The organism is Pseudomonas sp. B5(2017) (assembly GCF_002112825.1).
Taxonomy (GTDB): Bacteria; Pseudomonadota; Gammaproteobacteria; order Pseudomonadales; family Pseudomonadaceae; genus Aquipseudomonas; species Aquipseudomonas putida_Z.
Genome location: NZ_NEIR01000002.1, coordinates 115,343 through 230,685, shown reverse-complemented (window position 1 = coordinate 230,685; position 115,343 = coordinate 115,343). Strand labels below are relative to the sequence as shown.

The 115,343-nt window shown below is 64.2% G+C and carries 100 protein-coding genes, 1 pseudogene and 1 riboswitch (2 of these 102 running past the window's edge); of the genes and pseudogenes, 55 read left to right on the top strand and 46 right to left on the bottom strand.

Annotated elements, in window-relative coordinates; all coding sequences use genetic code 11:
• The 4 genes from CAG00_RS03755 to CAG00_RS03740 form a co-directional block, all read right to left on the bottom strand.
• Positions 1-401: the 5' end (the start) of an HlyD family type I secretion periplasmic adaptor subunit gene (locus CAG00_RS03755; protein WP_085663532.1), read on the bottom strand. The gene continues 1,018 nt to the left of window position 1, outside the view; only the first 401 of its 1,419 coding nucleotides appear in the window; it begins with the start codon at positions 399-401; the stop codon falls past the left edge of the window.
• Positions 398-2,545, bottom strand: coding sequence for a type I secretion system permease/ATPase (locus CAG00_RS03750; protein ID WP_085663627.1), 2,148 nt, complete (start codon positions 2,543-2,545; stop codon positions 398-400). Before CAG00_RS03750 ends, CAG00_RS03755 begins: the two co-directional genes overlap by 4 nt.
• A gap of 238 nt (positions 2,546-2,783) precedes the next feature.
• Positions 2,784-4,055: a lipid IV(A) 3-deoxy-D-manno-octulosonic acid transferase gene (waaA, locus tag CAG00_RS03745; protein ID WP_085663531.1), complete on the bottom strand. Its 1,272-nt coding sequence runs from the start codon at positions 4,053-4,055 to the stop codon at positions 2,784-2,786.
• 11 nt (positions 4,056-4,066) lie between these two features.
• Complete coding sequence (locus tag CAG00_RS03740) at positions 4,067-4,957, bottom strand: LysR family transcriptional regulator (RefSeq protein WP_085663530.1); 891 nt, start codon at positions 4,955-4,957, stop codon at positions 4,067-4,069.
• An 87-nt stretch (positions 4,958-5,044) separates the two neighbouring features.
• Here CAG00_RS03740 and CAG00_RS03735 point away from each other — a divergent pair, with 87 nt between their 5' ends.
• The 4 genes from CAG00_RS03735 (at position 5,045) to CAG00_RS03720 (ending at position 8,580) form a co-directional block, all read left to right on the top strand.
• Positions 5,045-5,377 carry a multidrug efflux SMR transporter gene (locus CAG00_RS03735; RefSeq protein WP_008095055.1) on the top strand — a complete coding sequence of 111 codons (333 nt, stop codon included), beginning with the start codon at positions 5,045-5,047 and terminating at the stop codon, positions 5,375-5,377.
• A 199-nt stretch (positions 5,378-5,576) separates the two neighbouring features.
• Entirely contained in the window at positions 5,577-6,752 is a 1,176-nt protein-coding gene (locus tag CAG00_RS03730) for an FAD-binding oxidoreductase (protein WP_085663529.1), read from the top strand.
• Entirely contained in the window at positions 6,749-7,561 is an 813-nt protein-coding gene (locus CAG00_RS03725; RefSeq protein WP_013974470.1) for an aldo/keto reductase, read from the top strand. The genes CAG00_RS03730 and CAG00_RS03725 overlap by 4 nt, the downstream gene beginning before the upstream one ends.
• 50 nt (positions 7,562-7,611) lie before the next feature.
• Positions 7,612-8,580, top strand: a complete 969-nt coding sequence (locus tag CAG00_RS03720; RefSeq protein WP_075046548.1) for a metal ABC transporter ATPase — start codon at positions 7,612-7,614, stop codon at positions 8,578-8,580.
• A 136-nt stretch (positions 8,581-8,716) separates the two neighbouring features.
• Here CAG00_RS03720 and hldE read toward each other — a convergent pair whose 3' ends face one another.
• From hldE to CAG00_RS03705, 3 genes are all read right to left on the bottom strand, one after another.
• Positions 8,717-10,138, bottom strand: a complete 1,422-nt coding sequence (hldE, locus tag CAG00_RS03715) for a bifunctional D-glycero-beta-D-manno-heptose-7-phosphate kinase/D-glycero-beta-D-manno-heptose 1-phosphate adenylyltransferase HldE (protein ID WP_061550410.1) — start codon at positions 10,136-10,138, stop codon at positions 8,717-8,719.
• A gap of 130 nt (positions 10,139-10,268) precedes the next feature.
• Positions 10,269-12,077 (bottom strand): lipid A export permease/ATP-binding protein MsbA, encoded by a 1,809-nt coding sequence (gene msbA / locus CAG00_RS03710; protein WP_025340855.1) that lies wholly within the window; start codon positions 12,075-12,077, stop codon positions 10,269-10,271.
• Positions 12,078-12,092: 15 nt separating this feature from the next.
• Positions 12,093-13,268, bottom strand: coding sequence for an O-antigen ligase (locus CAG00_RS03705; protein ID WP_085663528.1), 1,176 nt, complete (start codon positions 13,266-13,268; stop codon positions 12,093-12,095).
• A 101-nt stretch (positions 13,269-13,369) separates the two neighbouring features.
• Between CAG00_RS03705 and CAG00_RS03700 the strand changes: the two genes are divergently transcribed.
• A complete protein-coding gene (locus CAG00_RS03700; RefSeq protein ID WP_015272032.1) occupies positions 13,370-13,975 on the top strand; it encodes a toluene tolerance protein Ttg8 in 606 nt (201 codons plus the stop codon).
• Between the two features lie 3 nt (positions 13,976-13,978).
• On the opposite strand, the gene CAG00_RS03695 is transcribed toward CAG00_RS03700, so the two are convergent.
• The 9 genes from CAG00_RS03695 to putP form a co-directional block, all read right to left on the bottom strand.
• Positions 13,979-15,070, bottom strand: a complete 1,092-nt coding sequence (locus CAG00_RS03695) for a glycosyltransferase (protein ID WP_085663527.1) — start codon at positions 15,068-15,070, stop codon at positions 13,979-13,981.
• 33 nt (positions 15,071-15,103) lie between these two features.
• On the bottom strand, positions 15,104-15,877 hold the full coding sequence (locus tag CAG00_RS03690) for a glycosyltransferase family 2 protein (RefSeq protein ID WP_085663526.1): 774 nt from the start codon (positions 15,875-15,877) through the stop codon (positions 15,104-15,106).
• 66 nt (positions 15,878-15,943) lie between these two features.
• Positions 15,944-16,900 carry a glycosyltransferase gene (locus CAG00_RS03685; protein ID WP_085663525.1) on the bottom strand — a complete coding sequence of 319 codons (957 nt, stop codon included), beginning with the start codon at positions 16,898-16,900 and terminating at the stop codon, positions 15,944-15,946.
• 48 nt (positions 16,901-16,948) lie between these two features.
• Complete coding sequence (locus tag CAG00_RS03680; RefSeq protein ID WP_085663524.1) at positions 16,949-18,352, bottom strand: PIG-L deacetylase family protein; 1,404 nt, start codon at positions 18,350-18,352, stop codon at positions 16,949-16,951.
• The gene (locus CAG00_RS03675) at positions 18,349-19,245 is read right to left on the bottom strand and encodes an antimicrobial resistance protein Mig-14 (protein WP_085663523.1); all 897 of its coding nucleotides are present in this window, start codon (positions 19,243-19,245) and stop codon (positions 18,349-18,351) included. Before CAG00_RS03675 ends, CAG00_RS03680 begins: the two co-directional genes overlap by 4 nt.
• Positions 19,245-20,375, bottom strand: coding sequence for a glycosyltransferase (locus tag CAG00_RS03670; RefSeq protein WP_085663522.1), 1,131 nt, complete (start codon positions 20,373-20,375; stop codon positions 19,245-19,247). Before CAG00_RS03670 ends, CAG00_RS03675 begins: the two co-directional genes overlap by 1 nt.
• Entirely contained in the window at positions 20,359-22,116 is a 1,758-nt protein-coding gene (locus CAG00_RS03665; protein WP_013974482.1) for a carbamoyltransferase, read from the bottom strand. The genes CAG00_RS03670 and CAG00_RS03665 overlap by 17 nt, the downstream gene beginning before the upstream one ends.
• Before the next feature lie 237 nt (positions 22,117-22,353).
• The gene (locus CAG00_RS03660; RefSeq protein WP_085663521.1) at positions 22,354-23,190 is read right to left on the bottom strand and encodes a 23S rRNA (adenine(2030)-N(6))-methyltransferase RlmJ; all 837 of its coding nucleotides are present in this window, start codon (positions 23,188-23,190) and stop codon (positions 22,354-22,356) included.
• Positions 23,191-23,375: 185 nt separating this feature from the next.
• Positions 23,376-24,854 carry a sodium/proline symporter PutP gene (gene putP / locus CAG00_RS03655; RefSeq protein ID WP_015272040.1) on the bottom strand — a complete coding sequence of 493 codons (1,479 nt, stop codon included), beginning with the start codon at positions 24,852-24,854 and terminating at the stop codon, positions 23,376-23,378.
• A gap of 74 nt (positions 24,855-24,928) precedes the next feature.
• Between putP and CAG00_RS27565 the strand changes: the two genes are divergently transcribed.
• Positions 24,929-25,117 carry a hypothetical protein gene (locus CAG00_RS27565; protein ID WP_139832719.1) on the top strand — a complete coding sequence of 63 codons (189 nt, stop codon included), beginning with the start codon at positions 24,929-24,931 and terminating at the stop codon, positions 25,115-25,117.
• 94 nt (positions 25,118-25,211) lie between these two features.
• Entirely contained in the window at positions 25,212-29,165 is a 3,954-nt protein-coding gene (gene putA / locus CAG00_RS03650; protein WP_025340865.1) for a trifunctional transcriptional regulator/proline dehydrogenase/L-glutamate gamma-semialdehyde dehydrogenase, read from the top strand.
• A gap of 451 nt (positions 29,166-29,616) precedes the next feature.
• Here putA and CAG00_RS03645 read toward each other — a convergent pair whose 3' ends face one another.
• The gene (locus CAG00_RS03645; RefSeq protein WP_085663520.1) at positions 29,617-29,880 is read right to left on the bottom strand and encodes a DUF3077 domain-containing protein; all 264 of its coding nucleotides are present in this window, start codon (positions 29,878-29,880) and stop codon (positions 29,617-29,619) included.
• A gap of 992 nt (positions 29,881-30,872) precedes the next feature.
• Here CAG00_RS03645 and CAG00_RS03635 point away from each other — a divergent pair.
• The 7 genes from CAG00_RS03635 (at position 30,873) to yccS (ending at position 42,188) form a co-directional block, all read left to right on the top strand.
• A complete protein-coding gene (locus CAG00_RS03635) occupies positions 30,873-32,675 on the top strand; it encodes an acyl-CoA dehydrogenase (RefSeq protein WP_085663518.1) in 1,803 nt (600 codons plus the stop codon).
• A 32-nt stretch (positions 32,676-32,707) separates the two neighbouring features.
• Positions 32,708-34,150: a TldD/PmbA family protein gene (locus CAG00_RS03630; protein WP_085663517.1), complete on the top strand. Its 1,443-nt coding sequence runs from the start codon at positions 32,708-32,710 to the stop codon at positions 34,148-34,150.
• Positions 34,150-35,469 carry a TldD/PmbA family protein gene (locus CAG00_RS03625; protein WP_085663516.1) on the top strand — a complete coding sequence of 440 codons (1,320 nt, stop codon included), beginning with the start codon at positions 34,150-34,152 and terminating at the stop codon, positions 35,467-35,469. The genes CAG00_RS03630 and CAG00_RS03625 overlap by 1 nt, the downstream gene beginning before the upstream one ends.
• Before the next feature lie 127 nt (positions 35,470-35,596).
• Entirely contained in the window at positions 35,597-37,024 is a 1,428-nt protein-coding gene (gene mdtD / locus CAG00_RS03620; protein ID WP_085587851.1) for a multidrug transporter subunit MdtD, read from the top strand.
• A 112-nt stretch (positions 37,025-37,136) separates the two neighbouring features.
• Positions 37,137-38,474 carry an ATP-dependent RNA helicase DbpA gene (dbpA, locus tag CAG00_RS03615; RefSeq protein WP_230396947.1) on the top strand — a complete coding sequence of 446 codons (1,338 nt, stop codon included), beginning with the start codon at positions 37,137-37,139 and terminating at the stop codon, positions 38,472-38,474.
• Positions 38,475-38,611: 137 nt separating this feature from the next.
• Positions 38,612-39,793 carry an NAD(P)/FAD-dependent oxidoreductase gene (locus tag CAG00_RS03610; protein ID WP_085663515.1) on the top strand — a complete coding sequence of 394 codons (1,182 nt, stop codon included), beginning with the start codon at positions 38,612-38,614 and terminating at the stop codon, positions 39,791-39,793.
• A 211-nt stretch (positions 39,794-40,004) separates the two neighbouring features.
• Entirely contained in the window at positions 40,005-42,188 is a 2,184-nt protein-coding gene (gene yccS, locus CAG00_RS03605) for a YccS family putative transporter (RefSeq protein WP_085614703.1), read from the top strand.
• 131 nt (positions 42,189-42,319) lie between these two features.
• Here the strand turns inward: yccS and CAG00_RS03600 are convergent, their stop codons facing one another.
• The gene (locus CAG00_RS03600; protein ID WP_085614701.1) at positions 42,320-43,057 is read right to left on the bottom strand and encodes an ABC transporter substrate-binding protein; all 738 of its coding nucleotides are present in this window, start codon (positions 43,055-43,057) and stop codon (positions 42,320-42,322) included.
• A 155-nt stretch (positions 43,058-43,212) separates the two neighbouring features.
• Here CAG00_RS03600 and CAG00_RS03595 point away from each other — a divergent pair, with 155 nt between their 5' ends.
• On the top strand, positions 43,213-43,665 hold the full coding sequence (locus CAG00_RS03595) for a GNAT family N-acetyltransferase (protein ID WP_085663514.1): 453 nt from the start codon (positions 43,213-43,215) through the stop codon (positions 43,663-43,665).
• Positions 43,666-43,751: 86 nt separating this feature from the next.
• Here the strand turns inward: CAG00_RS03595 and CAG00_RS03590 are convergent, their stop codons facing one another.
• The 9 genes from CAG00_RS03590 to tkt all read right to left on the bottom strand — a co-directional run bounded on the left by CAG00_RS03590 (position 43,752) and on the right by tkt (position 53,238).
• Complete coding sequence (locus CAG00_RS03590) at positions 43,752-44,048, bottom strand: helix-turn-helix domain-containing protein (protein WP_013974495.1); 297 nt, start codon at positions 44,046-44,048, stop codon at positions 43,752-43,754.
• A 12-nt stretch (positions 44,049-44,060) separates the two neighbouring features.
• Positions 44,061-44,561, bottom strand: a complete 501-nt coding sequence (locus tag CAG00_RS03585; RefSeq protein WP_085614697.1) for a M48 family metallopeptidase — start codon at positions 44,559-44,561, stop codon at positions 44,061-44,063.
• 39 nt (positions 44,562-44,600) lie between these two features.
• Positions 44,601-46,733, bottom strand: a complete 2,133-nt coding sequence (locus CAG00_RS03580) for a bifunctional diguanylate cyclase/phosphodiesterase (protein WP_085663513.1) — start codon at positions 46,731-46,733, stop codon at positions 44,601-44,603.
• Positions 46,734-47,042: 309 nt separating this feature from the next.
• Positions 47,043-48,107 (bottom strand): class II fructose-bisphosphate aldolase, encoded by a 1,065-nt coding sequence (gene fba, locus CAG00_RS03575; RefSeq protein ID WP_016712383.1) that lies wholly within the window; start codon positions 48,105-48,107, stop codon positions 47,043-47,045.
• A gap of 100 nt (positions 48,108-48,207) precedes the next feature.
• Positions 48,208-48,537, bottom strand: coding sequence for an MliC family protein (locus CAG00_RS03570; RefSeq protein ID WP_013974499.1), 330 nt, complete (start codon positions 48,535-48,537; stop codon positions 48,208-48,210).
• Positions 48,538-48,600: 63 nt separating this feature from the next.
• A complete protein-coding gene (locus CAG00_RS03565) occupies positions 48,601-48,852 on the bottom strand; it encodes a hypothetical protein (protein ID WP_085663512.1) in 252 nt (83 codons plus the stop codon).
• Entirely contained in the window at positions 48,852-50,015 is a 1,164-nt protein-coding gene (locus CAG00_RS03560; protein WP_024087831.1) for a phosphoglycerate kinase, read from the bottom strand. Before CAG00_RS03560 ends, CAG00_RS03565 begins: the two co-directional genes overlap by 1 nt.
• Before the next feature lie 12 nt (positions 50,016-50,027).
• Positions 50,028-51,089, bottom strand: a complete 1,062-nt coding sequence (gene epd / locus CAG00_RS03555; RefSeq protein ID WP_013974502.1) for an erythrose-4-phosphate dehydrogenase — start codon at positions 51,087-51,089, stop codon at positions 50,028-50,030.
• A 151-nt stretch (positions 51,090-51,240) separates the two neighbouring features.
• The gene (gene tkt, locus CAG00_RS03550) at positions 51,241-53,238 is read right to left on the bottom strand and encodes a transketolase (protein WP_085663511.1); all 1,998 of its coding nucleotides are present in this window, start codon (positions 53,236-53,238) and stop codon (positions 51,241-51,243) included.
• 344 nt (positions 53,239-53,582) lie between these two features.
• On the opposite strand from tkt, the gene CAG00_RS03545 reads away from it, so the two are divergent.
• The 4 genes from CAG00_RS03545 (at position 53,583) to CAG00_RS03530 (ending at position 58,155) form a co-directional block, all read left to right on the top strand.
• A complete protein-coding gene (locus CAG00_RS03545) occupies positions 53,583-54,575 on the top strand; it encodes a metalloregulator ArsR/SmtB family transcription factor (protein WP_085663510.1) in 993 nt (330 codons plus the stop codon).
• 18 nt (positions 54,576-54,593) lie between these two features.
• A complete protein-coding gene (metK, locus tag CAG00_RS03540) occupies positions 54,594-55,784 on the top strand; it encodes a methionine adenosyltransferase (protein WP_015272060.1) in 1,191 nt (396 codons plus the stop codon).
• Positions 55,785-55,929: 145 nt separating this feature from the next.
• Entirely contained in the window at positions 55,930-57,630 is a 1,701-nt protein-coding gene (gene ligB / locus CAG00_RS03535) for an NAD-dependent DNA ligase LigB (protein WP_085663509.1), read from the top strand.
• A gap of 132 nt (positions 57,631-57,762) precedes the next feature.
• Positions 57,763-58,155: a DUF1090 domain-containing protein gene (locus CAG00_RS03530; protein WP_085614684.1), complete on the top strand. Its 393-nt coding sequence runs from the start codon at positions 57,763-57,765 to the stop codon at positions 58,153-58,155.
• A gap of 157 nt (positions 58,156-58,312) precedes the next feature.
• On the opposite strand, the gene CAG00_RS03525 is transcribed toward CAG00_RS03530, so the two are convergent.
• Positions 58,313-58,759 (bottom strand): cytochrome c, encoded by a 447-nt coding sequence (locus tag CAG00_RS03525; RefSeq protein ID WP_085663508.1) that lies wholly within the window; start codon positions 58,757-58,759, stop codon positions 58,313-58,315.
• A gap of 119 nt (positions 58,760-58,878) precedes the next feature.
• Here CAG00_RS03525 and CAG00_RS03520 point away from each other — a divergent pair, with 119 nt between their 5' ends.
• On the top strand, positions 58,879-60,030 hold the full coding sequence (locus CAG00_RS03520; protein ID WP_085663507.1) for a murein transglycosylase A: 1,152 nt from the start codon (positions 58,879-58,881) through the stop codon (positions 60,028-60,030).
• Between the two features lie 126 nt (positions 60,031-60,156).
• Here the strand turns inward: CAG00_RS03520 and CAG00_RS03515 are convergent, their stop codons facing one another.
• Positions 60,157-60,543, bottom strand: a complete 387-nt coding sequence (locus CAG00_RS03515; protein WP_085663506.1) for an MAPEG family protein — start codon at positions 60,541-60,543, stop codon at positions 60,157-60,159.
• Between the two features lie 28 nt (positions 60,544-60,571).
• Positions 60,572-61,405, bottom strand: coding sequence for an EamA family transporter (locus CAG00_RS03510; protein WP_085663505.1), 834 nt, complete (start codon positions 61,403-61,405; stop codon positions 60,572-60,574).
• Between the two features lie 320 nt (positions 61,406-61,725).
• Here CAG00_RS03510 and CAG00_RS03505 point away from each other — a divergent pair, with 320 nt between their 5' ends.
• Positions 61,726-62,961 (top strand): sodium:proton antiporter, encoded by a 1,236-nt coding sequence (locus CAG00_RS03505; RefSeq protein WP_085663504.1) that lies wholly within the window; start codon positions 61,726-61,728, stop codon positions 62,959-62,961.
• Between the two features lie 116 nt (positions 62,962-63,077).
• Here the strand turns inward: CAG00_RS03505 and CAG00_RS03500 are convergent, their stop codons facing one another.
• Entirely contained in the window at positions 63,078-63,479 is a 402-nt protein-coding gene (locus CAG00_RS03500; protein ID WP_003257757.1) for an acyl-CoA thioesterase, read from the bottom strand.
• A 178-nt stretch (positions 63,480-63,657) separates the two neighbouring features.
• Positions 63,658-63,754: riboswitch (S-adenosyl-L-homocysteine riboswitch) on the top strand.
• A gap of 20 nt (positions 63,755-63,774) precedes the next feature.
• Between CAG00_RS03500 and ahcY the strand changes: the two genes are divergently transcribed.
• From ahcY to CAG00_RS03475, 5 genes are all read left to right on the top strand, one after another.
• Positions 63,775-65,184 (top strand): adenosylhomocysteinase, encoded by a 1,410-nt coding sequence (gene ahcY, locus CAG00_RS03495; RefSeq protein WP_025340892.1) that lies wholly within the window; start codon positions 63,775-63,777, stop codon positions 65,182-65,184.
• 166 nt (positions 65,185-65,350) lie between these two features.
• Positions 65,351-66,196 (top strand): methylenetetrahydrofolate reductase [NAD(P)H], encoded by an 846-nt coding sequence (gene metF / locus CAG00_RS03490; protein WP_025340893.1) that lies wholly within the window; start codon positions 65,351-65,353, stop codon positions 66,194-66,196.
• Between the two features lie 92 nt (positions 66,197-66,288).
• Positions 66,289-67,359 (top strand): hypothetical protein, encoded by a 1,071-nt coding sequence (locus CAG00_RS03485; protein ID WP_085663503.1) that lies wholly within the window; start codon positions 66,289-66,291, stop codon positions 67,357-67,359.
• A 166-nt stretch (positions 67,360-67,525) separates the two neighbouring features.
• Entirely contained in the window at positions 67,526-68,314 is a 789-nt protein-coding gene (locus CAG00_RS03480; protein WP_085663502.1) for an ABC transporter substrate-binding protein, read from the top strand.
• Between the two features lie 219 nt (positions 68,315-68,533).
• On the top strand, positions 68,534-70,426 hold the full coding sequence (locus CAG00_RS03475; RefSeq protein WP_176240850.1) for a DEAD/DEAH box helicase: 1,893 nt from the start codon (positions 68,534-68,536) through the stop codon (positions 70,424-70,426).
• Positions 70,427-70,565: 139 nt separating this feature from the next.
• On the opposite strand, the gene CAG00_RS03470 is transcribed toward CAG00_RS03475, so the two are convergent.
• The 3 genes from CAG00_RS03470 to CAG00_RS03460 all read right to left on the bottom strand — a co-directional run bounded on the left by CAG00_RS03470 (position 70,566) and on the right by CAG00_RS03460 (position 73,878).
• Positions 70,566-71,144 (bottom strand): YceI family protein, encoded by a 579-nt coding sequence (locus CAG00_RS03470; protein WP_075046586.1) that lies wholly within the window; start codon positions 71,142-71,144, stop codon positions 70,566-70,568.
• Positions 71,145-71,178: 34 nt separating this feature from the next.
• On the bottom strand, positions 71,179-71,730 hold the full coding sequence (locus CAG00_RS03465) for a cytochrome b (protein WP_039612483.1): 552 nt from the start codon (positions 71,728-71,730) through the stop codon (positions 71,179-71,181).
• Positions 71,731-72,003: 273 nt separating this feature from the next.
• Positions 72,004-73,878 (bottom strand): flavin monoamine oxidase family protein, encoded by a 1,875-nt coding sequence (locus CAG00_RS03460; protein WP_085663501.1) that lies wholly within the window; start codon positions 73,876-73,878, stop codon positions 72,004-72,006.
• Between the two features lie 265 nt (positions 73,879-74,143).
• Between CAG00_RS03460 and CAG00_RS03455 the strand changes: the two genes are divergently transcribed.
• Positions 74,144-75,550: an adenosylmethionine--8-amino-7-oxononanoate transaminase gene (locus CAG00_RS03455; RefSeq protein ID WP_085663500.1), complete on the top strand. Its 1,407-nt coding sequence runs from the start codon at positions 74,144-74,146 to the stop codon at positions 75,548-75,550.
• Between the two features lie 129 nt (positions 75,551-75,679).
• The gene (locus CAG00_RS03450) at positions 75,680-76,399 is read left to right on the top strand and encodes a 16S rRNA (uracil(1498)-N(3))-methyltransferase (protein ID WP_025340901.1); all 720 of its coding nucleotides are present in this window, start codon (positions 75,680-75,682) and stop codon (positions 76,397-76,399) included.
• On the opposite strand, the gene CAG00_RS03445 is transcribed toward CAG00_RS03450, so the two are convergent.
• The 7 genes from CAG00_RS03445 to CAG00_RS03415 form a co-directional block, all read right to left on the bottom strand.
• The gene (locus CAG00_RS03445) at positions 76,400-77,017 is read right to left on the bottom strand and encodes a hemolysin III family protein (RefSeq protein ID WP_013974522.1); all 618 of its coding nucleotides are present in this window, start codon (positions 77,015-77,017) and stop codon (positions 76,400-76,402) included.
• A gap of 158 nt (positions 77,018-77,175) precedes the next feature.
• Positions 77,176-77,649: a chemotaxis protein CheW gene (locus CAG00_RS03440; protein ID WP_039612487.1), complete on the bottom strand. Its 474-nt coding sequence runs from the start codon at positions 77,647-77,649 to the stop codon at positions 77,176-77,178.
• The gene (locus CAG00_RS03435) at positions 77,642-82,594 is read right to left on the bottom strand and encodes an Hpt domain-containing protein (protein WP_085663499.1); all 4,953 of its coding nucleotides are present in this window, start codon (positions 82,592-82,594) and stop codon (positions 77,642-77,644) included. Before CAG00_RS03435 ends, CAG00_RS03440 begins: the two co-directional genes overlap by 8 nt.
• 48 nt (positions 82,595-82,642) lie before the next feature.
• Complete coding sequence (locus CAG00_RS03430) at positions 82,643-84,697, bottom strand: methyl-accepting chemotaxis protein (protein WP_025340904.1); 2,055 nt, start codon at positions 84,695-84,697, stop codon at positions 82,643-82,645.
• Between the two features lie 11 nt (positions 84,698-84,708).
• The gene (locus CAG00_RS03425; protein ID WP_025340905.1) at positions 84,709-85,263 is read right to left on the bottom strand and encodes a chemotaxis protein CheW; all 555 of its coding nucleotides are present in this window, start codon (positions 85,261-85,263) and stop codon (positions 84,709-84,711) included.
• Positions 85,260-85,625, bottom strand: a complete 366-nt coding sequence (pilH, locus tag CAG00_RS03420; RefSeq protein WP_025340906.1) for a twitching motility response regulator PilH — start codon at positions 85,623-85,625, stop codon at positions 85,260-85,262. The genes CAG00_RS03425 and pilH overlap by 4 nt, the downstream gene beginning before the upstream one ends.
• 47 nt (positions 85,626-85,672) lie before the next feature.
• On the bottom strand, positions 85,673-86,074 hold the full coding sequence (locus CAG00_RS03415; protein ID WP_003257770.1) for a PleD family two-component system response regulator: 402 nt from the start codon (positions 86,072-86,074) through the stop codon (positions 85,673-85,675).
• Between the two features lie 297 nt (positions 86,075-86,371).
• Between CAG00_RS03415 and gshB the strand changes: the two genes are divergently transcribed.
• The 14 genes from gshB to CAG00_RS03340 all read left to right on the top strand — a co-directional run bounded on the left by gshB (position 86,372) and on the right by CAG00_RS03340 (position 100,451).
• A complete protein-coding gene (gene gshB, locus CAG00_RS03410) occupies positions 86,372-87,325 on the top strand; it encodes a glutathione synthase (RefSeq protein WP_085663498.1) in 954 nt (317 codons plus the stop codon).
• Positions 87,326-87,416: 91 nt separating this feature from the next.
• Positions 87,417-88,322: an energy transducer TonB gene (locus CAG00_RS03405; protein ID WP_075046591.1), complete on the top strand. Its 906-nt coding sequence runs from the start codon at positions 87,417-87,419 to the stop codon at positions 88,320-88,322.
• 171 nt (positions 88,323-88,493) lie between these two features.
• On the top strand, positions 88,494-89,063 hold the full coding sequence (locus CAG00_RS03400) for a YqgE/AlgH family protein (RefSeq protein ID WP_015272081.1): 570 nt from the start codon (positions 88,494-88,496) through the stop codon (positions 89,061-89,063).
• A complete protein-coding gene (gene ruvX / locus CAG00_RS03395; RefSeq protein WP_013974530.1) occupies positions 89,063-89,500 on the top strand; it encodes a Holliday junction resolvase RuvX in 438 nt (145 codons plus the stop codon). The genes CAG00_RS03400 and ruvX overlap by 1 nt, the downstream gene beginning before the upstream one ends.
• A gap of 49 nt (positions 89,501-89,549) precedes the next feature.
• Positions 89,550-90,068, top strand: coding sequence for a bifunctional pyr operon transcriptional regulator/uracil phosphoribosyltransferase PyrR (gene pyrR / locus CAG00_RS03390; RefSeq protein WP_025340908.1), 519 nt, complete (start codon positions 89,550-89,552; stop codon positions 90,066-90,068).
• A gap of 12 nt (positions 90,069-90,080) precedes the next feature.
• Positions 90,081-91,085, top strand: a complete 1,005-nt coding sequence (locus CAG00_RS03385) for an aspartate carbamoyltransferase catalytic subunit (protein WP_003257774.1) — start codon at positions 90,081-90,083, stop codon at positions 91,083-91,085.
• A complete protein-coding gene (locus tag CAG00_RS03380; RefSeq protein ID WP_085663497.1) occupies positions 91,082-92,353 on the top strand; it encodes a dihydroorotase in 1,272 nt (423 codons plus the stop codon). Before CAG00_RS03385 ends, CAG00_RS03380 begins: the two co-directional genes overlap by 4 nt.
• Before the next feature lie 257 nt (positions 92,354-92,610).
• The gene (hslV, locus tag CAG00_RS03375) at positions 92,611-93,141 is read left to right on the top strand and encodes an ATP-dependent protease subunit HslV (protein ID WP_003249309.1); all 531 of its coding nucleotides are present in this window, start codon (positions 92,611-92,613) and stop codon (positions 93,139-93,141) included.
• A gap of 76 nt (positions 93,142-93,217) precedes the next feature.
• Positions 93,218-94,561, top strand: a complete 1,344-nt coding sequence (gene hslU, locus CAG00_RS03370; protein WP_015272084.1) for an ATP-dependent protease ATPase subunit HslU — start codon at positions 93,218-93,220, stop codon at positions 94,559-94,561.
• 170 nt (positions 94,562-94,731) lie between these two features.
• Positions 94,732-95,109: a gamma-butyrobetaine hydroxylase-like domain-containing protein gene (locus CAG00_RS03365; RefSeq protein WP_003249306.1), complete on the top strand. Its 378-nt coding sequence runs from the start codon at positions 94,732-94,734 to the stop codon at positions 95,107-95,109.
• 268 nt (positions 95,110-95,377) lie between these two features.
• Positions 95,378-97,057 (top strand): class II poly(R)-hydroxyalkanoic acid synthase, encoded by a 1,680-nt coding sequence (phaC, locus tag CAG00_RS03360; protein ID WP_025340910.1) that lies wholly within the window; start codon positions 95,378-95,380, stop codon positions 97,055-97,057.
• 63 nt (positions 97,058-97,120) lie between these two features.
• Entirely contained in the window at positions 97,121-97,972 is an 852-nt protein-coding gene (phaZ, locus tag CAG00_RS03355; protein ID WP_075046593.1) for a poly(3-hydroxyalkanoate) depolymerase, read from the top strand.
• Between the two features lie 168 nt (positions 97,973-98,140).
• Positions 98,141-99,823: a class II poly(R)-hydroxyalkanoic acid synthase gene (gene phaC / locus CAG00_RS03345; RefSeq protein ID WP_085663496.1), complete on the top strand. Its 1,683-nt coding sequence runs from the start codon at positions 98,141-98,143 to the stop codon at positions 99,821-99,823.
• A gap of 13 nt (positions 99,824-99,836) precedes the next feature.
• Entirely contained in the window at positions 99,837-100,451 is a 615-nt protein-coding gene (locus CAG00_RS03340) for a TetR/AcrR family transcriptional regulator (RefSeq protein ID WP_075046596.1), read from the top strand.
• A 130-nt stretch (positions 100,452-100,581) separates the two neighbouring features.
• Here CAG00_RS03340 and CAG00_RS03335 read toward each other — a convergent pair whose 3' ends face one another.
• The 3 genes from CAG00_RS03335 to CAG00_RS03325 all read right to left on the bottom strand — a co-directional run bounded on the left by CAG00_RS03335 (position 100,582) and on the right by CAG00_RS03325 (position 102,186).
• Complete coding sequence (locus CAG00_RS03335; RefSeq protein ID WP_085663495.1) at positions 100,582-101,355, bottom strand: phasin family protein; 774 nt, start codon at positions 101,353-101,355, stop codon at positions 100,582-100,584.
• 10 nt (positions 101,356-101,365) lie between these two features.
• The gene (locus CAG00_RS03330) at positions 101,366-101,785 is read right to left on the bottom strand and encodes a phasin family protein (protein WP_023663112.1); all 420 of its coding nucleotides are present in this window, start codon (positions 101,783-101,785) and stop codon (positions 101,366-101,368) included.
• 125 nt (positions 101,786-101,910) lie between these two features.
• Positions 101,911-102,186, bottom strand: coding sequence for a polyhydroxyalkanoic acid system family protein (locus tag CAG00_RS03325; RefSeq protein ID WP_015272091.1), 276 nt, complete (start codon positions 102,184-102,186; stop codon positions 101,911-101,913).
• 124 nt (positions 102,187-102,310) lie between these two features.
• Here CAG00_RS03325 and ubiE point away from each other — a divergent pair, with 124 nt between their 5' ends.
• The 13 genes and pseudogenes from ubiE to CAG00_RS03265 all read left to right on the top strand — a co-directional run bounded on the left by ubiE (position 102,311) and on the right by CAG00_RS03265 (position 113,602).
• Complete coding sequence (ubiE, locus tag CAG00_RS03320; RefSeq protein WP_013974541.1) at positions 102,311-103,081, top strand: bifunctional demethylmenaquinone methyltransferase/2-methoxy-6-polyprenyl-1,4-benzoquinol methylase UbiE; 771 nt, start codon at positions 102,311-102,313, stop codon at positions 103,079-103,081.
• Positions 103,081-103,704, top strand: coding sequence for an SCP2 domain-containing protein (locus CAG00_RS03315; protein ID WP_085663494.1), 624 nt, complete (start codon positions 103,081-103,083; stop codon positions 103,702-103,704). The genes ubiE and CAG00_RS03315 overlap by 1 nt, the downstream gene beginning before the upstream one ends.
• Entirely contained in the window at positions 103,701-105,320 is a 1,620-nt protein-coding gene (gene ubiB, locus CAG00_RS03310) for a ubiquinone biosynthesis regulatory protein kinase UbiB (RefSeq protein WP_075046599.1), read from the top strand. Before CAG00_RS03315 ends, ubiB begins: the two co-directional genes overlap by 4 nt.
• 72 nt (positions 105,321-105,392) lie before the next feature.
• A complete protein-coding gene (gene hisI, locus CAG00_RS03305) occupies positions 105,393-105,785 on the top strand; it encodes a phosphoribosyl-AMP cyclohydrolase (RefSeq protein ID WP_013974544.1) in 393 nt (130 codons plus the stop codon).
• 1 nt (position 105,786) lies between these two features.
• Positions 105,787-106,122, top strand: a complete 336-nt coding sequence (locus CAG00_RS03300; protein WP_013974545.1) for a phosphoribosyl-ATP diphosphatase — start codon at positions 105,787-105,789, stop codon at positions 106,120-106,122.
• 171 nt (positions 106,123-106,293) lie between these two features.
• The gene (locus CAG00_RS03295; RefSeq protein ID WP_025340917.1) at positions 106,294-106,566 is read left to right on the top strand and encodes a twin-arginine translocase TatA/TatE family subunit; all 273 of its coding nucleotides are present in this window, start codon (positions 106,294-106,296) and stop codon (positions 106,564-106,566) included.
• Between the two features lie 3 nt (positions 106,567-106,569).
• A complete protein-coding gene (gene tatB, locus CAG00_RS03290) occupies positions 106,570-106,947 on the top strand; it encodes a Sec-independent protein translocase protein TatB (RefSeq protein WP_085663493.1) in 378 nt (125 codons plus the stop codon).
• A complete protein-coding gene (gene tatC, locus CAG00_RS03285; RefSeq protein WP_085663492.1) occupies positions 106,944-107,732 on the top strand; it encodes a twin-arginine translocase subunit TatC in 789 nt (262 codons plus the stop codon). Before tatB ends, tatC begins: the two co-directional genes overlap by 4 nt.
• A complete protein-coding gene (locus CAG00_RS03280) occupies positions 107,729-108,436 on the top strand; it encodes a 16S rRNA (uracil(1498)-N(3))-methyltransferase (RefSeq protein ID WP_025340919.1) in 708 nt (235 codons plus the stop codon). The genes tatC and CAG00_RS03280 overlap by 4 nt, the downstream gene beginning before the upstream one ends.
• A gap of 100 nt (positions 108,437-108,536) precedes the next feature.
• Positions 108,537-110,453 carry a methyl-accepting chemotaxis protein gene (locus tag CAG00_RS03275; protein ID WP_085663491.1) on the top strand — a complete coding sequence of 639 codons (1,917 nt, stop codon included), beginning with the start codon at positions 108,537-108,539 and terminating at the stop codon, positions 110,451-110,453.
• 263 nt (positions 110,454-110,716) lie between these two features.
• Positions 110,717-111,757: pseudogene (locus CAG00_RS29240) on the top strand (methyl-accepting chemotaxis protein); the annotation flags it as partial.
• Positions 111,758-111,766: 9 nt separating this feature from the next.
• Positions 111,767-112,660, top strand: coding sequence for a methyl-accepting chemotaxis protein (locus CAG00_RS29235; protein ID WP_371915763.1), 894 nt, complete (start codon positions 111,767-111,769; stop codon positions 112,658-112,660).
• Positions 112,661-112,858: 198 nt separating this feature from the next.
• Positions 112,859-113,602, top strand: coding sequence for an RHS repeat-associated core domain-containing protein (locus CAG00_RS03265; protein ID WP_085663489.1), 744 nt, complete (start codon positions 112,859-112,861; stop codon positions 113,600-113,602).
• Between the two features lie 157 nt (positions 113,603-113,759).
• Here the strand turns inward: CAG00_RS03265 and CAG00_RS03260 are convergent, their stop codons facing one another.
• Complete coding sequence (locus CAG00_RS03260) at positions 113,760-114,494, bottom strand: amino acid ABC transporter ATP-binding protein (protein ID WP_013974550.1); 735 nt, start codon at positions 114,492-114,494, stop codon at positions 113,760-113,762.
• On the bottom strand, positions 114,487-115,343 hold the 3' portion of the coding sequence (locus CAG00_RS03255; protein WP_025340922.1) for an amino acid ABC transporter permease. 106 nt of this gene lie beyond the right edge of the window; 857 of the gene's 963 nt are visible here — the last part of the coding sequence; its start codon lies off the right edge, out of view — the gene reads right to left on this strand; it ends in the stop codon at positions 114,487-114,489. The genes CAG00_RS03260 and CAG00_RS03255 overlap by 8 nt, the downstream gene beginning before the upstream one ends.

Sequence of the window (115,343 nt, the reverse complement as noted above, 5' to 3'; positions counted from 1 at the left end):
TTTACATCGGCCTCGGTCAACTGCCCTTCCAGCTCGACCAACGCATCGCCTTTGCGCACTGTCTGGCCATCGACGACGTGGATCGCCTGCACAACCGCGACCTCGCTGGCCTGGATCAGCTTGCTCCTGCCGCTGGGTACGATCTTGCCCTCGGCACTGGCAACGACGTCGATCTCACCGATACAAGCCCAGACAAGTGCCAGCCCGATGAACGTCAGCAGGCTCCACTGCAGGTAGCGCGGCAAGGGATGTACTGGTGTTTCCTGCAGGGACAGTGCCGCTGGTAAAAAGGCCAGCTCATCCGGCTCATGGATGGGGCCATCCATGCGTCGGCGCTGTCGCCAGGCCCCTCGCCACGCTTCCCGATAGCGCTCGAAAAGCTCCTTGAAGGCCGTGCTCATACGGCAGCCCCAAGTTGCAGCCGATACAGATAGGCGTAGGCGCCTTGTGGCTTGCCCACCAACTCGTCATGAGGCCCTTGCTCGATGATCTGCCCGCGCTCCATGACCACGATACGGTCGGCGTGACGTACAGCCGAAAGCCGGTGGGCAATTATGATCACCGTGCGCTGCGCGCAGATCCGCGCCATGTTCTGCTGGATGATCCGTTCGGACTCATAGTCCAGCGCACTGGTGGCCTCGTCGAAAATCAGGATGCGTGGGTTGCCGAACAGCGCCCGGGCGATGGCAATGCGCTGTCGCTGGCCACCTGACAGGCTGGCACCGTGCTCGCCGACCAAGGTTTCATAGCCATCCGGCAATTCGAGGATGAACTCGTGGGCCCCCGCCAGCGTCGCTGCGGCGATGACCTCTTCAAGCGGTGCCGCCGGGTTGCCAAGGGCGATGTTCTCGCGCACGGTGCGCCGAAAAAGCACGTTCTCCTGCAGCACCACACCGATCTGCCGACGCAGTGAAGCCACATCGGCTACCGCCAAGTCGGCACCGTCGAGCAATACCCGCCCCCGCTCGGGTGAGTACAACCTCTGGATCAGGCGTGTCAGCGTGCTCTTGCCTGACCCCGAGCGACCTACAATGCCAACCACTTCTCCGGCAGCAATCTTCAGGCTGACATCGCGCACGACTTCGCCCCCGTCCGGCCGGTAGCGAAAACACACACGATCGAGCTCGATCTGCCCGACTAGTGCTGGCAGCACCGTACCCTTGCCCTGGTTGACCTCGGTACGGGTGTTGAGAATGTCGCCCAGGCGTTGAATCGATACGCCTGTCTGCTGGAAGCTGGTCCAGAGTTGAGCCAGCCGGATAATGGGTTGCGAGACGCGCCCTGCCAGCATGTTGAAGGCGATCAGTTCGCCCACCGTGAGTTCGCCGTCGATGACCAGGCGAGCCCCCAGCCACAACGTGGCGACCGTGACCAGCTTGCCGATCAGGCCTACGCTCTCATTCGCGAGGTTGGAAAGGTTCTGGGTCTTGAAGCTGGCCGATACATAAGCAGCCAACTGATTGTTCCAGCGCCGGGTAATCTGCGGTTCCACGGCCATCGACTTCAGCGTATCGATGCCGTTCACCGCCTCCACCAGAAATGCTTGATTCTCGGCGCCGCGCTGGAAACTCTGATCGATCCGCGCCCGCAACAGTGGGGTAACGACCAAGGATACGAGAAAATATAAAGGCAATGAGCCGACGACCACCAACGTCAACCAGCCGCTATAAAGGAACATGACAGCGATGAAGACCACCGTGAACACTACATCCAGCAACAGCGTGACACTGTTGTTGGTCAGGAAACTTCTGATGTTCTCCAGTTCTCGTACTCGGGCAACCGAGTCACCGACTCGCCTGGCCTGAAAGTAGGCGGCGGGAAGATCGATCAAGTGCCTGAACAGTCTTGCACCTAGTTCGACATCAATCCTTGACGCTGTATGAGCTGCCACATAAGTACGCAAACCACTCAGCAATGTTTCAAATAGAACCACGACCAACAAGCCCAGGGCGATAACATCCAGTGTGGTCAACCCACGATGCACCAGTACTTTGTCCATTACCACCTGGAAGAACAGAGGTGTCAGCAACGCCAATATCTGAATGACCAAGGAGACAACAAGCACTTCGCCAAATAGCCGCCTGTACTTCACCACGGCCGGAATGAACCAGGTCAGATCGAAACGCGACAGCCCATGCGGCAACTGGGCATCGGAGCGAACCAGAATGAGTTCTCCCGACCAGCGCATGGCAAGTTCTGCCAAGGTCAGCGCTTGTGGTGCACGGGAACCTGGGGCTTGCACCAGAACCTGCTCACCTTCCGCGCGAGCAATGATGAAATACTCACCACGCGTATCCACGGCTATGGCAGGCAATGGCGCATGCTTAAGCCGATTCGGATCGATGCTGCGATGCTTGGCCTTGAGACCTAGTTGCTGAAATGCCCGGAGTATTGCGCCAGTCGAGAATCGCTCACCCGCTGGTGCATGGTCGTGCTGCAACTGCTCGGCAGAGACGGCTATATCATGATAACGCGCCAGCGTGATCAGACAGACCAGCCCACTTTCAATAGCGCTGGTATTACACCCATAAGACAAATCAGGCACCACGCCACCTCATATAAAAACTGAACATGAGGCGATACTAGCCTGAAGCAATAGGACAAGCGTCCTACAAGGCTCCGACAGATGCGTGGGACACTTCTGACTTTAAAGCAATATTCGTAGGAAATTTCCTATCGACAATAGATTCAATGTAGGACGTTATACCTAGTGTCGTAGGAAAGAATGACTAAAATTAATCATATCCACTCTAGAATGGGCATTTGAGTGGATATGTCGGTAATCAACGGATCAAGGCACCCAGCCCATCGAGCAACCGCTGCAAAGCCCCTTGATTGGCCCGCATTACCGCCCTGCCCGCCTCGCCCATGCGCTGCGCGTCCTGCGGCAACTCGACCAGCCGCCGCACCGCTTCGGCCAGCCCGTCGGCATCGTCCACCTGCTGCAACGCCCCCGCCTCTCGCAGCATCGCGCTGATTTCGAGGAAGTTGAACACATGCGGCCCCATCAGTACCGGCAAGGCCAGCGCCGCGGGCTCCAGCGGGTTGTGCCCGCCGGTCGCCACCAGGCTGCCACCGACGAAGGCAATGTCGGCCAGGGCATAGAGGAACAGCAGTTCGCCCATGGTATCGCCGAGCAATACGCGAGTCTGCGCATCAACCGGCGTGCCGGCAGAGCGCCGCACGGTGGTGAACTGTTCGCTGCACAGCGTATGCACCGCTGCGAATCGCTCGGGGTGGCGCGGCACCAGGATCAGCAGGGCATCGCCATGCACCTGCAACAACTGCCGATGTGCCTGCAGGATCAATGCATCTTCACCTTCGTGGGTGCTGGCGGCGATCCACACCGGGCGCTGTTCGGCCCCCCACTGTTCACGCAATGCCTTGGCACGCGGCAACAGTTGCTCATCGATCTTCAGGTCGAACTTGATCGAACCGGTGACCTGCACGCACTCCGGACGCGCGCCCAGGTCACGAAAACGCTGGGCCTCGGTTTCGGTCTGCACGGCAATCAGGCTCATCTCGGCCAGCATCGGCCGGGTCAGCCTGGCAAAGCGCCCATAGCCACGGGCCGAGCGCTCAGACAAGCGTGCGTTGGCCAGCGCTACTGGAATGCCGCGCTTCGCACACTGGTGAATGTGGTTGGGCCACAGCTCGGTTTCCATGATGATGCCCAGCTTCGGCTGCACATGGTCGAGAAAGCGCCCTGCCGCCCAAGGCAGGTCGTAGGGCAGGTAGCAATGCTGCACGCGAGGTTCGTCGGCGAACATGGCGCGAATACGCTCTGAACCGGTGGGGGTCATGCAGGTAAGCGTGATTGGCAATTCCGGGTAGGCCTTGAGCAAGGCGCGCACCATCGGTGCCGCCGCAATGCTCTCGCCCACCGATACCGCGTGTACCCAGATGCCGCCCCGGCGCATGGCCGGCAGCCTGAAAGCAAAGCGCTCGCCGATGCGTTGGCCATAGGCCGGCGCCTTGCGCGCGCGCAGGTAAAGGCGCAGCGCAACCAGCGGCAGGCCCAGGTGAAACAACAAGGTATAGAGAGTTCTGTTCATGGCCGCGGAGTTTACCCGATCGCGCGCAGGTGCACCGCAAAGCGCTCGGCCAGCCACTGCGCGGCAGGCCCCAGTGGCTCGTCGCGGCGCCAGGCCAGTTCCACCACCAAGGCCGGTGGCCGCCACTCGCTGTCCAGTTCGACCATGTGCGCCTGGTAGGTCGGATACTGCACCACGTGCCGCGGCAGCCAGGCCCAGCCCAGGCCGCGCATCAGCAGTTCGGCCATGGCGTAGAAGCTGTCGGCGCGCCACACCTGCGGGCTGATCGCCTCGCCGCCAGGATAGCCGCTTTGCTGCGGGGCAATCAGCAATTGTCGGTGACGCGCCAATTGCTGCCGGGTAACCCGGCCTTCGCCGGCAAACGGGTGACCGACCGCGCACACCGTGACCATTTCCACACTGCCCAGGGCGCGCCGCTCCAGCGAGGCCGGGATGCTCTCGTGGTGGAAGAACAGGCCAAGATCAGCGCGCCGCTCCACCAGCTTGCGCGCCACGTCGCCCTGGGCACCGCTGGCCAGCTGCACCTCCAGGAATGGGTAGCGGCTGGCCAGCTCGTCGAGGCTGTCGATGACCGGCTGGTAGGGCATGGCTTCGTCCTGGGCGACCCGCAACAAGGCCTCCTGCCCGCGCATCAGCGCCAACGCACGGCCATCCAGACGCTCGCACTGGCGCAACAGTTCGCGGGCATCTTCCAGCAGGGCGCTGCCGTTCTCGGTCAGCTTGGGTTGTCGGCCACTGCTGCGCTCGAACAAGGTGACCCCCAGGTCGGTTTCGAGCAGGGCGATCGCGCTGCTGATCGCCGACTGGGCCTTGCGCTGCTCGCGGGCCACGGCAGAGAACGAGCGCAGTTCCGCAACGCGCAGGAAGGTACGCAACTGTTCAAGGTTCCACTGCTCGGCCATCGACCTATCTCCAATAGTGATAGGTAATGACTTTACCCCATCCAGGTTACGTCTAGAATGCCCGACCAGTTACCGGAGGATCCCGCCATGAATGCCTACACCTACCTCGCTATCGCCATCTGCGCCGAAGTCATCGCCACCGCTTCCATGAAAGCGGTAAAAGGCTTGAGCACGCCCTTGCCGTTGCTGCTGATGGTGGTTGGCTATGGCATTGCGTTCTGGATGCTGACCCTGGTGGTGCGCAGCATTCCGGTGGGGATCGCCTATGCCATCTGGTCGGGGCTGGGGATTGTACTGATCAGTGTGGCGGCGCTGGTGATCTATGGGCAGAAGCTGGATGTGCCAGCGATGCTGGGGATGGCCATGATTGTGGGTGGGGTGGTGGTGATTCAGCTGTTTTCGAAGACTGCTGGGCATTGATGTTTGCCTGATGGATTTTGGGGCCGCTTCGCGGCCCTATCGCGACACAAGGCCGCTCCTACAGGGACCGAGGCATACGCGGGGCCTGTAGGAGCGGCCTTGTGTCGCGATAGGGCTGCGCAGCAGCCCCAGGATCGCAAAGCCCACATCGGCCCGACCCTGTATACTTGCCAGCTGTCCCAGTCTTCGAGGTACCGCCATGCCATCCGCCATTTCCACTGACGTGCTGATCGTCGGCGCCGGGGTCGCAGGCCTCTGGCTCAATGCCCGCCTGCGCCGGCTGGGCTACTCGACAGTACTGGTGGAACGCGCCAGCCTTGGCGGCGAGCAGACCATCAAGTCCCAAGGCATCATCCATGGCGGCACCAAGTACGCCCTGCACGGTGCCCTGACCGGCGCCTCGGAAGCCATCGCCGACATGCCGCGACGCTGGCGCGAAGCGCTGAGCGGCAGCGGCGAGCTGGACCTGACCCGCACCCACCTGCTGTCCGACGCCCACTACCTGTGGTCACCAGGCACCCTGGCCGGCAACCTCACCAGCTTCTTCGCCAGCAAGGCCGTGCGCGGCCGGGTCGACCAGGTGAAGGGCGAGCAACTGCCGCCGGCGCTGCAGGACCGCGCCTTCAAGGGCAAGGTCTATCGCCTGGCCGAACTGGTCATCGACGTACCCAGCCTGCTGGCCAACCTGGCCGAACTGGCAGGCGACAGCCTGCTGGCCGGTGAGCGCATCGAGCCACTGCGCGAGGGAGACGACCTGGTCGGCCTGCGCGTCGACGAGCGCGACATCCGCGCCCAGCGCATCGTGCTCAGCGCCGGCGCCGGCACCGAAGAGCTGCTGCATGCCCTGGGCCTGAACCAGCCAGCCATGCAGACACGCCCGCTACATATGGTGATGGCCAAGGGTGCCAACCTGAAACCGCTTTACGCCCATTGCCTGGGTGGCGGGCCAAAGCCACGGGTGACGGTTACCACCCACCCCGCCGCCGATGGCCAGTGGGTCTGGTACCTGGGCGGCGACCTGGCCGAAGCCGAAGGCGTTGCCCGCGAGCCGGCTGCGCAAATCGCCGCGGCACAGAAAGAAATCGCCAGCCTGCTGCCATGGGTCGACCAGAGCCAGGTGCGCTGGGCCACCCTGCGGGTCAACCGTGCGGAACCGGCGCAATCGGGCCTGGTACGCCCGGACAACGCCTTCCTCGCCGACCAGCAACGCCTGCTGGTCGGCTGGCCGACAAAGCTGGCCCTGGCACCGGACTTCAGCGACCGAGTCATCAGCCACCTGGAGCGCGACGGTATCCGCCCACAGGCACAGGCCGACCTGTCCGACCTGCCACGCCCACCGCTGGGCGTACCGGCCTGGGAGCAACTGCTGCCATGAGCCTGCCGACCCTGCACGACTTCCATCGCCCCTTGGGCAGCACCGGTTTCAAGGTTTCGCCGCTTGGCCTGGGCACGGTCAAGCTGGGCCGCGACCAGGGCGTGAAGTACCCCACCGGCTTCACCATCCCCGGCGATGACGAAGCCCGCCTGCTGCTGGCCCAGGCCCGCGAGCTGGGCATCAACCTGATCGACACCGCCCCGGCCTACGGTCGCAGCGAAGAGCGCCTGGGCCCGCTGCTGCGCGGCCAGCGCGATGAATGGGTGATCGTCAGCAAGGTTGGTGAAGAATTCGACAATGGCCAATCGCACTTCGATTTCAGCGCCGCCCACACCCGCCGCTCGGTGGAGCGCAGCCTGCGGCGCCTGGAAACCGACCGCATCGAGCTGGTGCTGGTGCATTCCGACGGCAACGACCTGGCGATCCTGGAACAGCAGGAGGTCTACCAGACCCTTGCCGAGCTCAAGCAGGAGGGCAAGATCCTCGGCTTCGGCCTGTCCGGCAAGACCGTCGCCGGCGGCCTGAAGGCGCTGGAGCAAGGCGACTGCGCCATGGTCACCTACAACCTCAACGAACAGGCAGAACGCCCGGTGCTGGACTACGCTGCCGAGCACGGCAAGGCCATCCTGGTGAAGAAGGCCCTGGCCAGCGGGCATATCTGCCTGGCCCCCGGCGTTGACCCGGTGCAGGCCAGCTTCGAGCTGCTGTTCGCACACCCCGGCGTCAGCAGTGCTATCGTCGGCACCATCAATCCGTTGCACCTGGCCCACAACGTGGCCACCGTCGCCCGTATCCTGGGCCAGCATTGAGTTGCCCCAGGCCCGCGGGCCTGGACTGACCCGACGCAAGGAGGAGCCTCGTGGCGCGAACGCTGATCCGCAAGAACCCGAGCAACTTCAAGACACTGCCGCTGCATGTCGAGGCCACGCCCGAAGGGCTGATCTATCAGAGCATCGGCATGCCGCTGAACTTTGCCCAGATCCAACAACGGCGCAAGGCCATCCAGTTGCCCGACGTGCAGCGCTTCGTGATCGAACTGGCCAACCTGGGCGTGTCGGTGCGGCTGACCCTGCATTGGCAGAACCGCGATTATTGGGTGCTGGTACGTCAGCGCCGGCAAGACCGTGGCGATGTGGTGCTGAAACTGATTTCCGGCTATGTGCCGGCGCAGGAGCTGAACCTGCCATTGCACACGGCCGTGCAGGAAGTGGCCGAGGAATGCCTGCTGGAAACCCCGGAAGGCTGGCTGGGCGGGCGCTTCAACGACACCTGGTTGCCGGTGCCCTACGCTGCCGCCCTGCACTACCGCGAAACGCCGCACTTCGTGCTGGCCCCGGAGTCCGGTGCCGCGCGCCCGGTGCACTGCGGCAAGCTGATGCTGCTGGAACGGCCACGGGCGTATGTGCACCTGCCCACCGCCTCGCTGCAACTGATCTACGACATGCGCCTGCAGGTACCCCGGGACGCCAAGAAGCTCAGCCTGTTCCACGTTGATGAGCGGCTGGAGGGCGACCAACTGGTGGCGCGGCTAAACCGCAAACGGCCAGACCTGTACCTGATGCCATTGAAGGACGGCCAGCCACTGGCTGAACTGTATACGGTAAAGAAAGATGAACTGGTGCCGGCGAGCACGCGCGGGCTGTACCTGGCCGAAAGTTTTGCCCGGCAGGAAGGCTGGGTGGTCACGGACGAGCGGGTGCGCTGGAAGGATTGGGTGAAGCAGCAGGGGTTGGTGGAGAACAAGCCGGTGCGGGCATCGCACCTGCAGCGGTTTGGCGACAAGGCGCGGGAACTGCTGGAGCGGGCGCGGACCTCATTGCACAAGTAAGACTCTGGGGCTGCTTCGCAGCCCATCGCGACACAAGGCCGCTCCTACAAAGGATCGCGCAAGCCTTGAAGTTGCGTGGCCTGGTGTAGGAGCGGCCTAGTGTCGCGATGGGCCGCAAAGCGGCCCCCGGGGTCGATCAGTTCTTGCGAATCTTCTCGACGATCGCCGTGGTCGAGCTGTTCTCGACCAGCCCCAGCACCTTCACGGTACCGCCATAGGCCTTGACGATATCGGCACCCACCACCTGGTCGATGCCATAGTCGCCACCCTTGACCAGCACGTCCGGCTTGACCTGGCTCAGCAGGTTCTCCGGCGTGCCCTCGGGGAAGCTGATGACCCAATCCACTGCCCCCAGCCCGGCCAGTACGGCCATGCGCCGGTCGACGCTGTTGATCGGCCGGCCCGGCCCTTTCAGGCGGCTGACCGAGGCATCGTCGTTGACCGCGACGATCAGGCGATCGCCCTGGGCCCGCGCCTGCTCCAGGTAGGTGACATGCCCGGCATGCAGGATGTCGAAGCAGCCGTTGGTGAAGACGATCTTCTCTTTGTGCGCCCGCGCGTCGTCGATGGCCAGCAGCAGTTGCTCCAGGCCCAGCACGCCGCGCTCGGAGCCTTCCTCACGCTGGATCGCCCGGCGCAGCTCGGGGGCGCTGATCGCAGCCGTACCCAGCTTGCCGACCACGATGCCCGCCGCCAGGTTGGCCAGGGCCACGGCGTGGGGCAGGTCCTCGCCGGCAGCGATGGCCGCGGCGAGGGTGGAGATGACGGTATCACCGGCACCGGTCACATCGAACACTTCACGCGCCCGCGCCGGCAGGTGCAGCGCCGGCTGGCCGACGCGCAGCAGGGTCATGCCGTGCTCGCCACGGGTCACCAGCAAGGCGCCAAGGTCCAGGTCCTGCAGCAGCTGCAGGCCCTTGGCGACCAGCTCGGCCTCATCGGCGCAACGGCCGACGATGGTCTCGAACTCGCTGAGGTTGGGGGTGATCAGGCTGGCGCCACGGTAGATGGAAAAGTCCTTGCCCTTGGGGTCGGCCAGCACCGGAATACCTTTGGCCCGCGCCGCCTGGATCAGGCTCTGGTGGTTTTTCAGTGCGCCCTTGCCGTAGTCGGACAGGACCAGCACCTTGACGCCCTCGAGCAGGCTGTCGACCTCCGCACCCAGCGACAGCGGGTCGGTGGCGAACGGTTCTTCGAAATCGATGCGCAGCAACTGCTGGTGACGGCTCATGACCCGCAGCTTGACGATGGTCGGCTGGTGCGCGATGCGCTGGAACACCGAGCGCACGCCTGCAGCCTGCAGGCTGTTGGCCAGGCTGTCGGCGGCCTCGTCCTGGCCGGTGACGCCAATCAGCGAAGCCGGCGCGCCCAGGGCGGCGATGTTCAAGGCAACGTTGGCCGCGCCGCCGGGGCGATCCTCGATCTGATCGACCTTGACCACCGGGACTGGCGCTTCAGGCGAGATACGCGAAGTACCGCCATGCCAGTAGCGGTCGAGCATGACATCGCCGACCACCAGTACCGGGGCTTGATCGAAACGCGGCATGGACAACTTCATGGGCAACCCATATGGAAATAATGAACAGGGGCAGGATATTAGCACAGGGTAGACGACGGCTTTATGGCCAGATCACCCCAGGAAAATTCCCGTGACAATCGGGGCCGCGATGGCCCCGATCAACGAGGGGTCAGGTGATATCGGCCTTGGCCGGCTCATCCAGGCCCATGGCATGCAGGCGGGCATAATGGCCATTGGCCGCGAGCAGCTCGGCATGGGTGCCGCGCTCGACCAGCCGGCCCTGGTCCATGACCAGGATCTGGTCAGCCTTCTCGATGGTCGACAGGCGGTGGGCGATCACCAGCGTGGTACGGCCCTGCATCACATGGTCCAGGGCAGCCTGGATATGCCGCTCGGACTCGGTATCCAGCGCCGAGGTGGCTTCGTCGAGGATCAGCAGCGGCGCGTTCTTCAGCAGTGCCCGGGCGATGGCCAGGCGCTGGCGCTGGCCGCCGGAGAGCAGCACGCCGTTTTCACCCACTTCGGTATCGAAGCCTTTTGGCAGCCGGTCGACGAACTCCTTGGCGTAGGCATCGGCCGCAGCGGCTTCGATGTCGGCGCGCGGGGCGCCGGCCAGGTCGCCATAGGCGATGTTGTTGGCCACGGTATCGTTGAACAGGGTGACATGCTGGGTCACCTGCGAAACGTGACGACGCAGGTTGCGCAGGCGATAGTTCTCGATCTCCACGCCATCGAGCAGGATCTGCCCCTGGTCGTGGTGATAGAAGCGCGGGATCAGCGCCGCCAGGGTCGACTTGCCGCTGCCGGAGCGGCCGACCAGGGCAATCATCTGGCCCGGCTCGGCCACGAAGCTGATATCGCTCAGCACCTCACGCTCGGTACCCGGGTAGGTGAAGCTCAGGTTGCGCACTTCCAGGCGCCCTTCCACCCGCTCCTTCTCGACGGTGCCGCTGTCCACTTCAGGCGCTTCGTCCAGCTGCTCGAAGATGCTTTCGGCACCGGCCAGGCCCTTCTGGATGGTCGAGCTGACTTCCGAAAGCTGACGAATCGGCTTGGGCAACAGGCCGGCAGCGGTGATGTAAGCCACCAGGTCACCGGCAGTGGAGTCACCGCGCAGGAACAACACCAGGAACATCAGCGCGGCCATGGCGGTGTAGATCACCAGTTGCAGCATCGGCGTGTACAGCGAGCCGGTCTTGGTCATTTGCAACTGCTTGTCGGTGTTGCTCTGGCTGGCCTTGCCGAAACGCTGCTCTTCGTAGGCCTCGCCGCCAAAGCTGCGCACCACGCGGTAGCCCTGGATGGTTTCCGAGGCAACGTGGGTGACGTCGCCCATGGCCACCTGGATCTTCTTGCTCTGCTTGCGGAATTTCTTGCTGGCGACGCTTACCATCACTGCAATCACCGGCAGGATGGCGACCATCACCAGGGTCAGGTGCCAGTTCATCCACAGCAGGTAGCCGAACAGGAACACCACGGTCAGGCCTTCGCGGATCACCACCTTGATCGCATCGGTGGCGGCACCGGTGACCATGGTCACGTTGAAGGTGATGCGCGAGATCAGGTGCCCGGAGTTGTGGTTGTCGAAGTAGCGGTTAGGCAGCACCAGCAGCTTGTTGAACAGTTCCACACGCAGGTCGTGCACCAGGCACAGGGAAACCTTGGCCAGGAAGTAGTTGCCGAGGAACGAGCCCAGGCCCTGCCACGCGGCGATCAGGATGATCAGCAGCGGTACAGCCTGCAGCAGTTGCAGGTCGCGCAGGTAGGGGACGTTGGGGAACAACACCGCTTCGGGGTTGCTCAGCCCATCGACGAAATATTTCAGGATCCCGGCCAGCATCGGCTGGGTCGAGGCAAAGATCACGAAACCGATGATGCTCAGCAGGAAAATGCCGACATAGGGTTTCACATAGCTCAGCAGCCGGAAGTAGATCTTCAGGCTGGAGGTGTGTTCCGCCGGTCGCGGTGTTTCGGCCATTATCAAGCTCGCTGTTCAGGTTGAACCGGAAATTTTACCACAGGCATCATTTTCGGCACTCCCCCATGGCAGCAACATGGCCAGGCCCACGGGCAGCCAGCTGATGAACCATTCGGCACGTGGCGTACCGGTAAGGCTGGCGGCATCGAACTGCATGGCCAGGGTGGAGTACACCCAGAAACCAAGCAGGATCTTGCCGAACAGCGTGCCGCGTGCGCGGACGATTTCGCCCAGGGTGTACAGCCACACCATGACCCACAGCAGCATACCGGGCAGGCCCATCTCCACTGCGATGTGCGTGAACATGTTGTGGGTATGGTCGAAGTGCTTGCCCACTGCACTCACGTCGTAGGCAGCGCCCAGGCCAAGGCCGGTCCAGGGATGCGCGGCGATCATGTCGACCACGGCATGGAAGATTTCCGGCCGGTAGGACGAACCGCGCTGGGCGATCAGGTCGTACACGAGATAGAAGGCCAGGCCGGTGGCGATGGCCGCCAGCACGGCAAACACCCGGCTGTGGCGGTCACGGAACCACAGCGGGGCCAGGATCACGGTGAGCACAAGGGCCAGGATTGCCCCACGGCTCTGGCTGAGCATGGCAAACAACCCCAGGCACGCCAGCGCTGCCAGCCACAACAACTGCAGGCCACGTTGCCGCGGCGGCTCGTAAAGCAGGAAGAGCACGGCCGCACCGATGACGTAGGCGCCCAGGATCGGGTGCGATATCTCGCCGATGCCCTCCAGGCGGGCCAGCAAAGGCATGCCCAGCACGCCGTAGAAATGGATGACCGAGACCAGCGCGGCAACGGCCAGCAAGGCGCTACCGGCCAGCAGCAGCTGACGAATGCGGGCCTGGCCAAGCTGGCCCAGCAGCGGGAACGCCAGCAGGAATACCAGGATGTAGAGCAGGCGCTTGGCCTCGCGCCCCGGGTTTTCTGCGGCCGACCAGACCAGGCTGAGCCCGCTCCAGGCCAGCAGCAACAACACACTCCCCCACAAGGCCGGCTGACGCCGCCAGGCCTGCACTATTACTTGCCTTGCGGACCACGCCATTACCAGCGTCGGCAACCACAGGAACAGCACCAGGCCTTGCTGATAGACCTTGTTGCTCGGTGCCAGGGCAATCGCTGCCAGGAACCAGACCAGACCAAACCCCAACCAGGCTTGCGCCCAGTTTTTTTGATACAACATCCTTTCCCCCGATGAATCAAAGACACCATCCAATGGTGCTACAACATTATTTTCGGCATTATTGCCGGTCATTCTGTTCGCCCGACGACAAGGCTCTATTCATGCAATGCTCCCGGCTCCCCCAGGTCGACTTCGATCAGCTGACACAAGGCGCACAGGTGCTTGAGGCAGATAGCCATGGCGCCAAAGTCTACCTGCTCGCGGATGGTAATTTCCTCAAGGTTTTTCGTAGGAAGCGGCTGATTTCATCTGCACTGCTGCGCCCGTACTCGCAGCGCTTCGTCGACAACGCCGCACGCCTTGCACAACTGGGCATTCCCACCCTGGAGGTGATCAGCCAGCACAAGCTCGACCTGCCAGGGCGTACCGCCGTGCTGTACCGCCCGCTGCCAGGGCGCACCTTGCTGCAGATGTCGCGCGATGAGGGTTTCAGCTGGGACACCTACCTGCCGCGCCTGATCGAACTGATCCGCCAGCTGCATCGCAGCGGCGTGTACTTCCGCTCGTTGCACCTGGGTAATGTGGTAGTCACCCCCGACCAGCAACTGGGCCTGATCGACGTGGCCGACATGCGCTTCCTGCGCCCGCCGCTGTCGGCGCGCATGATTCGGCGCAATGTGCAGCATATGGTGCGCTACATCGAGCGGGAGAACCTGGGCGACCGCTTCCCCCTTGCCGCTTTCGAGGCAGCCCTGCTGGCGCGTTGAGCGTCAACTGCGCAGCAGGCTCTGCGAACCGTTGCAGAATGCCTGCCAGGCCTGCTCCGGGGCCAGCGCCTGGCGCTGCCGCGCGGCTACCGCCGGGGCACTGAGCGACGCACAACGCTCGATCGCCTCGGCCCAGGCATTTTCATTGGTAACGGGCAGGTAGCCACCGGTGTCCTGCAACTGCTCACGGAACACCTGCAGGTCGCTGCACACCACCGGCACGTCGGCCATGACCGCCTCCTGCACCACCAGCCCCAGGCCTTCGGAGCGCGAAGGCACCAATAGCCAGTCGAATGCCCGGTACAGCTGCTGCAGGTCGTCTCGGTGACCACTCAGGTGAACACGACCAGCCAGGCCAAGCGCATCGATACGAGCCTGCAGCACCGCACGCAGAGGGCCTTCGCCGATGATTGCCAACTGCAGGTCCGGCTGGCGCGCACTGGCCTTGGCGAACGCCTCGATCAGCATCTCGAAACCTTTGCTCTCCACCAGCCGCCCGACCGCGCCCAGCATCACTCCTGCTACCTGTGGCAACTGCAGGGCCTGCCTGGCCGCGTCCCGGCTCAACAACGGTTCGGCGAAAGCCAGTGGATCAAGGGCCATGCGCAAGGTCTGCACCGGCCTGCCCAGGTCGTGTTCGAGTGACGTGGCAAGTGTCTGCGAAACGGCGGCGATGCTCAGCCGCTCGGCCGGGAACATGCGCAGCAGGCGAACATCGCTGGCACTCAGGCGCGTCTTGCCGTGGAACAGCACCTTGGCACGCACCTGCGGAACCTGCTGCAACAACGGCAACACCAACCGCGCCACACCGACACCGTCGAGCAGCACGACTTCAGCCTGGGCCTCGTTCAGCGCCTTGCGCAAGCGCATGCGCAACCATGGGCGCAACAGGCGCCAGAAGTGCCGCCCTTTCAGCGCCCGTGACGGCATATGCCACTCCCGGGTCGAGCCAAGCCCACAGCAGAGCCCGCTACCCAGCAGCAGCCAGTTACTGATCCGGGCATCGGACCCCGCGTGCGACAGCACCTGCCGATGCACCTTGTGGATGGACATGTACGGCGTTCCACCCGCCCACATCATATTGACGATGTTCATGGGCCCTCTCCCGCTCATGTCAGGTGGGACACTTCATTGAACAAAAATGGTGATTCCCATGCCAATCACGGCACCCGCCACCAGCGTCAATGCCAACTTTATCCGATCACGTTTACGACGTTTGGCCTTGCGCTCCACTTCGATGGGCAAGGTCACGTGATTACCAAATCCAGTGTGCAATACTGCATCACCCTCCAAGGTGACCGCTGTCAGGTTTAACTCAGCATAGCGTCGGGAAAGTGCCTTCTCTCCAGCATAGGCGGCAAATGGCGCACAACGCTGGTAATCGCTCAAACGACGCAGCCCGGGGTTGAGCGAAAACGCCTGCCACTCGGCCTTGTCGGACAGCAGCGGGTAGCAAGGCACCCCGGCGATCACCTGGCGATCGCCCAGGTGGATGTAAGGGCTGTGGACGGCCAGGTCATGGGCATGGCTGCGCAGCCACACCTGCAACAGGTCGGGGCTGACCTCCAGGATGGCCCGGGAGTCTTCGACGAAGCCCTGGCGATAGAAGTGCCAGTCGTCCTCGCAGTGAAAGATGTAGGGCGTCTTGACGTGGCTGTAGGCCAGGTCGATAGACGGCAGCTGGCCCAGCTTGGGCCGGTTGACGAACACCTTGCAGTGCGGTTTCCAGTGCTCAGGCACAGCGGCATGCACGGCATCGTCACCGGAGTCTTCGGTGATGAATACTTCGCGAATGGGCGCGGTATTGTAGCGATCGAAACTCTCAAGGGTATCTTTGAGCAGATCGAACCGCCCACAACTGGTCACGACGAGCGTGACGTCACTCTCATTTGAAAAGCGCACCGGACTCCCTCCGCATTGCGACTATCGACTTTCAACGCCCGCTCCGCAGGCGCGAAAGTTCTTATGTTAGATGCCCAGCTTCAGGCGCAGCCGCTGCCATGCAGACAACGGCGGATGGGGCCTGAGCGCCGGGCGCATGTGGTCGACGATGCTACGTCCAACTGCGCCGAAACTGAAACGGGAAACCGCCAGATGGCGGCCATTTTCTGCAATCTGCCGGGCAAGTTCAGGTTCCGCACGCAAGTGGCAGAGCTTTTTCTGAAGGGTCGGGATGCTGTCATAGAACACCACGTTGTGCATGTCCTGCAGGCCCAGCGCGCGGTTCTCTTCCTCGCCCTGGTCATACGCCAGCAACACACAGCCACAGGCCATGGCTTCGAAGTTCTTGATCATGTATTCGCCCATGCCGACGTCGGCACTGACGAAGAAGCGGATCCGGTTGAGCGTGTTGCAGTAGTCCTCACCCGACTTGGTACGGGTCACCACCAGGTTCTCGACCCGCCCCAGCTCGTCCAGCAATGCCTTGCGGCCGCTGTAGGCCACGCTGTTGGTGCTGCCGACGAAGGCCAGTTCGATGTCGCGTTCACGCCCTTGGTCGGCAAGCAACTGCTCGTCGTAGCCCTTGGGCACGAACACGGCGTCGAAACCTTCCTGGCGCAGGCGCTCGCTGACCATGTAGCCGGAGCTGATCACCCGCGCCCAGGGCAGCTTGCGGTAATGGGCGCTGAACTTCCCGGTGTACTTGCACGGGATGTAGTTCTGGTAGGCATCGTGCTCGAGGATGACCAGGTTCGGCACGGTACGGATGAACGCCGCCTGGCGGATCTCCTGCTTGAAACGCAGGAAGAAGACAATGCGGTCATAGCGCTCGACCTGCACTTCACGCTTGAAATAGCGGCGCAGGTTGCGCTGGTCTTCGCTGGTCAACCAGCGCAGGTCGCACTCGCAGTTGGCCGCGACGCCATCGTACAGGCGGTCGAGAATCGCCCGCTGTTCCTTCTGCACCAGAAATAGGACTTTCATTGGGTTCCTTGGGCGCTCTGCGCCATCGCGGTCAACCATGGGGCGCGGCTACAGCTCACGCCGCCAGAACAGTTCATGTCGGCGCACGGCCTTGCGGAAGAATTCGTTCTCGCCGTAAGGCGACGGCCGCCGCCCGGCCAGCCAGCGCTGCAACAAGCGGCGCAGGCGGCGCTTGAACGGCGCCGGCGGCTGCAGGTCGTGCATCATGCCCAGGGCCATGGCCTTGTCGCGCTGGGTTGCCAGGTCCAGTACCAGGCTGCAAGGTGCCCACGCCTGGGCAGCGCTCAGCTGCGGCGGCAAGGCCACGCCGTCACCACTGTCGCCCATCGGCCAGCGGTCGTTGTCATGCAGGTGGTTGGCGTAGCACAGCAGGGTTTGCGGCTGCCAGGCCAAGCCTTGCAAGGCTTCCAGCACCGCTGCCTGGGCACATATGTGGTCAGGGTGCGGGTCGAGCTGCGGGTGCGGCATCACCAGCACCTCTGGCTTGGCCATTTCCAGCAAGGCCCGCAGGTCGGCCAGCAGGTTGCGCCAGGTCGGCGCGCCATCGTCGTCGGCCGGCAGCGGGAACGGGTTGAACCGGCGGAATACGCGAATGTCGGCGAGGTCGGCCTCCCGGGAAGCGGCCGGCTGGTCTGGCGCAGCCTGCATGGCAGGTAGTTGCAGGCAGAAGTAGCCCAGCTGCACGCAACGCGATTCCGCCACACCGGCCCAGCGTGGCACGGCGATACTGTCCCAGGCCCGCAGGCGGCCCTTCAGGCGCGCGGCCTCGGCCTTTGCCAGGCCCATCTGCTGATAGTGTTCGGCCTCGATCTCACCGGCGGTCAGGGTCACTACCCAGGTTTCGTCGGCCTGGCTGTAGAGCCCGTAAGCGGCCAGTTCGGCATCATCGGCATGCGGCGCGATCACCATCACCCGGCGCCGTTGCAGCTCGACCGCCGGGGTTATCCACAAGCGCGGCTGGCCCGACAGCCGGCAATGCCGGCCACGCAGGCGCAACGCGCCAGCCTGCAGAGGTGCGGCGAGGCCGGTCAAGTTGAGGAAGCGCACGCCATCGACGCCGCGCTCGAAGGTTTGCCGATCGGCCTGCTCGCCAGCCATCAGCTCGACCTGCGGGTCGAAGAAGCGCCCCAGCCAGCTGCTTTTTACCCGCAGTTCGAGAATCAGGGTTTCGTTGCCCTGCAGCACGCAGTCAGCCTTGAGCAGGCCGCCGCTCAGGCTGGCAGGAGCCTCCCGGGTCTGCTCGCCGAAGTCGTAGGCGTAGTCCTCGCCAGGCGCATAGAACAGGTGGTCGGCAAACCAGGCTTCATGGGCCGCCCACAGCAGCGGCAACAGCAACAGTGGCAACCACCACCAGCTGAACACACCTACGGCCACCAGCGCTACCAGGCCCGCCAGCAGGCCCAGGCGCTTGTTGCGCCGGTGGCGCTTGAGCAGCTGCTGCTTGCGACTCACGCCTGATACACCGGCACGGGGTTGCACCAGCGGTCCTTGTACTCGCGGTCGGCACGGCCGAACGAGAACCGCAGCGGCTTGTTGCGCGCACGGGCGTCTTCCCAGGCGGCCTGGGTATTGAGGAAGCTCAGCACGCTGCCGGGGCTGAAGGCCTTGGTTTCAGGGTCGACACCGCCATTGATGTACTCGACGCTGATCCATTCCGGCGCTTCGACACGGTAAACCAGCTGGATGGCAATCGGCTTGCCGTCCAACAGCAGCACCGAGCCGATCAGCAGCTCGCGCAGGCGCTCCAGCACCTCGGCCATGCGCTCGGCGCCGGTGGCAGGGAAGCCCCAGCGGCGCAGGAACAGGTCGCAGTACATGCTGGCGATTTCCTGCGCGCTGAAGTCGCTGATCGGGCGCACCACACCGCCCGCCTCTTCCAGCAGGCGCAGTTCGCGGCGCTGGTTGTAGCGGAACTTCTTCGACAGGTCTTCGTGGGCGCGGGCCATGGCCAACTGTTCCTTCTGCGCCTTGAGGCCGCTGAAGCGCCCCTGGTTCAGTTCGGACAGGTAGCGCGCGGCATGGCGCAACGGTGCAGCGGCATCGGCCGCCGCCGGCAGGATGATCTCGGCATTGCCCAGGTCGAACAGGGCCTTTTTGCCGGCACGCTTGAGCACATCCTTGGACAGCGCAAGGTGGCGCCCCCAGGTGGGGATGGCGGCCTTCAGCTCGCCGGCCTGGTGCCAGCCCAGGTAACGCACCGGGATCTGTGCCAGGTCCGCCAGCTGCTCGACCACCAAAGGATGGGTGGCGACACTGCCACCAAAGTGGGCCCATGCCTCGGCGTAGGCCTTGGCGTCGATAACTTGCCAACCGCGTTCGCGGAAGGCCTGGATACGGTTGAGCATCAGGCCTGCCCCACCAACGCACGGACTTGCGGCAGCTGCCAGAAGGCCTCGCGCACCGCCTGGTCGGAGAAGCGCTCACGCAGGCGCTGCAGCATGTGCTCGGCACAGGCCTGGCGCTGCTGCCCATCGAGCACGGCCATGTGCTTCAGGCCCTGGGCCAGTTGCCCGGCATCGCCCAGCGGGAACAGCACGCCAACACCCTCGACCACTTCGCGAGCACCACCACAGGCCGTGGCCAGTACCGGTACACCGGCGACCATGGCTTCGAGCAGGACCATGCCGAACGGCTCATGGTCGGAGCTCAGGGCGAATACATCGAACGCCTGGAAGTAACGGCGCGCATCCGGCACCTGGCCAAGGAAGTCCACTTGCCCGGCAATGCCCAGCTCGGCGGCCAGGGCCTTGAGCTTGGCTTCCAGGCGCCCCTTGCCAAGAATTGCCAGGCGGGCGCCCGCCGGCAGCCCCGGTAGCGCTTCGGCAAAGCCACGCAGCAGGGTGGCCTGGTCCTTGTCCGGGTGCAGGCGCCCGACGTTACCGACAATCCACGCCTGCGCATCCAGGCCCAAGGCCTGGCGGGCCTCGGCGCGTGGCACCAGAGCCGCTTGCAGGGCGTCGATGTCGATGCGGTTGTACAAGGTCTGGATACGCTCTGCCGGCCACTGCGGCAGACAGCGGCGCATGTCGTCACGCACTGCATCCGACACGCCCAGCAAGCTCAGGCGTTTGCTGAACAGGTTGGCGAAGATGCGTCGCCCCTTGCGCTCGTAATCACCGAAAGCATGGTGCACGCCGATCACCGGCAAGCTGGTGCCCAGCAACGCCACGTAGATCGGCTTGAAGCGATGGGCAATGCAGAAGGCGAAATTGCGCTCGGCCGCGATCCGCCGCAATGCACGGATGGCGCCGAGTTTCAGGCCGCGCACGGCCTTGGAGCTGAACTCCAGGAACAGCACCTCGTCCGACGCGCAGCCAGCCGCTACCTGCGGGTCGGCGGCGCCGGTGAGGAACACCGTGGTGACCTGGTAGCCACGCCCCTGGAACAGGCTGGCGTACTGACGGGCGCAGTCCAGGAACGGCCCGTCATAGCCATGGCAGAACTGCAGGATGCGCGGTTCAGAGCGGCTGGTCATACGGGGCCGCGCCGTCCTTCACAACCAGGATGTCTTCCATGATCAGGTACTGCAGGTCCGAGCCGAAGAACATGTTCAGGGCGTCGGTCGGCGAGCAGATCATCGGTTCACCACGGCGGTTCAGCGAGGTGTTCAGCGACACGCCGTTGCCGGTCAGGTCTTCCAGTGCCTTCATCATGTCGTAGTAGCGCGGGTTGTACTCGCGCTTGAGCACCTGGGCACGCGAAGTGCCGTCCTCGTGAACCACTTCCGGCACGCGGGTCTTCCACTCTTCAGCCACTTCGAAGGTGAAGGTCATGAACGGCGCCGGATGGTCGACCTTGATCATCTGCGGGGCGACGGTGTCGAGCATCGACGGGCAGAAAGGTCTCCAGCGTTCGCGGAACTTGATCTGCTCGTTGATGCGGTCGGCTACGCCAGGCACGCTCGGGCAACCAATGATCGAACGGCCGCCCAGGGCACGGGGGCCGAATTCCATGCGGCCCTGGAACCAGGCCACCGGGTTGCCATCGACCATGATCTTGGCGATGCGCTGCGGCATGTCGTCGAGCTTGCGCCACTTCGGCGCGTTCGGGTGACGGGCGCAGGCAGCGATCACGTCTTCGTTGGAGTACGAAGGGCCGAGGTAGACGTGTTCCATCTTCTCGACCGGCACGCCACGGGCGTGGGAAACGTAGGCGGCAGCACCCACCGCGGTACCGGCGTCACCGGAAGCAGGCTGGACGAACAGCTCTTTCAGGTCTGGGCGGGCGATGATCTTCTGGTTGAGCTTGACGTTCAGCGCGCAACCGCCAGCAAAGGCCAGCTTGCCGGTTTCACGCAGGACGTCGCCCAGGTAGTGATCGATCATCTGCAGGGCGATCTTCTCGAACAGCGCCTGCATGCTGGCCGCGTAATGGATGTACGGCTCGTCGGCGATGTCGCCTTCGCGCTTGGGGCCCAGCCATTCGATCAGCTTCGGCGAGAAGTAGAAGCCCTTGCCCTTCTCTTTATAGCGGCGCAGGCCAATGACGTTGGCGTATTCGGTGTTGATCACCAGTTCGCCGTTTTCGAAGCTGGCCAGGCGCGAGAAGTCGTACTTGCTGGCGTCGCCATACGGCGCCATGCCCATGACCTTGAACTCGCCATCGAGCATCTCGAAGCCGAGGAACTCGGTGATTGCGCCGTACAGGCCGCCCAGCGAGTCCGGGTCGAAGAACTCCTTGATCTTGTGGATCTTGCCGTTTTCGCCGTAGCCAAAGAAGGTGGTGGCGTATTCGCCTTTACCGTCGATGCCGAGGATTGCGGTTTTTTCCTTGAAGCCCGAGCAGTGGTAGGCACTGGAGGCGTGGGCCAGGTGATGCTCGACCGGCTCGATCTTGACCTTTTTCGGGTCGAAGCCCAGTTGCTCCAGGCACCAGACAATCTTCTTGCGGTAGCGCTTGTAGCGACGGTTGCCCATCAGGATGGCGTCGAGGGCGCGGTCCGGGGCGTACCAGTAGCGCTTGGCATAGTGCCAGCGCGCTTTGCCGAACAGGCTGATCGGGGCGAACGGGATGGCTACCACGTCGACGTCGGATGGCTTGATGCCTGCCTGTTCCAGGCAGAACTTCGCCGACTCGTAGGGCATGCGGTTCTTCGCATGCTTGTCACGCACGAAGCGCTCTTCTTCGGCGGCGGCAATCAGTTTGCCGTCAATGTACAAGGCCGCGGAAGGGTCATGGCTAAGGGCGCCGGACAGGCCAAGAATCGTCAATGCCAAGGGATTAGCCTCTTCATTCGGTAGAAATGCGCCAGCGGCCTCTTGGGCGGGTGGCGGCTAAAGGGCGGGATTATAACGCAAACATCAGGAACTGCGCGGTCGTTGTAGGAGCGGCCTTGTGTCGCGAAAGGGCCATGTAGCGGCCCCAGGCTTTCAGCTTCGCAGCAGAAATTGCCGGGGCCGCTTAGCGGCCCTTTCGCGACACAAGGCCGCTCCTACAAGGGATCGCAGCGCAGCTTATTCAGCGATCAACCAGTCCATGCGGAAGCTGCCGGCGGTTTGCGCCAGCTCTTTGGCCAGCCATGGCAGCAGCTCCCTGAGCTCTTCTTCCAACCCCCACGGCGGGTTGGCGATGGCCAGACCTGAGCCATTGAGCCCCTGCGGGCTGTCCTGGTGGTGCACATACAACTCGACCCGCAGCAGTTTCGGTGCGCCGGTGCTGGTCAGGTCCTGGTAGAAGCGGGTCAGCGAACGCTGGTCCTTGATCGGGTACCAGATGGCCGCGACGGTCTGGCGCATGCGACTGATCGCCTCTTTCATGGCGGTAGTGCAGCGCTTGAGCTCGTCAGCCTGCTCGAACGGCGGGTCGATCAGCATGATCGCGCGCTTTTCCTGCACGGGCAGCAAGGCCCGCGGCACATGCCAGCCTTCGCCCAGGTGCACGACCACGCGTGGGTCTTTCTTCATGTTCTCTTTGAGCAGCGGCCCGTCCTCGGGATGCTTCTCGTTGAGCAGGGCGCGGTCCTGCTGGCGCATCAGGCGGCGGGCCAGCTCGGGCGAACCGGGGTAGTAGCGCAGCTCGCCATCGGCATTCAGGCGCTTGATGATACGCAGATAGTCGTCGGCCATGGCCGGCAGGTCATCGCGATTCCACAGGCGGGCGACACCTTCCAGGTACTCGCCGGTGCGGGTTGCCTGGTCGCCCTGCAGGTCGTAAAGGCCAAGCCCTGCATGGGTATCGATATAGGCGAACGGCTGCTCCTTGCGCGACATCAGGGCGATGAGGCGGGTCAGCACGATATGTTTGAGGACGTCGGCGTGGTTGCCGGCGTGGAAGGCGTGACGATAGTTCATGGCAACTCCTGCGGGGGTGGCAAGTTTACCTTGCCTTGCAGGCGGAGTCAGGCCTGGCTGCTGATCGGCGACGGCATCTTCGCGGGTAAACCCGCTCCCACAGGCACCTCACAGAATTTGAGTTCTGTGCAATCCCTGTGGGAGCGGGTTCACCCGCGAAGCAGGCGCCGCCGACTCAACGGGTATTACTTGTCAGCGTGATACGCCGCATCAGCAGTCTCGAAGCGCTTGACCATTGCCTGCGACGGGCTGCCCAGCTTGCTCACCACGAAGATGGCGATGCTGGCGAACAGGAAGCCCGGGATGATTTCGTACAGCCCGAGGGTGTCGAAGTTCTTCCACAGGATCACGGTCAGTGCGCCCACCACGATACCGGCCAGTGCGCCGTTACGGGTCATGCCTTTCCACAGTACCGAAATCAGCACCACCGGACCAAAGGCAGCACCGAAGCCGGCCCAGGCGTAAGCCACCAGGCCCAGCACGCGGTTTTCCGGGTTGGAGGCCATGGCGATGGCGATCAGGGCGACGGCCAGCACCATCAGGCGGCCGACCCACACCAGCTCGACCTGCGAAGCGTTCTTGCGCAGGAAGGACTTGTAGAAGTCTTCGGTCAGGGCGCTGGAGCACACCAGCAGCTGGCAGCTCAGGGTACTCATCACCGCCGCCAGGATGGCCGACAGCAGTACACCGGCGATCCATGGGTTGAACAGGATCTTGGCCAGCTCGATGAACACACGCTCGTGGTTCTCGGTGACTGGGCCCGCCAGATCAGGGTGCGCCGAGAAGTAGGCGATGCCGAAGAAGCCCACGGCGCAGGTACCGGCCAGGCACAGGATCATCCAGGTCATGGAGATACGGCGGGCGTTGGCGATCGACTTCACCGAGTCGGCGGCCATGAAACGCGCCAGGATGTGCGGCTGACCGAAGTAGCCCAGACCCCAGCCCATCAGCGAGATGATGCCGATGAAGGTGGCGCCCTTGAGCATGTCGAAGTTGGCCGGGTTGACCGCATCGATGGCAGCGAAGGTGGTATCGAAGCCGCCAGTGGAGATCAGCACGATCACCGGGGTGAGGATCAGCGCAAAGATCATCAGCGAAGCCTGCACGGTATCGGTCCAGCTCACCGCCAGGAAACCACCGACGAAGGTGTAGGCGATGGTCGCGGCGGCACCGGCCCACAGGGCGGTTTCGTACGGCATGCCGAAGGTGCTCTCGAACAGACGGGCACCGGCAACGATGCCGGAGGCGCAATAGATGGTGAAGAACACCAGGATCACGATGGCCGAGATGATCCGCAGCACGCCGCTGTTGTCTTCGAAGCGGCTGGAGAAGTAGTCCGGCAGGGTCAGTGCATCGCCGTTGTGCTCGGTCTGCACGCGCAGACGACCAGCGACGAACAGCCAGTTCAGGTAGGCGCCGACGGTCAGGCCGATGGCAATCCAGGCTTCGGACAAGCCTGAGAAGTAGATGGCGCCCGGCAGGCCCATCAGCAGCCAGCCGCTCATGTCGGAAGCGCCGGCGGAAAGCGCGGTGACCACGCTACCCAGGCTGCGGCCGCCGAGGATGTAGTCGGAAAGGTTATTGGTGGAGCGATAGGCGGCGAAGCCGATCAGCACCATTGCCGCGATATAGACCACGAAAGTGATCGTTAGTGGATTGCCCATGCGTGTGCCCTGGCGTTTGTTTTTATGTCATGCACAACCGCAGCCATGGCGGTTGCACCCAGGCGGCGAATCCTATGCAACAACGCAAAGCGGGTGCAACCATTTTTCATTTGCAAGTTGCACCTTCTCGTGCATTTTCAGACAAATCTGATTTTTTGCTCCTTTTGGGAACAACAACTCCGCTTTTCATAATAAAACGCACCGAAAACGACCCTTTTCCGGGCATGGAAATGACGGTCGGACGAGTTGCACCTTTTCCATGAAAAATTCGGGTTGCACCTGGTTGCACCCGAATTGTCCTACAGCTACTCTTGGCGCCAGCTTAGGCCACAACCGTGGCAATAACGAGGATAAGAAATGGCGACGACCACCCTTGGGGTCAAACTCGATGACCCGACCCGTGAGCGACTCAAGGCAGCTGCGCAGTCGATTGACCGCACCCCGCACTGGTTGATCAAGCAAGCGATCTTCAACTACCTGGAGAAGCTCGAGGGTGGTGCCACCCTGACCGAACTCAACGGCCATGCCAGCAACCTGGCCGACGACGCCGGTGAGGTCCAACCCGACCACAGCCACCAGTGCTTCCTCGAGTTCGCCGAGAGCATCCTGCCGCAGTCGGTACTGCGCTCGGCGATCACCGCCGCCTACCGCCGCCCCGAACAGGAAGTGGTACCGATGCTGCTGGAGCAGGCGCGCCTGAGCGCCCCGCTGGCCGAAGCGACCAACAAGATGGCCGCCGGCATCGCCGAAAAACTGCGTAACCAGAAGAGCGCTGGCGGTCGTGCCGGCATCGTTCAGGGCCTGCTGCAGGAATTCTCGCTGTCGTCCCAGGAAGGCGTGGCACTGATGTGCCTGGCCGAAGCCCTGCTGCGCATCCCCGACAAAGGCACCCGTGACGCGCTGATCCGCGACAAGATCAGCACCGGCAACTGGCAGCCGCACCTGGGCAACAGCCCGTCGCTGTTCGTCAACGCCGCCACCTGGGGCCTGCTGCTGACCGGCAAGCTGGTATCCACCCACAACGAATCCGGCCTCACCTCCTCGCTCACCCGCATCATCGGCAAGAGCGGCGAGCCGATGATCCGCAAGGGCGTCGACATGGCCATGCGCCTGATGGGCGAGCAGTTCGTCACCGGCGAAACCATCGCCGAAGCCCTGGCCAATGCCAGCCGCTTCGAGTCCAAGGGCTTCCGCTATTCCTACGACATGCTCGGCGAAGCCGCACTGACCGAGCACGACGCACAGAAGTACCTGGCGTCCTACGAGCAGGCCATCCACTCGATCGGCAAGGCCTCCCATGGCCGTGGCATCTATGAAGGCCCGGGCATCTCGATCAAGCTGTCGGCGCTGCACCCGCGCTACAGCCGCGCCCAGTACGAGCGCGTGATGGAAGAGCTGTACCCGCGCCTGCTGTCCCTGACCCTGCTGGCCAAGCAGTACGACATCGGCCTGAACATCGACGCCGAAGAAGCCGACCGCCTGGAGCTGTCGCTCGACCTGCTCGAGCGCCTGTGCTTCGAGCCTTCGCTGGCCGGCTGGAACGGTATCGGCTTCGTTATCCAGGCCTACCAGAAGCGCTGCCCGTATGTGATCGACTATGTCATCGACCTGGCCAAGCGCAGCCGCCACCGCCTGATGATCCGCCTGGTGAAAGGCGCCTACTGGGACAGCGAAATCAAGCGCGCCCAGGTCGAAGGCCTGGAAGGCTACCCGGTCTACACCCGCAAGGTGTACACCGACGTGTCCTACGTTGCCTGCGCCCGCAAGCTGCTGGCCGTGCCAGAAGCCATCTACCCGCAGTTCGCCACCCACAACGCCCACACCCTGTCGGCCATCTACCACATTGCCGGTCAGAACTATTACCCGGGCCAGTACGAGTTCCAGTGCCTGCACGGCATGGGCGAGCCACTGTACGAGCAGGTGGTCGGCAAGATTTCCGAAGGCAAGCTGAACCGTCCGTGCCGCGTCTATGCACCGGTCGGCACCCACGAAACGCTGCTGGCCTACCTGGTACGTCGCCTGCTGGAAAACGGCGCCAACACCTCGTTCGTCAACCGCATCGCCGACCACTCGATCTCCATCCAGGAACTGGTCGCCGACCCGGTCGCCAGCATCGAGCGCATGGGCACCCAGGAAGGCAGCATCGGCCTGCCGCACCCACGCATCCCGCTGCCGCGTGAACTGTATGGCAGCGAGCGGGCCAACTCGGCCGGCATCGACATGGCCAACGAACACCGCCTGGCATCGCTGTCCTGCGCCATGCTGGCCACCGCTCACAACGACTGGAAAGCCACGCCACTGCTGGCCTGCGCTGCCAGCGAAAGCGCAGCCGCACCGGTGCTGAACCCGGCGGACCACCGCGACGTGGTCGGCCATGTTCAGGAAGCCACTGTCGCCGACGTCGACAACGCCATCCAGTGCGCACTGAATGCAGCACCGATCTGGCAGGCCACCCCGCCAGCCGAGCGCGCTGCCATTCTGGAGCGCACCGCCGACCTGATGGAGGCCGAAATCCAGCCGCTGATGGGTCTGCTCATCCGCGAAGCGGGCAAGACCTTCGCCAACGCCATCGCCGAAGTGCGTGAAGCCGTGGACTTCCTGCGCTACTACGCAGTGCAGGCACGCAACGACTTCAGCAACGACGCCCACCGCCCGCTGGGCCCGGTGGTGTGCATCAGCCCGTGGAACTTCCCGCTGGCGATCTTCACCGGCCAGGTAGCCGCAGCGCTCGCCGCCGGCAACCCGGTACTGGCCAAGCCGGCCGAGCAAACCCCACTGATCGCTGCCCAGGCCGTGCGCCTGCTGCTGGAAGCCGGCATCCCTGAAGGCGTGCTGCAACTGCTGCCAGGCCGCGGTGAAACCGTCGGTGCCGGCCTGGTGGGTGACGAGCGCGTCAAGGGCGTGATGTTCACCGGTTCCACCGAAGTGGCCCGCCTGCTGCAGCGCAACGTCGCCGGCCGCCTGGACAACCAGGGCCGCCCGATCCCGCTGATCGCCGAAACCGGCGGCCAGAACGCGATGATCGTCGACTCCTCGGCATTGACCGAGCAGGTAGTGATCGATGTGGTGTCCTCGGCCTTCGACAGCGCCGGCCAGCGTTGCTCGGCACTGCGCGTGCTGTGCCTGCAGGAAGACTCCGCCGACCGCGTGATCGAAATGCTCAAGGGCGCCATGGCCGAAAGCCGCCTGGGCTGCCCGGACCGCCTTGCCGTGGACATTGGCCCGGTGATCGACGCCGAAGCCAAGGCCGGCATCGAGAAGCACATCCAGGGCATGCGCGAGAAAGGTCGCTCGGTCTACCAGGTGGCCATTGCCGATGCTGCCGAGCTCAAGCGCGGCACCTTCGTCATGCCGACCCTGATCGAGCTGGAAAGCTTCGACGAGCTCAAGCGTGAAATCTTCGGCCCGGTGCTGCACGTGGTGCGCTACAACCGTCGCAACCTGGACCAGCTGATCGAGCAGATCAACAACTCCGGCTACGGCCTGACCCTCGGCGTGCACACCCGCATCGACGAGACCATCGCCAAAGTGGTGGAAACCGCCAACGCCGGCAACATGTACGTCAACCGCAACATTGTTGGTGCAGTGGTGGGTGTGCAGCCGTTCGGTGGTGAAGGCCTGTCCGGCACCGGCCCGAAAGCCGGCGGCCCGCTGTACCTGTACCGCCTGTTGTCGACCCGCCCGGCCGACGCGATTGGCCGCCACTTCCAGCAGCAGGACGGCGAAGGCAAGCCTGACCGCGCCCTGCACGAACAGCTGATCAAGCCACTGCATGGCCTGAAGGCCTGGGCCGAGAGCAACCAGCTGGCCGACCTGGCCGCGCTGTGCAGCCAGTTCGCCAGCCAGTCGCAGAGCGGCATCGCCCGCCTGTTGCCAGGCCCGACCGGCGAGCGCAACAGCTACACCATCCTGCCGCGTGAGCACGTGCTGTGCCTGGCCGACAACGAAGCCGACCTGCTGGCGCAGTTCGCCGCAGTGCTGGCCGTTGGCAGCTCGGCGGTATGGGCGGACGGCGAGCCGGGCAAAGCCCTGCGTGCCCGCCTGCCGCGAGAGCTGCAGGCCAAGGTCAAGCTGGTGGCGGACTGGAACAAGGATGAAGTGGCGTTCGACGCCGTGATCCACCATGGCGACTCGGATCAACTGCGCGGCGTGTGCCAGCAGGTGGCCAAGCGTGCCGGGGCGATCGTGGGTGTGCACGGGCTGTCCAGCGGCGACCACCAGATTGCGTTGGAGCGTCTGGTGATCGAGCGGGCAGTGAGTGTGAACACTGCTGCTGCCGGTGGTAATGCCAGCCTGATGACCATTGGCTAACGCTGAGGGTTGTTAACGAAAAAAGGAGAGCTTCGGCTCTCCTTTTTTTATGGGGGCTGGGGTTGGGCTGACAGGTGTTCGCCACAACATTTTCTGCGCCTGTGATATCGAGCGCCGCCCGCGCGGCGCTTCGCGGGGCAAGTCGGATCGCCGCACCGCCGCTCCCACATTTGTTGCAACGTGCCAAACCTGTCAGGCCATGGTTGCCTGCTTTGTTGGCCTGACGATATCTCCCCGTTGGCGCGGCTGCCGCCCCACATGTCTTTAATCATGCGCCAAGGCTGACGACCATGGCCTCACAGGCATGGCCACGTTGCAACAAATGTGGGAGCGGCGGTGCGGCGATCCGACTTGTCCCGCGAAGCGCCGCGCGGGCGGCGCTCGATCTCATAGGCGCAGGAATTGTTGTGGCGAACACATGGCGGCCTTCACCCCATCTGAAGCCAAACCCTCACTGCTTCATCCCCAACTCAGCATCATCCATCAGTGCCTTGGCCATCGCACTCAGATAATGGGCAGCCCAGATCATCATCGGTTTCTCATCCATCAGCCCGGTGATAGTCAGTTCGCGCACATAACCCATCAACTCCGAAGACTGCTCGCGGGCGTCCCGGCACGGGATGCCAGGCTCGATGCGGAACAGCGGGTGGGTGCCGTTTTCACCCTGGTAGAAGGTGGTCTTGCCGACGGTGACTTGGGTGTCTTCTGTTGTCATTGTTCAATCCCCTGATAATTCTCGACTGCCTGGGCCGGCCCTTTCGCGGGTAAACCCGCTCCCACAGGATCACCACAGGCTTCAAGACTTGCACCGTACCTGTGGGAGCGGGCATGCCCGCGAAAGGGCCGGCCCAGGCGACACATCAAAAAGCCTCAATGCGAAGTCCGTGGCCTGGATGAGGGCGTCTCGAGTGAATGGGCGTTCAGGGGTGGATCGGGGACAATATTCAGCATTGGTATTTTTCTCGGTTTGGGCCACCACCATCTGCTGTCAAACAAGAGGGTGGCAGCTGTGCATGGGTTGACAGACCGGTAGAAAAATCCAAAAAGCCCGGCGCACGCGAGGTGCCCCATACACAGCCGCCATAAAGGCGAAAGCCATGAGAATTTTCTGGTCGGCCTGTCAAAGCCGGTCACTGACTTGGCAGCGACCACCCGAGACTAGGGCCCGACCCAGAGCACCGCAATGGCTAGGAGGGGGTTAGGAGTATGTTTGGGAAATGGACTACATGGAATAGGCGAAAACCTAAAAAGGTCCAGCGAGGCTGACCGCAATGCGGTGGGGCTGGCAGGTGTTCGCCTCACCATTTGCTACGCCTGTGAGATCGAGCGCCGCCCGCGCGGCGCATCGCCGGCAAGCCGGCTCCCACATCTGTTTCGAGCCAGTCTCTCCTGTGATTTCACCGCTGCCCGCCTTGTTTGTTCCCTTCGATATTGAAGGTGTCGCCTGTGCTTTTCTGCAACCTCCAGCCATGCACCCAAAGTGCGAGTGCGCAGGAAGCAGGAGTAACTGGCCCGAAACAGATGTGGGAGCCGGCTTGCCGGCGATGCGCCGCGCGGGCGGCGCTCGATCTCATAGGCGCAAAAAGAATCGAGACAAGCACCTGTATGCCCCACCCCTTCTCAACCCATATCACCCAAACCTATTTACCTCCCCCTCATCCCACCCAACCACCTAGACTCGCAGCATCCCGCCTCAGGACCGCGACCATGCCCGAGACCCTGCTCAGCCCCCGCAACCTCGCCTTCGAACTCTACGAAGTCCTCGACGCCGAGGCCCTGACCCAACGCCCGCGCTTCGCCGAGCACAGCCGCGAAACCTTCGATGCGGCGCTATCAACTGCCCGCACCATCGCCGAAAAGTTCTTCGCTCCGCACAACCGCAAGGCCGACGAAAACGAGCCGCGCTACGTGGATGGCCGCGCCGAACTGATCCCCGAAGTGAAACCCGCCGTCGACGCCTTTCTCGAAGCCGACTTCCTCAACGCCAACCGCGACTTCGAAGCCGGCGGCATGCAGCTGCCGAGCCTGGTCTCGCAGGCCTGCTTCGCCCACTTCCAGGCGGCCAACGCCGGCACCACGGCCTACCCGTTCCTGACCATGGGCGCGGCCAACCTGATCGAGAGCTTCGGTAGCGATGAACAGAAACGCCTGTTCCTGCAACCGATGATCGAAGGCCGCTACTTCGGCACCATGGCCCTGACCGAACCCCATGCGGGCTCTTCACTGGCCGATATCCGTACCCGCGCCGAGCCTGCCGGTGACGGCAGCTACCGGCTCAAGGGCAACAAGATTTTCATCTCCGGCGGTGATCACGAGTTGTCGGAAAACATCGTGCACATGGTGCTGGCCAAGCTGCCGGATGCTCCGCCCGGCGTGAAGGGCATCTCGCTGTTCATCGTGCCCAAGTATCTGGTCAGCGAAGATGGCAGCCGTGGCCCGCGCAACGATGTGCTGCTGGCCGGGTTGTTCCACAAGATGGGCTGGCGCGGTACCACCTCCACCGCGCTGAACTTCGGCGACAACGGCCAGTGCGTCGGCTACCTGGTCGGCCAGCCGCACCAGGGCCTGGCCTGCATGTTCCAGATGATGAACGAGGCACGCATCGGTGTCGGCATGGGCGCAGTGATGCTCGGCTACGCCGGCTACCTGTATTCGCTGGAGTACGCCCGCCAGCGCCCGCAGGGTCGGTTGCCGGACAACAAGGACCCGCACAGCCCCGCGGTGCCGATCATCGAGCACAGCGATGTGAAACGCATGCTGCTGGCACAGAAGGCCTACGTGGAGGGTGCCTTCGACCTGGGCCTGTATGCCGCGCGCCTGTTCGACGACACCCAGACTGCCAGCGACGACAGCGCCCGCAAGCAGGCGCAGGAGCTGCTCGACCTGCTGACCCCGATCGTCAAATCCTGGCCCTCGACGTTCTGCCTCAAGGCCAATGAACTGGCGATCCAGATCCTCGGCGGCCACGGCTACACCCGCGAATACCCGGTTGAACAGTACTACCGCGACAACCGCCTGAACCCGATCCATGAAGGCACCGAGGGCATCCAGTCGCTCGACCTGCTGGGCCGCAAGCTGGCGCAGAACAATGGCGCCGGCCTCAAGCAGTTGATCCGGTCGATCGCGGCCACCGGCGAGCGCGCCAGCCATCATCCGAACCTCGACCCGCTGCGCCAGCCGCTGGAGCAACTGGTCAACCGCCTGCAAGGTGTGACCCTGGCCTTGCTGGGTGACCTGGCCCAGGGCAAAGTCGCTGGAGCCCTGGCAAACTCGGCCCTGTACCTCAAGGCCTTCGGCCACTGCGTGATCGGCTGGCGCTGGCTGGAACAGGCGATTCATGCCGAACTCGGACTGCTCAAGGGCAACCCCGCCGAGCGCGACTTCTACCTTGGCAAGCTGCAGGCCGCGCGTTATTTCCTGACCTGGGAAGTACCTGGCTGCCATAATGAGCTGGCATTGCTCGAGGCGCGCGACGACACTTGCCTCACCATGCAGGACGAGTGGTTCTAAGGGGGAGCCACCGTGTACACGGAGGCTTCCACATGTTCGATACCAGCGCCCTGCTGCGCCAGCGCTTTGCCGCGCTGCGCAGTACGGCCGAGTTGTTTTCCCTGCGCCATGTGAAACAGTCGCACCAGGCGCTGTCGGTTCGCCGCAACGTCGCGGAACCACCCTTCTTCAGCCAGGACGAGGGCGCCATGCTCACCGTGCGGGTGAGTGGCGTGGAAGCCTATGCCGCCACCGCCGACCTGTCCCAGGCCGGCCTGCAGCGCGCCCTGGAGCAGGCCGAGGCGCTGGCCCGCCAGATCGCCCGGTACAACCTGCTGGACCTGCGTGAGCAACCGGTGACCAGCGCACGCCACGACCACATTTCGCCCAACTTCGACCAACCCGTGCCCAACCTCGCCGACTGCCTTGGCCTGCTCGCTGCCGAATCGGCCAGCGTGCCCAAGGACAGCCGCCTGGTGGACTGGCAGGCCAGCCTGGGCCTGAGCCTGGTCGAGCAGACCTACCTGAATTCGGCCGGCGCCGAGCTGCGCCACGCCCAGCGCTTCCTGTTCCCGGGCCTGGGCGTGACCGCCAGCGATGGCCAGGACAGCCAGAGCCGCAGCCTGGGCCGCGACAACTTCGGCCAGCAGGGCGGCTTCGAGATCATCGAGCGCTGTGGCCTGGTCGGGGCTGCCCGCCGGGTGGCCGACGAGGCGCTGCAACTGTTGCTGGCACCGAACACCCCCAGCGGCCCGCGCGACCTGCTGTTGATGCCGGACCAGATGATGCTGCAGATACACGAATCCATCGGCCACCCGCTGGAGATGGACCGCATTCTCGGCGACGAGCGCAACTACGCCGGCACCAGCTTCGTCAAGGCCGGTGACTTCGGCCACCTGCAGTACGGCTCCGCGCTGCTCAACGTGACCTTCGACCCGACCATCGGCGAAGAGCTGGCCAGCTACAGCTTCGATGATGACGGCACCCCGGCCAGCAAGCAGTTCCTGATCCGCGATGGCCTGCTGCTGCGCCCGCTGGGTGGTGCGCTGTCGCAGTTCCGCTCCGGCCTCGACGGCGTGGCCAACAGCCGCGCCTGCGGCTGGAACCGTGCGCCGATCGACCGCATGGCCAACCTCAACATCGAGCCGGGCGACCAGAGCCTGGATCAGCTGGTGAAGGGCATCGAGCACGGCATCCTGATGCGCACCAACCGCTCCTGGTCCATCGACGATGCGCGCAACAAGTTCCAGTTCGGCTGTGAGCGGGGGCAGTTGATCGAAAACGGCGAGCTCAAGGGCATCGTCAAGAACCCCAACTACCGCGGCATCTCCGCGCAGTTCTGGCGCAACCTGGCGGCGGTCGGCGACAGCACTACCTTCCAGGTGCTGGGCACGCCCAACTGCGGCAAGGGCGAACCCAACCAGGTGGTGCGGGTCGGCCACGCCTCGCCGGCCTGCGTGTTCCGCCAGATCGACGTATTCGGAGGAGACGCCTGATGAAACACGCTTTCGAAACCCTGGTCGGGGATGTGCGCAAAGCCCTGCAGACGGGCGAACAGTTCACCCTCGGCTACAGCGCCGAACAGTCGCAATTCGTGCGCTTCAACCATGCCAAGGTGCGCCAGGCCGGCACCGTGAACCAGGCCGGCGCGCAACTGCGGCTGATCCGCGATGGCCGCCAGGCAGAGCAACAGGTGACCTTGAGTGGTGACACGCAACTGGATAGCCAGCGCCTGGTCACGGCCCTGGAGCAACTGCGCCAGACCTTGCCGCTGCTGGCGGTCTATCCGTACCTGCGCCTGGACGAAAGCGCCTGGCACAGCCACAGCCAGCAGGAGCAGCCGCTGCCCGAACTGAGCGATGTGCTGACCTTGCTCGAGCGCGAAGCCGGCGACCTGGACCTTGTCGGCATCTACGCCGCCGGCCCCATCTGCCGGGGCTTCGCCAGCTCGTTCGGGGCCTTCGGCTGGCACCAGGCCAACAGCTTCAACTTCGACTGGAGCCTGTTCCACGAAAACGGCGAGGCGGTGAAGGCCAATTATGCCGGGCAAGTGTGGAGCGCCGACGACTTCACTGCACGCCTGCGCCAGGCGCGGGAGCAGCTGGGTTTCCTTGGCCGCCCTGCCGTCACGCTGAAACCTGGCAGCTACCGTGCCTACCTGGCCCCGGCGGCCATGGACGAAATAGCCGGCATGCTGTGCTGGGGCGGCTTTTCCGCACAGGCCCTGGCCACTGGCAACAGCGCCCTGCAGCGCCTGTACAACGGCGATGCGCGGCTGAGCTCGCTGGTGAGCTTTACCGAGCAGGTCAGCGGTTCGCTGAGCCCGGCGTTTTCCGATGAAGGCTCGCCGCGCCTGGATGTGCCGTTGATCCAGCAAGGCGAGGCCCGGCAGCGATTGATCAGTGCACGCAGTGCGGCCGAGTTCGAGCTGCTGGCCAATGGCGCCGATAGTTACGAGTCGCCGTGTGCGCTGAGCCTGGCAGCAGGTAGCCTGCCAAGCGAGCAGATCCTGGAGCGGCTCGGTACCGGGCTGTACATCAGCAACCTGTGGTACCTGAACTATTCCGACTTGCCGGCGGCACGCATGACCGGGCTGACCCGCTTCGCCACCTTCTGGGTGGAGAACGGGCAGATCCAGGGCCCGGTGAGCACCATGCGCTTCGATGACAGCCTGTACAGCTTGCTGGGTAGCCAACTGGAGGACCTGACGCAGGAGCGCGAGATGATTCTGTCGACCAGTACCTATGGACAGCGCAGTACCGGGTCGAGTCATTTGCCGGGGGCACTGGTCAAAGGCCTGACCCTGACATTGTGACTGGACTTACCGGCCCTTTCGCGGCTAAAGCCGCTCCCACAGGATCTCCACTGCCCTTGAATGTGGTGATATCCCTGTGGGAGCGGGTTCACCCGCGAAGAGGCCGGCACTGACAAACGAGGAAGTCATGCCCGAACGCACCCCGCTGGACCCTGTCACCGCCCGCTGGATCCCTTGGGTGGTGGCCATCGCCTTCTTCATGCAGTCCCTGGACGGCACCATCCTCAACACTGCACTGCCAGCCATGGCCCGCTCGCTGGCCGAAGACCCGCTGCGCATGCAGGGCGTGATCATCGCCTACATGCTCACCGTGGCCCTGCTGATCCCCGCCTCAGGCTGGATCGCCGACCGCTTCGGCACCAAGCGCATCTTCTTCAGCGCCATCCTGCTGTTCAGCTTCGGCTCGCTGCTGTGCGCCGCCGCCAACAGCCTCGGGTTCCTGATCTTTGCCCGTGTCGTGCAAGGGCTGGGCGGTGCGCTGATGCTGCCGGTCGGGCGCTTGGTAGTCCTACGTGCCTACCCGCGCACCGAGCTGGTGCGCATCATGAGCTTCATCACCATCCCCGGCCTGCTCGGGCCGCTACTGGGCCCTACGGTTGGCGGCTGGTTGGTGGAAATACTGAGCTGGCACTGGATCTTCCTGCTCAACCTGCCGGTCGGCCTGATCGGCTGCTACGCCGTGTGGAAGTTCATCCCCGACCTGCGCGGCGCCGAGCGCACCACGTTCGACGGCCCCGGGTTCCTGCTGTTTGGCGCAGCGATGGTATTGATCACCATCGCCATGGAAGGCCTGGGCGAACTGCACCTGCCGCACCTGCGGGTGATGTTGCTGCTGTTCGCCGGCATGGCCTGCCTGGCGGCCTACTGGCTGCGCGCCGGGCGCGACCCGGAGCCGCTGTTCTCGCCCAGCCTGTTCCGTGTGCGCACCTTTGCCATCGGTATCCTCGGCAACCTGTTCGCCCGCCTGGGCAGCGGCGCCCTGCCGTTCCTGGTGCCGTTGCTGCTGCAAGTGGCGCTGGGCTACTCGCCGGCCCAGGCCGGCATGAGCATGATCCCGCTGGCGGCTGCGGCGATGCTGGCCAAGTCCATCGCCCGACCACTGATCGAACGCTTTGGCTACCGCATCATCCTCACCGGCAACACCCTGCTGCTGGGCCTGCTGCTGGCCAGCCTCGGTCTGGTCGACGAACAGACGCCCTATGCCGTGCTGCTGATTCAGCTGGGCCTGCTCGGCGCGGTCAACTCGATGCAATTCACCGCGATGAACACGGTAACCCTGATCGACCTCGACGACGCCAGCGCCAGCAGCGGCAACAGCCTGCTGTCGGTGGTCGCGCAGCTGGCCCTGAGCCTGGGCGTGGCATGTGCGGGTGCATTGCTCGGCGGCTTTACCGCAGCCGGCAGCGCCGATGGCGTGGAAACCACCTTGGGCGCATTCCAGCTGACCTTCGTCACCATCGGCGTGATGGCCATGCTGGCGGCGGCGATCTTCCTGCAACTGTCGCCGACGGACGGAAGGCGTGCCCGTCGTCCGGAACAACACATGGAGTCGTAGGGCGAATGGCCACGAGGCTGGTAGACTGTGCGGCATTTTTCGCTTCGCAACGCAGGCCCGCCTCGTGACCACCGAATCCACCGCCTTTGCCACCTTGCCGCTGTCCACTGCCATGCTGGCCAACCTGGACGCCCTCGGCTATGCCTCGATGACACCAATCCAGGCCCAGAGCCTTCCGGTCATCCTCAAGGGGCAGGACCTGATCGCCCAGGCCAAGACCGGCAGCGGCAAGACCGCCGCCTTCGGCATCGGCCTGCTCAACCCGATCAACCCGCGCTACTTCGGTTGCCAGGCGCTGGTGCTGTGCCCCACCCGCGAGCTCGCCGACCAGGTGGCCAAGGAGCTGCGCCGCCTGGCCCGCGCCGAGGACAACATCAAGATCCTGACCCTGTGCGGCGGCGTTTCGCTGGGCCCGCAGATCGCTTCGCTGGAGCATGGCGCACACATCATCGTCGGCACCCCAGGGCGCATCCAGCAGCACCTGGACAAGGGCACCCTGGTGCTCGACGGGCTGAACACCCTGGTGCTGGACGAAGCCGACCGCATGCTCGACATGGGCTTCTTCGATGCCATCGCCAGCATCATCGGCAAGACCCCGTCGCGCCGCCAGACCCTGCTGTTCTCGGCCACCTACCCGGCCGGCATCAAGCAACTGGCCGCCGACTTCATGCGCAACCCGCAACAGGTCAAGGTCGAGAGCCTGCACGCCGACAACCAGATCGAGCAGCGCTTCATCGAAATCGACCCGCAACAGCGCCTCGAGGCCGTCACCCGCGTGCTCGGCCACTACCGCCCGCAGTCCTGCGTGGCGTTCTGCTTCACCAAGCAGCAGTGCGAGGATGTGGTCGCCCACCTGACCGCCAAGGGCATCGTTGCCCAGGCCCTGCATGGCGATCTGGAGCAGCGCGACCGCGACCAGGTGCTGACCATGTTCGCCAACCGCAGCAGCTCGGTGCTGGTGGCTACCGATGTGGCCGCGCGCGGCCTGGACATCGATGGCCTGGACATGGTCATCAACGTCGAACTGGCACGTGATGCGGAAATCCATGTGCACCGTGTGGGCCGCACCGGCCGTGCTGGCGAGAAAGGTATTGCGGTCAGCCTGGTGGCACCGGCCGAAGGCCACCGCGCCCAGGCCATCGAAGACCTGCAGAAGAGCCCGCTGCGCTGGGACCAGCTGGACAGCCTGAAGCACAAGGGCGGCGAGCCGCTGCTGCCGCTGATGAGCACCCTGTGCATCGCCGCCGGGCGCAAGGACAAGCTGCGCCCGGGTGACATCCTCGGGGCGCTGACCGGTGACGCCGGCATCCCCGGCAAGCAGGTGGGCAAGATTGCGATCTTCGATTTCCAGGCGTTCGTGGCCGTTGAACGGCCGCTGGCCAAGCAGGCCATGCAGCGCCTGAACAGCGGCAAGATCAAGGGGCGCTCCCTGAAAGTCCGTATCGTCTGACCTAATTTTGGGGCCGCGTTGCGGCCCTTTCGCGACACAAGGCCGCTCCTACAGGGGATCGCAAACTCCTGTAGGAGCGGCCTTGTGTCGCGAAAGGGCTGCAAAGCAGCCCCCAGCAATCCTGAAGAGGTAACACCGTGCACTCCACCGACGTGATCATCCTCGGCGCCGGCGCCGCCGGCCTGATGTGCGCCCAGCTCAGCGCCCGCCGTGGCCGCCGGGTACTGGTGCTCGACCACGCCAACAAACCGGGCAAGAAGATCCTCATGTCCGGCGGCGGCCGCTGCAACTTCACCAACATGTATACCGAGCCGGGCAACTTCCTCTCGCAGAACGCACACTTCTGCAAGTCGGCCCTGGCCCGCTACACCCAGTGGGACTTCATCGAGCTGGTGTGCAAGCACGGCGTGGCCTACCACGAGAAGAAGCTCGGCCAGCTGTTCTGCGACAACAAGGCCAGTGACATCCTCGACATGCTGCTGGCCGAATGCGATGAGGCCGGCGCCGAGATCCGCATGCACACCAGCATCGAGCAGATCGAGAAGACCGAAGGCGGCTACCTGCTGCAGACCAGCGGCGGCCAGTTCGCCTGCCAGTCGCTGGTGATCGCCACCGGCGGCCTGTCGATCCCGACCCTGGGTGCCACCGGCTTCGGCTACCAGGTGGCCCGCCAGTTCGGCCACACCCTGCTGCCGACCCGCGCCGGGCTGGTGCCGTTCACCATCACCGGGCCCCAACTGAAGGCACTGTGCACCGAGTTGTCCGGCACCTCGCTGGATTGCACCGCCAGCTGCAACGGCACCAGCTTCCGCGAGAACCTGCTGTTTACCCACCGCGGCCTCAGCGGCCCGGCAATTTTGCAGATCTCGTCGTTCTGGGAGGCCGGCGACACGGTCGAGATCAACCTGCTGCCCGACCGTGATGCACTGACCTGGCTGCAACAGATGCAGGCCGAACGCGCCAACGCCGAGCTGAAGACCGTGCTGGGCGAGGTGTTTACCCGCAAGCTGGCCAACCTGCTGGCCGAGCAGTGGTTCGAGTCCCGGCCGATGAAGCAGTACACCCCGGCGGAACTGGCACAGATCGCCGAAAAGCTGGCGAACTGGCAAGTGGTGCCGGCCGGCACCGAGGGCTATCGCACTGCCGAAGTGACCCTGGGTGGCGTGGATACCCGCGAGGTGTCGTCCAAGACCATGGAATCGCTGAAGAGCCCCGGGTTGTATTTCATTGGTGAAGTGCTGGATGTGACTGGCCACCTGGGCGGTTTCAATTTCCAGTGGGCCTGGGCCTCCGCCAACGCCGCGGCGCAGTTCGTGTAGAGTAGAATCCATTCAGCAGCACGGAACGCTTCTTGCTGGCCCGTGCTCAGTGTCGGAATTTGGGCCGCTTCGCGCCCCTTCGCGGGCACGCCCGCTCCCACAGAGTTCCGCGTATCCCCTGTGGGAGCGGGCGTGCCCGCGAAGGGGCGCGAAGCGGCCCCGGTAACCGTCTCTGAAAGGTATTTCTCTGATCACTGCCTAGCAGGCCATCATGTCATCGAGCTCGTTCCGTCAGTCACTGCGTCGCCTGTGGGGTCAAGACAAGTTCAGCTACAGCATCCGGGTCACCATCGCCCTCACCGGCAGCCTGGCCCTGTGCTGGTACCAGAACGAAATGGCCCTGCTGATTCCGCTGTTCCTCGGCATCATCGCCAGCGCCCTGGCCGAAACCGATGACAGCTGGCAGGGCCGCCTCAGCGCCCTGGCCGTCACCCTGGTGTGTTTTGCCATCGCCGCACTGGCGGTCGAACTGCTGTTCCCCTACCCGTGGGCATTCGTCATTGCCCTGGCCTTGGCGGCCTTCGGCCTGACCATGCTCGGTGCCCTGGGCGAGCGCTATGGCGCCATCGCTTCAGCGACCCTGATCACTGCGGTGTACACCATGATCGGCGTGGACCAGCGCGGCGGCCAGGTCACCGACTTCTGGCACGAACCACTGCTGCTGGTGGCGGGTGCGGCCTGGTACGGGCTGCTGTCGGTGCTGTGGCAGGCGCTGTTTTCCAACCAACCGGTGCAGCAGAGCCTGGCCAAGCTGTTCTTCGAGCTGGGCAGCTACCTCAAGCTCAAGGCCAGCCTGTTCGAACCCGTCCGCACCCTTGACGTCGAAGCCCGGCGCCTGGAACTGGCCCAGCAGAACGGCAAGGTGGTGGCGGCACTCAACGCAGCCAAGGAAATCATCCTGCACCGGGTGGGCAACAGCCAGCCGAACTCCAAGGTCAGCCGCTACCTCAAGCTGTACTTCCTGGCCCAGGACATCCATGAACGGGTCAGTGCCTCGCACTATCCCTACAACGCCCTGACCGAGGCTTTTTTCCACAGCGACGTGATGTTCCGCTGCCAGCGCCTGCTGCGCAAGCAGGGCTCGTCCTGCCAGGAACTGGCCCGCTCGATCCGCCTGCGCCAGCCGTTCGTGCTGGCCAGCGGTTATCCCGAAGCCCTCGAAGACCTCAACGCCTCGCTGGAACACCTGCGCATGCAGAACAACCCGGCCTGGCGTAGCCTGCTTCGCTCGCTGCGGGCGCTGGCGGCCAACTTGGCGACGCTCGACCGCCTGCTCAGCGCCGCCAGCAACCCGGACAGCCTTGCCGACACCAGCGATAGCAGCCTGCTCGACCGCTCGCCACGCTCGCTGAAGGATGTGTGGACCCGCCTGCGCACCCAATTGACTCCGACTTCGCTGCTGTTCCGCCATGCCCTGCGCCTGCCGCTGGCGCTGTCGATCGGCTATGGCATGGTGCACCTGATCCACCCCACCCAGGGCTACTGGATCATCCTCACCACGCTGTTCGTGTGCCAGCCCAACTACGGTGCGACCCGGCGCAAGCTGGTGCAGCGGATAGCCGGCACCGCCGTCGGCCTGACGGTGGGCTGGGCATTGTTCGACCTGTTCCCCAACCCGGTCATCCAGTCGTTGTTCGCCGTGGTCGCCGGGGTGGTGTTCTTCGTCAACCGCACCACCCGCTACACCTTGGCCACGGCCGCGATCACCCTGATGGTGCTGTTCTGCTTCAACCAGATCGGCGATGGCTATGGCCTGTTCCTGCCGCGCCTGTTCGATACCCTGGTCGGCAGCCTGATCGCCATCCTCGCGGTGTTCCTGTTCCTCCCCGACTGGCAGGGGCGGCGGTTGAACAAGGCGCTGGCCAATACCCTGGCCTGCGCCAGCGTGTACCTGCGGCAGATCATGCAGCAGTACGCCCACGGCAAGCGCGATGACCTGGCCTACCGCCTGGCCCGGCGCAACGCCCACAACGCCGACGCGGCGCTGTCCACCACCCTGGCCAACATGCTGATGGAGCCGGGGCATTTCCGGAAGGAGGCCGACGTCGGCTTCCGCTTCCTGGTGCTGTCGCATACCTTGCTCAGCTACCTCTCGGGGCTGGGCGCGCACCGCGACACCGCCTTGCCGGCGGAGGTGCAGGAGCAGTTGATCGAAGGTGCCGGGCAAAGCCTGGCCAGCAGCCTGGACGAGATTGCCAACGGCCTGGCCGCGCGCCTGCCGGTGGCGATTCACAGTGATGCCGAAGAAGCGCTGGCCAATGCCCTGGAGCAGATGCCGGAAGAGCTGGACGAGCACCAGCGGCTGGTGCAGACGCAGTTGGCGTTGATCTGCCGGCAGCTGGGGCCGCTGCGGACCCTGGCAGCGCATTTGATCAAGGAAGGTGCACCGGCCTGAGTTGTACTATCGCCTGTGCCGGCCTCTTCGCGGGTGAACCCGCTCCCACAGGAACCCCACAAGTTTCCAGTCCTGTGTAATACCTGTGGGAGCGGGTTTACCCGCGAAGAGGCCAGAACAGGCGATATAGATCAGAAGCCATGCTGGCGCATGAGCCGCGCATAGCTGCCATCCGCCTTCATCGCTGCAATCGCCTGCTCGAACCGCTCGACGATCCGCGCATGCTCCGGGTTTTTCAGGCTGACCAGGATATGCAGGGTGTTCTCCCCCAACGGCGGCTCCACCAGCATCACCCCATCGCGTACCTCAGGCAGTTCGCGCTGCAAGTTGTAACGGGCCACGTACTCGTCTTCCACCGCCAGGTCCACCCGCCCCGCCGCCAGCATGCGTACCGCAGAGGGAAAGTTGCGCACCGCCACCTTGTGCAGGCGGGTGTCGCGGTCGAACTCGGGGGAATAGGCGTAATCACGCACCACAGCGATGCTGTAGGGATACAAGTCTGACTGGCGCTTGTAGCGAAACGCCTCGCCCTTGCGTTGCAACAGGCGAATGCGGTTGACCAGGTAGGCTTTGGAAAACTGCCCGATGCTGGCGCGCGAGTCGTTGTACCAGGCGTTGATCAGCACGTCGTAACGCCCCTCGCTCACCCCCAGCAGGGCCCGCGCCCACGGTGCCTCTTCGACCCCACTGGTGTAGCCGGCCCGGGCCAGCGCCGTGGTGACGATGCTGGTCGCCAGGCCACCGCCCGGCATGCTGGCATCGGTGAACGGCGGCCAATTGTCGGCCACCAGGCGTAGCTTTTCGTAACCCGGGGCGGGTGTTGCAAGCATCATTGCCAGCAACCCCAGAACACAAAGCAGTGGCCGCATGCTCACGTCCTTTCGCAATGGAGGGCACACACTGCCGACGAGATTACACAAAGCCGTCGCCGAGGGCAGCGGCCAATAGTGTCATTTAGCCTCTATTTTGGCCGTGACCCATACATCATGCGATGATCGACGGCCCACTCAAGGAGTTCGCGCCAATGTCCATCGACTGGCTCTGCAAGCACCACACCGATCTCAGCAAGGACCAGCTCTACGCCATTCTGCAATTACGCACTGAAGTGTTCGTGGTCGAGCAGCGCTGCGCCTACCAGGAAGTCGATGGCCAGGACCTGACCGGCGATACCCTGCACCTGATGGGCTGGCAGGATGACAAGCTGGTGGCCTACCTGCGCCTGCTCGACCCGCAATCCCAGGGTGGGGATGTGGTGATCGGGCGGGTGGTGACTGCACTTGCGGCGCGCGAGCTGAAGCTGGGGCACCCCTTGCTGCTCAAGGGGTTGGAGGCAGCGGAGCATTGCTGGCCTGGGGTGCCGGTTTACCTGTCGGCGCAGGCGCACTTGCAGGGGTTCTATGCCCAGCATGGGTTCGCGGTGGTGGGCGAGGAATATCTTGAGGATGACATTCCGCATATCGGGATGCGCAAGGGTTGAGATCGCCGGGGGTGCTTCGCACCCCTTTCGCGACACAAGGCCGCTCCTACAAGGGAACGCGATTACCTGTAGCAGCCCCCAGTGGATCAGGGATACCCCAGCACTTCGCGAACCTGCCGCAGGTGCTGGATGATCCACTGCTTGTCGATCGCTCCCCAGTCATGAATGCGGTAATGCCCGGCGTGGTTGCGCGCGCCTTCCTGCTGTTCGAACTCGCAGACGATATCCAGGTCGGCCAGCGCCGCAATGGTGTCCTGGGCGGTGCGCCGGGGCATGCCGGTGGCCTCCATCAGGGCCGGCACGCTGGTCGCGGTCTGGCTGTCGATCAGCCAGGCCACGTACAGGCGGCGGTAGAAGCTGCTCTTGGTCTTGCTCACTTCCATGCTGCGTGGTCCTTAACAGTTGCCCGGCAGCTCCCGATAGGTCAGGTAGACGCGCAGGTCGAATTCCAGTTGGTGGTAGTCCGGCTCCATGTGCTGGCAGAGCTGGTAGAACGCCTTGTTGTGGTCGCGCTCGCGCAGGTGTGCCAGTTCGTGCACCACGATCATGCGCAAGAATTGCGGCGCGGCCTCCTTGAACAGCGAGGCAATGCGGATTTCCTTCTTCGCCTTGAGCTTGCCGCCCTGCACCCTTGATATCGCCGTATTCAGGCCCAGGGCCCGATGGGTCAGGTCGAGACGATTGTCGAACAGCACCTTGTCCAGGTTCGGCGCGCTGCGCAGGTATTGCTGGCGCAAATCCTGGGCATAGCCATACAGCGCCTTGTCGTTCTGCACGTCATGGCGGTCGGGGTAGCGGCGCTGCAGGTACTCGCCCAGGCGGTCGCTTTCGATCATCTCCCGCACCTGTTGCTGCAGGTGCGGGGGGTAGGCTTGCAAGTATCGTAATACGGTCATGGCGCTGCATTCGGTGTAACGAATGCCGATTCTAGCCAATCACGGCCCCGGCCAGGAGAAAATCGCCGGGAAGCTGCTGGCATCCGTGGCGGTCATCGGGTATGCCACCAGGAACCCCTGCACGTACTCACAGCCATTGGCCTTGAGCCAGGCCGCCTGGGCCGGGGTTTCCACCCCCTCGGCGATCACCGTGATGCTGTAGTCGGCGCACAGGCCGATGACGCTGCGCACCAGCGCGGCATCCACCGCCGAGTCGGGCAGGCGCGCGACCAGGTGGCGGTCGAGCTTGAGGGTATCGATCGGCAGGTCGCGCAACATGCGCAACGAACAGTCGCCGGCACCAAAGTCATCCAGCGCCACCCGCATACCCAGCTCGCGCAAGCGGTGTATCTGTTTCACCGCCGCATCGATGTTGTACATCAGCGAGGTTTCCGCCACCTCCACTTCCAGCTGCGCCGGGTCCAGCTGGTAAAGCTGGATGACCCGGTGCAGTTCGTCGACCAGGCTTGGCATGGCGAACTGCGCACGGCTCAGGCTGATACCCAGCACCAGGTCCGCCGGGAAACGCTGGCACCAGGCCTGGCGCTGAGCCGCGCCCTGGCGGTAGATCCAGCTGGCCAGGCGGTTGATCAGGCGCGCCTCTTCCAGCAACGGGATGAACAGCCCCGGCGGCACATCGCCGACACTGGGATGCTGCCAACGCAGCAAGGCCTCGAAGCCACGCAAGCGGCCATCGTTGAAGCCAACCTGCGGCTGGTAAACCAGAGTGAAGTCTTGCTGCTCCACGGCCGTGCGTACGCTGTCCTCGAGCATCAGCCGCGAACGCGCCCGGCCGTTGAGCTCCTGATCGTAGAAGCGATACTGCTGGCGCCCCGCCTGCTTGGCCGCGTACATCGCCGCATCGGCCGCACGCAAGAGGCCTTCGACATTGGCGCCGCAATCCGGATAAGTGGCGATACCGATGCTCACCCCAAGGCTCACATCCAGCCCTTCCACCTGGTGGCTGATGGAAATACGTTCCAGCAACCGCTCGGCATAGCGCCCGGCCTGCTCCGGGTAAGGCAGGCTGTCGAACAGTGCGGTGAACTCGTCCCCGCCCATGCGCGCCAGCAGCGCTTCACTGCCCAGGCAATCCTTGAGCTGTTCGGCTACCCAGTGCAGCACCCGGTCGCCCGCGTCGTGGCCGAGCGAGTCGTTGATGCGCTTGAAGCCATCCAGGTCCATGTACATCAGCGCCTGCGCCTTGTCCGAACGCTCGTTGCGCAGCAGCGCACCTTCGGCGGCCTGGTAGAACCCGCGGCGGTTGAGCAGGCCGGTAAGCGGGTCGGTGACGGCCTGGTACTCCAGCTGCTGGTGCAGGTTGCGCACCACCGACATGTCCAGCACGGTGACCACCATGGCCTGCTGTTCTGCCGGCAGTGGCGCACAGGACAACGCCACCGGCACCAGCTCGCCGCCCAGGGTGCGCAGCTGGGCATCATGCACGCGGAAGATGCGCCGCCCCAGGTAGGCCTGGTAGAAGTCCGATTCGTTCCACAGGCTGGCACTGGTCAGTTGCACCAGGTCGAGCAGATGGGCGCCCTGCAACTCCTGCACCGGCGCTGACAACAAACGGGAAATGGCCGGGTTGGCAAAGCTGATGATGCCTTGGGCATCCACCACCAGAATGCCCTCGGCGGCGTTCTCCAGGATCGATGCGTTGAAGGCCCTGGCCGCTTCCAGCTCGCGGGTCAGCCGCTGCAGCATGCGCCGGTTGCGCTGCTGGTCGAGCAGGGCCTGGACCTTGGGCTTGAGGATTTGCGGGTCGAACGGTTTGAACATGTAGTCCACGGCGCCGCTGGCGTAGCCCTTGAGCACGGCCGCTTCGGACTGTTCGTTGGCGGTGAGGAAAATGATCGGGGTCAGCCGGGTACGCTGGCTGCCGCGCATCAGCCGGGCGACTTCGAAGCCGTCCATCTCCGGCATCTGTACATCCAGCAGGACCAGGTCGACATCGTGCTCGAGCAACGCGCTCAGGGCTTCCATCCCCGAGTTTGCCGTCAGCACCTGCCAATCCTGACGGGCCAGCAATGCCCGCATGCTGATGAGGTTTTCGGGGTAATCGTCTACCACCAGAAGAACCGAGCTGCCATCCAGTGGCTGAGGTTGGGGGTGAGGGTGAGCGCCATCCATGCTGCTTCTCTATTATGTGACCGACTTCAAGATACGGTTGGATCCACTAGTACTCTAGACCTGAGCGGATAACACGCAATGCAATCAGAACGCTATCAGTGCCTCAACTATACGGTAGCCGACTAACGGTCGCTTTGCCGGGAATATGTGCCGCCCTCTTCGCGGGCATGCCCGCTCCCACATGGAGGGTTTGCATGCTCCCTGTGGGAGCGGGCGTGCCCGCGAAGAGGCCATCACAGATGCAAGGTTCTAACACCCAAAAATGAAAAAACCCGCATCGCTGCGGGCTTTTTCATTAATGCCAGAAGATCAGTTGACCTTGGCGGCCAGCTCACCTTTCAGGTAGCGCTGGTACATGCCTTCCAGGGAGATCGGCTTGATCTTCGAGGCATTGCCAGCGGTGCCGAAGGCTTCGTAACGGGCGATGCACACGTCACGCATGGCCTTGACGGTTTCACCGAAGAACTTGCGCGGGTCGAACTCGCTCGGGTTCTGCGCCATCAGGCGGCGCATGGCGCCGGTGGAAGCCAGACGCAGGTCGGTGTCGATGTTGACCTTGCGCACGCCGTACTTGATACCTTCGACGATTTCCTCGACCGGTACACCGTAGGTTTCCTTGATGTCGCCGCCGTACTGGTTGATGATCGCCAGCCACTCTTGCGGTACCGAGGACGAACCGTGCATCACCAGGTGGGTGTTGGGGATGCGCTTGTGGATTTCCTTGATGCGGTCGATGGCCAGCACGTCACCGGTTGGTGGCTTGGTGAACTTGTAGGCACCGTGGCTGGTACCGATGGCGATCGCCAGGGCGTCGACCTGGGTCTTCTTGACGAAGTCGGCAGCCTCTTCCGGGTCGGTCAGCATCTGGCTGTGGTCCAGCACGCCTTCGGCACCGATGCCGTCTTCTTCACCGGCCATGCCGGTTTCCAGCGAACCCAGGCAGCCCAGCTCGCCTTCTACCGAAACGCCGCAGGCGTGGGCCATGGCAACGGTCTGCTGGGTAACGCGGACGTTGTACTCGTAGTCGGTCGGGGTCTTGCCGTCTTCACCCAGCGAGCCGTCCATCATCACCGAGCTGAAGCCCAGCTGGATCGAGCGCTGGCAGACGTCAGGGCTGGTGCCGTGGTCCTGGTGCATACACACCGGGATATGCGGGAATTCTTCGATGGCCGCCAGGATCAGGTGACGCAGGAACGGGGCACCGGCGTATTTGCGGGCACCGGCCGAAGCCTGGACGATCACCGGGGAGTCGGTCTTGTCGGCCGCTTCCATGATGGCGCGCATCTGCTCGAGGTTGTTGACGTTGAAAGCTGGTACGCCGTAACCGAACTCGGCGGCGTGGTCCAGCATCTGGCGCATGCTAATGAGTGCCATTGTGTATCTCTCTCCCGACAAGCGTCGTTTGTTTCGTGCAAGCCTGCCGCAGGGGCGGTTGCTGTTCAAGTAGTCTGGGCCACCCTCGCGGCCCGGCCAGTCACGGTGCCTTGCAGCCCCGCCCAATCAGATCGTTGGTTGCCACCCAGTACACCAGGCCTTCTTCGCCCTTGGTATGGAAGGCCAGCATGCCATCGCTGTACAGCGCACCCGAGGCACCCGGCTCGGCCTTGAGCCGGTAGACCTGGTCGCCGCCACCAAGGCGCACATCGACCTGGTCGCGCTGCGCATCGGCGAAGCGCCACAGCACTTCAGCCTGGGTGTCGCAGACCCAGCGGGTCCAGTCGTCTGCCGGGGCGGGTTGCGCCGGCTTCAGCAGCGAGCATCCTGCCAGTGTCGCCAGGGCCGTCACGGCCAAAAGCGCTTTCATTAAATATCCTCTAGATGACCACGCAGCGGTCACTTGGTTGCCCGGCCCGACGAAATGCCGGGTTCAAGGGCAACCCGGCGCCTTGCGCTGGTGGTCTTCGTCGTACTTTTCCAGGCCTTCCGGGCCCACGCGCTTGCTGATGACCGGCACGGTCTCGGCCTGCCACTCGGACTGGTAGCAACCGCCCCTGGGCGGCTGCGCCGGGTCGGCATCCGAGGCCGGGCTGCCGGCGCATGCGCTCAGCAGGCCAGCCAGCATCATCACAGGCAATTGCTTGACCATCAGGCCGCTCCCTTTGCCAAGCGCCGACGTCATCAGGCCTTGGCCCGCTCTTCCAGGATTGCCACGGCCGGCAGGACCTTGCCCTCGACGAACTCGAGGAAGGCGCCACCACCGGTAGAAATGTAGGAGATATCGGCGCCAACGCCATATTTGTCGATGGCTGCCAGGGTGTCACCGCCACCGGCGATGGAGAACGCAGCGCTGTCGGCGATGGCCTTGGCCAGCACCTTGGTGCCGTTGCCGAACTGGTCGAATTCGAACACGCCGACCGGGCCGTTCCACAGGATGGTCTTCGACGACTTCAGCAACTCGGCGAAATTGGCAGCGGTTTGCGGGCCGATGTCCAGGATCATGTCGTCAGCGGCAACGTCGGCAATGGCCTTGACGGTGGCTTCTGCGCTCTCGGCGAACTCTTTGGCAACCACCACGTCGACCGGCAGAGGCACGCTGACCTTGGCGGCGATGGCCTTGGCGGTGTCGACCAGGTCAGGCTCGTACAGCGACTTGCCCACCGGGTGGCCGGCTGCGGCCAGGAAGGTGTTGGCAATGCCGCCACCGACGATCAGCTGGTCGCAGACCGAGCTCAGGCTGTTCAGCACGTCCAGCTTGGTGGAGACCTTGGAGCCGGCAACGATGGCTGCCATCGGCTTGGCCGGGGCCTTCAGGGCCTTGCCCAGGGCATCCAGCTCGGCTGCCAGCAGTGGGCCGGCAGCAGCGACCTTGGCGAACTTGGCAACGCCATGGGTCGAACCTTCGGCACGGTGGGCAGTACCGAAAGCGTCCATGACGAACACGTCGCACAGAGCGGCGTATTTCTGCGCCAGCTCGTCGGCGTTCTTCTTCTCGCCCTTGTTGAAGCGCACGTTCTCGAACAGTACCAGGTCACCAGCCTTGACCTCGACACCGTCCAGGTAGTCGGCAACCAGCGGTACGTCGCGGCCCAGGGCCTTGCTCAGGTAGTCGGCGACCGGCTTGAGGCTGTTCTCGGCAGAGAACTCACCCTCGGTCGGGCGGCCCAGGTGCGAGCAGACCATTACCGCCGCGCCCTTCTCCAGGGCCAGCTTGATGGTCGGCAGCGCTGCCAGGATACGCGCGTCGCTGGCTACCACACCGTCCTTCACAGGCACGTTGAGGTCTTCGCGGATCAGTACGCGCTTACCTTGCAGGTCGAGGTCGGTCATCTTCAACACGGTCATGAATGCAGTCCTTCAGGGCTGTTTGTTGCGGGTTGGGTGGACGACGTGCAGATAGTGTTCGGCAACGTCGAGCATACGGTTGGCGAACCCCCATTCGTTGTCGAACCAGGCCAGCAGGTTCACCAGGCGGGGGCCGGAAACACGGGTCTGGCTGGCATCGACGATCGCCGAATGCGGGTCATGGTTGAAATCACAGCTGGCGTGGGGCAACTCGGTGTAGGCCAGCAAGCCTTTCAGCGGGCCTTCCAGCGCCGCCTCGCGCAGCACCCGGTTGACTTCGGCCGCGCTGGTATCGCGGGCGGTCTGCAGGGTGATGTCCAGGCACGAGACGTTGACGGTCGGTACGCGTACCGCTTTGGCCTGGATTCGCCCGGCAAGTTCCGGAAGCAGGCGCTCGATGCCACGCGCCAGACCAGTGGACACCGGGATCACCGACTGGAAGGCCGAGCGCGTGCGGCGCAGGTCTTCGTGGTGGTAGGCGTCGATCACCGGCTGGTCGTTCATCGCCGAGTGGATGGTGGTGATCTGCACGTACTCGATGCCGAATGCCTGGTCCAGCACGCGCAGCAGCGGCACACCGCAGTTGGTGGTGCACGATGCGTTGGACACCAGGCGCTCGTTGCCGGTCAGGCAGGCCTGGTTGACGCCGTAGACCACCGTGGCATCGACGTCGGCCTCGCTGGCCATTGGCTGCGAGAACAGCACCCGCGGCGCGCCGGCGTCGAGGAAACGCTGGCCATCGGCGCGGGTGTGGTAGGCGCCGGAGCACTCCAGCACCAGGTCGATGTCCAGGGCGGCCCAGTCGATGCCTTCGGGGGTGGCACTGCGCATCACCTTCACGCAGTCGCCATTGATATGCAGACAGTCGCCATCGACCTTCACCTCACCGGGGAAACGCCCGTGGGTGGAGTCGAAGCGTGTCAGGTATTCCAGGCTGGCCTGGTCGGCCAGGTCGTTCAGCGCGACGATCTCGAAACCGGCCTTTGCCCCCCGCTCGAACAGCGCGCGCAGGACACAGCGGCCGATACGGCCATAACCGTTGAGTGCAACTTTGTAGGGACGCAGGTGGGGCATTCGTTGGCTCGCTAACGCATGATGGCTGTTGGGGCCGCGTTGCGGCCCATCGCGACGCAAGGCCGCTCCCACAGGGAACGCGTACGCTGTACCTTGTGGGAGCGGCCTTGTGTCGCGAAACGAGGGCGGAAGCCCTCGCCTTACGCCTGTATCAGTCTTCCAGCAGCTCTTCGGCAGTCCCGAGGATGTTATCCAGGGTGAAGCCGAACTCTTCGAACAGTGCCGAAGCCGGCGCCGACTCACCGTAGGTGGTCATGCCGATGATACGACCTTCCAGGCCGACGTACTTGTACCAGAAGTCGGCGTGAGCGGCTTCGATGGCGATACGCGCACCTACTTCCAGCGGCAGCACGGACTGCTTGTAGGCAGCGTCCTGGGCATCGAACACGCTGGTGCACGGCATGGAAACCACGCGCACCTTGCGGCCTTGTTCGGTCAGCTTGGCGTGCGCCTGAACAGCCAGGCCCACTTCGGAACCGGTGGCGATCAGGATCAGCTCAGGCTCGCCGGCGCAGTCCTTGAGCACGTAGCCACCGCGGCTGATGTCGGCGATCTGCTGGGCATCGCGGTCCTGGTGCTGCAGGTTCTGGCGCGAGAAGATCAGCGCCGAAGGGCCGTCCTTGCGCTCCAGGGCGCTTTTCCAGGACACGGCGGATTCCACCGCGTCGGCTGGGCGCCAGGTGTCCAGGTTCGGCGTGCTGCGCAGGCTGGTCAGCTGCTCGATCGGCTGGTGAGTCGGGCCGTCTTCGCCCAGGCCGATGGAGTCGTGGGTGTAGACGTGGATCACGCGCTGCTTCATCAGTGCCGACATGCGCACGGCGTTGCGAGCGTATTCCATGAACATCAGGAAGGTCGCGCCGTAAGGCACCAGGCCACCGTGCAGGGCAACGCCGTTCATGATGGCGGTCATGCCGAACTCGCGCACGCCATAGAACACGTAGTTGCCGCTGGCGTCGTTGGCTTCTACACCCTTGCAGCCCTTCCACAGGGTCAGGTTGGAGCCGGCCAGGTCGGCCGAACCGCCGAGGAACTCTGGCAGCAGCGGGCCGAAGGCGTTCAGGGCGTTCTGGCTGGCCTTGCGGCTGGCGATGGTTTCGCCCTTGGCGGCCACTTCGTTGATGTAGGCCTGGGCCTTCTCGCTGAAGTCGGCCGGCAGCTCGCCGCTGTCACGGCGCTTGAACTCGGCAGCCAGCTCCGGGTAGGCCTTGGCGTAGGCGTCGAAGCGCTGGTTCCAGTCGGCTTCGGCCTTGGCACCGGCAGCCTTGGCGTCCCACTCGGCGTAGATCTCGGCCGGGATTTCGAACGGGCCGTGGTTCCAGTTCAGTTCCTTGCGGGCCAGGGCGATTTCGTCGTTGCCCAGCGGTGCGCCGTGGCAGTCTTCCTTGCCCTGCTTGTTCGGCGAGCCGAAACCGATGATGGTCTTGCAGCAGATCAGGGTCGGGCGATCGCTCTTGCGGGCGGTCTCGATGGCGGTCTTGATCTCGTCGGCGTCATGGCCGTCGACGTTGCGGATCACCTGCCAGTTGTAGGCTTCGAAGCGCGCCGGGGTGTTGTCGGTGAACCAGCCGTGCACTTCGCCGTCGATGGAAATGCCGTTGTCGTCGTAGAAGGCGATCAGCTTGTTCAGGCCCAGGGTGCCGGCCAGCGAAGCGACTTCGTGGGAGATACCTTCCATCATGCAGCCGTCGCCGAGGAACACGTAGGTGTTGTGGTCGACGATGTTGTGGCCGTCACGGTTGAACTGGGCGGCGAGCACTTTTTCGGCCAGGGCGAAGCCCACGGCGTTGGCGATACCCTGGCCGAGCGGGCCGGTGGTGGTCTCGACGCCTGGGGTGTAGCCGTATTCCGGGTGGCCCGGGGTGCGGCTGTGCAGCTGGCGGAAGCCTTTGATGTCATCGATGGTGACGTCGTAGCCGGTCAGGTGCAGCAGCGAGTAGATCAGCATCGAACCGTGGCCGTTGGACAGCACGAAGCGGTCACGGTCGGCGAAACTCGGGTTGCTCGGGTTGTGCTTCAGATAGTCGCGCCAAAGCACTTCGGCGATATCCGCCATGCCCATGGGGGCACCTGGGTGGCCGCTGTTGGCCTTTTGCACGGCATCCATGCTGAGGGCACGAATGGCGTTGGCACGTTCACGACGGCTGGGCATCGCTGATCTCCTGGGGGGCTTGAATAGGTGGTGTCACGAAAAAAGGCGGCCATTTTCGCCCACTGGGGGGGCTTGGGGCAATGACGTATGGTCGCAGTCGGGGGATTTTCCTCTGATTGGCACTGATTTCGGGGCAAAATCTGGAAATCGGTGCCGGCTTCTTCGCGGGTGAACCCGCTCCCACAGGTTCAGCACTGCCCTCAGCCTTGGTGCGACCCTGTGGGAGCGGGTTCACCCGCGAAGAGGCCCGAAAGGGCAACCCCGCACTCCGCCCATCAGCCAATATCAAAACTTTTTGATATTGGCCTTGCTAGGGCAACGATGCCTGTCTAGACTGCCGCACCATGAACCTCCGTGCGCAATCGATCCCCGAGCAACGCGAAGCATTGGCTGCCCTGTGCAAAGCCAGTGGCGACGAGTTGCGCCTGAACGTATTGCGCGCCCTGGCCAACGACTCGTTCGGCGTGCTGGAGCTGGCGCAGATCTTCGACGTGGGCCAGTCGGGCATGAGCCACCACCTGAAGGTACTGGCCCAGGCCGAGCTGGTGGCGACCCGCCGCGAGGGCAATGCCATTTTCTACCGCCGCGCCCTGCCCGACAGCCTGCGCCTGGGCGGTCGGCTGCACGCGGCGCTGCTCGAAGAAGTGGACGACCTGGCCCTGCCGCCTGACGTGCAGGCGCGCATCGCCCAGGTGCAGCAACGCCGCGCAGCCACCAGCCAGGACTTCTTCCTGCGCGTGGAAGAGAAATTCCGCGCCCAGCAAGACCTGATCGCCGGCCTGCCGCAGTACCGCGAAAGCCTGCTGGCGCTGCTCGACAAACTGAATTTCGACCCGACCGCCAGCGCCCTGGAGGTCGGCCCCGGTGACGGTGGCTTCCTGCCCGACCTGGCCCGGCGCTTCGCCCAGGTCACCGCCCTGGACAACAGCCCGACCATGCTCGAACTGGCGCGCCAGGTGTGCCAGCGCGAAGGGCTCGACAACGTGAACCTGCAGTTGGCCGATGCACTGGGTGCAACGGATGTGGCCGCCGACTGCGTTGTGCTGAACATGGTGCTGCACCATTTCAGCGACCCGGCCCTGGCCTTGCGCCAGCTGGCCAAACGGGTGAAGGCAGGCGGCAGCCTGCTGGTAACCGAACTGTGCAGCCATGACCAGGGGTGGGCGCGCGAAGCCTGCGGCGACCTGTGGCTTGGCTTCGAACAGGACGACCTGGCCCGTTGGGCCAACGCCGCCGGGCTGGCCCCCGGGGACAGCCTGTACGTGGGCTTGCGTAACGGTTTCCAGATTCAGGTCCGCCATTTCCAGCGGACGGCTGGCGACATACAACATCGGTAAATTTCAGGAACCTTCGAGATGAGCGAATACTCCCTTTTCACCTCCGAGTCCGTGTCCGAAGGGCATCCGGACAAGATCGCCGACCAGATTTCGGACGCCGTCCTTGATGCCATCATCGCCCAGGACAAATACGCCCGCGTAGCCTGCGAAACCCTGGTCAAGACCGGTGTCGCCATCATCGCCGGCGAAGTCACCACCTCCGCCTGGGTCGACCTGGAAGAGCTGGTGCGCAAGGTCATCATCGACATCGGCTACAACAGCTCCGACGTCGGTTTCGACGGCGCCACCTGCGCCGTGATGAACATCATCGGCAAGCAGTCGGTGGACATCGCCCAGGGCGTCGACCGCTCCCGCCCGGAAGACCAGGGCGCCGGTGACCAGGGCCTGATGTTCGGCTACGCCAGCAACGAGACCGACGTGCTGATGCCGGCACCGATCTGCTTCTCGCACCGTCTGGTCGAGCGCCAGGCCGAAGCGCGCAAATCGAAACTGCTGCCATGGCTGCGCCCGGACGCCAAGTCGCAGGTCACCTGCCGTTACGAAAATGGCAAGGTGGTCGGCATCGACGCCGTGGTGCTGTCGACCCAGCACAACCCTGAGGTTTCGCAGAAAGACCTGCAGGAAGCCGTGATGGAGCTGATCGTCAAGCACACCCTGCCTGCCGAACTGCTGCACAAGGGCACCCAGTACCACATCAACCCGACCGGCAACTTCATCATCGGTGGCCCGGTGGGCGACTGCGGCCTGACCGGGCGCAAGATCATCGTCGACTCCTACGGCGGCATGGCCCGCCATGGTGGTGGCGCGTTCTCCGGCAAGGACCCGTCCAAGGTCGACCGTTCCGCCGCCTACGCCGGCCGCTACGTGGCCAAGAACATCGTTGCCGCCGGCCTGGCCGAGCGTTGCGAGATCCAGGTGTCGTACGCCATCGGCGTGGCCCAGCCGACCTCCATCTCGATCAACACCTTCGGTACCGGCAAGGTCTCCGACGACAAGATCATCCAGCTGGTGCGCGAGTGCTTCGACCTGCGTCCTTACGCCATCACCACCATGCTCGACCTGCTGCACCCGATGTACCAGGAAACCGCTGCCTACGGCCACTTCGGCCGTACCCCGCAGCAGAAGACGGTCGGCGACGACACCTTCACCACCTTCACCTGGGAGCGCACCGACCGCGCCCAGTCGCTGCGTGACGCTGCCGGCCTGTAAGTTTCCTACGGCGCTGGACGAAAGCCCCTGCCGAGCAATCGGCAGGGGCTTTTTTGTGACATATGGGCTGACAAACGCTGCATGGCGACCCGCACGCTACCTGCCTAGGCTGAGGGTTCCCACCCGCCATGCAAGGATGCTGGCCATGCCGCTTATGCTGCTATTCGCCGTACTGCTCGCACTCCAAGCCCCATTGATTTGGGCCAGCCAATGCCCCAACTGGAACCCGCAACAAGTTGAAACTGAAGTGGCCCAACTGCGTGCCACGCTCGCCCACTGGGACGACCACTACCATCGCCAGGGCATTGCGCTCGTACCCGATGAGCTCTATGACCAGAGCCGCCAGCGCCTGGCGCACCTGCAGCAATGCTTTGGCATCGCGGCCACCCCGTCCCCGCTGGCCAGCGCTGGCGGGCCAATCCCGCATCCGGTGCCGCATACCGGCGTCGACAAGCTGGCCGACCGCCTGGCTGTAGAACGCTGGCTGGCCGGCAAGGCCGATGTCTGGGTGCAGCCAAAGGTCGATGGCGTAGCGGTATCCCTCATCTACCGACAGGGCCGGCTGGTGCAGTTGATCAGCCGGGGGGACGGCGTGCAGGGGCACGACTGGAGCCGCCACATCCCCCTGCTCGACGCAATCAACCGGCAGCTGCCCCAGGCCATCGACCTGCAACTGCAGGGCGAACTTTACCTGCGCCTGGATACGCATGTGCAAGCCCAGGCAGGCAGCGCCAATGCCCGAGGGACGGTTGCCGGGCTGCTGGCTCGCAAGCAGCTGAGTGGTGAGCAAGGCGAGCGCATCGGCCTGTTCGTGTGGGACTGGCCGCAAGGCCCCGAGCAGCAGGCCGAACGCCTCGCGAAGTTGGCGGAACTGGGCTTTGCGCACAGCCAGGATTACAGCGTCGCCATAGAAACAGCGGACGATGCCGCGCACTGGCGTGAGTACTGGTACCGCTCACCCCTGCCCTTCGCCACCGATGGCGTGGTGTTGCGCCAAGGCGTCCGGCCGCCGGCCGAGCGCTGGCAGGCCAAGGCACCCTACTGGATCGCGGCGTGGAAGCACCCGTACACGCAGGCCCTGGCCGAAGTGCGCGAAGTACGCTTCCGCGTTGGCCGCACAGGCAGGGTCACGCCAGTGTTGCACGTGCTGCCAGTTACCCTGGATGACCGACGAATCACCCAGGTGAGCCTGGGCTCGCTGGCTCGCTGGCTCAAGCTCGACATCCGCCCCGGTGACCAAGTGGCCGTCAGCCTTGCCGGGCTGACCATCCCGCGCCTGGAGCAAGTGGTGCACCGCGCCGCCGAGCGCCAGCCGGTAACCGCACCAGCGCCCGGCCAACATCATGCCCACAGTTGCTGGCAGGCCAGCGAAGGCTGCGAGGACCAGTTCATCGCCCGCCTCACCTGGCTCAGCGGCAAGCAGGGGCTGGCCCTGCCGCGCACCGGCCCCGGCACCTGGCGCCGACTGGTGGCTGCCGGGCTGGTGACCTCGATGATCGACTGGCTGCATCTGGATGCCGAGCGCCTGGGCCAGGTAGCCGGTATCAGTGACGCAACGGCTGCGCAGTTGCTGGGCAGTTTCGAGCAAGCCCGCTCACGACCCTTTGCCCAATGGCTGCGCGGGCTGGGCGCGCCCACCCCCACCGGCATGCAGGTGACAGGCGACTGGCTGGAGCTTGCTGCCCGCACAAACCTTGAATGGCAAGCCATGCCCGGTATCGGCGAAAAGCGCGGTCAACAGCTTGCAGGATTTTTTGCGACCACCGAGGTTCAAGCCATTGCAACGCAGCTGGCCAAGGCAGGGATCGACGGATTCCGGATCGACAGGCAAAGCATCGAGCAATGATTATTTACCAATTTACCCGTAGGAAAATCCCGAGATTAAGCCGGAAAACCCCAACAAGGGTTTCTAAATGGGCAAAACCAAGGCAGGATTTCCCCCAACTTTTGCTGCCCCGCCCCGTCAAGGAGGCTTTTCATGAAACGTATTTCGACCCTTTTCCTGCTCGCGACACTGGGCCTGGCCGCTGGCGCCGTACAAGCCGCCCAGCCGGATGCCGGCCTGACCGGTTGCGCCGCCAAGCGTAGCGCCATTGAGAACCAGTTGAAGATTGCCCGTGACCACGGCAACAACGATCAGGCCGCGGGGCTTGAAGAGGCACTGCGAGGGGTCGACAACTGCACCGATGCCGGCCTGCGCAAGGAACGTGAGCAGAAGGTGCTCGACGCCCGTCACGAAGTGGCGCAGCGGGAAAAGGACTTGAAGAAAGCCGAGAAGAAAGGCGATTCGGAGAAGATCAACAAGCGCAAGGACAAGCTGGCAGAGTCGCGCAAGGAACTGCAGGAAGCGGTGGAAGATCTGGATCGCTGAGGCCCCGACCGGGCAAACGCGATCATTGTAGGAGCGGCCTTGTGTCGCGATGGGCCGCAAAGCGGCCCCGGCGATTTGTGCATCAGCTGAAATCCTGGGGCCGCTGCGCAGCCCTATCGCGACACAAGGCCGCTCCTACACAGGGCAATGCAGTCCATCAATGATTGCGGAATTCCGTATGACAGGCCTTGCAAGCCGCTTCGACCTTGTCCATCGGCACCTTCAGCTGAGCAGCGTCCAGCGGCTGGCTGCGGGTGACATCGACCAGTTCGCCAGTGACGCCTTCCAGCTGCCGGGCCAGGTCATGAAAGCGTGCCTGACGCTCCCATACCTCGGCACGCGCGCTACTGTCGCCACCATCACGCGCCTGTGGGAAGTGCTGCCAGGGCTGGTGCGAAAGGTTGTCCAGCTTCAGCGCACCGTCGGCAAACTTCACCCCGTCGAACGGCAACCGCCCACGCAACATGCCGCCCAGGTCTTCGCTTGTCTTGAGCATGTCCTTGAAGATCACCTTGCGCTTGCCCAGCGGGGAGTTCGGGTCAACCCGGTCACAACCACCCAAGGCCAGTGCGGCCAACAGAACAACGGTCAATCGCTTCAACATCACGGTCACTTCGGCCTACGCAAATGGGCGGCCAGTATCGCTGCCCAGCGGCCAAAGACCAATAGCCACATAAAAAACAGGGGCGAATATCCGTGTTCACCCATGACAGGAACGTACTCATGAAATCTGCCCTGCGCCATCTGGCCTGGACACTCCCGGCGCTGGCCCTGCTGGCCGGCTGCAACGGTGGCGAAAGCGCCAAACCTGAGCCCCATGCCATCGCCACCTACGCCAATGCCACCTGGCAGGACCTGCCTGCCGTCAGCGACAGCGACCTGGTGGCGGGTTTCCAGGCCTGGCGCAACGGCTGTGAAAAGCTCAAGCGCGACACCGTCTGGGCCAGCACCTGCGAAGCAGCCGCCAGCGTGCCCGACAATGCCTTGCAGGTGCGCGCCTTCCTGCAACAGAACCTGCAGGTATACGGCCTGCGTTCGGCCGAAAACAATGCCAACGGCCTGATCACCGGTTACTACGAACCGGTCTACCCTGGCAGCCTGAGCCAATCGGCAACCAACCACGTGGCGGTCTACGGCATCCCCGACGACATGATCGTGGTCGACCTGGCCAGCGTGTACCCCGAACTCAAGGGCAAGCGCCTGCGCGGTCGCCTCGATGGCCGGGTGCTAAAGCCTTACGACACCGCCGAGGTGATCAACCGTGACGGCGTCAAGGCACCGGTGCTGGCCTGGCTGACCGACCCGATGGACCTGCAGTTTCTGCAGATTCAGGGTTCCGGCCGGGTACAACTGGAAGACGGGCGCCAGCTGCGCCTGGGTTACGCCGACCAGAACGGCCACCCCTACCGGCCGATCGGGCGCTGGCTGGTGGAACAGGGCCAGTTGAAGAAGGAGGAAGTGAGCATGGGCGCCATTCATGCCTGGGCCCAGGCCAACCCACAACGGGTGCCGGAACTGCTCGCCAGCAACCCCAGCTACGTGTTCTTCAGCACCCGCCCGGACAGCAACGAAGGGCCACGCGGTTCGCTGAACGTACCGCTGACCGCTGGCTACAGCGTGGCCATCGACCGCAAGGTGATTCCGCTGGGCAGCTTGCTGTGGTTGTCCACCACTCGCCCGGACGGTACGCCGGTGGTACGCCCGGTGGGGGCCCAGGATACCGGCGGGGCAATTACTGGCGAGGTGCGCGCGGACCTGTTCTGGGGCACTGGGCCGGAAGCTGGAGAACTGGCCGGGAACATGAAGCAGCAGGGGCAGATCTGGATGCTGTGGCCCAAGGGCAAGCCGCTGCCCGAGGTGCCGAAAGTGCCTTGATCGGCGGTGGATTCTTCGCGGGCTCGTCGGACCGCCGCACCGCCGCTCCCACAGGTACACCACAGGATTCAGGGGCTGTGATGTACCTGTGAGAGCGTGCAAGCCCGCGAAGAAGGCGACGCGGTCTCAGATGGAAACCACGAAGAAGGCCACGATTATCGCCATCCCGGCAAACCACACCAGCGATCGCAGCATGGCCCAGTCGGCCAGGTAACAGATGATGTAGAGCAGCCGGCTGGTGATGTACATCACCCCCAGCACATCCTGGGTCACCTGCTCGGCATTGCCGACGATATCCGCCACCAGCACCGCCGCGGCAAATGCCGGGAAGGCCTCGTAACTGTTCTGCTGGGCAGCATGCGCGCGCCGCGGCAGCCCGGACAGGGTATCCAGGAACGCACGCGGGTCGTGGTTGTCGCGCAGTCGGAAGCGGCCACTACCGGCCTTGGCGATCAACGCGCACAGTGGCGGCAAGAGCAGCGCGATCAGGATGCACCACAGGGCAACAGTCATGGACAGGACTCCTTGTTCAGTCTTCGGGTTAAAGCTTCATTACCAGCATGCCGGCCAACACCAGCCCGCAAGCTAGGAGTCTCGGCCCGCCAAAAGGTTCTTTCAGGTAGCGCATGCCCAGCAGCACCACCAGAATCACACTCAACTCGCGCAACGCCGCCGCTTCGGCCACCGACCCGAGGTGCATGGCCCACAGCACCAGCGCGTAACTGAGCAGTACACACAGCCCCACTGCCAGCCCCAGGCGCCACTGCAGGCGCCAGAACAACACGAACGGCGCACGCCGCGCGACGCTGGCCAGCAACGGGAACGGCCAGGCACTGAGCAAGGTCAGCCACACCAGGTAATCCCAGGGTTTGCCCCACAAGCGCACGGCCTGGCCGTCGAACCAGGTGTAGCAGCCAATACACAGGCCGATCAGGGCAACCACCGACAGCATCGACCAGGGCAGCCGGTCACCGCCACCGCCCTGCCACAACAGGCAGGCCATGCCACAGGGGATCAGCAGGATGCCGATGATCTGCTGCTGGCTCAGCGATTCGCCGGCAAAGGCCAGGGTCAGCCCCAGCACCACCAGCGGCGACAGCCCGCGCATCAGAGGATAGACCAGCCCCAGGTCGCCCACGCGGTAGGCCTGGATCAACAGGAAGCGGTACAGCTGCTCGGCCAGCGCCGACGCCAGCAGCCAGGGCCAGATGTTGGCCGGCGGTACCTCGACGAAGGGCACCGCCAGCACCGCGAAGGCCAACGCCACCGTATCCATGCTGGCGATCACCAGCAGGCGCTCGCCGCTGAATTTGATCAGGGTATTCCAGGTCGCATGCAGCAGGGCAGCGACCAACACCAGGGAAGTTGCCAGCACGCCTTCTTATCCTTGTGGCTTTTTATGTTGGTGAATATACAGCGCTCGAGGGGACCATTGTGGGAGCGGGCATGCCCGCGAAGAAAGCAACTCGGTGCATGGCACCGGCTTTGCCGGTGTTCGCGGGCATGCCCGCTCCCACAGAGACCGCGCCAGCCTTCGGGTTTTGCACAAGTCAGGGTATGCGATACAACCTTCTGGATGGGAACGTTTCAAACGAATCCGGTCAAACCCTGTGTCCCGAACCCCGCGCCAGGTCATCAAAGAACTGCCCGAGCCATTCGGGTTACGACTTGGAAGCCACTGTTACAGGATTCGGGATGCTTGAACTAGTTGCCGCGTTTATCTGCCTTACCACCCTCCTCACCTATGTAAATTACCGTTTCATCGGCCTGCCCCCTGCCATCGGCGTGATGGTCACGGCGCTGCTGTTTTCCCTGATGCTGCAGGGCTTGAGCCTGATCGGCTTCCCTGGCCTGGAAGCGCGCGTCGAAGGGCTGATGAACCAGATCGACTTCAACGACCTGCTGATGCACTGGATGCTGGCGTTCCTGCTGTTCGCCGGCGCCTTGCACGTCAACCTCTCCGACCTGCGCAGCTACCGCTGGCCCATCGGCCTGCTGGCCACCGTCGGCGTACTGATTGCCACCGTGGTCATCGGCTACCTGTCGCACTGGGTGTTCGCCCTGTTCGGCTGGCAGGTGCCGCTGATCTACTGCCTGCTGTTCGGTGCGCTGATCTCGCCCACCGACCCGATTGCCGTGCTGGGCGCGCTACGTACCGCCAATGCCTCCAAACCGCTGAAAACCACTATCGTCGGCGAGTCGCTGTTCAACGACGGCACTGCGGTGGTGGTGTTCACCGTGTTGCTGGGCATCATCCAGCTGGGCGAGACGCCGAGCATGACCGACACCGCGATCCTGTTCGCCCGCGAGGCCATCGGCGGCGTGGTGTTCGGCGGCCTGATCGGCTACGCCACCTACCGCATGATCAAGAGCGTCGAGCAATATCAGGTGGAAGTGATGCTGACCCTGGCGCTGGTCATCGGCGGCTCGGCGATGTGCTACGAGCTGCACGTTTCGGCGCCGATCGCCATGGTGGTGGCCGGGCTGATCATCGGCAACCTGGGGCGCAACCTGGCAATGAACGACATGACCCGTCGCTACATGGACGGCTTCTGGGAGCTGATCGACGACATGCTCAACGCCTTGCTGTTCGCGTTGATCGGCCTGGAGCTGTTGCTGTTGCCTTTCAACTGGATGCACATGGTAGCCGGCGGCGTGCTGGCGCTGGCGGTGCTACTGTCGCGGTTGCTGACCGTGGCCCCGGCGATCGTGCTGCTGCGCCGCTGGCGCCCGGTGCCCAAGGGCACGGTACGGGTGCTGACCTGGGGTGGCCTGCGCGGTGGGGTGTCGGTTGCCCTGGCACTGTCGCTGCCACTGGGCGAGGAACGTGACCTGCTGCTGTCGATCACCTACATCGTGGTGCTGTCGTCGATCCTGGTGCAGGGGTTGAGCATCGGGCGGGTGGTGCGCAAGGTCAGCGTCCAGCCTTGAGAATGCAGGGGCCGCTTTGCGACCCATCGCGACACAAGGCCGCTCCTGCAGGAGATTGCATTCCCCTGTAGGAGCGGCCTTGTGTCGCGATGGGCTGCAAAGCAGCCCCCGAATGTTCATTCCACTGCAGAATCCGGGAACTGGTCCTGGATGTACTTGATCTCGGTCCGCCCATGCGCCGCCGGCAACCCGTCCTCGCCAAGGTTGACGAAGACCATCTTGTCGACCGTGAGGATGGCCTTGCGGGTGATCTTGTTGCGCACTTCGCACTTGAGGGTGATCGAGGTGCGGCCGAACTCGGTGGCGGTGATGCCCAGCTCGATGATGTCGCCCTGGCGCGAGGCACTGACGAAGTTGATTTCCGATATGTACTTGGTCACCACGCGCTGGTTGCCCAGCTGGACGATGGCGTAGATCGCCGCCTCTTCGTCGATCCAGCGCAACAGGCTGCCACCGAACAAAGTGCCGTTTGGGTTGAGGTCTTCGGGTTTAACCCACTTGCGGGTATGAAAGTTCATCTGTACTCCTGACCTGCTTGGCTAACGTGTAGCAATGATGGCAGAGCGGCCGCTGTCGCTCCATTGAACATCGACTATCGTCGCGATTAATCGACAGAAAACCTTGGGCAAGCCGGCGGGCGCGGCTATAATCTCCGCCGCTTCACATGGCCGCCCACAGCGGCGCCATGCCCGCCACCTGTCCGAGGGGCGCTGCAGCAGGCTAGGCCTGTCAGGCTCGGATGGGGCGTTGCTCGCTCTCGCGGGCGCTTAACGCACAACGGCGCCCATTCGCACACTACGAATGGAGGCTCTCATGAGCGCTGCAAACATGCCTGCTGGTTTTACCGATTACAAAGTCGCCGACATCTCCCTGGCCGCCTGGGGTCGTCGCGAAACCATCATCGCCGAATCGGAAATGCCTGCACTGATGGGCCTGCGTCGCAAGTACCTGGCCGAGCAACCGCTCAAGGGTGCGAAGATCCTGGGCTGCATCCACATGACCATCCAGACCGCCGTGCTGATCGAAACCCTGGTTGCCCTGGGTGCCGAAGTGCGCTGGTCGTCCTGCAACATCTTCTCCACCCAGGACCAGGCCGCCGCGTCCATCGCCGCCGCCGGTATCCCGGTGTTCGCCTGGAAAGGTGAAACCGAGCAAGAGTACGAGTGGTGCCTGGAGCAGACCATCCTCAAGGATGGCCAGCCATGGGACGCCAACATGGTCCTCGACGACGGTGGCGACCTGACCGAGCTGCTGCACAAGAAGTACCCGCAAGTGCTGGAGCGCGTGCACGGCGTGACCGAAGAGACCACCACCGGCGTGCACCGCCTGCTGGACATGCTGGCCAAGGGCGAGCTGAAAGTCCCGGCGATCAACGTCAACGACTCGGTTACCAAGAGCAAGAACGACAACAAGTACGGCTGCCGTCACAGCCTGAACGACGCCATCAAGCGTGGTACCGACCACCTGCTGTCGGGCAAGCAGGCCCTGGTTATCGGCTACGGTGACGTGGGCAAGGGCTCGGCCCAGTCCCTGCGTCAGGAAGGCATGATCGTCAAGGTCACCGAAGTCGACCCGATCTGCGCCATGCAGGCCTGCATGGACGGTTTCGAAGTGGTTTCGCCGTTCATCGACGGTATCAACAACGGCACCGAAGCCAGCATCGACAAGGCCCTGCTGGGCAAGATCGACCTGATCGTGACCACCACCGGTAACGTCAACGTCTGCGACGCCAACATGCTCAAGGCGCTGAAGAAGCGTGCCGTGGTGTGCAACATCGGCCACTTCGACAACGAGATCGACACCGCCTTCATGCGCAAGAACTGGGCCTGGGAAGAGGTCAAGCCGCAGGTGCACAAGATCCATCGCACCGGCGCTGGCAGCTTCGACCCGCAGAACGACGACTACCTGATCCTGCTGGCCGAAGGCCGCCTGGTAAACCTGGGTAACGCCACTGGCCACCCAAGCCGCATCATGGACGGTTCGTTCGCCAACCAGGTACTGGCGCAGATCTTCCTGTTCGAGCAGAAGTTCGCCGACCTGTCGGCCGAGAAGAAAGCCGAGCGCCTGACCGTTGAAGTACTGCCGAAGAAGCTCGACGAAGAAGTGGCCCTGGAAATGGTCCGCGGCTTCGGCGGCGTGGTGACCCAGCTGACCAAGCAGCAGGCCGACTACATCGGTGTCACCGTCGAAGGCCCGTTCAAGCCGCACGCCTACCGCTACTAAGCGGCCAGCTTGAAGCTTCAAGCGGCAATCAAAGGCAGACCATGCCGTTGCCGCTTGCAGCTCAAGCATAAAGGATCTTGAACGATGCCCAAGCCAGGCCGGCCATAACCGATCTGGCTTTTACTTGCAGCCTGCCGCTTGAAGCTTGCTGCCAGAGGAACGCCTGATGTCCCAGGAACGCCGTTACAGTTTCGAGTTCTTCCCGACCAAGACCGATGCCGGTCACGAAAAGCTGATGGGCGTCGCCCGCCAGCTGGCCGCCTACAACCCGGACTTCTTCTCCTGCACCTACGGTGCCGGTGGCTCGACCCGCGACCGCACGCTGAACACCGTGCTGCAGCTGGAGAGCGAAGTGAAGGTACCTGCCGCACCGCACCTGTCGTGCGTAGGCGACACCAAGGCCGAACTGCGCGCCCTGCTGGCCGAATACAAGGCTGCAGGCATCAAGCGCATCGTCGCCCTGCGTGGCGACCTGCCATCGGGCATGGGCATGGCCAGTGGCGAACTGCGCTACGCCAGCGACCTGGTCGAATTCATTCGCCAGGAAACCGCCGATCACTTCCACCTGGAAGTGGCCGCCTACCCGGAGATGCACCCCCAGGCCCGCAACTTCGAGGCTGACCTGGCCAACTTCGTGCACAAGGTCAAGGCCGGTGCCGACAGCGCCATCACCCAGTACTTCTTCAACGCCGACAGCTACTTCTACTTCGTCGAGCGCGCGCAGAAGCTGGGCGTGGACATCCCGGTGGTACCCGGCATCATGCCGATCACCAACTACAGCAAGCTGGCGCGCTTCTCCGACGCCTGTGGCGCCGAGATCCCGCGCTGGATCCGCAAGCAGCTGGAAGCCTATGCCGACGACACCGCCAGCATCCAGGCATTCGGCGAAGAAGTGATCACCCGCATGTGCGAACAGCTGCTGCAAGGTGGCGCACCGGGCCTGCACTTCTACACCTTGAACCAGGCCGAGCCGAGCCTGGCGATCTGGAACAATCTGAAGCTGCCGCGCTGAAATTTTTTGCAAAATCTGTTTAAGATTTGATTAAGGCTTTGGTCATAGACTAAAGCCTTATTCATTTTCCGGTTACACAGGTCTCGCCTGCCATGCAGCCCCTCCAGCCATCGCGTCCACAGCTCGTCTACCTGGCTTTTGGCCCGGCAACCTACCATCAGGAAGCCTGCTTCAGCATCGTCAGCGCCCTCGCCCATCTGGGCACAGGCGAAGCCATGGACATCCAGGTCTACACCGACAACCCGCAGCCCTATGCCGGCCTGCCGGTCACCGTACACCTGCTGGACGAAGCCACGCGTCAGGCATGGAACGCCCCTCACGGTTATCACTTCCGCAGCAAGCATGTGCTGTTGCGTCAGGTGCTGCAGCAACACCCGCTGGCAGTGCTGATCGACACCGACACCTTCTTCCGCAAGTCGCCGCTGGAGCTGTTCGCCCGGGTGGCCCCAGGCCGCCTGCTGTGCAACGCCATCGGTGCGCGCTACGGCAGCAACCAGAAGTGCCTGCTGTACAAGAACCTGCTGGCCATCCTCGAGTCCAGGGGACTGGCCGATTGCCAGATGCCACTGGTCAACTCGGGGGTGATCGGCCTCAGCGCCGAAGACGCCGGCACCCTGGACCGCTCCATCGCCATGATGGACGAGTTCCACCCCCTGGCTCGCGAGGCTTATACCCTCGAGGAGTTCTGCCTGGCGGTGGCAGCCTACCGCACGCTGGAGCTGGCCGAATGCACAGATGTCATCCACCACTACTGGAGCCGCAAGGCGCAGTTCCGCGCCAAGATCCAGGCCTGGCTGCGCAAGCACGGCCATGACCCGCTGAGCCACGCGGCGCTGGCCGACGTGTCCCTGGTCAATGACCAGCTGCCACGGCCGCCGGCCCTGCAACGCCTGGGTTACAAGGCGCTGAGCATGACCCTGCCCAGCCACGAGCGCCAGTTCGCCCGCGAGCTGCTGTATGGCTGCTACCCCTACCCCAATGAGTTCGACCGTGCCTGCGCGCCGGCCTGGTGGGACAAGGCCCTGGAAAACCTCAACGCCCGCCATGGCCACATGGAGCCCGAGCAACTGCGCCAGTGCCTGCGCCACCCGGGGTTGCGCCTGTCACTGGGCGAGCGGCGCAAGGATATCGAGGCGCATCTGCTGAGGTCATCCCACACTTGAGTGAACCTGTGCCGGCCTCTTCGCGGGTAAACCCGCTCCCACAGGATCTCTGCTGGCTTGCAGGCTCGTGCTGTACTAGTGGGAGCGGGTTTACCCGCGAAGTGGCCAGCACAGGAGAACATCATCCTCACTGGCCTTGAACAGGCCGAGCGCGTAATCTCCGGCCATGCCACACGTCGCCCGTCTGTTCTGGATCCTGTTGCTCGCCTGCCTGAGCCCGCTGGCCCTGGGCGAGCGCCTGCGCCTGGTGACCGACGACTGGGCACCCTATGCGTACCAGCGTGACGGCCAGCCGCGCGGCATCGACTACGAAGTCACCACCCAGGTGTTCGAACGCCTTGGCGTCGAGGTGGAGTGGGAGTTCCTGCCATGGAAGCGCTGCCTGGCAATGATCGAGCAGGGCTTGGCCGACGGCATCATGGATATCTTCCAGACCGAGTCGCGCCAGCCCTACCTGGTGTACGCCCCCGAACCCATGTCGGAGGTCGAGTTCGTCCTGTTCCAGGCCCGCGCACGTCCCCATGCCGTCAAGGCGCTGGATGACCTTGCCGGCCTCACCGTCGGCACCTCACCCGGCTACGCCTATGGTGCCGCGTTCAACGAGGCCGCACATTTCAGGCGCGAAGCCGCGCCTACCCATGAAGCCAACTTCGGCAAACTGATGCTGGGCCGCATCGACCTGGCAATCACCGACCGCAGGGTCGGCCATTACCTGCTGCGGCATCTGGGCCTGCAACAGCAGGTCGAGGAGCTGCCGCTGGTGATCAGCCGCCAGGCGCAGTACCTGGGGCTGGCGCGCAAGCCGGGGCGGGAGGCACTGGCCCAGGCCTTCGCCGTGGAACTGCGGCGCTTCAAGCAGGAACCGGCCTATGCAGCGATCAGCAGCCGCTACACAGGCGACATCGGAAACATTCTCAACGCCGTTGAGCAGCAGGAAAGCAGCACAGCGCGATAGCTCTGTTATACTCGGGCCTTCCCGCCCGGCTCACGCCCGGACGCTCGGCCTCGCAACAGGCATCCCGATCGGCATCGACGCGCCTTCGCGTCCACCCTCCGCTAACCGGATGTGCAGTGAAAGCCCAGCTGGACCGGACGCGATCGCATCCCACCGATGCCCGTCGCGCCAGGCAGAACATCCCAAACGGGCCCAGCCCACACGAGAACAGGATTGCCCATGTCCTTTGCTTCCCTCGGTCTCTCCGAGGCTCTTGTCCGCGCTATCGAGGCTGCGGGCTACACCCAGCCGACCCCCGTGCAACAGCGGGCGATTCCCGCCGTGTTGCAAGGCCGCGACCTGATGGTCGCCGCACAGACAGGTACTGGTAAAACCGGCGGTTTCGCCCTGCCGATCCTCGAGCGCCTGTTCCCGGCCGGCCACCCCGACAAGTCGCAGCGCCATGGCCCGCGCCAACCTCGCGTGCTGGTCCTGACCCCGACCCGCGAACTGGCAGCCCAGGTGCATGACAGCTTCAAGGTCTATGCCCGTGACCTGCCACTGGTCAGCGCCTGCATTTTCGGCGGCGTCGGCATGAACCCGCAGATCCAGGCCATTGCCAAGGGTGTGGACGTGCTGGTCGCCTGCCCGGGCCGCCTGCTCGACCTGGCCGGCCAAGGCAAGGTTGACCTGGCCCACGTGGAAATCCTGGTGCTGGACGAAGCCGACCGCATGCTCGACATGGGCTTCATCCATGACGTCAAGAAGGTCCTCGCCCGCCTGCCGGCCAAGCGCCAGAACCTGTTGTTCTCGGCCACCTTCTCCAAGGACATCACCGACCTCGCCGACAAGCTCCTGCACAACCCGGAGCGTATCGAGGTCACCCCGCCGAACACTACCGTCGAGCGTATCGAGCAGCGCGTCTACCGCCTGCCCGCCAGCCACAAGCGCGCACTGCTGGCGCACCTGATCACCCAGGGTGCCTGGGAACAGGTACTGGTGTTCACCCGCACCAAGCACGGTGCCAACCGCCTGGCCGAGTACCTGGAAAAGCACGGCCTGACCGCCGCCGCGATCCACGGCAACAAGAGCCAGAACGCCCGCACCAAGGCTCTGGCCGACTTCAAGGCCAACAGCGTGCGCGTGCTGGTCGCCACCGACATCGCCGCCCGTGGCCTGGACATCGACCAGTTGCCACACGTGGTCAACTTCGAGCTGCCGAACGTCGAGGAAGACTACGTCCACCGTATCGGCCGTACCGGCCGTGCCGGGCGTTCGGGCGAGGCCATTTCCATGGTCGCGCCGGATGAAGAGAAGCTGCTCAAGAGCATCGAGCGGGTGACCAGGCAGAAGATCCCGGACGGCGACCTGATGGGCTTCGACGCCAGCCAGGTAGAGGCTGAAAAGCCTGAAGTACGCGAACGCCAGCAGAACAACGGCCGTGGTGGCCGCAACCAGCAGGCCCGCGGCGAAGGCGGCAAAGACGCCAACGGCGGCCGCAAGGACAAGGGCAAGGATAAAGGCAAGGCCAAGCAACAGGCTGCTGACAAGCCGGCCGACAAGGAAAAGAGCGGCGACAAGCAACAGCAGCAACGCAAGCCGCGTGACAAGAAGCCGCGCCAGCAGCAACAGCAGGCCAGCAACAGCAGCGTGCCGAAAGTGCCTGTCGACCGTGATCCAGAAGAGTTCCTGGACGACGATATCGACAACTTCGGCAACCGTGCCGACTATGTCAGCCCGTACCAGGGCAAGAACCAGGGCCGCAATCGCCGCCCGGGTGGCAGTGCCGGTCAAGGTCAGGGCCAGGGTAATGGCCAGCGCAGCAACGCCGGTGGCCAGGGTCGCAATAGCGGCCAGCCGCGCAGCAGCAGTGGCGGTGGCGGCGAGAAACGTCCGGCCCGCGCCAACAATGGTGGCGGCGCCCGTCGTGATGGTGGTGGCCGTGGTCGCCCGGCCCGTGACGATGCTGCCCGGCAGGAACCGGCCGTGCGCAACCCGCGCCAGCCGGAAAAACAGCCAGTGATCATCCGCAAGGAATCCAAGCTCGACCGTTATCCGACGCCAGAGCAACTGGATGACCTGCCGAGCCGCCCGCGCGGTGAGCGCCCGGCGCTGTTGACCCGCAAGGGCTGACAGAAGCACCGAGGGGGCTGCTTCGCAGCCCTATCGCGACACAAGGCCGCTCCTACAGGGTTACGTAATTCCCTGTAGGAGCGGCCTTGTGTCGCGATAGGGCCGCAAAGCGGCCCCCTCAGTCTTCAGCAGGTAAGAATTACTTCTGCTTCACACCTTCAACACTGATATCCAGGTCCAGGGTCTGCGAGGTAGCGCCCGGGCCCTTGATGCCGAAGTCGTTCAGGTTCAGCGTGGTGGTGGCGTTGAAACCAGCGCGCTCGCCGCCCCATGGGTCCTTGCCTTCACCGTTGAAGGTGGCCTTGAAGGTGACCGGCTTGGTCACACCGTGCATGGTCAGGTCGCCAGTCACGTCAGCGGTCTTGTCGCCAGTCGACTTGACGCTGGTGGAGACGAACTTGGCTTCCGGGTACTTCTTCACATCGAGGAAGTCGGCGCTGGAAATGTGCTTGTCACGCTCGGCGTGGTTCGACCACAGGCTGGCGGTTTTCAGGTCGACGTTGATCTTGCTGGCTTCAGGCTTGGCGCTGTCCCAGGTGAAGTTGCCGTCGAAGTCCTTGAAGGTACCGTGAATGAAGCTGTAGCCCAGGTGGCTGATCTTCCAGTCAACGAACGCGTGCTGGCCTTCCTTGTCGATCTTGTACTCGGCAGCCATGGCCTGGCCGGCGGAGAGCAGAGCGGTACCGAGCGCCAGAGCGGCAAAAGTCTTTTTCAACATCCTTACTTCCTTCCTATGCAATTGAGGTTGAGAGTCAAGCTTTGCGGCCCAGCATGCGGGTCAGGGTCGCGTCACGGTCGATGAAATGGTGCTTGAGCGCTGCCAAGCCATGCAGCACGGCAAAAATCACCAAGCCCCAGGCCAGCCAGAGATGAATCACGCCAGCCAGGTCTGCCTGGTCGGGCAGGTCGCTGACCAGTGCCGGCACTTCGAACAGGCCGAACACCGGAATGCCGACACCGTCGGCGGTAGAAATCAGGTAACCGGCAATCATTACCGCGAACAGCCCCAGGTACAGGGCCAGGTGGCCCAACTTGGCTGCCAGGCGGGTAAGTGCGCCGTGGTTGGCCGGTGCCGGTGGTGGCGGGCTGATGAAGCGCCAGACCACCCGCAGCAGCATCACCGCCAGCAGCACCAGGCCGATGCTCTTGTGCAGGTCCGGGCCGGCCTTGCGCCAAGGGCTGTAGTAGTCGAGGCCGACCATCCACAGGCCCAGGCCGAACAGGCCGAAGACTGCCAGAGCCACGCCCCAGTGCAGGACGATGCTGACCACGCCGTAGCGAGAAGGTGAATTGCGCAGTTGCATGTTGACGTGTTTCCCCGTGAAAGCTGTGCACAGACTAACGCGTAACGCATCGAAGAAAAGCGTAAAAAATTGCTTTGGTTTATCGAGAAATCCGATATGTATTCTGTAAGCTTCCCATTAAGGAAACATTAACGATAGTTGGGTAATCAGCGGTTGCCAGTGCCGGCCCTTTCGCGGGTAAACCCGCTCCCACAGGGTCGGCGCAGTTCCTGATACATGTGCCGGACCTGTGGGAGCGGGTTTACCCGCGAAAGGGCCGGCACTGTCAATAAATCAACCGGCCTTGGCTTGGGTATTGGCTACAGCTTTCTTGGCCGGTTCGGACTTGGCAGTCGCTTTCTTGGCCTCGGCAGGCTTGTGGGCCGGTTTGTGCGCCGGTGCATGCTTGCCAGATGCAGCCTTGGTAGCAGCAGGCTTGGCCGCCGCCTCCTTGGCCACAGGCGCTGGCGCAACCGGGGCCGGTGCGGCTTGCGGCGCTGGCGCAGGTGCTGGCGCCACTTCCTCGGCCTTGGCAATAGGCTCGGCCTTCACCTCAGGCTTGTCCGCCCAACCAAACAGGCGCTTGAAGAAGCCCGGCTTATCCTGCTTGGCCTCATCGACCGGCTTCGGCTCGGCCTTGACCGGGGCCTTGTCAGCCTTGTCAGCCTTGTCGCCCTTGTCGGAAGAACCACCGAACATGTTGGAGAAGAACCCGCCCTTGCTCTCCTTGGCCGCCACGGCGCCTGCAGCTGCTGCCGCCGCCACCGGTGCCGCCTTGGCCGGGTCGAACGACTTGCCGGCCAGCAGGTCCTGCACCTGGCTGGCCGCGCGCTGGCCACTGCGCAGGGCGCCTTCCAGGGTGCCTGGGTAGAGGGCGTCGGTATGCTCACCGGCAAAGGTGATGCGCTGCACCGGGCGCTCCCACAGGCGCCAGTACTTGCTGATCTGGCCCGGGCCATAGGCCAGGTAGGCGCCGCCGGTACCGGCGTCGGTGCTGTAGCGCTTGACCTCGTAGCCGGTGAACGAGCCACGGGCCTGTGGGTAGAACGCATGCAGGCGGATCAGTACCTGATCGACCATCTGCTTGTCGCCGAACGCCTGCAGCAGACGGGCGTTGTCGCCCGACAGGTTGATCACCACGTTGGCGCCACCCTTGAGCGCGGGTTCGATCCACAGCATGCCCAAGCCTGCGTTACTGAAGATTTCGCCCGACATGCGCGCGCGGCTTTCCCACACCGGCTTCTTGAACTTGAGCATCAGCTGGTCGCGCCAGCCATAGTTGGTGCCCTTCAACGCCGCCAGGTGCTGGCTGTCCAGGCCCGGGGTCATCTGGATCTTGGCCAGGGCGCGCAGGGGCACGGCCATGACCAGGTAATCCGCCTGATAGCCGACGCTGCCGACCTTGACCGTGACACCGTCCTTGTCCTGAACGATGGAGGTCACCGGCGAACTGGTCTTGATGGTCTTCAGTTGCTTGACGAACGCCTGGGCCAGCACCGGGCTGCCGCCGGGCAGGCGCGCGGCACGCAGGTCACGGTCGCTGACGCCGCGATACACGCGGTTCTGCTGGGCAAAGTACAGCAGCGACAGGCGCGATGGCTCATCGTAGCGGGTACGGATCTGCTGGTTGACCAGCTGACGGGCGGTGGTCGGCAGTTGCAGCTTGTCCAGCCAGGTAGAGACGTTGATCTGGTCGAGGGCGAACAGCGTGCTGTTGGCTTGCGGGTTCAGCGGGTCGTCGATCGAACGGGCCAGGTCATCGAGGGTTTTCTCGTAACGTTTGAGCGCATCGGCAGTAGCCGGCTGCTTGGTGGCCAGGTCGGTGGCGCTGAAATACTCGCCGTCGATCAGGTAACCGGGGGTACGCACGAACTCCGGTGCCGGCAGTGTTTCAAGTTTGAAACGGTCGAGGTACTGGTTGAGCACCGGCTGCGCCTTGGCGTTGCCGATCCACTCGCTGGTGGCCAGGCCCGAGCGCCCGCCCATGCCCGCCTTGGCTTCCAGCAGCGTCACCTGCCAGCCTTTGTTCTGCAGCTCGTAGGCAGCCGTCAGGCCCGCCAGGCCGCCACCCACGACGATCGCCGAAGGTGTCTTGTCCTTTGCCAGCGCGGCGCCGCTGGACACACCAATCAATACCAACGCGCACAGGCGCACCCAAGCAGCAGCCATGTCGGCGAACTCCGAGTCAGGGGGTTACAGAAACGAGGAGAGGCAGGAATGCCCCGGGAGAGATGCGTTAAGAATACGTCAGGTCCGCCAACCCTGCCAGCGCAGTGACATCAAGTCCTTTTCGCCACTGACATTTTTGCCTGCAGCGATTCCACGCGGTGGCAAGCTCAGCTGGCAAGCCGATGAGAAGCGGCGGTTGTCCTGCCCTGCGGCATTGCTTAGGCTTACGCGGTCGAACCAAGCCGCAAAGCCAGGAGAAGTGCCCATGGGCCTCAATGATCAGTGGATGCAACGCGACCTAAAGGTCCTGTGGCACCCCTGCACCCAGATGAAAGACCACGAGCAGCTGCCGCTGATCCCGATCAGGCGCGGCGAAGGCGTGTGGCTGGAAGACTTCGAAGGCAAGCGCTACCTGGATGCGGTGAGCAGCTGGTGGGTCAACGTGTTTGGCCACGCCAACCCGCGTATCAACCAGCGCATCAAGGACCAGGTCGACCAGCTGGAGCACGTGATCCTGGCCGGTTTCAGCCACCAGCCGGTGATCGAGCTGTCCGAGCGCCTTGTAGCCATGACCCCCGCCGGCCTCGACCGGGTGTTCTATGCCGACAACGGTTCGTCGTGCATCGAAGTGGCGCTGAAGATGAGCTTCCACTACTGGCAGAACGTCGGCAAACCGGGCAAGAAGCGCTTCGTCACCCTGACCAACAGCTACCACGGCGAAACCATCGCCGCCATGTCGGTCGGTGATGTGCCGCTGTTTACCGAAACCTACAAGGCGCTGCTGCTCGATACCCTCAAGGTGCCCAGCCCCGACTGCTACCTGCGCCCCGAGGGCACGAGCTGGGAAGAGCACTCGCGCACCATGTTCCAGGCCATGGAACAGACCCTGGCCGAGCACCACGCCTCGATCAGCGCGGTGATCGTCGAACCGCTGATCCAGGGTGCCGGCGGCATGCGCATGTACCACCCGGTGTACCTCAAGCTGCTGCGCGAGGCCTGCGACCGCTACGACGTGCACCTGATCCACGACGAGATCGCCGTGGGCTTCGGCCGCACCGGCACCATGTTCGCCTGTGAACAGGCCGGCATTCGCCCGGACTTCCTGTGCCTGTCCAAGGCCCTGACCGGCGGTTACCTGCCGCTGGCCGCCTGCCTGACCACCGACAAGGTGTACCAGGCGTTCTACGACGACTACCCGACCCTGCGCGCGTTCCTCCACTCGCACAGCTACACCGGCAACCCGCTGGCCTGCGCCGCGGCGCTGGCGACCCTGGACATCTTCGAGCAGGACAACGTGATCGAGGCCAACAAGGCCCTGGCCACCCGCATGGCCAGCGCCACCGCGCACCTGGCCGACCACGCACATGTGGCCGAGATTCGCCAGACCGGCATGGCCCTGGCCATCGAGATGGTCCAGGACAAGGCCGGCAAGGTTGCCTACCCGTGGCAGGAACGTCGTGGCCTGAAAGTGTTCGAGCACGCCCTGACGCGTGGCGCCCTGCTGCGCCCGCTGGGCAGCGTGGTGTACTTCCTGCCGCCCTATGTGATTACACCGGAGCAGATCGACTTCCTGGCAGAAGTGGCCAGCGAAGGCATCGACATTGCCACCCGCGATAGCGTCTGCGTGGCCGTACCGGCCAACTTCCACCCCGACTTCCGCGACCCGGGCTAAGCCCGGAAGCCCGCCGCGTACTCTGTGGGAGCGGGTTCACCCGCGAATGCAATAGTGGAGTCACCGCCGCATTCGCGGGTGAACCCGCTCCCACAGGGACCACCTTCTCCCTTTAGCTTGAGCTCAACCATGAGACTGTCCCGCTTTTTCATCGACGCCCCCCTGAGCCTTGGCGAGCATGACCTGCCCGAAGCCCAGGCCCACTATATCGGCCGCGTTCTGCGCATGGCCCCCGGCGACGCCGTGCAGCTGTTCGACGGCAGTGGCCAGGAATACCGCGGCCAGTTGCTCGAAGTGGGCAAGAAAACCGTGCGCGTCAGCCTCGACCAGGCCCTCGCCGGCCAAGCCGATTCACCACTGCACGTGCACCTCGGCCAAGGCCTGTCCCGTGGCGAGCGCATGGACTGGGCGATCCAGAAAGCCACCGAGCTGGGCGCCAACGAAATCACCCCGATCGTCAGCGAACGCTGCGAAGTCCGGCTGAAGGACGAGCGCGCCGACAAGCGCCTGGCCCACTGGCGTCAGGTGGCGATCAGCGCCTGCGAACAATGCGGCCGCTCGACCTTGCCGGTCATCCACCCACCAGTGACCCTGGCCGAGTGGCTGAACAGTGCCAAGGCCGAGCTGAAACTGGTCCTGCACCCGGTGGCCGAACCACTCACCAGCCATGCCAAGCCGGCCACCCTGGCCTTCCTGATCGGCCCCGAAGGCGGCCTGAGCGAAGCGGAGGTCGACCAGGCCAAAGCTGCCGGTTTCCACGCCGCACGCCTCGGCCCACGCGTGCTGCGCACCGAAACCGCACCGGTGGTGGCACTGTCGGTGGCACAGCAACTGTGGGGCGACTTTTAACTAACGCACGTAGAACGACACCGCCACGAAGTGCATGAGGCTGCCGGCGATCACGAACAGGTGCCAGATGCCATGCCAGTGGCGGAAGCGGCTGTCGAAGGCGAAGAAGATGATGCCGACGGTGTAGAACACCCCGCCGGCGGCCAGCCAGGCAAAGCCTGCGCTGCCGAGCGAGTGCAGCAATGGCTTGACCGCCACCAGCACGATCCAGCCCATCACCGCATAGATGATGATCGACAGGATGCGCGCCTCGGATCGCGGCTTGATCTCCTGCAGCATGCCGATCACCGCCAGCCCCCAGACCACCCCGAACAGGCTCCAGCCCCAGGGCCCGCGCAGGCTGACCAGGCAGAACGGCGTGTAGCTGCCGGCGATCAGCAGGTAGATCGACAGGTGATCGAGCTTGCGCATGATCACCTTCGCCCGCCCGCGCGTGCTGTGGTACAGGGTAGAAATGCTGTACAGCAACAGCAAGGTGCTGCCGTAGATGGAGAAACTGACGATCTTCCACGGGTCGCCCTGCAGGCCCGCGACCACGATCAGCCAGATGGCACCGATACAGGCCAGGACAGCACCGACCAGGTGGGTCCAGGCGTTGAAGCGTTCACCGTAGTACATGCAAACACAGACCTCCTGAGGTGGGCTGGGTTCCTGTTTCCTTCTGTTCCGGCCTCTTCGCGGGTAAACCCGCTCCCACAGGGATCCCACGATACCTGCGGGTGGCGCCCTACCTGTGGGAGCGGGTTTACCCGCGAAGAGGCCCTGTGCCTTGCATCCTACCCAAGCTCAGGTTGCAGTTCCGCGTCACGCACCAGCCGTTCCAGCCCGACCAGGTCCGGCACCCGTGCCACCTGCTCACCCACCTGCACCGCCGCCAGCTCCAGGCGGCCCAGCGCCACGTCCACGTAGTTCAGCTGGCTGTCGAGCTTGCACGAGCGCGGTATGTCCTGCAGCAACAACGCCAGGTAACGAAGGCCGGTATCACCCAGAGCATTGAGCACCACCACGCGGGCCCGCTCGCCGCAGGGTGTCTCACCACCGCACGCGGCTTCGAAGCCGATCAGCGGCAGGCGCTGCTGGCGCCAGTCGATCCAGCCCAGGTGCCAGGCCGGCTCGCCGCGTTGGCACACCAGGTTGCGCTGGCCACTCAGTTCGGCCACCGCCACGTTGGGCAACACCAGGGTACGGTCGCCCAACGGCAGCAAAAGCCCGGTCAGGCTGCTGCGCTGGCCGGCGATCAGTTCAAGCATGGGGCTGGCTCCAGTGGGCAATGCTCTGCAACAGGACCGACTCCTGGTACGGCTTGCCCAGGTATTCGTTGACGCCGATGGCCATGGCACGGTCGCGGTGCTTCTGCCCGGTGCGCGAGGTGATCATGATGATCGGCAAGTCTTTCAGCCGCTCGTCACGGCGGATGCGTGTGGCCACCTCGAAGCCGTCCATGCGCGGCATCTCGATGTCCAGCAGCAACACATCGGGGCGGTGTTCTTCCAGCAGTGCCATGGCATCGACCCCGTCCTTGGCCGTCAGCACACTCATGCCGTGGCGCTCCAGCAGGCGGCTGGTGACCTTGCGCACGGTCACCGAATCGTCCACCACCATTACCAGCAACGCCCGCCGTGGCGCCGGGCCGAACACCTGGCGCCGGGCCGCACCGCCGCCCGGCAGGCGCGCCAGGCGCCGCTGCTGGCCACGCAACTGGCCCAGCAGGTCGAGAATCAGTACCACCCGGCCATCGCCCAGCAGCGTCGCCCCCGACAACCCGGCAACCGCGGCAAACTGCGGCCCCAGGCTCTTCACCACGATCTCGCGGCTGGGCGACAGGCTGTCGGCCTGGATGGCGAACGACTGCTCCTGGGAATGCACCAGCAGCACCGGCAGCGGCACGCTCTGCCCGAGCAATGCCGGGCGTGGCATGCCCTGCAGCAGCTCACCCAGGTAGCGCAGCTCGTATTCGTGGCCGGCGTACACATAACGCGGGGCGTCCAGCTGGTAGCACGCCGCCAGTTCGGCCGGCGGCACGCGAACGATGCCCTCGATGGTGTTCAGCGGAATGGCGTACTGCTCTTCGCCCAGGTGCACCATCAGCGCACGGTTGACCGACACGGTGAACGGCAGGCGGATCAGGAAGCGCGCGCCCTTGCCCTGGGCCGACTCGATACTCATCGAGCCACCCAGTTGCTTGACCTCTTCGTGTACCACATCCATGCCCAGGCCACGCCCGGAAATCTGGGTGATCTTCTCGGCAGTGGAAAAGCCCGGGCGCAGGATGAACTGGAAGATCTCGTGATCGCTCAATTGCGCCTGCGGGTCCAGCAGACCGCGCTTGATGGCCTTGCGGCGCACCGCTTCCAGTGGCACGCCGGCACCGTCGTCGGTCATTTCGATGACGATGTCCGCGCCTTCGTGCAGCAGATTCAGGTGAATGGTGCCCTGCTCCGGCTTGCCGGCGGCCAGGCGCATTTCGCGGCTTTCCAGGCCATGGTCGACGGCGTTGCGCAGCATGTGCTCCAGCGGCGCCACCATACGTTCGAGCACGCTGCGGTCCAGTTCGCCCTCGGCATTGCCCACCACCAGCTCCACCTGCTTGCCCAGTTCGCTGGCCACCTGCCGTACCACGCGCTGCAAGCGCGGCACCAGGCGCTCGAAGGGCACCATCAGGGTCGCGGTCAGGCCTTCCTGCAACTGACTGTTCACCCGCGCCTGCTGCTGCAGCAGGCTGTAGGCTTCCTGGGCGCGCTGTGCCAGGGTTTCCTTGAGGTCGAGCAAGTCCGAGGCAGACTCGAACAGGGCCCGCGACAGCTGCTGCAGTTGCGAGTGGCGGTCCATTTCCAGCGGGTCGAAGTCGTCATAGGCATCGCCTTCGAACTGCTGCCGGCTGGACATCCGCCCTTGGGTCTCGATATCCAGGCGCAGCAACTGGTCGCGCATGCGTTCGAGGGTGGTTTCCATCTCGTTGAGGGTGAACTGCGCATCGTTGACCTGCTGCTCGATGCGCCCACGGATGATCGAGTGCTCACCGGCCAGGTTGCCCAGGTCGTCGAGCAGCTCGGCATCGACCTTCACCATGTCGCCCGGCGCCCGCTCCGGCGCCGCCGCCGGCGCCTCACTGGTCGCGGCCTCGACCGGCCCCTGGCCGGCGGCGCTGTCGGCCAGGGCCGAGAAGCTGAAGTTGCGGATGTAGTCGATCAGCGCGGTGGCGGCATGCAACGGCTGCCCCAGGCGCACGGCATCCAGCATGTGCGCCAGGCGGTCATGGCAGTTCTGCAGCAAGGCGAACAGTGGCGCGCTCGGCGGCATACGGCCAGCGGCCAGCAGCTCGTAGAGAAACTCCAGCTCGTGGGCCAGGTCGCCGATCGGCGCAATTTCGACCATGCGCGCCACACCCTTGAGGGTGTGCAGGTCGCGCATCAGGTTGTCCACCTCGACACTGTTGCGCGGGTCGGCCTGCCAGCGCGCCAGGGCTGCGGCGGCACTCTCGACGATGTCCGAGCTTTCTTCGAGGAAGACTTCCAGCAGCTCTTCGCCTGGGCTTTCCGGCTCTTCGATCAGCGGCTCGGCCACAGCCGGCAGCAAAGGGTTGTGCGCCGGCCCCAGGCCAAGGGTATCGGCCAGGTCCATGTCCGGGTGCAGTGGCGTGACCGTGTCGATGCCCACCAGGCCAGTGGCCTCCGGTGCCAGAGCCTGGCCCAGCAGGTTGCGCAGGCTGTCGACCAGCTCCGGCCTTGGCGGGATGTCCTGCCCGGCCGCCACTTCGTCGAGCATGTCCAGCAGGGCTTCATGGGCCCGCTGCACGTGGGCGAAGAAGCGCGCATCGGCGGGCAGGCTGCCCTCCTCCACGGCGCCGTACAGGTCGAGCAAGGCCTCGCACACGTCATCCATCTGCCACAGGTCGGCCAGATGCGCGGCGTGGCCCAGGGTGGTCAGTTCGTCGAGCAGGGTGTCCAGCGCATCGCGCTGGCCGGGCTGTTCCTGCCAGCGCGACAGCAACGACTCGGCATCCAGCAGGATATCCATGGCCTGGGCCAGGAAACTGGCGATCAACTGCGGGTCGCGCTTGCTGCGCCGCGCATGCTGCGGGTCGTCATGCAAGCTGGCCAGGTGCGCGTCCACCGCCTGGCCGACCTGCTCGATCAGCTCCGCGGCACCGGGGATGGCCGCCAGCGGCGTGCTGTCGAGTTGCGCCAGGCCCAGGTGGAACAGCGAGCGAGCAGCTTCCAGCCATTCGATCTCGGCCATTTGCAGGGGCAGTTGGTGGCCCTTGTATTCACGAGCCAGGCGGTCGAAGGCGGTGGCCAGTTCGGCGACCGGCATCACCCCGGCCATGGCGGCACTGCCCTTGAGCGTATGCAGGGCGCGCTGCAGGCCATCGCTGACCTGCGTATCGTGGCCGTCGGCGCCCTGCAGGAAAGCATCCAGGCTGGCCAGGTGGCCCTGCGCCTCGCTGCGGAAGATGTCGAGCAATTGCGGGTCGAGGCCGTCGATGTCGGCCGCCACCGGGGCATCGTTTTCGGCCAGGGCATGCAGGTGCCCGGCCAGCTGCTCGATTTCCGTCAGTTGTGGCAGCTGGCCGGCGGCAAAGTCGGCCAGCAGGTCGGGCAGGTAGACGAATGCCTGCTGCAGGGCCACCACGCCTTCCGGGCTGAGCACGCTGCGGCCCTCGAGTACCCGGTTCAGCAGGTGCTCGGCGCCCCAGGCCAGCTCGGCCACCGCCTCGGCATGCACCATGCGGCCGCTGCCCTTGAGCGTATGCAAGGCGCGGCGCACTTCTCCCAGTGCCTCGCGCTGCTGGTTGTCGGCACGCCAGCGCAGCCAGTGGCGCTCGATTTCGGGCAGCAGTTCACCGGCCTCGTCGAGAAACACTTCACGCAACTCGTCATCGATGCCATCAGCGCTGCCATCGTGGCCCGCGGTGGCCTCGACCAGCGCGCAGTGCACACCCAGCGTCGCCAGGCTGGCGCGCGCCATGTCGATGAAGGGTTGGCCGTCCGCCAATGGGTCCGCCACCCGCCATTGCAGGTAGCATTCGGCAGCGCTCAGAGCCTCGGCCAGGTGCGTCAGATCGTCGGCAGGTGGCTCCACTTCCAGGTGCTGCAGCCAACGCTGCACATAGCTGGCGCAACCGGCAAACAGCTCGGCCACGGCCGGCAGCATCAACATCGCCAGCGCACCGCGAATCTGCTGCAACAGCCCAGGCAAGGGTTGCAGGCGTTGCCGCGGCCAGCCGGACTCCAGGCAATCGCCGATCAGGTCCTTGGCCTGCTGCAGCACGTTCAGCGACTCGTTCAACACCAGCTGGCGGATTTCGGCCAGGTCCGAGCCCGGCAGGCCGCCCTGGCCATTTTCCTCCAGCGGGCCGACCATGCCATTGAGTGTGGCCTCCACGTATAGCAGGGCCCCCGCTACATCCATCAACACCGCGTCGTCCACGGCCCGCTCGCCCTGGGCCAGGGCCTGCAACGCCAGCACTTGGTCGATGATCACCCGGCGTGGCTGCTGGAAGCCCAGCACCGCCAGGGTGTCGGCCACGTGGCGCAGCGGTGCCAGCAGGGCATCGAGCTGCTCGCTGTGCTGGCGGTCGCCACGCACGAACTGGTCCAGGCGCTCCTTGATGCGCATCAGGTCGTCGCACAGCGCGGTGACCACCGAGCGCAGGGCATCGCGGCCCGGCCCGGCCTGCAACTGCTCGCGCCAGTTGCCCAGCGACAGGTCGAGGTTGGCCAGGTCGTCGGCACCGGCAAAGCGTTGGGTGGCGCCGCTGATCAGGCTGGCCTGGGCCAACGGCTCCTCGCCACGGCAGGCACGCAGCTGGTTGAGCAGCGGCAGCATCACCAGTGGCAGGTCGTGGCGGGCGCCGCGCAGGCGCTCCAGATACGACGGCAATTGCTCCAGGCCGCGGAACAACGCGCCCAGGCAATCACCGCGGGGGCTGACCTGGCCATCGGCCAGGGCCCTGGCGAACAGCTCCAGTTCTTCAGCCAGGCGCGTGGCGCCGCGCAGTTCGAGCATGCGCAGGCAGCCGTGCACCTGGTGCAGGTTGTCGACCACGAATGCCAGCATCGACAGGTCGCCAGGCTCGCCGGCAAAGCGCTCCAGCGCCTGGCGCGCCTGGCCCAGGCAGTCGAGGATGGCGGCCTTGGTCCAGGCCAGCGCCACTGTGTCGTGGCGCTCGGGGCTTACAGCTGCTACAGCCATGGGCACTCCTCGGCGCGGCTTTTCAGTAGAGCTCATCAGTAGGGCTATTCACTTGGGCTCTGCTGGTGGCGGCAGGGTGAACCCGGACACCGAACGGCGCATCTCGCTGGCCATGCGTGCCAGGTGGCGGATGCTGTCGGCGGTGGCACCGGAGCCGGCGGAGGTCTGCGCGGTAATCTGCTGGATGACTGCCATGGTGTGGGAGATCTGCCCGGCAGACGAAGTCTGCAGCTGGGCGGCATCGGAGATGCTGTGGATAAGGTCGGCGAGGTTCTGCGATACGCCTTCGATCTCGGCCAGCGCCACCCCGGCATCCTGGGCCAGGCGGGCACCGCGCACCACTTCGGCGGTGGTCTGCTCCATGGAGATGACCGCCTCGTTGGTGTCGGCCTGGATGGTCCGCACCAGCGCTTCGATCTGCCGGGTGGCCGACGACGAGCGCTCGGCCAGGCGCTGCACTTCGTCGGCGACCACGGCGAACCCACGGCCGGCCTCGCCGGCCAGCGAAGCCTGAATCGCCGCGTTGAGGGCGAGGATGTTGGTCTGGTCGGCAATGTCGTCGATCAGGCTGACGATATCGCCGATTTCCTGGGAAGACTCACCGAGGCGCTTGATCCGTTTGGCGGTGTCCTGGATCTGCTCGCGAATGTTGTCCATGCCGTTGATGGTGTTGTGCACCACCTCGTTGCCCTTGTTGGCGATCGCCACCGAGCGCTCGGCAACCTTGGCCGACTCGTAGGCATGTGCCGAAACCCGGTCGATCGACTCGACCATGTCGCCGACCGCCTCGGATGCCTCGCTGATCTGCTCGGCCTGGTGTTCAGAGGCCTTGGCCAGCTGGCGTGCGGTGTTCTGTGTGTCCTGCACGGCGGCAGCGACCTGCACGGCGCTGTGGTTGATGGTGGCGACCAGGTCGCGCAATTGGTCCACGGAATAGTTGATCGAATCGGCAATGGCGCCGGTGAAGTCTTCGGTCACCGATACGGTCACGGTCAGGTCGCCGTCAGCCAGCTCTTCGATTTCGTCGAGCAGGCGCATGATCGCCTGCTGGTTGCGTTCGTTCTTTTCCGCTGTCTCGCGCAGCTGGCGGTTGGTGGTGCGCACCATGACCAGGCCGATGAGGATGATCGAAGCCAGCGCCAGCAGGCCCAGGACATAGCCGCCGACAGTGTCGAGGGTGCGCCCGCCGGCCAGGTTCTCGAAACCGTTGGCCAGGTGCGAGGCCTCGTCGAGCAGGGTTTGCGACAGGCTGAAGATGTTGCCGGCAGCCTCGCGTACGCGGAACAGTTCTGGTGAGGTTTCGAGGATTTCATCCACCGAGCCGGCAACGAACTGGAACAGCTCGGCAATTTCAGCCAGGCGCGCACGGGCGTCAGCGTCCTCGACACGGGTCACCTGGATCGCCGCGCTGCCACTGAGCATGCCCTCCAGCACCTGGCCGAAGCGCCCGGCATCACGGCCAAAGGCATCCGCCGCCTGGGCCGCGGTGTCGTCACCGGCCAGCACAGTGTTGACCGAGCCGAGGATGCGTTCGGCCAGCAGCAACTGGCGCTGGGCCACGGCCACCTGGCTGGCCGGGGCGCCGCTCTGCAGCAGGATCTCGACCACTTTCTCGTATTCCACCTGCAACTGCGGCACGGTCTCGGCCAGGGTCGCCGCCACCTGGTGCAGCGACAGCACGGTCTGCTCGCTTGCCAGGATGGTATCGGTGTTCTTGCGCAGGTTTTCCCAGTCGCGGCGTACCGCTTCCATCTCGTCACGCACCATGGGCGGCGCGGGTGGCAGGCCGGTGGACTTGTCACCTTCACGCAGGTAGCCCCAACGCCGTTCGAAATCGTTGCGCGCGTCCGACAGCAGCTTGAAGGCCAGGGCCTTGCCGGTGGCGGCTTCGGTGGCGTTCTTGGCGATGCGCTGCGACAGCACCCGCAGTTCGCCGGCGTGGCCGATGTACTGCTTGTCGTAGTTGGACTGGGTGTTCAGGTAGGCAAAGTTGGCGAACAGCAGGATGATCGACAGGATCAGGATCAGGAACAGCACGGTGATCTGCGCGATGCTGCGGGTACGTGGGGTCACGGTGGTGACGGGGGTGGCAGGCTTGTTCACGTTCGCAGGTCCTATAACGCCACATCGAGAAAGCCCGGCGCCTGGGCCAGGGCGAAGGGGCTGAAGATCGCCCAGTTGCGTTCACGCGGGAAGTGCCCCTGCACGAAACGCGCAGCGGCGCGGATCAGGGGCTGTGGTGGCGACAGTTGCAGGCTGTCCAGGGCAAAGTGCTGCAGGCCCAGCACCTCGTCCACCAGCAGGCCGACGAACAGGTCCTCGTGGTCCAGCACCAGCACCCGCCGCTGCTTGCCCGGGGCGGCGTGGCCCAGGCCGAAGAAGCTGCTCAGGTCCATCACCGGCAACAGCCGGCCGCGCAGGTTGGCTACCCCGCACACCCACGGCTGCACGCCGGGGACGCGGCTGCTGCGCGGCTCGCGCAGCACCTCGGCCACCTCGCCCATGGGCGCGACGAACCATTGCCCGGCAATACGAAAGCCGATGCCGCTCCACTGTTGCAGTCGGTTGTCCTGCGGCGGCTGGTCGGCGACCAGCAGGCGGCAGCGCCGGTCGATGTCCAGCAACAACTCGAAGGCGGTCAGCGACGCGCCCTGCGGGCGGGTGGTCAAGCCCCCAGCACTTCTTTGAGCTTGGCGATCAGCGCGTCCTCTTCCACCGGTTTGGTCAGGAAGTCACGAGCGCCCTGGCGCGTGGCCCAGATACGGTCGGTTTCCTGGTCCTTGGTGGTGACCACGATCACCGGGATGGCGCTGGTTTCCGGGTCCTTGCTGAGCTGGCGGGTGGCCTGGAAGCCGTTCATGCCGGGCATGACGATGTCCATCAGCACCGCGTCGGGCTTGTCCTGCCGGGCCAGGGCCACGCCATCGGCACCGTTGTTGGCCTTGAGCACCTGGTAGCCGTGCTTTTCCAGCCATTCGGTCAATCGGTACATCTCTGTCGGCGAGTCGTCGACAATCAGAACTCGGGCCATGCTGGTTCCCCATCAGGAAAGAAAGACCGTGCCATGGCGGGGCGCGGTCAGGGTGCGTGTTGTTGGGCTGCGGCAAAACCGGGCACGTGGGCGCGGATCGCGTCGAGCAGTTCTTCCTTGCTGAACGGTTTGGTCAGGAACTGGTCGGAGCCGACCACCCGGCCGCGGGCCTTGTCGAACAGGCCGTCACGTGACGACAGCAGAATGACCGGGGTGTCCTTGAAGGCACTGTTGTGCTTGATCACCGCGCAGGTCTGGTAGCCGTCCAGGCGCGGCATCAACACATCGACGAAGATGATGCTGGGCTGGTGGTCGACGATCTTGGCCAGGGCATCGAAGCCATCGCTGGCGGTGATCACCTCGCAGCCCGCTTCACCGAGCAACATCTGCGCGGTGCGGCGGATCGTGCGCGAATCGTCGATCACCATCACCTTCAGGGGTTGTTCCATCACTTGGGCTACCGTCGCTGCTTATGCCGAATTCCTGGGGCCGCTTCGCGCCCCTGTCGCGACGCAAGGCCGCTCCTACAAGGGACCGCAATCTCCTGCAGGAGCGGCCTTGCGTCGCGATAGGGCTGCGCAGCAGCCGCAAAGGCCTGTTGTATAGCGCTATGACTGGCATTTTTAGCACACTCCGGGTGGCCGTTCCATCTGCGGCGCCCCTTGACCGGCGGCGTTCACGGCGCCACCCTGAGCCACTTTTCTTTCGATCCATCGCGGCCACGCGCCGCCAAGAGGAACCACCCCATGAGCGTTCGCCTCGGCATTGTCATGGACCCCATCGCGTCCATCTCCTACAAGAAGGACAGCTCGCTGGCCATGCTGCTGGCCGCCCAGGCACGCGGCTGGAGCCTGTTCTACATGGAACAGCAAGACCTGTACCAAGGCGAAAGCAAGGCACGCGCCCGCATGCGCCCGCTGAAGGTGTTTGCCAACCCGGCACGTTGGTTCGAACTGGGCGACGAACAGGACTGCCCCCTCGCCGAGCTGGATGTGATCCTGATGCGCAAGGACCCACCTTTCGACATGGAGTTTGTCTACAGCACCTACCTGCTGGAGCAGGCCGAGAATGATGGCGTACTGGTGGTCAACCGCCCGCAGAGCCTGCGCGACTGCAACGAGAAGATGTTCGCCACGCTGTTCCCGCAGTGCACCACGCCGACCCTGGTCAGCCGCCGCCCGGACATCATTCGCGAGTTCGCAGCCAAGCATGCCGACGTGATCCTCAAGCCGCTGGATGGCATGGGCGGCACATCGATCTTCCGTCACCGCGCTGGCGACCCCAACCTGTCGGTGATCCTGGAAACCCTGACCGCGCTGGGCACCCAGCAAATCATGGCCCAGGCCTACCTGCCGGCGATCAAGGACGGCGACAAGCGCATCCTGATGATCGACGGCGAGCCGGTGGACTACTGCCTGGCGCGTATCCCGGCCAGCGGCGAAACCCGTGGCAACCTGGCCGCCGGTGGCCGTGGCGAAGCACGCCCGCTGACCGACCGCGACCGCTGGATCGCCGCCCAGGTCGGCCCGACCCTGCGCGAGAAGGGCCTGATGTTCGTGGGCCTGGACGTGATCGGCGACTACCTCACCGAAATCAACGTCACCAGCCCCACCTGCATCCGCGAGATCGATGCCGCCTACAACACCGATATCGGCGGAAAATTGATGGATGCCATTGATCGCCAGCTGAAGGCGCGCTGACCGCCGACGCACGGCAACAACCCAGAGTGGGGTATGATGCGGGTCCTTTTGGCCTGGCCTGCTACCCCGCCCTGCGGTTGCTGGAAACCTGATGACGCTGCCCGCTGACATCCCCGCCGACCTGCTGCCCCCCCGTGTTCGCCCGGTGGACCGGCTCGGCTTTACCCTGTTCCTGGCTGCCTTGGTGCACCTGGCGCTGATCCTCGGCGTCGGCTTCAGCGTGGTCAAGCCTGCCGAAATCCGCCACACCATGGACATCACCCTGGCCACCTTCAAGAGCGAGAAACCGCCGGAGAAGGCCGATTTCCAGGCCCAGGACAACCAGCAGGGCAGCGGCACCCTGGACAAGAAAGCGGTGCCCAAGACCACCGAACTGGCCCCGTTCCAGGACAGCAAGATCAACAAGATCACCCCGCCACCCGCCGCCAAGCCCGAGGTGGTACCGCCCCCTGCCCCGCAGAAGTCGGCGGTAGTGACCACGGCGCCCAAGCCACAGAAGGTCGAGCCCAAGCCCAGGGAAAGCAAGCCGCAGCCCAAGCCGGCAGCCCCGGCACCGGACTTCGACAGCTCGCAGTTGTCCAGCCAGATCGCCAGCCTGGAGGCGGAGCTGTCCAACGAACAGCAGATGTACGCCAAGCGCCCGCGCATCCACCGGCTCAATGCCGCCTCGACCATGCGCGACAAAGGTGCCTGGTACAAGGAAGAGTGGCGCAAGAAGGTCGAGCGGGTGGGCAACCTGAACTACCCCGACGAAGCGCGCCGGCAACAGATCTACGGCAACCTGCGCATGATGGTGTCGATCAACCGCGATGGCTCGCTGTACGAGGTGCTGGTGCTGGAGTCGTCCGGGCAACCGGTGCTGGACCAGGCGGCGCAGCGCATCGTGCGGTTGGCGGCGCCGTTTGCGCCGTTTACCGGGGACCTGGCCGAGTTTGACCGGCTGGAGATCATCCGCACCTGGCGCTTTGCCCGTGGGGACCGTTTGTCCAGTAACTGACCTGCGGCATTACGCGGTCCCTGTGGGAGCGGGTTTACCCGCGAAAGCGTCCGACTAAACGACATCATTGCCTGATCTGGCGCATTCGCGGGTAAACCCGCTCCCACAGGGAACGCGCAAGCCTCGTTACGCACCTTGTCAGCCTCGCCACCTGGCGCCACACTATCCCCCATGAAAACCCTCACGCCGAGCTACCTCAAGCATCAGTTCCTGATCGCCATGCCGCACATGGCCGATCCGAACTTCGCCCAGACCCTCACGTACATCGTCGAGCACAACGCCCATGGCGCCATGGGCCTGGTGGTCAACCGGCCGCAGGAGCTGAACCTGGCCGACATCCTCGAGCAGCTGCGCCCGGACGAAATGCCACCGGCCAGCACCTTGCAGGTGCCGATCTACCAAGGTGGCCCGGTACAGACCGACCGTGGCTTCGTGCTGCACAGCAGCGAATGCAGTTTCCAGGCCACCGTGGCGCTGGAAGGGCTGTCGCTGACCACCTCGCAGGATATATTGCTTGCCATCGCCGCCGGGGTAGGTCCGAAACAGAGCCTGATCACCCTGGGCTATGCCGGCTGGGAAGCGGGCCAACTGGAAGCGGAGCTTGCCGACAACGCCTGGCTCAACTGCCCGTTCGACCCGGAAATCATCTTCGGCCTGACCAGCGACCTGCGCCTGGAAGCCGCCGCCGCCAGCCTGGGGATCAACCTGAACCTGCTGACCAGCCAGGCGGGCCACGCCTGATGGCCGAACTGCACCCTGAACTGCGTCTGCTGCTGGGCTTCGACTACGGCAGCAAACAGATCGGCGTAGCCGTCGGCCAGGTGGTCACCGGCCAGGCCCGCGAGCTTTGCACCCTGAAGGCACAGAACGGCGTGCCGGACTGGGCCCAGGTGGAAAAGCTGATTGCCGAATGGAAGCCTGACGCCATCGTCGTCGGCCTGCCGCTGAACATGGACGGCACCCCCAGCGAAATGAGCGCCCGCGCAGAAAAGTTCGCCCGCCGCCTGAACGGCCGCTTCAACCTGCCCGTGCACACCCACGACGAACGCCTGACCACCTTCGAGGCCAAGGGCGAGCGCATGGCCCGTGGCGGCCAGCGCGGCAGCTACCGCGACAACCCGGTCGATGCCATCGCCGCCGCCTTGTTGCTGCAAGGCTGGCTGGAGGCCAATACCTGATCATCTTTGCCGCCGGGCCCGCCCGGCGCACCCTTCCGAGGAGCCTGCAATGAGCCTACCCGATCCAGCCGAACTGATTCGGCAGATGGCCGTCGACCTTCGCGCCCACCTGGCCCGCCGGGCAATTACCGAACCGCGCTACATCGGCATCCGCACCGGCGGCGTCTGGGTTGCCCAGGCCCTGCAGGAAGCCATGGGCGACACCAGCCCCATGGGCACTCTGGACGTGTCGTTCTATCGCGACGACTTCAGCCAGAACGGCCTGCACCCGCAAGTGCGCCCTTCCGAGCTGCCGTTCGAGGTCGAGGGCCAGCACCTGGTGCTGGTGGATGACGTGCTGATGAGCGGCCGCACGGTGCGCGCCGCGCTCAACGAACTGTTCGATTATGGCCGCCCGGCCAGCGTCACCCTGGTCTGCCTGCTGGACCTGGATGCCGGCGAACTGCCAATCCGCCCGAATGTACTCGGCGCCACCCTGTCGCTGGCCGCCCATGAACGGGTAAAATTGACCGGACCCGCACCGCTCGCTCTCGAGCGCCAGGACCTCGCCTCCGCTTCCGCCCTTTAAGAGTCCCCCGCGATGACGCCAATCGACGCCAAGCGCCCGCTGCAGCTCAATGATCAGGGCCAGCTGCGCCACTTCCTCTCGCTCGACGGTTTGCCCCGCGAACTGCTCACCGAGATCCTCGACACCGCCGACTCCTTCCTGGAAGTCGGTGCCCGGGCCGTGAAGAAAGTCCCGTTGCTGCGCGGCAAGACCGTGTGCAACGTGTTCTTCGAGAACTCCACCCGTACCCGTACCACCTTCGAACTGGCGGCCCAGCGCCTGTCGGCCGACGTGATCAGCCTGAACGTGTCGACCTCCTCGACCAGCAAGGGCGAGACCCTGTTCGACACCCTGCGCAACCTCGAAGCCATGGCCGCCGACATGTTCGTGGTGCGTCACTCCGACTCCGGGGCCGCGCACTTCATCGCCGAACACGTGTGCCCGGAAGTTGCCGTGATCAACGGCGGTGACGGCCGCCATGCGCACCCGACCCAGGGCATGCTCGACATGCTCACCATCCGCCGCCACAAGGGCAGCTTCGAGAACCTGTCGGTGGCCATCGTCGGCGACATCCTGCACTCGCGCGTGGCCCGCTCCGACATGCTGGCGCTGAAAGCGCTGGGCTGCCCGGACATCCGCGTGATCGGCCCAAAAACCCTGATCCCGATCGGTATCGAGCAGTACGGTGTGAAGGTGTACACCGACCTCGCCGAAGGCCTGAAGGATGTCGACGTGGTGATCATGCTGCGCCTGCAGCGTGAGCGCATGGCCGGTGGCCTGCTGCCCAGCGAAGGCGAGTTCTACCGCCTGTTCGGCCTGACCACCGCGCGCCTGGCCGGGGCCAAGCCCGACGCCATCGTCATGCACCCGGGCCCGATCAACCGTGGCGTGGAAATCGAGTCGGCGGTGGCCGACGGCAAGCACTCGGTGATCCTCAACCAGGTCACCTACGGCATCGCCGTGCGCATGGCCGTGCTGTCCATGGCCATGAGCGGGCAGAACGCGCAACGTCAATTCGACCAGGAGAACGCCCAGTGACCATCAGTATTCTCGGCGCCCGGGTCATCGACCCCAACAGCGGCCTGGACCAGGTCACCGACCTGCACCTGGACGGCGGCCGCATTGCCGCCATCGGTGCCGCCCCGGCCGGCTTCAGCGCCAGCCGCACGATCCAGGCTGATGGCCTGGTCGCCGCGCCCGGCCTGGTCGACCTCGGCGTGTCCCTGCGCGAGCCGGGCTACAGCCGCAAAGGCAACATCGCCAGTGAAACCCGTGCCGCCGTCGCTGGCGGTGTCACCAGCCTGTGCTGCCCGCCGCAGACCAAGCCGGTGCTGGACACCTCGGCCGTGGCCGAACTGATCCTCGACCGCGCCCGCGAGGCCGCCAACAGCAAGGTCTACCCGATCGGCGCCCTGACCAAGGGCCTGGAAGGCGAGCAACTGGCCGAGCTGGTGGCCCTGCGCGACACCGGCTGCGTGGCCTTCGGCAATGGCCTGAAGGAAATCCCCAACAACCGTACCCTGGCCCGCGCCCTGGAATACGCCGCCACCTTCGACCTGACCGTGGTGTTCCACTCCCAGGACCGCGACCTGGCCCAAGGCGGCCTGGCCCACGAAGGTGCCATGGCCAGCTTCCTCGGCCTGCCGGGCATTCCGGAAACCGCCGAGACCGTGTCCCTGGCGCGCAACCTGCTGCTGGTGGAACAGACCGGCGTGCGTGCGCACTTCACCCAGATCACCAGCGCCCGCGGCGCGCGCCTGATCGCCCAAGCCCAGGCCCTGGGCCTGCCGGTGACCGCCGATGTGGCGCTGTACCAGCTGATCCTCACCGACGAATCGCTGCGCGAGTTCTCCAGCCTGTACCACGTGCAGCCGCCGCTGCGCACCGCCGCTGACCGCGACGGCCTGCGCGAGGCGGTGAAGTCGGGGGTGATCCAGGCGATTTCCAGCCACCACCAGCCGCACGAGCGCGACGCCAAGCTGGCCCCGTTCGGCGCCACCGAGCCGGGCATCAGCAGCGTCGAACTGCTGCTGCCGCTGGCCATGACCCTGGTGCAGGACGGCCTGCTCGACCTGCCAACCTTGCTGGCCCGCCTGAGCAGCGGCCCGGCGGCGGCCCTGCGCCTGCCGGCCGGCGAGCTGAAAGTGGGTGGCGCGGCCGACCTGGTGCTGTTCGACCCGCAAGCCTCGACCGTGGCCGGCGAGCAGTGGTTCTCGCGCGGCGAGAACTGCCCGTTCATCGCCCACTGCCTGCCAGGTGCGGTGCGTTATACCTTGGTCGATGGGCATGTCTGCCACGAGGCCTGACAAAGCGCACACTCGCTTTGTGTAGGAGCGGCCTTGTGTCGCGATCGGGCCGCAAAGCGGCCCCAGCTAATCTTGCATGATGCCGAGATCCTGGGGCTGCCTTGCAGCCCTTTCGCGACACAAGGCCGCTCCTACATCGACCGAGTACGGTTAAGAGACCGAGCCGACCATTCATCCCCCACGGTTGAAATCCTTCCCCCCACCCCCATATGAGTCTGCATCAGGCACTTTCGCCCCGCTGCGTGGAGACTCTCCCCTTGACCACCATCGTTTCTGTCCGCCGTAACGGCAAAGTCGTCATGGGCGGCGACGGCCAGGTATCCCTCGGCAACACCGTGATGAAAGGCAACGCCAAGAAGGTGCGCCGCCTGTACCACGGCCAGGTCATCGCGGGCTTCGCCGGCGCCACCGCCGATGCGTTCACCCTGTTCGAGCGCTTTGAAGGCCAGCTCGAGAAACATCAGGGCCACCTGGTCCGCGCTGCCGTGGAGCTGGCCAAGGAATGGCGTACCGACCGCTCCCTGAGCCGCCTGGAGGCCATGCTGGCCGTGGCCAACAAGGACGCCTCCCTGATCATCACCGGCAACGGCGACGTGGTCGAACCCGAAGACGGCCTGATCGCCATGGGTTCCGGCGGCGCCTACGCCCAGGCCGCAGCCCGCGCCCTGCTGAACAAGACCGACCTCTCGGCCCGTGAAATCGCCGAGACCGCCCTGAACATCGCCGGCGACATCTGCGTGTTCACCAACCACAACCTGACCATCGAGGAGCAGGACCTGGCCGACTGATCAGCTGTTCTGGCGCCTCATCCCGGTGATGGGGTTTTTCCACGCTGATTCATTCCGCCCGAGGACCATTTTCATCATGTCCATGACCCCCCGCGAGATCGTCCACGAACTCAACCGCCACATCATCGGCCAGGACGACGCCAAGCGCGCCGTGGCCATCGCCCTGCGCAACCGCTGGCGGCGCATGCAGCTCCCCGCCGAGCTGCGCGCCGAAGTGACCCCGAAGAACATCCTGATGATCGGCCCTACCGGCGTCGGCAAGACCGAAATCGCCCGCCGCCTGGCCAAGCTGGCCAACGCGCCGTTCCTCAAGGTCGAAGCCACCAAGTTCACCGAAGTGGGCTACGTGGGCCGCGACGTCGAGTCGATCATCCGCGACCTGGCCGATGCCGCGCTGAAGATGCTGCGTGAGCAAGAGATCATCCGCGTGCGCCACCGCGCCGAAGACGCCGCCGAAGACCGCATCCTCGACGCCCTGCTGCCACAGGCGCGGGTCAGCAGCTTCGCCGAGGAAGCCGCGCAGACTAGCACCGATTCCAACACCCGCCAGCTGTTCCGCAAGCGCCTGCGCGAAGGCCAGCTGGACGACAAGGAAATCGAGATCGAAGTGGCCGATGCCGTGGGCGTCGAAATTGCCGCGCCGCCCGGCATGGAAGAAATGACCAACCAGCTGCAGAGCCTGTTCGCCAACATGGGCAAAGGCAAGCGCAAGGCGCGCAAGCTGAAGGTGAAAGAAGCACTGAAGATGGTTCGCGATGAAGAAGCGAGCCGCCTGGTCAACGAGGAAGAGCTCAAGGCCAAGGCCTTGGAAGCTGTCGAGCAGCACGGCATCGTGTTCATCGACGAAATCGACAAGGTTGCCAAGCGCGGCAACGTTGGCGGCGCCGACGTGTCCCGTGAAGGCGTGCAGCGCGACCTGCTGCCGCTGATCGAAGGCTGCACCGTCAACACCAAGCTGGGCATGGTCAAGACCGACCACATCCTGTTCATTGCCTCGGGTGCGTTCCACCTGAGCAAGCCGAGCGACCTGGTGCCCGAGCTGCAAGGCCGCCTGCCGATCCGTGTGGAACTCAAGGCCCTGACCCCGGAAGACTTCGAGCGCATCCTGCAGGAGCCGCACGCGTCGCTGACCGAACAGTACCAGGCCCTGCTCAAGACCGAAGGCCTGAACATCGAGTTCCTCGCCGACGGTATCAAGCGCCTGGCCGAGATTGCCTACCAGGTCAACGAGAAGACCGAGAACATCGGTGCCCGCCGCTTGCACACCCTTCTCGAGCGTTTGCTCGAAGAGGTGTCGTTCAGCGCTGGCGACCTGGCCAGCACCCATGACGAAGCGCCGATCCAGATCGACGCGGCGTATGTGAACAGCCACCTGGGTGAGCTGGCGCAGAACGAAGACCTGTCGCGTTACATCCTGTAAGACCGCAGGGGCCGCTTTGCGGCCCATCGCGACACAAGGCCGCTCCTACAGGGGAACGCGATCTCCTTTAGGAGCGGCCTTGTGTCGCGATGGGCTGCAAAGCAGCCCCCTTGCACAATCCCCCGAATCTCCTGAAGCTGTGCACCATCAGCTCCCGAGAGATTCCGCCCATGGCCCGCCTGCCCACCGCCATCAACCTGCACAAAGCCTCGAAAACCCTCAGCCTCACCTACGCCCCCGGCGAGGTCTACCACCTGCCCGCCGAATTCCTGCGCGTGCACTCCCCCTCCGCCGAGGTCCAGGGCCACGGTAACCCCATCCTGCAGTTCGGCAAGATCAACGTCGGCCTCAGCGGCCTGGAGCCAGCCGGGCAATACGCACTGAAACTGACCTTCGACGACGGCCATGACAGCGGCCTGTTCACCTGGGAATATCTCGAGCAGCTGTGCCTGCGCCAGGAACAGCTGTGGGCCGAGTACCTCGACGAACTGCACAAGGCCGGGAAATCCCGCGACCCTGCCGAGTCGGTGGTCAAACTCATGCTCTAGCGCAAGGCCTGCAGGATTTAGAGCGCATTTTCTAAAATCATCTGTTTGAATGACTTACAGACAGCCCAGTGACGGGCTGTCTTGCGCATTACATGAAAGTCGGGTAACCAATGGGGGTGGCAAGTTCCCTGCATCAAATTGCAGGTAGTCAGAGCCCTCGCAGCACCGCTGTTCCTTATCACTGGTCACCCGAGTAGCAGTACCGGGCTCAGAACTGTGCACCCGCCACAGCAACCGGTACTCGTCTCAGGACAACGGAGCGTCGTAGATGAGTAACAAGAACAACGATGAGCTGCAGCGGCAGGCCTCGGAAAACACCCTGGGGCTGAACCCGGTCATCGGTATCCGCCGCAAAGACCTGTTGAGCTCGGCACGCACCGTGCTGCGCCAGGCCGTGCGCCAACCGCTGCACAGCGCCAAACATGTGGCCCACTTTGGCCTGGAGCTGAAGAACGTGCTGCTGGGCAAGTCCAGCCTTGCCCCGGAAAGCGACGACCGCCGCTTCAATGACCCGGCATGGAGCAACAACCCACTTTACCGCCGCTACCTGCAAACCTATCTGGCCTGGCGCAAGGAGCTGCAGGACTGGATCGGCAACAGCGACCTGTCGCCCCAGGACATCAGCCGCGGCCAGTTCGTCATCAACCTGATGACCGAAGCCATGGCTCCGACCAACACCCTGTCCAACCCGGCAGCGGTCAAACGCTTTTTCGAAACCGGCGGCAAGAGCCTGCTCGATGGCCTGTCCAACCTGGCCAAGGACCTGGTCAACAACGGTGGAATGCCCAGCCAGGTGAACATGGACGCCTTCGAGGTGGGCAAGAACCTGGGCACCAGTGAAGGCGCCGTGGTGTACCGCAACGATGTGCTGGAGCTGATCCAGTACAGCCCCATCACCGAGCAGGTGCATGCCCGCCCGCTGCTGGTGGTGCCGCCGCAGATCAACAAGTTCTACGTATTCGACCTGAGCCCGGAAAAGAGCCTGGCGCGCTACTGCCTGCGCTCGCAGCAGCAGACCTTCATCATCAGCTGGCGCAACCCGACCAAAGCCCAGCGCGAATGGGGCCTGTCCACCTACATCGACGCGCTCAAGGAGGCGGTCGATGCGGTGCTGGCGATTACCGGCAGCAAGGACCTGAACATGCTCGGTGCCTGCTCCGGCGGCATCACCTGCACGGCATTGGTCGGCCACTATGCCGCCCTCGGCGAAAACAAGGTCAATGCCCTGACCCTGCTGGTCAGCGTGCTGGACACCACCATGGACAACCAGGTCGCCCTGTTCGTCGACGAGCAGACTTTGGAGGCCGCCAAGCGCCACTCCTACCAGGCCGGCGTGCTCGAAGGCAGCGAGATGGCCAAGGTGTTCGCCTGGATGCGCCCCAACGACCTGATCTGGAACTACTGGGTCAACAACTACCTGCTCGGCAACGAGCCGCCGGTGTTCGACATCCTGTTCTGGAACAACGACACCACGCGCCTGCCGGCCGCCTTCCACGGCGACCTGATCGAAATGTTCAAGAGCAACCCGCTGACCCGCCCGGACGCCCTGGAGGTTTGCGGCACCCCGATCGACCTGAAACAGGTCAAATGCGACATCTACAGCCTTGCCGGCACCAACGACCACATCACCCCGTGGCAGTCGTGCTACCGCTCGGCGCACCTGTTCGGCGGCAAGATCGAGTTCGTGCTGTCCAACAGCGGCCACATCCAGAGCATCCTCAACCCGCCAGGCAACCCCAAGGCGCGCTTCATGACCGGTGCCGATCGCCCGGGTGACCCGGTGGCCTGGCAGGAAAACGCCACCAAGCATGCCGACTCCTGGTGGCTGCACTGGCAAAGCTGGCTGGGCGAGCGTGCCGGCGAGCTGAAAAAGGCGCCAACCCGCCTGGGCAACCGTGCCTATGCCGCTGGCGAGGCATCCCCGGGCACCTACGTTCACGAGCGTTGAGCTGCAGCGCCGTGGCCCCCTGCGGGGCGCCACGGTGTTCATTTCACCCCATGAGTCACGCGCATGCCGCAACCCTACATCTTCAGGACCGTCGAGCTGGATAACCAGTCCATCCGCACCGCCGTCCGCCCGGGCAAACCGCACCTGACGCCGTTGCTGATCTTCAACGGCATCGGTGCCAACCTGGAGCTGGTGTTTCCGTTCATCGAAGCACTGGACCCGGACCTGGAAGTCATTGCCTTTGACGTACCCGGGGTCGGCGGATCGTCCACGCCGCGCCACCCCTACCGCTTCCCCGGGTTGGCCAAGCTGACGGCACGCATGCTCGACTACCTCGACTACGGCCAGGTCAATGCCATCGGCGTGTCCTGGGGCGGCGCCCTGGCCCAGCAGTTCGCCCACGATTACCCCGAACGCTGCAAGAAACTGGTGCTGGCCGCCACCGCAGCCGGTGCGGTGATGGTGCCAGGCAAGCCCAAGGTGTTGTGGATGATGGCCAGCCCACGGCGTTACGTGCAGCCGTCGCATGTCATCCGCATTGCGCCGACGATCTATGGCGGCGGCTTCCGGCGTGACCCCGAACTGGCCATGCAGCACGCCGCCAAGGTGCGCTCCGGCGGCAAGATGGGCTACTACTGGCAGCTGTTCGCCGGGCTCGGCTGGACCAGCATCCACTGGCTGCACAAGATCCAGCAACCGACCCTGGTGCTGGCCGGCGACGACGACCCGCTGATCCCGCTGATCAACATGCGCCTGCTGGCCTGGCGGATTCCCAATGCCCAGCTACACATTATCGACGACGGTCATTTGTTCCTGATCACCCGGGCCGAGGCCGTCGCCCCGATCATCATGAAGTTCCTTCAGCAAGAACGACAGCGCGCCGTCATGCACCCTCGCCCGGCTTCGGGTGTGTGAAGGCGATTTGGGACCCTGTGGGAGCGGGTTCACCCGCGAAGAAATTAACTCGGTGTATGGCACCGGCTTCGCCGGTGTTCGCGGGTGAACCCGCTCCCACAGAGACCCTGCTAGATCAGTGAATATGTTTAGTCATGAGGCACCAGGTCAGGACGAGGGAGTGTTGCCATGAAAGACAAACCGGCCAAAGGAACGCCAACGCTTCCCGCCACCAGCATGAACGTGCAGAACGCTATCCTCGGCCTGCGCGGTCGTGACCTGATTTCCACGCTGCGCAATGTCAGCCGCCAAAGCCTGCGTCACCCGCTGCATACCGCGCATCACCTGTTGGCCCTGGGTGGCCAGCTGGGCCGGGTGATACTGGGTGACACACCGCTTCAGCCGAACCCGCGCGATTCGCGCTTCAGCGACCCGACATGGAGCCAGAACCCGTTCTACCGTCGCGGTCTGCAGGCCTACCTGGCCTGGCAGAAGCAAACCCGACTGTGGATCGAGGAAAGCCACCTGGACGACGATGACCGGGCCCGTGCGCACTTCCTGTTCAACCTGATCAACGATGCCCTGGCGCCGAGCAACTCGCTGCTCAACCCGTTGGCAGTCAAGGAACTGTTCAACAGCGGTGGCCAGAGCCTGGTGCGCGGTGTGGCCCACCTGCTCGATGACCTGCGCCACAATGACGGCCTGCCACGCCAGGTCGACGAGCGCGCATTCGAAGTGGGCGGCAACCTGGCCGCGACCGCCGGCGCCGTGGTGTTTCGCAACGAGCTGCTGGAGCTGATCCAGTACAAGCCGATGAGCGAAAAGCAGCACGCCCGGCCACTGCTGGTGGTGCCGCCACAGATCAACAAGTTCTACATCTTCGACCTCAGCTCGACCAACAGCTTCGTCCAGTACATGCTCAAGAATGGCCTGCAGGTGTTCATGGTCAGCTGGCGCAACCCCGACCCGCGCCACCGCGAATGGGGCCTGTCCAGCTACGTTCAGGCCCTGGAAGAAGCGCTCAACGCTTGCCGCAGCATCAGCGGCAACCGCGACCCCAACCTGATGGGCGCCTGTGCCGGCGGCCTGACCATGGCCGCGCTGCAGGGCCACCTGCAGGCCAAGCACCAGCTGCGCCGGGTGCGCAGCGCCACCTACCTGGTCAGCTTGCTGGACAGCAAGTTCGAAAGCCCCGCCAGCCTGTTCGCCGACGAGCAGACCATCGAGGCCGCCAAGCGCCGCTCCTACCAGCGCGGCGTGCTGGATGGCGCCGAGGTGGCGCGGATCTTCGCCTGGATGCGGCCCAACGACCTGATCTGGAACTACTGGGTCAACAACTACCTGCTCGGCAAGACACCACCAGCCTTCGACATCCTGTACTGGAACGCCGACAGCACGCGCCTGCCCGCCGCGCTGCATGGCGACCTGCTGGACTTCTTCAAGCTCAACCCGCTGACCCACCCCGCCGGCCTGGAGGTATGCGGCACACCCATCGACCTGCAGAAGGTCGAGCTGGACAGTTTCACCGTGGCCGGCAGCAACGACCACATCACCCCGTGGGATGCGGTGTACCGCTCGGCCTTGCTGCTGGGTGGCGACCGGCGCTTCGTGCTGGCCAACAGCGGGCACATCCAGAGCATCATCAACCCGCCCGGCAACCCCAAGGCCTACTACCTGGCCAACCCCAAGCTGTCCAGCGACCCCCGCGCCTGGTTCCACGACGCCAAGCGCAGCGAAGGCAGCTGGTGGCCGTTGTGGCTGGAGTGGATCACCCCGCGCTCCGGCCCGCTCAAGGCACCGCGCAGCGAACTGGGCAATGCCACCTACCCACCACTGGGCCCCGCGCCGGGCACCTACGTGCTGACCCGATGAGCATGCCGACTGGATGAAGACTCGCGACCGTATCCTCGAATGTGCCCTGCAGCTGTTCAACCAGCAGGGCGAACCGAACGTATCCACCCTGGAAATTGCCAACGAACTGGGCATCAGCCCTGGCAACCTCTACTACCACTTCCACGGCAAGGAGCCGTTGGTGCTGGGGCTGTTCGAGCGCTTTGAAGAAGCGCTGATGCCCTTGCTCGACCCGCCGCTGGAGGTACGCCTTGACGCCGAGGATTACTGGCTGTTCCTGCACCTGATCGTCGAACGCATGGCGCAGTACCGCTTCCTGTTCCAGGACCTGTCGAACCTGACCGGGCGCCTGCCCAAACTGGCCCGCGGCATGCGCAACCTGATCAACGCGCTCAAGCGCACGCTGGCAGCGTTGCTGGCCAGCCTCAAGGGCCAAGGGTTGGTAGAGAGCGAGACCCAGGCGCTGGGGCAACTGGTGGAGCAGATCACCCTGACACTGATGTTCTCGCTGGATTACCAGCGGGTACTGGGGCGCGAGGGGGATGTGGGGATTGTGGTGTACCAGGTGATGATGCTGGTGGCGCCGCATCTGCAGGCCCAGGCGCGGGGGGCGGCAGAGCAGTTGGCGGTGCGGTATCTGGAGGGGTAAGCCTGACTGGGATGTATTGCAGCAGCCGACGCATTCGCGGGTGAACCCGCTCCCACAGGTACGTTGCAGAGCTTACAAGCGGCGCAGTACCTGTGGGAGCGGGTTTACCCGCGAAGAAGGCGACGCGGTATCAGATCAGGGTACCGGTGCCTGTCTGTGCCGAAGGCGGGTTGCTGGCCGGAGCCGCAGTGGGCGCCGGAGCTGCGCTAGCGGCCGGAGCGGCGCTGGCCGCTGGAGCTGCCGGCTTGGCGGCTGCCGGCTTGGCCGGTGCTTTCTTCACAGCAGGCTTCTTCGCCACAGCTGGTTTGGCCGCTGCCGGTTTCGCCGCAGGCTTGGCCGCCGCAGTCTTCGCAGCAGGTTTAGCCGCTGCGGCCTTGGCTGCCGGCCTGGCTGCCGCGGTTTTTGCCGCAGGCTTGGCCGCTGCCGTCTTGGCCAGTGGCTTGGCCGCCGCCTTGCTCGCAGCCGGTTTGGCTGCAGTGCGCGACGAAATCGGGGTAACCGAAGCGCCGGTCAGTTTCTCGATCTGCTTGGTCAGGCTGTCCACCTGCTGGTGCAGGGCCTTGATCTCGTTGCGGCTCGGCACACCAAGGCGCGAGATGGCGCTGTTCAGGCGCTTGTCGAAGGCCTCTTCGAGTTCGCTCCACTTGCCCAGCGCACGGTCCTTCACGCCCGACACGCGCGAAGTGGTCGACGACTTGGCAGTCTCAGCAACATCTTCGGCGGTCTTCTTCGCCTGCTTCTCGGCCTTCTCGCCATCCTTCACCAGCGAGTCGAACAGCTTCGGGCCGTCCTGGTCGATCTTCGAATAGATACCAAGCCCCGCCAGCCAGATCTTGCGGGAGTACTTCTCGATCCCGCCGACCCAGGAGCTGCCTTCTTTCTCGGAATTCTTCTTGCCAGCCATCCTGCTCTCCTTATGGTTTGTGCGCGACGCGCTCGAGCAGCTCGTGCAGCTGTTCAAGCTTGATGGACAACGCCTCAACGTCATGTTTAGACGGAATGCCAAGGCGATTCAAGGCGCGACCTACCCGCGCGTCGAAAGCTTTTTCGATCTTGTCCAGTTGAACTTCGACCTTGCCGCGTACGCGACTGACTTCCTGGGTCGCTTCGTCGATCTGGTTGTTGGCAGCATCGAGCTCCTTGTCGATGCGCTTCTTGCCACGCTTCTCGACGCCTTCGCCGGCCTTGACCAGCTCATTGAAGTAGTCGGAGCCTTCCTGGCCCACACGCGCATAGGCGCCGATGCCCGCCAGCCAGATCTTGCGCGCGTAGCCGCGTACCTCGCCCAGCGTACCCGGGGCGTCGTCCTTTTTCTTCACAGTCACTTTGGCCATGCTCTGTACCTCATGCTCATGAGTGGAGGAGGAACCGCCCATGGAGGTTGGGCTTGAGCACAAGGTAGAGAGGGAAATTAGAATCTTCACCCTAAGGTGAACGAGCATGGCCCCGGGAAGGGGTGTCAGGCCAGGGCTTTGTCCAGCGCCCGCTCGATCTCGCCCTTGATGGTGCCGCTCATCATCGACAGCATCATGCCCAGCTTCAATTCGACGCGGATGCGGTCATCGAAGATGTGCACGCTGCCGTTGGCACCGCTTCGCGCCACATCGACCCGGTCACCGTTCCAGGTGGCCTTGAGGTCGTATTCGCGGGTCAGTTTGTCGACCAGCGCTTCAGCCTTGGCACGGGCGGCATCACGGCCGAGGGAATGTTTGCGTTCGACGCTGATCTGGGTCATGCGGGTGTTCCTGAAGATGAAGACATAATGGGCATTATGCCCGCCCCTGCCCACTGGCACACCCCGCCAAGACAAATCCGCCCGTTCGCCCTAGAATGGCGGTAATTTTTTCCGGTGAAGCGATATGAACGACCAGCGCAAAGGCGACCACGCCGAACCCACCACCCATTTCGGTTACCAGGACGTCCCTGAAAGCCAGAAGGCGAAGAAAGTCGCCGAGGTGTTCCACTCGGTAGCGGCCAAGTACGACCTGATGAACGACGTGCTTTCCGGCGGCATGCACCGCCTGTGGAAGCGCTTCACCATCGAGCTGTCGGGCGTACGCGCCGGCAACCGTGTACTGGACATCGCCGGCGGTACCGGCGACCTGGCCGCCAAGTTCTCGCGGCTGGTCGGCCCGACCGGCCAGGTAGTGCTGGCCGACATCAACGAGTCGATGCTCAAGGTCGGCCGTGACCGCCTGCTCGACCGTGGCGTGGCCGGCAACATCGAGTTCGTCCAGGCCGATGCCGAGAAGCTGCCATTCCCGGACAACCACTTCGACTGCGTGACCATCGCCTTCGGCCTGCGCAACGTCACCCACAAGGACGAAGCCATCCGCTCGATGCTGCGCGTGCTCAAGCCGGGCGGTCGCCTGCTGGTGCTGGAGTTCTCCAAGCCGACCAACAAGCTGATGTCCAAGGCCTACGACGCCTACTCGTTCGCCTTCATGCCGCTGGCCGGCAAGCTGATCACCAACGACTCGGAGAGCTACCGTTACCTCGCCGAGTCGATCCGCATGCACCCCGATCAGGAAACCCTGAAGGCCATGATGGTCGAGGCCGGTTTCGACCGCGTCACCTACCACAACATGACCAGCGGCATCGTTGCCGTGCACCGGGGGATCAAGCCCTGATGCTGCTGGCCGGGCTGCTCGCCAGCGCCGAACATGGCCTGAACCGCGTCCTGCGCATGGACAGCACGGCCCTGCCGCGGCTGGCCGCGCTGGAGGGCAAGGTCATCGAGATCGACTGCCGCCAGCCGGCCTTGCAGGTGTTCATCCTGCCCGATGAAGAGGGCCTGATGCTCGCCGCCCACTGGCAAGGCGAGGTCGACTGCAGCCTGCGCGCCCCGGCCGGCAGCCTGACGCAACTGGCCCTGGCCAGGGACAAGACTGCCGTGCTGCACAGCCCGCAAGTCGAACTGCATGGCGACAGCGCCGTGCTGCTCGACCTGTTCGGTGTGCTGCAGGACCTGGAGCTGGACTGGGAGCACGAGCTGCAACGCTGGCTCGGCCCGGTCGCCACGGCGCTGCTGGCGGGCCACATCCGCCTGCGTGCACGCTGGACCCGCCAGGGCCTGGCGCGCTTCAGCCAGAACCTTTCCGAGTACCTGGCCGAAGAATCCCGTACCCTGGTCGGCAAGCGCGAAGCCGAAGCCGCCTTCAGCGAGCTCGATGCCCTGAAGCTCGATACAGAACGCCTCGAGGCGCGCCTCAAGCGCCTTTCCCGAACCCTTGATACCAGCGATAACGCATGAAGCTGCTCGCCGTCCGCCGTCTTTTTCGCATCCAGCGTGTGGTGATCCGCTACCGTCTCGATGACCTGCTGTTCGACCTGCCGCTGCCCTGGTGGCTGATGAGCCTGCGCCTGCTGATGCCATGGCGCTGGCTGCCGCGCAAGCCGTCCGAGCTCAGCCGTGGCGCGCGCCTGCGCCTGGCCCTGCAGGACCTGGGGCCGATTTTCATCAAGTTCGGCCAGTTGTTGTCCACCCGCCGCGACCTGCTGCCCAACGACATTGCCGATGAGCTGATGCTGCTGCAGGACCGCGTGCCGCCGTTCGACCCCAAGCAGGCAGTGGCACTGATCGAGGCGCAGTTGGGCGCCCCTGTGACGCAACTGTTCAGCCGCTTCGACGTCGAGCCACTGGCCTCGGCCTCGGTGGCCCAGGTGCACGCTGCGCGCCTGAAAAGTGGCGAGGAAGTGGTGGTCAAGGTGGTGCGCCCGGGCCTGAAGCCGGTGATCGCCCAGGACCTGGCTTGGCTGTTCCTGATCGCCAAGGCCGCCGAGCGTGCTTCGGCCGATGCCCGTCGCCTGCACCCGGTGGAAATCGTCGGCGACTACGAAAAAACCATCTACGACGAGCTCGACCTGCTGCGCGAAGCGGCCAACGCCAGCCAGTTGCGGCGCAACTTCGAAGGCTCCGAGCTGATGTACGTGCCCCAGGTGTACTGGGACCTGTGCCGCCCCAAGGTGCTGGTGATGGAGCGCATCTACGGCGTGCCGGTGACCGACATGGCCACCTTGGCCGACCAGCGCACCGACATGAAGCTGCTGGCCGAACGAGGCGTGGAGGTGTTCTTCACCCAGGTGTTCCGCGACAGCTTCTTCCACGCCGACATGCACCCCGGCAACATCTTCGTCAGCACGGTCAAACCATGGAGCCCGCAGTACATCGCCATCGACTGCGGCATCGTCGGCAGCCTGACCGCCGAGGACCAGGACTACCTGGCGCGCAACCTGATCGCTTTCTTCAAGCGTGACTACCGCCGCGTCGCCCAGTTGCACATCGACTCGGGCTGGGTGCCGGCGCACACCAAGGTCAACGAGTTCGAAGCGGCGATCCGCACCGTGTGCGAGCCGATCTTCGAAAAACCGTTAAAGGATATTTCCTTCGGCCAGGTGCTGATGCGCCTGTTCCAGACCGCCCGGCGCTTCAACATGGAAGTGCAGCCGCAGCTGGTGTTGCTGCAGAAGACCCTGCTCAACATCGAGGGCCTGGGCCGCCAGCTGTACCCCGAGCTGGACCTGTGGAGCACCGCCAAGCCATTCCTCGAGCGCTGGATGCGCGACCGCATGAGCCCCAAGGCCGTGCTCGGCAACATCCACAGCCAGGTCGAGCAACTGCCGCACCTGGCCGACATGGCCCGCGACCTGCTCGAGCGCCTGTCGCAACCGCACCTGCACGATCCGCAACTGCCGGAGCGGCGCCGCCAGGGCGACCGCTGGGCGCTGCGCCTGCTCGGCGCCGGCCTGCTCGGCGGTGGTGCGGTACTGGCCGCTGGTGCCGCCGCGGCCACCAGCCTGGCCGCCCCTGCCGCCTGGCCGGCCTGGCTGATGCTGGCCGCCGGCCTTTACCTGATCGTGCGCCAATAGCCAGCCGCGCCCATGGCTGGCACACTAGCGCAAAGGGCCCGGCACAGGAGCGGGCCCGCTTTGGAGTCGACGATGAAAGACTGGCTGGACGAGATCAAGTGGAACAGCGAGGGCCTGGTACCGGCGATCGCCCAGGACCACAAGACCGGACGCGTGCTGATGATGGCCTGGATGAACCGCGAATCGCTGGCCCTGACCGCCGCCGAGCAACGCGCCATCTATTGGTCGCGTTCGCGTGGCAAGCTGTGGCGCAAGGGCGAGGAATCCGGGCATGTGCAGAAGCTGCATGAAATGCGCCTGGACTGCGATGCCGACGTGATCATCCTGATGGTCGAGCAATTGGGCCATATCGCCTGCCATACCGGCCGTGAAAGCTGCTTCTACCGCGTCTTCGAAGACGGCCAGTGGAAAACCGTCGACCCGGTCCTGAAAGACCCGGATGCCATCTACAGCGCAGGACACTGACATGAGCGACACCCTCAACCGCCTGGCCGAAGTGCTTGAAGAACGCAAGCAAGCGGCGCCCGACAGCTCCTACGTGGCCAGCCTGTACCACAAGGGCCTGAACAAGATCCTCGAAAAGCTCGGCGAAGAGTCGGTCGAGACGATCATTGCCGCCAAGGATGCCGCGGTCAGCAAGGATTACAGCGATGTCATCTACGAAACCGCCGACCTGTGGTTTCATAGCCTGGTAATGCTCAGCGCGCTGGGTCAGCATCCGCAAGCCGTGCTCGATGAGCTGGAGCGCCGCTTCGGGCTTTCCGGGCATGATGAGAAGGCGGCTCGACAGCCGTCTGCCTGATGTAATTTAGGTGCGCAGGGCCCCTCTCTTTTTTGTGGGAGCGGGTTCACCCGCGAAGAATGCGACGCGGTGTATGGCACCGGCTAAGCCGGTGTTCGCGGGTGAACCCGCTCCCACAGGGACCGCGTTGCCAGAACAATTCGCTTTACCTGTAAATTTCAGGAGTACGAAATGGGTATCTTTGACTGGAAACACTGGATCGTCCTGCTGGTGGTCGTGGTCCTGGTGTTTGGCACCAAGAAGCTGAAGAACTTCGGCAGTGACCTGGGTGAGTCGATCAAGGGCTTCCGCAAGGCCATGAGCGACGAAGAGAACAAGCCAGCCGAGCAGACCCCGCCGCCTGCCCAACCCGTTCCACCGGTGCAGAACACTGCCCAGCAGAACCAGGGCCACACCATCGAAGGCCAGGCCCAGCCGGCTCAAGAGCCGCAGCGGAAAGACTGACCCATGTTCGGCATCAGTTTCAGCGAGCTGCTGCTCGTCGGCCTGGTCGCCCTGCTGGTGCTCGGCCCCGAGCGCCTGCCCGGTGCCGCGCGCACGGCAGGCCTGTGGATCGGCCGGCTCAAGCGCAGTTTCAACAGCATCAAGATGGAAGTGGAGCGCGAAATCGGCGCCGACGAAATCCGCCGCCAGCTGCACAACGAGCACATCCTGCAGATGGAAGAGGAAGCCAAGCGCATCCTCAACCCGATGACGCCACCGGCGCAGCCGCCTGTCACCACCGCAACCGTTCAGCCCCCCGTCGGGCTCGAAGCCAGGCCGGTCGAGACCGCTGCCACCCCGGCCACGCCTTCTGAACCGCCTCAACCGCCGCGAGCCCCATGAGCGAAAATCCGGAACACGACCAGCCAATGCCGCTGGTTTCGCACCTGACCGAACTGCGCACCCGCCTGCTGCGCTGCGTTGCCGTCATTTTCCTGATCTTTGCCGGGCTGTTCTCCTTCGCCCAGCAGATCTACACCTTGGTCTCCGCGCCGCTGCGCGAGCACCTGCCGGCCAATGCGACGATGATCGCCACCGACGTGGCCTCGCCGTTCCTCACGCCGTTCAAGCTGACCATGATCGTCTCGCTGTTCCTGGCGATACCGTTCATCCTCCAGCAGATCTGGGGCTTCATCGCACCCGGGCTGTACCGCCATGAAAAGCGCATCGCCATTCCGCTGTTGGTGTCGAGCATCTTCCTGTTCTACGCCGGCATGGCCTTCGCCTATTTCCTGGTGTTCCCGCTGGTCTTCGGCTTCTTCGCCAGCGCCACGCCGGAAGGCGTTTCGATGATGACCGACATCGCCAGCTACCTCGACTTCGTGATGACGCTGTTCTTCGCCTTTGGCGTGGCCTTCGAAATCCCGGTGGCGGTGGTGCTGCTGGTATGGATCGGCGTGGTCGACGTGAAGTACCTGAAGAAGATTCGCCCCTACGTGATCATCGGCTGCTTCGTGGTCGGTATGGTCCTTACCCCACCGGACATCTTCTCCCAGACCCTGCTGGCCGTACCCATGTGGCTGCTGTTCGAGATTGGCGTGCTGTGCGGCAGCCTGATCCGCAAGCGCAGCGCCCACGACGAAACCGCCAACGACCACAACGACCAGCCACCAGCGACCCAACCGTGAACCTGTTGCTCCTTGAAGAGGCCGACTTCGTCTCGGCCGACCGCGTCGTTCTCGCAGACCGGCGCTTCACCCACATGCAGGACATCCACCGTGTGGCGGTGGGCGACAACCTGCGCGTGGGCCGCATCAACGGCCTGATGGGCAAGGCCACGGTGCTGCGCCTGGAAAAGCACGAAGCCGAACTGGAAGTCGCCTTTGACCAGCAGCCACCGGCCAAGCTGCCGCTGACCCTGGTGCTGGCCGTACCTCGGCCGAAAATGCTGCGCCGGCTGTTCCAGACCGTGGCCACCCTTGGCGTGCCGCGGCTGATCCTGCTGAACAGCTACAAGGTCGAGAAAAGCTTCTGGCAAACACCGTTCCTGCACCCGGACAGCATTCGCGAGAACCTCATCCTGGGCCTGGAACAAGCCCGCGACACCGTGCTGCCCGAAGTGATCATCGAGAAGCGCTTCAAACCGTTCGTCGAAGACCGCCTGCCGGCCATCGCCGCAGGCACCCTGGGCCTGGTCGGCCACCCTGGCCCCTACCCCGCCTGCCCGCGCGCCGTGGAGCAGCCCGTGACCCTGGCCATCGGCCCGGAGGGCGGCTGGATCCCCTACGAAGTGGACCTGCTAGGCAAGGCAGGCCTGGCTCCGGTCCAGCTGGGCGACCGCATCCTGCGGGTAGAGACCGCGGTGACAGCGCTGCTTTCACGAATTTTCTGACACTTAAGTCAACTTTTACCCATAAAGTTTCCCCTCCCCAGGCCGATTGTCTTGGCAACACAACAATTAATCGTGCTGCCAAGGCGCCGGGGAGTCGTACATGTATCAATGGTTCGCCCAATCATTGGGCAATGTGAGCGTCAATCGCAAACTGGGGCTGGGCTTCGGCCTGGTGCTGCTGTTGACCCTGGCCATTACCCTGGCTGGCTGGCACGGCATGGACAGCATCATCAACCGTGGCGACAAGCTGGGGAACATCTCGGTCATCCAGCAGTACACCCAGGAACTGCGCATCGCCCGCCAGCATTACCAGCGCCAGCCTGACGAAGCCTCGGTGGCAGAGCTGGAAAAAGCCCTGGGCAATCTCGAGCGCCAGGTGCAGCTTATGCTCGGGCAGATCGAGCAGCCCGCTGACAGCCAGCGCCTTGAGCAGCAGCGCGAGGCCGTGCGCGGCTACCAGCAGGCGTTCAACGAGCTGAAACAGGCCGGCCAACGCCGCGAGGCCAGCCGCGCCGTGCTTGGCGATACTGCCGACAAGGCCGCAGAGCTGATTGGCCGGGTGCAACGCGGCCTGCTGCAGGGTGGCGATATCAGCCAGTACCAGCACGCGGTGGAAGTCAGCGCCCTGTTGCAACAGGCGCGCTTCCAGGTACGCGGCTACACCTACAGCGGCAACGCCGACTACCAGCAAACGGCGCTGAAGGCCATCGACCAGGCCTTGGCCGAGCTGCGCGCGCTACCGGCCAAAGTGCCGGCGGAGCACGCTGCCAGCCTGGACGATGCCACCACCGCCCTGGCAGGCTACCGCGACGCGGTCACCCAGTTCGGCAATGCTCAGGTCGCCAGTGAGCATGCCCTGCAGAGCATGGTCGAGCACGGCTCGGTACTGCTGCAGACCAGCCAGGCGATGACCACCTCGCAAACCGCTGTGCGCGACGCCGGGGCGGCCCAGGCCAAGACCGTGCTCGCCGTGGCCACCGTGCTGGCCCTGACCCTCGGCCTGCTGGCGGCCTGGGCCATCACCCGGCAGATCATCGTCCCGCTGCGCCAGACCTTGCACGCCGCCGAACGCGTGGCCAGTGGCGACCTGACCCTGAACCTGCAGGCACAACGCCGCGACGAACTGGGCCAGTTGCAAGCCAGCATGCATCGCATGACCCAGGGCCTGCGCGAACTGATCAGCGGCATCGGTGATGGCGTCACGCAGATCGCCAGTGCTGCCGAGGAGTTGTCGGCGGTGACCGAGCAGACCAGTGCCGGGGTCAACAACCAGAAGGTCGAGACCGATCAGGTGGCGACCGCCATGAATCAGATGACCGCCACCGTGCATGAGGTGGCACGCAATGCCGAGCAAGCCTCGGAAGCTGCGTTGATGGCCGACCAGCAGGCCCGCGAGGGCGATCGTGTAGTGGGCGAGGCGGTGGCGCAGATCGAGCGCCTGGCCGGCGAAGTGGTCAACTCCAGCGAAGCGATGAACCAGCTCAAGGCCGAAAGCGACAAGATCGGCAGCGTGCTCGACGTGATCAAGTCGGTGGCCCAGCAGACCAACCTGCTGGCCCTCAACGCAGCGATCGAGGCGGCCCGTGCCGGCGAGGCCGGGCGTGGCTTTGCTGTGGTGGCTGATGAGGTGCGCAGCCTGGCGCAGCGCACCCAGCAATCGACCGAAGAGATCGAAGAGCTGATTGCCGGCCTGCAGAGCGGCACCCAGCGTGTGGCCAGTGTGATGGACAGCAGCCGCCAGTTGACCGACAGCAGCGTCGAACTGACCCGCCGAGCCGGCAGTTCGCTGGAGACCATCACCCGTACCGTGTCTTCGATCCAGGCCATGAACCAGCAGATTGCCACGGCAGCGGAAGAACAGACGGCCGTGGCAGAAGAGATCAACCGCAGCGTGATGAACGTGCGAGATATTTCTGACCAGACCTCGGCGGCCAGTGAAGAGACGGCCAGTTCCAGCGTGGAGCTGGCGCGGTTGGGTACCCACCTGCAAGGGTTGGTGGGGCGGTTCAGGCTCTAGGCTGATGTGTAGGTCGCCTGTACTGGCCTCTTCGCGGGTAAACCCGCTCCCACAGGTACCGCACAGTTCTCAAAATCTGTGCAGTACCTGTGGGAGCGGGTTTACCCGCGAAGAGGCCGGCGCAGGTGGAGTATTCCTACCTGTTGAAGTGAAATTTCCTACCTGATTATCAGGTCAAGTCCTACAGCTCCGCTGCCGATTGGCAAAGGTGTGATGCCAGCAATGCGCCTGCATCCTCGCCCCCAATCGCACGGAGATTCCTCATGCTCGGCTACCTCAACCGCAAGCTCGGCAACATCAGTGTCGCAGCCAAGCTCGCCCTCGGCTTTGCCGTAGTCCTGCTGCTTACCCTGGCCACCACCGTCAGTGGCTGGCGTGCACTGGATGACGCCATTGTGCGCTCGCAGCAACTCAGCGAAATCGGCCTGATCAACGACCTGACCAAAGACTTGCGCGCAGAGCGCATCACTTACCGCGTACTCAACGACAACGCCAGCAGAACGCGGATAGCCAACATTCTCGACCAGCTCAACAGCATGCTGAGCACCTTGCAACAACGTAGCAGCGTGGATGAATCCCGGCAGATGCTGACCGAAAAACTGGCGTTGCTGCAGCGCCTGCGCGACGATTTCAGCGAGCTGGAGAATACTGTCGCCAAGCGTATCGCCCTGCGCCAGGCCATGCAGGCCCATGAGCAGAAGCTCACCGAAGTGATCGACGATCTCCAGACCCAGGCCTTGCTGAGGATGCCTGCCGACAGCCAGCAAGGCGGTGTGCTGGGGCTGATGGACACGCTTGGCCGTCATGTCGACGGTGCCAACCAGCAGAGCCTGGTTCCGGCCTATACCTTCTCCCCTGTGGAAAGCTTCGCCAAGGTCGGCGACAGCTCCCTGGATGCCGCCGCCAGCAGCCTTGCGCAACTGCTCAAAGGCCTTGCTCCACTTGGCTTGCCCCGTGCGCTCACCCAGCAGCCCGGGGAGCAGCTGGCCAAGTACCGCGCCAGCCTGGATGAGTATCGTCGGGCTGCGGTGCGTGTCGAACAGCTGCAAAACAACATGGAGAACATGGGCAACGAGCTGCGCGCGGTAAGCCTGGAACTCGGCAAACGCAAGATCGAGCAGCGCGACAGGGAAGCCCTTGAGGCCCGCTCGCTGCTGACCACTGTAGCCCTGCTGGCGTTGGCCGTAGGCGTCGTGGCCGGCTGGCTGATCACCCTGCAGATCACCCAGCCTTTGCGCCAGACCCTGGCCGTGGCCGGGCGCATCGCCAAGGGCGACCTGAGCCAGGTCGAACCTGTGCAACGCCGCGACGAGATGGGCCAGTTGCAAACCAGCATGCGCGAAATGACCTTGAGCCTGCGCGAGCTGATCGGTGGCATCGACCAGGGCGTCGGCCACCTGTCACAGGCCGCCACACAGCTGGCGGCCAGCAGCGAAGACACCAAGCTGCGCATCAACCAGCAACGCGAGGAAACCGACCAGGTGGCCACAGCCATGAACCAGATGAGCGCCACCGTGCAGGAAGTGGCGCAGAACGCTGAACAGGCCTCGCTGGCGGCGACCAACGCCGACCAGCAGGCGCAGATCGGCGACCAGGTGGTGGCCGAAGCTATTGGCCGTATCGAACAGCTGGCCGGGCAGATGGACCATTGCCTGGCGGCCATGCAGCACCTGGCGGGCGAGAGCCAGCGCATCGGCAGCATCCTCGATGTGATCAAGTCAGTGTCCGAGCAGACCAACCTGCTGGCCCTGAACGCGGCGATCGAAGCGGCACGGGCGGGTGAAGCCGGGCGTGGTTTTGCCGTGGTGGCCGATGAAGTGCGCGGTCTGGCACAGCGCACCTCGACGGCGACCGAGGAAATCGGCCAACTGATCGACAGCCTGCACAACGGCACCGACGAAGTGACCCGCCTGCTGGACAACAGCAAGAACCTGACCGAGCAAAGCGTGGAGCTGAGCCGCAAGGCGGGGCATGCGTTGAGCCAGATCACCGACACGGTGTCCAGCATCCAGGGCATGAACCAGCAGATTGCCACGGCCAGCGAAGAGCAGAGCGTGGTCGCCGAGCAGATCAACCGTAGTGTGCTGAATGTGCGCGATGTGTCGGATCAGACCAGTGCGGCCAGTGAGCAGACGGCGGCTTCGAGTGGGGAACTGGAGCAGTTGGGGCAGCAGTTGCGGGGGATGGTTGGGCGCTTCAGCCTCTAAGACCGCGAGGGCTGCTTTGCGGCCCTTTCGGCAACTCACGCCATGAGTGCATGTAAGAAAGGCATCCCAATAAAACTTCACTACCAAGAAAACTATCGACCCACATCATTCAGTACAAATCTAGTATTTTTGCTAGTTTTCATCTCTCACAAGCGTCGTAATATAGTTAGACATTAATGACTGCCGAAAAGATACGCCATGCCAAATAAACGCAGAGGACCTACTAATGATTCAATAGCCCACCCGCGGACTATTGCCTACACACCGTTCGGCTATTGTATGCCGGTGATCGAAGTGAACGATCATCTGAGATTTAATGGCGAATGGCTAGACACGCTCACTGGGCTATATTTTTTAGGTTTAGGTTATCGAGCATTCAGTCCTGTTCTGCTGAGGTTCAGCTCCCCCGATACAATCAGCCCGTTCGGAGCAGGAGGTTTAAATTCGTATGTCTATTGCTTGAACGACCCGATAAATCTATCGGATCCGGAGGGAACTTCTGCACTTGGTAAATTATGGACAAGAATCCGCGGTCTTTTTCATAAGCAGAAAATAGCATATCACGGTACCTCTATTTATAGCGAAGAACTCTTGTTAAATGGGTTGAAAAAAAAGTATATGAGAACAACCTCACATTATGGCGAAGGCTTCTATATTACAACAGACAAGGACTATGCCCGCTGGTACGCGGGCAGCGCAGACCCACAAGATCCTGGCGTGATAGTAGGCGTATACACAAACAACGTAAACAAATTAGTCAAAGGAAAAGACTTTGATTACGCCGAGAAGAACAGCATGGTGATTCGGCCTAGTGCTTACCACAAGATTACTATACGAAAGCTAAATAGCGAAGATAAGCTCCACCGCAGAAACTCATACTATGAACGCCGGCATCTGTCATCAACTAACGCCAAATCAATTCGATCACCTCTTGAAATTTAGTAAGCTCCTCTCAAGGCGCGAAGACACACCGAGTTCATAGATACTGCACCTCAGAGTTGACACAAATGCCGGCCATCTCGGCTCAATTAAATGCTCCCACAGGGCCCCGATGCGGTCCCTGTGGGAGTGGGCGTGCCCGCGAAGAGGCCGGTGCGAGTTAAAGCACTTGGCGCAGGAACGCCTGCGCGCGCGGGTCTTTCGGCGAGGCGAAGAACGCGGCCGGCGCCGAATCTTCCAGCAACTTGCCATGATCGAAGAACAGCACCCGGTCCGCCACTTCACGGGCAAAGCCCATTTCGTGGGTAACGCAGACCATGGTCATGCCTTCCTGGGCCAGGGTCTTCATCACGTCCAGCACCTCGCCGACCATTTCCGGGTCGAGCGCCGAGGTTGGCTCGTCGAACAGCATCACTTTCGGGTCCATGGCCAGGGCACGGGCGATCGCCACCCGCTGTTGCTGACCACCGGACAGGCGCGACGGGTATTCGTTGGCTTTCTGCGCAATGCCGACCTTCTCCAGCAGCGCCCGGGCCTTGGCCTCGCGGTCGGCCTTGTTGCGCTTGCGCACCACCTTCTGTGCCAGGCACAGGTTCTCCAGCACGGTCATGTGCGGGAACAGGTTGAAATGCTGGAACACCATGCCGACTTCGCGGCGGTAGGCGTTGATGTCGGTCTTCGGGTCGGCCAGTTGCAGGCCGTCGATGGCCACATGGCCTTCGTCGAAATGCTCCAGGCCGTTGAGGCAGCGCAGGAAGGTCGACTTGCCCGAACCCGACGGGCCGAGCACCACCACCACTTCGCCCTTGGCGACCTGGGTGGTGACGTTATCCACGGCCCGTACCACGTGGCCACGGGTGTCGAAGACTTTCAGCAGGTCACGGACTTCAATCACTTTGCGCAAGCCTCCGCTCGAGCCGGCTGGCCAGGTGCGACAGCGGCAGGTTGATCAGCAGGTACAGGCCTGCCACGCAGAACCAGATCTCGAAGGTCGAGAACGAGGTGGTAATGGCCTCGCGGCCGCTCTTGGTCAGTTCGGTGATGGCGATCACCGAGACCAGCGAGGTGTCCTTGACCAGGCTGATGAACTGGCCGGCCAAAGGCGGTAGCACGCGTTTGAAGGCCTGCGGCAGGATCACGTGGCGCATCGACTGGCCCGCGTTCAGGCCCAGCGAGCGGGCCGCTTCGTTCTGGCCCTTGGCGATGGATTGCACGCCGGCACGAACGATTTCGGCCACGTAGGCGCCGGTGAACAGCGCCAGTGCAGCCACCCCGGCAAACTCGCGGGACAGGTTGAGCACGGTACCGATGAAGAAGTAGAAGATGAAGATCTGTACCAGCAGCGGTGTACCGCGCACCAGCTCGACATACACCGTCGACAGGTCACGCAGCGTAGGGTTGCTGGACAGGCGGCAGAGGCCGGCGAACAGGCCGATCAACAGGCCCAGGGCACCGGATACCACCGAAATCCAAAGCGTGGTCCACAGGCCCCAGGCCAGCGGGCCGGCCGCCCAGTGGCGGGTGACGCCAATCTGGTCGCCTTCGGAAACATCGTCGCCGCGGGCCAGCTGCAGGCTGTCCTTGGCCACATCGAGCACCTGCTCGGCACCGCTCTCGTCTTTCAGCGTGACACGGGCATTGTCGCCAGAGATGACGATGTCCTGCACGGTGCCGTAACCGGCGGCGCGCTGTGCTTCCTCGGCCTTGTAGGCGAAGTACTGCGGTACGCGGTTCCAGCGCCACT

Coding starts and splice junctions, on each gene's coding strand:
- phaC (WP_085663496.1), top strand. CDS start 98,141: ATGAAAGACAAACCGGCCAAAGGAACGCCAACGCTTCCCGCCACCAGC.
- CAG00_RS03685 (WP_085663525.1), bottom strand. CDS start 16,900: ATGAAAGTCCTATTTCTGGTGCAGAAGGAACAGCGGGCGATTCTCGAC.
- dbpA (WP_230396947.1), top strand. CDS start 37,137: ATGCTGGCCAACCTGGACGCCCTCGGCTATGCCTCGATGACACCAATC.
- CAG00_RS03455 (WP_085663500.1), top strand. CDS start 74,144: ATGGGCCTCAATGATCAGTGGATGCAACGCGACCTAAAGGTCCTGTGG.
- putP (WP_015272040.1), bottom strand. CDS start 24,854: ATGGGCAATCCACTAACGATCACTTTCGTGGTCTATATCGCGGCAATG.
- CAG00_RS03520 (WP_085663507.1), top strand. CDS start 58,879: ATGAAATCTGCCCTGCGCCATCTGGCCTGGACACTCCCGGCGCTGGCC.
- waaA (WP_085663531.1), bottom strand. CDS start 4,055: ATGAACAGAACTCTCTATACCTTGTTGTTTCACCTGGGCCTGCCGCTG.
- CAG00_RS03505 (WP_085663504.1), top strand. CDS start 61,726: ATGCTTGAACTAGTTGCCGCGTTTATCTGCCTTACCACCCTCCTCACC.
- CAG00_RS03595 (WP_085663514.1), top strand. CDS start 43,213: ATGTCCATCGACTGGCTCTGCAAGCACCACACCGATCTCAGCAAGGAC.
- CAG00_RS03365 (WP_003249306.1), top strand. CDS start 94,732: ATGGCCCGCCTGCCCACCGCCATCAACCTGCACAAAGCCTCGAAAACC.
- yccS (WP_085614703.1), top strand. CDS start 40,005: ATGTCATCGAGCTCGTTCCGTCAGTCACTGCGTCGCCTGTGGGGTCAA.
- tkt (WP_085663511.1), bottom strand. CDS start 53,238: ATGCCCAGCCGTCGTGAACGTGCCAACGCCATTCGTGCCCTCAGCATG.
- CAG00_RS03465 (WP_039612483.1), bottom strand. CDS start 71,730: ATGCAACTGCGCAATTCACCTTCTCGCTACGGCGTGGTCAGCATCGTC.
- CAG00_RS03440 (WP_039612487.1), bottom strand. CDS start 77,649: ATGCTTGAACTGATCGCCGGCCAGCGCAGCAGCCTGACCGGGCTTTTG.
- putA (WP_025340865.1), top strand. CDS start 25,212: ATGGCGACGACCACCCTTGGGGTCAAACTCGATGACCCGACCCGTGAG.
- CAG00_RS03525 (WP_085663508.1), bottom strand. CDS start 58,759: ATGTTGAAGCGATTGACCGTTGTTCTGTTGGCCGCACTGGCCTTGGGT.
- phaC (WP_025340910.1), top strand. CDS start 95,378: ATGAGTAACAAGAACAACGATGAGCTGCAGCGGCAGGCCTCGGAAAAC.
- CAG00_RS03580 (WP_085663513.1), bottom strand. CDS start 46,733: ATGGATGGCGCTCACCCTCACCCCCAACCTCAGCCACTGGATGGCAGC.
- tatC (WP_085663492.1), top strand. CDS start 106,944: ATGAGCGAAAATCCGGAACACGACCAGCCAATGCCGCTGGTTTCGCAC.
- CAG00_RS03315 (WP_085663494.1), top strand. CDS start 103,081: ATGCTGCTGGCCGGGCTGCTCGCCAGCGCCGAACATGGCCTGAACCGC.
- CAG00_RS03635 (WP_085663518.1), top strand. CDS start 30,873: ATGCCCGAGACCCTGCTCAGCCCCCGCAACCTCGCCTTCGAACTCTAC.
- mdtD (WP_085587851.1), top strand. CDS start 35,597: ATGCCCGAACGCACCCCGCTGGACCCTGTCACCGCCCGCTGGATCCCT.
- CAG00_RS03565 (WP_085663512.1), bottom strand. CDS start 48,852: ATGACGTCGGCGCTTGGCAAAGGGAGCGGCCTGATGGTCAAGCAATTG.
- CAG00_RS03325 (WP_015272091.1), bottom strand. CDS start 102,186: ATGACCCAGATCAGCGTCGAACGCAAACATTCCCTCGGCCGTGATGCC.
- CAG00_RS03445 (WP_013974522.1), bottom strand. CDS start 77,017: ATGTACTACGGTGAACGCTTCAACGCCTGGACCCACCTGGTCGGTGCT.
- msbA (WP_025340855.1), bottom strand. CDS start 12,077: ATGGCCGAAACACCGCGACCGGCGGAACACACCTCCAGCCTGAAGATC.
- CAG00_RS03265 (WP_085663489.1), top strand. CDS start 112,859: ATGCCAAATAAACGCAGAGGACCTACTAATGATTCAATAGCCCACCCG.
- CAG00_RS03435 (WP_085663499.1), bottom strand. CDS start 82,594: ATGGCTGTAGCAGCTGTAAGCCCCGAGCGCCACGACACAGTGGCGCTG.
- CAG00_RS03600 (WP_085614701.1), bottom strand. CDS start 43,057: ATGCGGCCACTGCTTTGTGTTCTGGGGTTGCTGGCAATGATGCTTGCA.
- CAG00_RS03415 (WP_003257770.1), bottom strand. CDS start 86,074: ATGGAACAACCCCTGAAGGTGATGGTGATCGACGATTCGCGCACGATC.
- CAG00_RS03625 (WP_085663516.1), top strand. CDS start 34,150: ATGAAACACGCTTTCGAAACCCTGGTCGGGGATGTGCGCAAAGCCCTG.
- fba (WP_016712383.1), bottom strand. CDS start 48,107: ATGGCACTCATTAGCATGCGCCAGATGCTGGACCACGCCGCCGAGTTC.
- pilH (WP_025340906.1), bottom strand. CDS start 85,625: ATGGCCCGAGTTCTGATTGTCGACGACTCGCCGACAGAGATGTACCGA.
- ubiB (WP_075046599.1), top strand. CDS start 103,701: ATGAAGCTGCTCGCCGTCCGCCGTCTTTTTCGCATCCAGCGTGTGGTG.
- CAG00_RS29235 (WP_371915763.1), top strand. CDS start 111,767: ATGGGCCAGTTGCAAACCAGCATGCGCGAAATGACCTTGAGCCTGCGC.
- CAG00_RS03295 (WP_025340917.1), top strand. CDS start 106,294: ATGGGTATCTTTGACTGGAAACACTGGATCGTCCTGCTGGTGGTCGTG.
- CAG00_RS03700 (WP_015272032.1), top strand. CDS start 13,370: ATGCAATGCTCCCGGCTCCCCCAGGTCGACTTCGATCAGCTGACACAA.
- CAG00_RS03590 (WP_013974495.1), bottom strand. CDS start 44,048: ATGGAAGTGAGCAAGACCAAGAGCAGCTTCTACCGCCGCCTGTACGTG.
- phaZ (WP_075046593.1), top strand. CDS start 97,121: ATGCCGCAACCCTACATCTTCAGGACCGTCGAGCTGGATAACCAGTCC.
- CAG00_RS03675 (WP_085663523.1), bottom strand. CDS start 19,245: ATGCTCAACCGTATCCAGGCCTTCCGCGAACGCGGTTGGCAAGTTATC.
- CAG00_RS03330 (WP_023663112.1), bottom strand. CDS start 101,785: ATGGCCAAAGTGACTGTGAAGAAAAAGGACGACGCCCCGGGTACGCTG.
- CAG00_RS03630 (WP_085663517.1), top strand. CDS start 32,708: ATGTTCGATACCAGCGCCCTGCTGCGCCAGCGCTTTGCCGCGCTGCGC.
- ruvX (WP_013974530.1), top strand. CDS start 89,063: ATGGCCGAACTGCACCCTGAACTGCGTCTGCTGCTGGGCTTCGACTAC.
- CAG00_RS03530 (WP_085614684.1), top strand. CDS start 57,763: ATGAAACGTATTTCGACCCTTTTCCTGCTCGCGACACTGGGCCTGGCC.
- CAG00_RS03725 (WP_013974470.1), top strand. CDS start 6,749: ATGAGCCTGCCGACCCTGCACGACTTCCATCGCCCCTTGGGCAGCACC.
- metK (WP_015272060.1), top strand. CDS start 54,594: ATGAGCGAATACTCCCTTTTCACCTCCGAGTCCGTGTCCGAAGGGCAT.
- ubiE (WP_013974541.1), top strand. CDS start 102,311: ATGAACGACCAGCGCAAAGGCGACCACGCCGAACCCACCACCCATTTC.
- CAG00_RS03335 (WP_085663495.1), bottom strand. CDS start 101,355: ATGGCTGGCAAGAAGAATTCCGAGAAAGAAGGCAGCTCCTGGGTCGGC.
- CAG00_RS03740 (WP_085663530.1), bottom strand. CDS start 4,957: ATGGCCGAGCAGTGGAACCTTGAACAGTTGCGTACCTTCCTGCGCGTT.
- CAG00_RS03485 (WP_085663503.1), top strand. CDS start 66,289: ATGCAGCCCCTCCAGCCATCGCGTCCACAGCTCGTCTACCTGGCTTTT.
- CAG00_RS03340 (WP_075046596.1), top strand. CDS start 99,837: ATGAAGACTCGCGACCGTATCCTCGAATGTGCCCTGCAGCTGTTCAAC.
- CAG00_RS03705 (WP_085663528.1), bottom strand. CDS start 13,268: ATGTTGTATCAAAAAAACTGGGCGCAAGCCTGGTTGGGGTTTGGTCTG.
- CAG00_RS03670 (WP_085663522.1), bottom strand. CDS start 20,375: ATGACCAGCCGCTCTGAACCGCGCATCCTGCAGTTCTGCCATGGCTAT.
- epd (WP_013974502.1), bottom strand. CDS start 51,089: ATGCCCCACCTGCGTCCCTACAAAGTTGCACTCAACGGTTATGGCCGT.
- CAG00_RS03735 (WP_008095055.1), top strand. CDS start 5,045: ATGAATGCCTACACCTACCTCGCTATCGCCATCTGCGCCGAAGTCATC.
- CAG00_RS03545 (WP_085663510.1), top strand. CDS start 53,583: ATGAACCTCCGTGCGCAATCGATCCCCGAGCAACGCGAAGCATTGGCT.
- tatB (WP_085663493.1), top strand. CDS start 106,570: ATGTTCGGCATCAGTTTCAGCGAGCTGCTGCTCGTCGGCCTGGTCGCC.
- CAG00_RS03730 (WP_085663529.1), top strand. CDS start 5,577: ATGCCATCCGCCATTTCCACTGACGTGCTGATCGTCGGCGCCGGGGTC.
- metF (WP_025340893.1), top strand. CDS start 65,351: ATGTCCCAGGAACGCCGTTACAGTTTCGAGTTCTTCCCGACCAAGACC.
- CAG00_RS03515 (WP_085663506.1), bottom strand. CDS start 60,543: ATGACTGTTGCCCTGTGGTGCATCCTGATCGCGCTGCTCTTGCCGCCA.
- CAG00_RS03470 (WP_075046586.1), bottom strand. CDS start 71,144: ATGTTGAAAAAGACTTTTGCCGCTCTGGCGCTCGGTACCGCTCTGCTC.
- pyrR (WP_025340908.1), top strand. CDS start 89,550: ATGAGCCTACCCGATCCAGCCGAACTGATTCGGCAGATGGCCGTCGAC.
- CAG00_RS03570 (WP_013974499.1), bottom strand. CDS start 48,537: ATGAAAGCGCTTTTGGCCGTGACGGCCCTGGCGACACTGGCAGGATGC.
- hisI (WP_013974544.1), top strand. CDS start 105,393: ATGAAAGACTGGCTGGACGAGATCAAGTGGAACAGCGAGGGCCTGGTA.
- CAG00_RS03405 (WP_075046591.1), top strand. CDS start 87,417: ATGACGCTGCCCGCTGACATCCCCGCCGACCTGCTGCCCCCCCGTGTT.
- CAG00_RS03300 (WP_013974545.1), top strand. CDS start 105,787: ATGAGCGACACCCTCAACCGCCTGGCCGAAGTGCTTGAAGAACGCAAG.
- gshB (WP_085663498.1), top strand. CDS start 86,372: ATGAGCGTTCGCCTCGGCATTGTCATGGACCCCATCGCGTCCATCTCC.
- CAG00_RS03275 (WP_085663491.1), top strand. CDS start 108,537: ATGTATCAATGGTTCGCCCAATCATTGGGCAATGTGAGCGTCAATCGC.
- CAG00_RS03560 (WP_024087831.1), bottom strand. CDS start 50,015: ATGACCGTGTTGAAGATGACCGACCTCGACCTGCAAGGTAAGCGCGTA.
- CAG00_RS27565 (WP_139832719.1), top strand. CDS start 24,929: ATGCAACAACGCAAAGCGGGTGCAACCATTTTTCATTTGCAAGTTGCA.
- CAG00_RS03480 (WP_085663502.1), top strand. CDS start 67,526: ATGCCACACGTCGCCCGTCTGTTCTGGATCCTGTTGCTCGCCTGCCTG.
- ligB (WP_085663509.1), top strand. CDS start 55,930: ATGCCGCTTATGCTGCTATTCGCCGTACTGCTCGCACTCCAAGCCCCA.
- CAG00_RS03450 (WP_025340901.1), top strand. CDS start 75,680: ATGAGACTGTCCCGCTTTTTCATCGACGCCCCCCTGAGCCTTGGCGAG.
- CAG00_RS03660 (WP_085663521.1), bottom strand. CDS start 23,190: ATGAACTATCGTCACGCCTTCCACGCCGGCAACCACGCCGACGTCCTC.
- CAG00_RS03645 (WP_085663520.1), bottom strand. CDS start 29,880: ATGACAACAGAAGACACCCAAGTCACCGTCGGCAAGACCACCTTCTAC.
- ahcY (WP_025340892.1), top strand. CDS start 63,775: ATGAGCGCTGCAAACATGCCTGCTGGTTTTACCGATTACAAAGTCGCC.
- CAG00_RS03460 (WP_085663501.1), bottom strand. CDS start 73,878: ATGGCTGCTGCTTGGGTGCGCCTGTGCGCGTTGGTATTGATTGGTGTG.
- CAG00_RS03475 (WP_176240850.1), top strand. CDS start 68,534: ATGTCCTTTGCTTCCCTCGGTCTCTCCGAGGCTCTTGTCCGCGCTATC.
- CAG00_RS03400 (WP_015272081.1), top strand. CDS start 88,494: ATGAAAACCCTCACGCCGAGCTACCTCAAGCATCAGTTCCTGATCGCC.
- hslU (WP_015272084.1), top strand. CDS start 93,218: ATGTCCATGACCCCCCGCGAGATCGTCCACGAACTCAACCGCCACATC.
- CAG00_RS03500 (WP_003257757.1), bottom strand. CDS start 63,479: ATGAACTTTCATACCCGCAAGTGGGTTAAACCCGAAGACCTCAACCCA.
- CAG00_RS03585 (WP_085614697.1), bottom strand. CDS start 44,561: ATGACCGTATTACGATACTTGCAAGCCTACCCCCCGCACCTGCAGCAA.
- CAG00_RS03695 (WP_085663527.1), bottom strand. CDS start 15,070: ATGAACATCGTCAATATGATGTGGGCGGGTGGAACGCCGTACATGTCC.
- CAG00_RS03385 (WP_003257774.1), top strand. CDS start 90,081: ATGACGCCAATCGACGCCAAGCGCCCGCTGCAGCTCAATGATCAGGGC.
- hldE (WP_061550410.1), bottom strand. CDS start 10,138: ATGAAGTTGTCCATGCCGCGTTTCGATCAAGCCCCGGTACTGGTGGTC.